The sequence below is a fragment of the Microbacterium sp. Nx66 genome (assembly GCF_904066215.1).
Classification (GTDB): Bacteria; Actinomycetota; Actinomycetes; order Actinomycetales; family Microbacteriaceae; genus Microbacterium; species Microbacterium meiriae.
Genome location: NZ_LR880474.1, coordinates 2,368,019 through 2,481,029, shown reverse-complemented (window position 1 = coordinate 2,481,029; position 113,011 = coordinate 2,368,019). Strand labels below are relative to the sequence as shown.

Below are 113,011 nucleotides of genomic sequence, written 5' to 3'. Positions count from 1 at the left end.
GCGGACATGTGGCAAGGAGGCCCCATGAGCGAACAGGTTCCGACCCCTCAGAACGGTGCGATCGATTACGTCGCCGTCGAGCAATCCCCTCGATTCCTGCGGTTGAAACGGACGCAGCGGTCATTCATCTTCCCCCTCGCCGCGTTCTTCCTGGTGTGGTATTTCGTCTACGTGCTGCTGGCCGCATTCGCCCGCGATTTCATGGCGCAGCGCGTATGGGGGGATATCACCGTCGGGCTGCTTTTCGGGCTCGGGCAGTTCGTGACGACGTTCGCCATCACGATGGCATATGTCGCGTTCGCCAACAGGAAGCTCGATCCGTTGGCGTCGGAGATCCGTGAAGAACTCGAGAAGGCGCAGGCCGACGCATGAGCATCATCCGCACGGCCACCGAGGATGTCGCGCTCGACATCAACCCGGTGTTCAACATCTCGATCTTCCTGGCCTTCGTCGCGGTGACATTGTTCATCGTCATCCGCGCCAGCAGGAACAACAAGACCGCCGCCGATTATTACGCGGCGGGGAGGTCCTTCACCGGACCTCAGAACGGATTCGCGATCGCGGGCGACTATCTGTCCGCCGCATCCTTCCTGGGCATCTGCGGTGCCATCGCGATCAACGGCTACGACGGATTCCTGTACTCCATCGGCTTCCTCGTCGCCTGGCTGGTCGCCCTGCTGCTGGTGGCCGAACTCATGCGCAACACGGGCAAGTTCACCATGGCGGATGTGCTCTCGTTCCGGTTGCAGCAGCGGCCGGTGCGGATGGCGGCGGCGATCACCACGCTCGCGGTGTGCTTCTTCTACCTCCTCGCGCAGATGGCCGGGGCAGGCGGTCTCGTGTCGCTGCTCCTGGGGATCGACGGGAGGGTCGGGCAGTCGGTCGTCATCGCCGTCGTCGGCATCCTCATGATCGTCTACGTGCTGATCGGCGGTATGAAGGGCACCACCTGGGTGCAGATCGTCAAGGCGGTGCTGCTCATCGGCGGCGCCCTCGCGATGACCATCTGGGTTCTCGCGATCAACGGCTTCAGCCTGAACACCCTGCTGGAGGCCGCCGTGGCGAACTCCGACAAGGGGGAGGCGGTGCTGGCGCCCGGCCTGCAGTACGGCGCGAACCCGTGGGACTTCCTCTCGCTGGGGATGGCCCTGGTGCTCGGCACCGCGGGCCTGCCGCACGTGCTGATGCGCTTCTACACCGTGCCGACGGCCAAGGAGGCGCGGCGTTCGGTGGTGTGGGCGATCTGGCTGATCGGCGGCTTCTACCTGCTGACGCTCGTGCTCGGCTACGGCGCCGGCGCGCTCGTCGGCGCCGACGTGATCGCGGCGGCACCCGGGGGCGTGAACTCCGCGGCTCCGCTGCTGGCGCTCAAGCTCGGCGGTCCGGTGCTCCTCGGGTTCATCTCCGCGGTAGCGTTCGCCACGATCCTCGCCGTCGTCGCGGGACTCACGATCACCGCGGCGGCGTCGTTCGCCCACGACATCTACGCGAACGTCATCCAGAAGGGACGCAAGGACGCGGAGGGGAAGCCGGTCGAGCCCGATCCCAACGGCGAGGTGCGGGTCGCCCGTCGGACGGTGATCGTCATCGGCATCCTCGCGATCGTCGGCGGCATCGGGGCGCAAGGGCAGAACATCGCCTTCCTCGTGGCCCTCGCGTTCGCCGTGGCGGCGTCCGCCAACCTGCCGACGATCCTCTACTCGCTGTTCTGGCGCCGGTTCACGACGCGCGGTGCGGTGTGGAGCATGTACGGCGGGCTCGGCTCGGCGATCATCCTCATCATCCTGTCGCCCGTGTTCTCCGGCACGCCCACCTCGATGATCCCCGGCATCGACATCGCCATCTGGCCGCTGAACAACCCGGGCATCGTCTCGATCCCGCTCGGGTTCGCGCTCGGCTGGCTCGGGACGATCACCAGCACCCGGCGGGAGTCGCCCGAGCTGGCGGCCGAGATGGAGGTGCGCTCTCTCACCGGCTTCGGGGCGGAGAAGGCCGTCGATCACTGACGCGTCACCCCCTCGGGTGCGGGCCCGGCGGCCTACTCGCCGGGCCCGCACCCGAGGAGCGGGGGGCTCACCGGGACTCGAGGTCCAGCAGGAACCTCTTCCGTTCCGGGTGACCGCCGTAGTGCCCTGCGGAGCCGTCGGACCGCACCACCCGGTGCACGGGCACGATGAGGGAGAACGGTGTGAGCCGACAGGCGGTGCCGACGGCCCTGGCCGCTCCGGGGTGGCCGGCGAGGACCGCGACCTCCCCGTAGCTCAGTGTCTGTCCCCACGGGATCTCGCAGACGGTGCGCAGCGCCGCCCGGTGGAAGCCGTCCACGAGGCGCCAGTCGAGAGCGACATGCTCGTCGAAGCGCACGGGCTCTCCGTCGAAGTACGCCTCCAGGAGCGGGACGAGCTCGTCGGCAGCTCCGGGCACGGGCTCCGGGACGGCGCCGAGCTGCCGAGACACGCCCTCCAGCAGCCAGGGCACCTGCGGATCCGCGGACTCGGACAGATCGAAGCGCACGATGCCGTCGTCGGAGAAGACCGCGAGGGCGTCGCCGAAGGGCGTCGGAGCGAAGTCGTAGCGGAAGGTCATGTCCTCATCCTGACCGTCCGGGGCGACAGCGGAGAACCGGTCGCCGGGTCCGTCGCGCGTTCCGTGGACAACGAGAGCGCACGACCATGCGGGCAGGAGTAGTCCGAGCGAGTGCCGCACCGGCGGTTTTTCACCGGAAACCCGCCGGGGATACCGATCTCCGGCGGTGTCGCGCCTAGGGTGTCAGTGTGTGGCGACGGGAAAGCAGGTCTGCGAACAACACGGCGGTGGACAACGCTGTGTCCCTCGGCGACCTGCGCGACTCGTCCACCGGCGTCGGCATCGCGCACGCCGCGGAGGCGGAGCGCACGCGGCTGCGGGCGGAGGCGGCTGATCTGGGTGGGCCTTCGCCGTTGAGCAGCTTCCGCGACGGCCCGGAGTCGGGCATCGACATCTCCAAGGCGCACCCCGGCAGCCTCCCGCAGTTCATCACCGGCAAGTCGACGCTCCTGTCCAACCTCTTCCGCGATGAGGTGGGTCTGCGCACCGCGCGGCTCGCCGCCGAGCGCATCACGGCCAAGAACACCGAGCTGCGCACCGTCCGCGGCATCGAAGCGGTCCACCTCGCCGTCGGCGTAGCACGGTGGCGCATCGGCGGGGCGACCTTCGCCGCCCCCGTCCTGCTGCGGCCGCTCGCGATCCGCCGCCATCACACCGATTTCGAGCTCAAGCTGCAGGGGGCGTTCGAGGTGAACCCGGAGCTCGTGCGGGTCGCCCGCGAGCACTTCGGGCTGACCCTCGATGCGTCAGCGCTCGCCGCACTCGCGTACGACGGCGGCATCTTCAAGCCCCAGCCCGTGATCGACAGCCTGCGCGCGCTGACCCGATCCATCGAGACGTTCTCCGTCGAACCGCGACTCGTCGTCTCCACCTTCGCCGACGTCGCCGGCGCCATGGCCCAGGACGGCGGCAGCCTCGATCATCCCGTCCTCAACGCGCTCGGCGGCCACGTCGGCGATCGTGAGCAGGTCACGGCACCCCGCGCCGTCCCGCACCACGTCGGGCCCGACGACCGTGCGCCCGCCTCGGACAACCTGCTGCTCGATGCGGATGCGGAGCAGGAGGCCGTGCTGGCCCGCATCGCCGCCGGGCACTCCCTCACCGTGGCGACCCTTCCGGGCACCGGAGGGACGCAGACCGTCATCAACGCGCTCGGGGAGCTGGTCCGCGCCGGGAAGAAGGTCCTCGTCGTCTCGGCCCGGCGGTCCACGCTCGACGGTGTTCGTCATCGCCTCGCCGGTATCGGGCTGGACAGCCTCGCGGTGTCGCCGGGGAGCCTGCGCCGCGATCTCGTCCGCGCGATCGGACGCAACGAGAAGGCGACGGCTCCGAAGGTCAGCGAGGTCGACGACGCGCTGGTGCGGCTGCGCACGGTGCTGCGCGACTACCGCGACGCGCTGACCGTCCCCGTCCCCGGTCTCGACGCCTCCGTGCTGGATGCGACCCGACACCTCACCCGGCTCGCCTCGCTTCCCGTCCCCCCGTCGACGACAGCGCGGTTGAGCGTGGATGCGCTGCGCAGGCTGGCAAGGGACCGCACGGACGCGGCCGCGGCGCTGGCGCAGGCCGCGCGCCTCGGAGAATTCCGCGTCGGGCCGAACGACTCGCCCTGGTACGGCGTCACCTTCGGTAGCACCGAGGCGGCCCGCGCCGCGCACGAGCTCGCCGGACGCCTGCACGCCGACAGCGTGCCCGCCCTGCTCGAGCGCGGGTACGAGCTCATCGCGCAGACGCACATGCGGCCCTTCTCGACGATCGACGAACTCGGCGAGTACCTCGGGCTGCTGGAGGGCATCCGCGACACGCTCGACCGCTTCAGTCCCACCGTGTTCGAGCGGCCGCTCGGGGAGCTCATCCAGGCCCACGGTTCGCGACGGGACGCGCCAGGGATGTCGGGGGCCAATCGTCGTCGACTTCGTCGCCTGGCCAAGGAATACGTCCGCCCGGGCGTGCACGTGACGGAGATGCACGAGGCGCTGCTGCGCATCCAAACCCAGCGCACCCAGTGGCAGCGGTACGTGGAGGCGGGCGTCGCTCCGGAGATCCCGCTCGGTCTGGCCGATGTGTCCTCCGCATGGCAGCGGGTCGAAGCGGAGTTGGCGGAGCTCGATGCCGCCCTCGGCCGCCGCGAGCCCCTCTCGTCCCTGCCGGTCGCACGGCTCGTGCGCATGCTCGCCGGCCTCGCCGCGAAGTCGGACGTCTTCGAGAACCTCGTCGAGCGTGCCCAGCTGCGCGACGAGCTCGCCCTCCTCGGCCTGGAGCCGCTGCTGACCGAGCTCTCGGTGCGGCACGTCTCCGAGGCGCGGGTGGGGGAGGAGCTCGAGTACGCCTGGTGGCAGTCCCTCCTGGAGCGCGCACTGCAGGACAACCGGGCGCTGCTCGGCGCGAACACCGCCGTGGTCGACCGCCTCGAGCGCGATTTCCGGCTGGTGGACGAGGCCCATGCGGCCATGGCAGGGCCGCTGCTCGCGTGGCAGCTCGCGAACCAGTGGCGCATCGCCATCGTCGACGAGCCCGAGCAGTCGCAGAACCTCCGCCGCGCCCTGACCCAGTCCGCGACGACGGCCGCGGAGGTCGTCAGCGCCGCGCCGACCCTCGTCGACGTGCTGGCTCCGGTCTGGATCTCGTCGCCCTATCTGGTGCCGGAGATCCCGGATGCGGTGGAGTTCGACACCGTGCTCCTCGTCGACGCCGCGGCCATCAACCTCGCCGAGGCGGCGCCGGCCATCCGCCGCGCCCGTCAGGTCGTGGCGTTCGGTGATCCGGTCACGCAGCGTCCCTCTCCCTTCCGCATCGCGGTCGACCCCGCCGAGGAGTGGGAGGAGGAGGTCCCGTTCGATGACGTCTCGGTCTTCGAGCGCCTGTCCGAGCTGTTCCCGGTGATGACCCTGACCCGCAGCTACCGGGCCGGCGGCGAGGATCTCGCGGAGCTCATCAACGACGCGTTCTACGGCGGCGAGATCGTCTCCCTCCCGTGGGCCGGTTCGTACCTGGGGCGCGGCAGCCTCACCGTCGACTACGTCGAAGGCGGTACCGGCGCGCCCGACCCCGTCTCGGGCGCCGTCGAGAGCCCGGACGCCGAGGTCGCCCGCGTCGTCACCCTCGTCGTCGAGCATGCGGTGCATCGCCCGACCGAATCGCTCATGGTCGTCACCGCCAGCACTCGCCATGCCGAGCGCGTGCGCGCCGCCGTGACCGCCGCCTTCGCGGGACGCTCCGACGTCGCCGACTTCGTCGCCCGCGACACCGCGGAGCCGTTCGCGGTGCTGACGCTCGAGGAGTCCGTCGCGGAGAGCCGCGACCGCGTCATCTTCTCCCTCGGCTTCGGGCTCACGAAGCACGGCCGTGTCCTCAGCGACTTCGGCGACCTGTCGACGCCCGACGGCGAGCGACTGCTGACCGTCGGGATGACCCGCGCACGGCGCTCGATGGTCATCGTCTCGTCCATCCGCCCCTCGGCCTTCGACGACGGGCGCCTCGAGCACGGCGCGGCCACGCTCATGTCGATCCTCGGCGGTCTCGCGGCCCGTGCCCGCGACGCGCGACTGGAGGACCTGGCCGACCCGCTCACCCTCGCACTGGCCAGGGAGCTCCGGCGTCTCGGGGCTTCCGTCGACGTCGACTATCGGGGACTCCTGCCGCTCGTGGCGCAGCACAACGGCAAGGCGGTCGTGATCGAGTCCGATCCGGAGTCCCGGGGAGAATCCCTGCGCGAGACGCTGCGGCTGCGCCCTCATGTGCTCCGTCGCCTCGGCTGGCACTACGTCCGGGTGCACGCGTTCGACCTCTACAGCGACCCGCGCACCGTGGCGTCCCGGATCGCGACGGTGCTCGGCATCTCGGAGACGGCCCCGCGCGCGGAGAACGACACGCAGCCCCTCGATCTCGGCGATCACCGGAATGACTGAGGGCCGGGACGAGCCGCGGCAGCGGGTCGTCCGGGTGCCGGGCTCCCGGCGGGCGCGGCTGACGCCGGTCGATGGCAGCGATCCGGCACCGGAGGTCCCGGAGGGCGGCGCGCCGCAGCGGTCGGCGCCCGGCGACCGGAAGGGTCCCAACGACGACCAGCTCCTCCGCGACGTGCCCCCGCATTACTGACGCGTCCGCCCCGGAAAAAGGAAGACCCACGGCCCTCCGAGGAGAGCCGTGGGTCGTGAGGGCGGTGCGGTCAGACGCCGCGCGGGCCCTGCTGGGTCTTGAGTAGATCGCGGATCTCGACGAGCAGCTCCGCCTCGGTCGCGGCGGCCGGCTCCTCCTCCGGCTCCTCGGCCGGCGTGCCCTTGCGCGCCTCGACGTGGGCCTTGAACGTGTTCATCGGCAGGACGAAGACGAAGTAGACCACCGCGGCGACGGCGAGGAAGCTGATGAGCGCCGAGATGAGGTCGCCGATCGGGAAGACGACCTCTTCGCCGTAGATGTTGGTGACAGGGATGCCGAACTTGCCGGCGGCATCGGCCTTGAGGAAGAGCGCGATGAGCGGGTTGATGATGCTGTTCACCACGGCCGTCACGACGGCCGTGAAGGCGGTGCCGACGACGACCGCGACGGCCAGATCGATGACGTTCCCGCGGAGCAGGAAGTCCTTGAAACCTTTGAGCATGGAAACCCCCAAGTCGACTGGGCCTCAGTCCGAGGCGGGAGTCGACGCAGCAGCCGGTTTGGCGCTCGTCGTCGAATCCGACTTCGATGATGCCGAAGCATCCTTCGAACCCCCGGATTTGGCGCGCGAGTCCGTGCGATAGAAGCCGGAGCCGTTGAAGGTCACGCCGATCGAGCCGTACCGCTTGCGCAGGGCGCCGCCGCACTCGGGGCAGACCGTGAGCGCGTCGTCGGAGAAGCTCTGGACGGCGTCGAACTGGTGCCCGCACGCGGTGCAGGCATAGGCGTAGGTGGGCATGGCGGTCCTTGCGGGTCAGCGTCGCCGGGGCGACAGATGCAGCGTCTGCGACGGGGTCACGATGCCGTCGACCGGCTGGTCGTGCACCTCACGCGGCAGTTCGTCGAGTACCTCGGAATCATAGATCACCGCGTACACCGGAGGGCATTTCTCCATGGAGCCGATGGTCTTGTCGAAGTAGCCGCGGCCCCAGCCCATCCGCATCCCCGAGCGGTCGACGGCGGCGGCGGGGACGATCATCAGGTCGACGTCGTTCACCGCGATCGGACCGAGCACCTCGCCGGTGGGCTCCGGCAGCCCGTACAGGCCCTCCGCGATCTCCTCGGTGTCGTCGGCGACGGCCCAGTCCAGCAGTCCGTCGGAGCGGGTGACCGGGAGGAGGACCCGGATCCCGCGGCGGACCGCGCGAGTCACGAACTCCCTGGTGCCCGGCTCCGTGGTGGTGGAGAGGAAGCAGGAGACGGAGCGGGCCCCGAGCTCGTCGACGAGGGCGTCGAGGCGTTCGCCGATCGCCTCGGCGGCGGCCTCGCGCTGCGGATCGGACAGCAGCTGACGCCGCTCGCGCAGCTCCGCGCGGAGGGCTCGCTTGGCGTGCTCGACGTCGTTAGCCATGGTCCGAGTCTAGGACGGCCCCCACCGGTAGGCTGTGGGAATGGCTCACGAGAAGATCAAGGCTGTCATTCCCGCTGCCGGGCTGGGGACACGATTCCTGCCCGCGACGAAGGCGATGCCGAAGGAGATGCTCCCCGTCGTCGACAAGCCGGCGATCCAGTACGTCGTCGAGGAGGCGGCGAACGCCGGGATCGAGGACATCCTCGTGATCATCGGGCGCAACAAGAACGCCATCTCCAACCACTTCGACTCCGTGCCGGAGCTCGAGGTGAAGCTCATGGAGAAGGGCGACACCGGTCGCCTGGAGCGCGTGATGAAGTCGAGCGACCTCGCCGACATCCACTTCGTCCGCCAGGGCGAGCCCAAGGGTCTCGGCCACGCCGTGCTCCGCGCTCGGACGCACGTCGGCGACAGCTCGTTCGCGGTGCTGCTCGGTGACGACCTCATCGACGAACGCGACCCGCTGCTCACGGAGATGATCGCGGAGCACGAGCGCACGGGTGCCGCCGTCATCGCCCTCATGGAGGTCGACCCGGACAACATCCACATGTACGGCGCCGCCGCCGTCGAGGCGATCGAGGGCTCGGACGCCGTTCGTGTCACGGGCCTCGTCGAGAAGCCTGCCAAGGAGGACGCCCCCTCCAACCTCGCGATCATCGGTCGCTACGTGCTCCCGGCGTCGGTCTTCGAGATCCTCGAGCGCACCGAACCCGGAAAGGGCGGCGAGATCCAGCTCACCGACGCGCTCCAGGAGCTGGCGACGGCGGACGGCGGACCCGGCGTGGTCGGCGTCGTCTTCGGAGGCCGCCGCTACGACACCGGTGACCGCGTGGACTACATCAAGGCGATCGTGCAGCTCGCGGCCGACCGTGACGACCTGGGCTCCGAGCTCCGCCCCTGGCTCAAGGACTTCGCGGAGCGCCTCTAGGCGCCTCGCGGTCGTCGGAGGTGCGGCGTGGAGCTGTCGACGGGGATGCGGCACGGACCGGTCGAGCTGCGTCTCATCCGGACGAAGGACGCGCGGCCTCTGCAGCAGGAGCTGCTCGCCAATCGCGCGTGGCTGCAGCCGTGGGAGGCGACCATCCCGCACGGAGCGGTCTCCTTCGACATGCGGGTCAGCATCCGTCGCCTGCTCCAGCAGTATCGGGACGGCGGCGGCTACCCGTTCGTGATGGAGTACGACGGCGAGGTCGCCGGACAGCTGAACGTCTGGGGCGTCGCCCGGGGCTCGCTGTGCTCGGCGACGATCGGCTACTGGGTGAGTGAGCGGTTCGCGGGTCGGGGGATCACCCCGACCGCGGTCGCGCTCGCCACGGACGCCTGTTTCACGGAGTACGGGCTGCATCGGATGGAGATCTGCATCCGCCCCGAGAACGCCGCGAGTCTGCGGGTCGTGCAGAAGCTCGGCTTCCGATACGAGGGGCTGCGCCGCCGGTACATCCACATCGACGGGGACTGGCGTGATCACTACGCCTTCGCCCTCACGCAGGAGGAGGTTCCGCAGGGTGTCCTCGCCCGGTGGATCCACGGACAGGTGCCGCCGCAGGCGGCGACGATCCCGCCGGCGGACCGTCTCACCCTCTGACGCCCCCGTCGCGGGAGGACTCGCCGCGACACGCGCCCCGACTGCACGGCGCGGCCGGTCCGCCGCCGTTACCGTTGACCTATGGACGGGCCGGTGCTGAGTGGGGGAGTGATCGTGCTCGTCGCCGTGCTCCTGTGGATGCTGTATCTCCTGCCCTCCTGGCGTGGCCGCTTCCAGTACAACGCCGCTGAGCGCAACGCCGTGCGGCTGAATCAGGCGCTGCGGATCCTCGCCGAGACGAGTGAGACTCCCGGCGAGGTGCACATGGAACTCAACGCCCGCACCGTCGTCGCGCAGCAGAAGCTCGCGAAGCGGTTGCAGGCCGAGCGGGAGGCCGCAGAGCTCGAAGCGCTCCGCCAGGAGCTCGCTGCGACCCGCGCCGATCCCGTGATCCGTCAGGCCCGCGCCCGCCGCCGCGTGCGTCTGGCGGCGACCGGCGCTCTCGTGCTCGGACTCGTCGCCGTCGGTCTCGGCATCTGGCAGCTCCTCGCCACCGGGGGCGCCGTGCTCCTCTGGAGCGGTGGAGCCACGGCGCTCGTGGCGACCATGGTCCTGCAGCGGATGGCGTCGGTCGCGGTGCGCGCCGCCCGTCGTCCGCAGGCCGCGGCGGTCGAGACCGTCGAGAGGAGAGAGGCCCCGGTCCTGCACGACCAGGGCCCCGCCACCTGGACTCCGCGTCCGCTTCCGGAGCCGATGGTGTCGGTCACAGGATCCCGCGCACAGGCGGCTCGCGCCGAGATCGATGCGCAGGAGGAGCGCCGCAAGGCCGCCCGAGTGGCCGCGCTCCGTGCCCGTGCCGAGGAGATGGCGCCGCCGGCGCCGGTCACCCTCCCGGCGGCATCGACGGAATCGCCGTACGCACGTATGGGATTCGTCGACGACGCCGAGATCGAGGAGCACGTGCGCCGGCTTCTGCAGCGCCGGGCCGCCGGTTGACGGCTGCGGTGAGCGCGGGTCTCCACCGCTGATACCGGATGCGGGAGAGTGTCGCTCCTCGCGTCAGCGCCGCTCGGGGCCGTAAAGTCGTGGGATGGGAACCATGCAGTACGGCTCCGGCAGCGAGATCCAGATCGAGGACCGCGCCCTGGCCCATCTGAAGGTCGCGATCGCGACCAAACTCCGTCGGAACGAGAGCTTCACGCTGTCCTGGAAGCACCCCGACGGGGATGTGCCGGGGCGCTCGACGATCTGGCTGCATCCGTCGATCCCGCTGCGCTTCACCTTCGGCGAGCCGGAGACGCCGGAGCTGAACGTGAAGTGGGTCCAAGCCCTCATGGTCGAGGCGAGCTCGTCGGGGGGCATCAGCCTCGTGGACGAGGTCATCGACGGCCCGGCCGACTGAGCGCCTCCGCTACTCGGCGGGGTACGCCTGTGTGGCGAGCTGCTGCGCGAGGTGCGCCGCGTTCCGGGCTGCCGTCGTGATCGCGGAGCTCACGGCCTCCGGAGTCTCGTCGAGGTCCTTGTAGTCCACGGTCTGCATGGCCTCGCCGTTCCAATAGACCGAGGTCTGCGCGGGGATCGTGTACCCGATGTCGTTCAGCGCCTGGAAGAGGATCGCGGAGATGTGGTGAGCGCCGTCCTCGTTCCCGACCACGCCGGCGATGGCGACCTTGTCGAACAGGATCGGGCGGCCCTGCTCGTCCGTCTCGCTGAGCTCGGCGTCGAGGCGCTCCAGCACGCGCTGGGCGACGCTCGAGTGCTGTCCCATCCACGTGGGCGTGACGAACACGAGGATGTCGGCGTCGAGGACGCGCTGTCGCAGGGTCGGCCACTGGTCGCCGTCACCCATGTCCTTCTCGACGCCGGGTCGGATGTCGACGTCGACCGCTCGGACGAGGTCGCCCGTCACGCCGTGCTCGGCGAGGGCATCGAGGAGCTGACGCGCGAGCAGATCCGAGCTCGACGACGCGGGGGAGGGCTTGAGCGTGCAGGAGATCGCGACGGCGGTGAGTGGAGTGTTCATGCTCCGACCCCACCAGAGATCCGGGCGGCGGCACAGGGCCTTTCCGGGTCCGGGCTATCCTGGTAGAGCACCGACGACAGGAGATCCCGTGATCCTCAGCTTCCTCTTCTTCATGATCATGTTCCTCGGAGGCTTCTGGCTGCTGGGGATCGCGCACGAGATGCCGGACACGCTCGCCGCGCTCACCTTCGTCGGCGGCATCCTGCTCGTCTCGCTGGCCCTCGGGTTCGCGATGCGTCAGCGCGGTTCCGCCACGCGTCGCTCCAAGAACTGGACCGGCAGCCCGACCGAGTGATCGCCGCGGGGCTGCGCCCCGCGCTCACCGTCGCCGGGCGAGCCTCGCTTCGAGGTTCGCCCGCACCGCCGGCCACTCCGGCTCGATGATGGAGTACTCCACGCTGTCCCGGAGCGCGCCGTTGCGGTAGCGGCTCATGGCCCGCATCACGCCGTCCTGCTTCGCGCCCAGTCGCTCGATCGCGGCGCGCGACTGGAAGTTCACCCACTGGGTCGTCAGCCCGACCCGGAAAACCCCGAGCGTCTCGAAGGCGTGGCGGAGGAGCAGCAGCTTCGATTCCGCGTTGGTACCCGTGCCGTGGGCGGACGGGCGGTTCCAGGTGTATCCGATGTGCAGCCGGGGGACGTCGGCGACGATGTCGTAGTACGAGGTGAGCCCCAGCACGCGACCGGCGGCGTCGAAGGCCGTGAACGGCACCATCTCGCCGGTGGCGACGAGGCCCAGGCGCCGGTCGACCTCGGCGGCGACTCCATCGGGTGCCGGAACAGAGGTGTACCAGGCCGTCTTCCACAGGTCGCCCTCGGTGACCGCTTCGACGAGCCCGTCGACGTGCGACCGGTCGAGAGGGCGGAGCTCGACGAGCTCACCGGTGAGAGTGACGGGGGCGGGGGCGACGTGGAAGGCCATGAGGTCATTCAACCAGCGTCGGGCGCTGCGCCCGGCCCTCAGGCGGGGACGGCCAGGTGCTCCCGGCTCAGCACGCGCTGGAACGCGAGGACGATCTCGATCGTCACGTCCAGCTCGAAGGCGAGGCTGGCCAGATGTGTGCCGCGCAGCTGCTCCGCCGCCGCGTAGGCCGACGGCGTGATCAGCCGTCGCGCGGCCCACTCATCGGCCTGCCGCTCCTGCCGAGCGCGAAAGGCGGGGTGCCGTGTGGGCAGGTGGCCGAGGTGGGCGTGACCGAGTTCGTGGGCGAGCACGCTGCGGGCGGTGCGCCTGCTCATCCCCGGAGCGAGCCGGATCGTCCGGGTGGCGGGTTGGAAGCCGCCGGGTGTGGGCCCGGGGCGCTCGACCACGCGAAGCCCGAGGTCGTCGGCCAGACGGAGGAGCTGCTGCATGGGCCTCCGTCCGATCGGTGTCGTCTACTCGTAGAGGTCGTCGGTGTCCGTCTCGCCGGTGGATCCGGATTCGAAGGCGACCTCGCGGGCATTATCGCGTGGGGTGGCGACATCGGTGCGGCGCCGGAGGGGAGTGACGATCGCCGACGTGCCGTCGGCGGCCAGACGCTCCTCGGCCCGGGCGACGAGGATGTGCGGCTCGACTCCCAGCGTGGCGCACACCGCGTAGACGACGGGCACCGGGATCGCGCGCTTGCCGGTCACGTAGTTGTCCAGCGCGCTCCGGGCGATGCCCACGTCGCGTGCCATGGCGGCGATGCTGCTTCGTGCCGCCGCGATCTCCGCCCGCATCTGACGGCCGACCGCCTCGTTGAACTCCTCGGCTGGTGTCTTCATCCGGCTCACCTTAGCAGCGGGCCGAGAGCAGGATGCCGTCATATTGGTCTCTCGTGACCGGACGAGTGTCCGTGCGCGGCGGTACCGTAGGCGCATGGGGACAGAACTGCGTCATCTGGTGGCATCGGCGGTGGAGGCTGCGCGCCTGCACGCCGGAGTGTCGTTCATCGAGCTCTCGGAGCGGGCCGGAATCGCGCCGGCCGCGCTGACCGACCTTCTCGAAGAGCGCGCGGACTTCACGATGGAGGATCTGGCGGGGATCGCGACGGTCCTCGGCGTCCCCGTCACGCGGCTGCTTCCCTGCGCGCCGTAGACGATGTCCGCTCGCGCCTCGGACCGGGCGATGCGATGAAGTAGCGTGGGCGCATGAAGACCGTTTCCTTCGGATCGACGACCGCTCCGGCCCTGATCGCCGGGATGATGCGCATCGACAGCCTCGACGACGAGCAGATCCGCGACCTGTACGCGACCGCCCGCGACGCGGGCATCGACTTCTTCGACCACGCGGACATCTACGGCGGGCAGATGCACCGCTGCGAAGCGCGATTCGCCGATGCCCTCCAGCTCAGCGCCACGGAGCGGGACGAGGTCGTGCTGCAGACCAAGTGCGGCATCGTGCCGGCGCAGGGCATGTTCGACTTCTCCTACGACCACATCATCGCGCAGGTCGAAGGCTCGCTCGCGGCCCTCCGCACGGACCGCATCGACGTGCTCCTGCTGCACCGGCCGGACGCCCTGGTCGAGCCGGACGAGGTGGCGCGCGCCTTCGATCATCTCGAGTCCTCGGGCAAGGTGCGGGCGTTCGGGGTGTCCAACCACACGCCCTCGCAGATCGAGCTGCTGAAGACCGCGGTGGGGCAGCCCCTGGTCGCGAACCAGCTGCAGCTGTCCCTCACACATGCGCCGATCATCGCGCAGCCCGTGGCCGCGAACATGGCGGGTCACGACCAGAGCATCGGACGGGACGGCGGCGGCATCGTCGACTACTGCCGGATCCACGGCATCACCGTGCAGGCGTGGTCGCCGTACCAGAGCGGCTTCGGTGGCGGGGTCTTCCTCGGGCACCCGGACTACCCCGAGCTCAACGCCGTGATCGAGCGCCTGGCGGGGGTCCACGGAGTGACGCCGACGGCGATCGCCACCGCCTGGATCACCCGTCACCCCGCCGGGATGCAGGTGGTCCTCGGAACGACGACACCGCACCGCGTCCAGGAGGCCGCGGCCGGGGCGGATGTCGTGCTCACCCGGGCCGAGTGGTACGAGCTCTTCCGCGCCGCGGGACACCTGCTGCCGTGATCCCTCCGCTCCGGCCCGCGCGTCGTCTACCCTGATCCCATGCCGTTCCTGTTCTCGCTCCTGGTCATCGCGCTGATGATCGGTGCACTGATCGACATCATCACGCGCGACGACTCGCAGGTGAAGTACCTGCCGAAGATGGTCTGGATCATCACCGTGATCCTCCTGCCGTTGATCGGCAGCGCGCTGTGGTTCGCGATCGGCCGGGAGTACGGGGAGGCCGGCGTCCCCCTCCCGCGGATGCGGCGAGCCGAGCGTCCGTCCGCCCCGACGGCCACCGTCGCACGGCCTGCGCCGTCGGTGGACACCCGTTCGACCGAGCAGCAGATCGCGGACCTCGACCGCGAGATCGAGGAGTGGCGGCTGCGCGAGGAGATCGAGAAGCGCCGTCGCGAACGCGGAGACGACGCCCTCCCGCAGTCCTAGCGATCGACCGCTCCGGGCTGTCAGGATGCCGTCATGAGCATCCTCGTGAACGTCGACAACTTCGCCCTCGCCGAGACCCACCGCATGATGCGCGACCTCCAGAAGGAGGCCGGGGGTGTGGATCGGTTCCTGCACAACAGGGCTCCGGCCGCGATCGACCGGCAGACCGTGATCCGGCTGAACCGGGACACGCTCTACAGCTTCGCCGTCCTGGACATCAGCGAGGGAGCCGCCTTCACGATCCCGGAGCACGGCGACCGCTACCTCTCGGCGATGGTCGTCAACGAGCAGCACTACGTGGATGCGATCTTCCACGAGGCGGGCGAGCACACCCTCACCAAGGCGCAGTTCGGGACGCCGTACGTCGTGCTCGCGGTGCGCATCCTCGTCGACCCCACCGATCCGACGGATGTGGCGGCGGTGACCGCCCTCCAGGACCGCATCGCCCTGCGCAGCGGGGCGGCCACGCCGTTCGCGATGCCGGACTACGACACCGTCACCCTCGACGAGACCCGCCGGGCGCTGCTCGCGTTGGCCCGGAACCTCCGGGGCTTCGACCGCATGTTCGGCAGCGCGGACGAGGTCGACCCGGTGCGGCACCTCATCGGCACGGCGGCGGGCTGGGGAGGGCTTCCTTCGTCCGAGGCGAGCTACATCGGCGTCGACCCGCGTCTGCCGGTGGGCCGGTACGAGCTCACGGTCGGCGAGGTCCCCGTCGACGGCTTCTGGTCGATCTCGGTGTACAACGCGGACGGCTTCTTCGAGCCGAACGATCGCGACGCCTACACGATCAACGACATCACCGGCGTCCGCAACGACGACGGCACGCTCACCGTCCGCTTCGGCGACCACCCGGAAGGCCTGCCGAACGTCCTGCCGATCACGGAGGGCTGGAACTACCTGGTCCGGCTCTATCGCCCCCGTCCCGAGGTGCTCGACGGCAGCTGGAAGTTCCCGACGCTCCAGGAATCGGCTTGACCCTGACGCGGCGTGAGGCGCGACCGTGGAGTCATGACTGATCACTACAACGCCTTCGAGATGAGCCCGGTGCCGACGCCCGGGCCCGACACGGTCGCACCGGAGCTGTTCCGGGGCATCTACGGGATGCCCGCTTTCATCACCGTCCCCACGACGGATCTCGCCGCCTCGGTCGAGTTCTGGACGCGGGGCCTGGGGTTCTTCGAGCTCTTCGGGGTGCCGGGGCGGGTCGTCCACCTCCGGCGGTGGGCCTTCCAGGACGTGCTGCTCGTGCCGGCGGAGACAGAACAGGAGGCCGTGCCGGACTTGCGGGTCAGTTTCGCGTGCGTGCTCGGCCAGATCGACCCGCTCGTCGAGGCCTGCCGGGCGTGGGATCCCGGCGCCGTCGAGGAGCCGATCGACACGCCCTGGAACACGCGGGATGTGGAGATCGTGACCCCTGAGAAGGTGCGCGTCGTCTTCACGGCGGCGAAGCCCTACGAGCCGGGGAGCGTCGAGGCGGCCACCCTCGCGCAGATGGGTATCCGTCCGCCCGCGGACCCGGCGGACAGCGGAGGAGGAGCGGATGCCGGATGACAGCGGCACCGCGGACCTGACCGTCGGTCGGGCCGCGGCGCTCGCCGGAGTGACGGTGCGGACGCTGCATCACTGGGACGACATCGGCCTGGCTCGCCCGTCCGCGCGTTCGTCGGCGGGATACAGGGTGTACACGGACGTCGATCAGGAGCGCCTGCGGCGGATCGTCGTCTATCGAGAGCTCGGTCTCGGTCTCGACGCGATCCGTCGGCTGCTGGACGATCAGGCCACGGACATCCTCACCGCGCTGCGCACGCAGCAGGGGGAACTCGCGGCCCGGATCGCACGTCTGACCGCTCTGCAGGCCGATCTGGAGCGGATGGTGTCCGCCCACGAGCGCGGTCTGATGCTGAACGAGGGCGAACAACGCGCAGTCTTCGGGCCGGACTGGAACCCGGCCTGGCCTCTCGATGCGCGCCGTCGCTGGGGCGACACGGTGCAGTGGCAGCAGTACGCGGAGCGATCCGCCGCGCGTGATGCGGGGGAATGGCAGGCCGTCGCGGACGCGATGCGGGAGGTGGAGTCGGCCCTCGCGACGGCGATGGATGCCGGTGCGGCTCCGGGGACGGCGGACGCCGACGCGCTCGTCGAGCGGCACCGCGCGGTCTTCTCGGCCTACTTCCCGCTGACCAGGGAGATGCAGGTCATCCTCGGCCGGCTGTTCACCACGGACCCCGGCTACGCGGCGCACTACGACGGCATCCGCCCGGGGCTGGCGGAGTGGTTCCGGCGCAGCATCGAGGCCGAGGCCCGGCGTCACGGCGTCGACCCGGAGTCCGCGACCTGGCGGTGACCCCGCTCCGCCCGTCGGGATCAGGCCGCGCGCGGTCCGGCGCTCAGGTCGGCGACGGCGAACGAGGCGCGGACGGCCTCTTCCAGGTCGGGGTAGCGGAAGGTGAAGCCGGCGGCGGTGAGCTTCTCGGGCAGGACCCAGCGGCTCTTCAACACGAGCTCGGTCTCGGTGCGGATGCCGATCGCGCCGAGCTCGAGCATCCAGCGCGGCATCGGCGGGCCGACCTTCGCCCCCAGCACCCGGCGCACGGTGGCCATGAAGGCGGCGTTGTCGACGGGGTGCGGCGAAGCGGCGTTGACCGGGCCCTCCAGCGCCGGGGTCTCCTCGAGGAACTCGATGATGCGCGCCACATCCTCGATGTGGATCCAGCTGAAGCGCTGCCGACCGCGACGGGCGCCGGGGAGGTGTGCGGTCCCGGCGGCCCGGCGCGCGGGGCCGACCGGCCAGAACCCGTCGTACTGCGGGCCGCCGAGGCCCAGTCGGGCGAGCGTGCGGAGCGGTTCCAGCACGCCGCCGTCGCCGAGGACGATGGCGCTGCGGAGAGCCACGCGACGGGTGCCGGGCAGGGCGTCGGCGAAGAGCGCGCGCTCCCACGCCTTGGCGACCTCGACCGAGAAGCCGGTGCCGATCTCGCCGGATGACTCCGTCATCGGCCGGTCCTCGGCATGTCGGTAGATGGTGGCCGTGGAGGAGTTGACCCACAGCGGCGGCGGAGTGGCGGCGCGGGAGATCGCGCGGCTCAGGGCTGCGGTCGTGTCCAGTCGGGAGCGGAAGATCTCGGCCCGGTTGCGCGGCGTGTACCGGCAGTTCACGCTCTTGCCCGCGAGGCCGATCACGAGGGACGACCCATCGACGGCGGCATCGATGCCGCCCTGGTCGCCCCAGGACAGGTCGCTGCCGGAGCGGGAGATCGTGACGACCTCGCGCCCGGCATCCCGCAGGCGTGCAGCGAGATACCGTCCCATGAAGCCCGTCGCTCCGCCGATGACCACCCGGTCCGTGCTCATGCGTCGTCGTCCTTCCGATCCGGTTCCAGGATGTAGCTGAAGTCGCCGCGGTATTCGTAGAGGCGCCCGAGGAGCGGCGCATCCACGGTCAGCCGCACGCGCTGCCGCTCGGCCTCCTCGTCCCAGCGCTCGACGAGCCGAACGACAGGGGCCACGACCCGCGGGATGCGGAGCCGGAAGCGCCCGACGCGGATGCCCACCGCGCGACTCGTCAGGTGCAGGGCGCCGGCACGGGGCTCCACGTCGAAGCAGGCCGCGACCAGGCCGGGCTCGCCGAGCTCGTCGACGATGCGGCCGTGCCTGGTCGGGGCCACGGCATCGCGCATCACCCACGGCCCGCCCGCGAATCGGAAGGTGCGCTCGGCGATCGCCCGGGAGGCGATGGTGCGGTTCTCGATGCGGAACGGCACGTCGCGCTCCCAGCGGGCGGCGATCACCCCGCGCCGTTCGAGGCGGCGGAGCAGGGGCCAGAGGGCCCGGCGGGGCGTGCCGACGCGCTGGAACGTCCCTTCGCCGACGCCGACCATCCCGTCGGGGACCGCCTGGAAGTAGGCCCGCAGCCGGGGGTGCAGCTCGGTGAGACGCGCGCCGAGAGCCCTCGCGTACGGGGACTGCGGCACGGGCGTCACGCTTCGAGCCTAGCCCGCGGAGGACCCCTCCCGGCCCGCGTCGTCGGTCGGGCGGAGCAAGCGGTCGAGGAGGGCGAGGGCCTCATGCTGCGGAGCGGTGTCGTCCAGGAGCCACTGCGTCTGCAGGCCGTCCGAAGCGGCGACGACGAGGGCGGCGACCGCGAGCGGATCGACGTCCGTACGGATGCTTCCGTCCTTCTGCTGCTCCCGGACCGTCTCGGCGATGTCGGCCCGCAGGCGGGCGAAGCGCTCGGTCGCGAACCTGCGGGCGGCGGGGTGGCCCTCCTCGAGAGCGCTGGCGACGAGCGTGGAGTAGAGCGGCACCAGACCGGGCACCTCGCGGTTGGCCCTGGCCGACCGGATCATGCCCTCGACGGGGTTCGCGGGTTCCGGGTCGGTCTTCCGTTCCGGCGCGTTGCTCTCGACGTAGACCGCGACGAGCAGCTCCTCCAGCGACCCGAAGTAGTGGGTGAGGGCGGCATGCGTCACCCCCACCGCCTTCGCGATCGCCCGCAGGCTCGTGCGGTCGGCGCCCCGGGCCGCGAACACCTCGATCGCGCGGTCCAGGATCTCCTGGCGCCGCGCGACGCCCTTGGCGTAGGCGCCGCGCGGGCGCGGGCGTTCGGAGTCCTCGGAGGGTGCGGGGGGCATGGCCCGAGTCTAGCGACAGAAAACTTCCATGTGGAGGTATTCGGTGCTAGCGTGCCTCCGGGGCGCGATGCCCGCCTGTCGCCGACGACCGAGGAGCACGACCGATGACGATCCAGACCTCTCTCCAGCTGTTCACGATCCGCGAGCAGCTGGAGGCCGACCTCGAGGGCACGCTCGCCGCCGTCGCGGCGCGCGGATTCAGCGCGGTCGAGCCCTACGACTTCGTCCGCCGGGCGGAGGCGATGGCTGCCGCGGTGTCGGCCGCTGGACTGACGGCCCCCTCCGGGCATGCCTTCCTCGCCACGCCGACCTTCGTGCGCCCGGACGGTTCCGGCACGACGGCCCCCGTCCCTTCGCCGGCGGAGGTCTTCGCGGCCGCGAAGACGCTCGGCATGGACACGGTGATCGATCCGTACACCGAGCCTGCGCGCTGGGAACAGGTCGATCAGATCGTCGAGACCGCCCGGCTGCTCAACGAGGCGGCGGAGATCGGCGCCGAGGCCGGCGTCCGGGTCGGCTACCACAACCACGCGCATGAGCTGGAGGCGGAGTTCGACGGGGTGACCGGGCTGGAGGTCCTCGCGGAGCACCTCGATGAGCGCGTCGTGCTGGAGGTCGACCTGTACTGGGTGGCCCGCGGCGGTGTCGACCCGGTGACCCTCGTGGAGCGTCTCGGCGAGCGCGTGATCGCCGTGCACGCGAAGGACGGCACCCTCGACCCCGCGCTGCTGGACGCCTACCCGCCCGCGGATCAGGTGCCCGCGGGCGACGGGGCGGTGCCGCTCCGGGAGGCCATCGCCGCCGCGCCGGCGCTCGAACTCGCCATCGTCGAGTTCGACCACTACGACGGCGATCTGTTCGACGCCATCGAGCGCAGCCGGGTCTTCCTCGACGCCGAGGCGGCGCGCTGATGGTGCGCGGCGGCGACGTCGTCGGCGTCGGCCTCATCGGCGCGGGCAACATCAGCGACCAGTATCTGCAGAACCTCACGCGCTTCCCGGACGTGGAGGTGCGGGCGATCGGCGACCTCGTCGAGGAGCGTGCACGCGCGCAGGCCGCGGCGTACGGGGTGCCGCGAGCCGGGGGCGTCGAGGTGGTGCTCGATGATCCCGACATCGACATCGTCGTGAACCTCACGATCCCCGCCGCGCACGTCGCCGTCTCGGAGGCGATCGTCGCCGCGGGGAAGCACGTGTGGACGGAGAAGCCGCTCGGCGTGGACCGCGAGGAGGCGCGAGGCCTGCTGGAGGCGGCCGCGGCGGCCGGACTCCGCGTCGGCGTCGCGCCGGACACCGTCCTCGGTCCCGGCGTGCAGACCGCGAAGCGTGCCATCGCCCGCGGCGACATCGGCCGCCCGCTGTTCGGCCAGACGACCTTCCAGTGGCAGGGGCCGGAGATCTTCCACCCGAACCCCGCGTTCCTCTACGCGAAGGGGGCGGGGCCGCTCCTCGACATGGGGCCGTACTACGTCTCGACCCTCGTGCACGTCTTCGGGCCGGTCGCCGCGGTCGCCGCCCTCGGGCTGCAGGGATCGCCGACCCGCCGGGTACAGGTCGGCGATCGCGCCGGGGAGGAGTTCCCGGTCGAGATCCCGTCCACGCTCAGCGTCCTGATGGACTTCGAGGGTGGCGGACAGGCGCAGAGCCTCTACAGCACGGACTCGCCGCTGGTGCGGCAGGGGATCGTGGAGATCACGGGGACCGAGGGCACCCTGGTCATCCCCGACCCGAACACGTTCGGCGGGCCGATCACGATCACCCGGCCGCTGTCCCGACACTTCGTGCCGCCGGAGCCGGTGGTGCAGGAGGTCATCGACGTCGTGCCGGAAGGCGTGCTCGCGGGGCGCGGGCTCGGGCTGCTCGACATGGCGCGCGCGATCGCCGAGGGCCGACCGCACGTCGCCACCGGCGAGTTCGGGTACCACGTGCTCGACACCCTGCTCTCGATCGAGGAGGCTGCGGCGCGGCGCACCTTCGTGGAGGTCGCGAGCACGCTGGATCAGGTGGGCGCGCTGCCCGCCGACTTCGATCCCTTCGCGGCGACGTAGCGGTCGACGTTCGCGGGGGAGAGCACCTCGCGGGCGACCATGATCGCCGCCCCCAGCACCGCCGCGCGGTCACCTGCCTGCGACTGCACGATCGCAAGGTGCTGGGTGGCGAGCGGGATCGAGCGGCGGTAGACGACCTCGCGGACCCCGGCGAGCAGATGCTCGCCGGCGCGGGCGATGCTGCCGCCGAGCACGATGATCGACGGGTTCAGCAGGTTCACGACCGTCGCGAGCACCTCGCCGACGTCGCGGCCGGCCTGACGGGTGGCCTCGATGGCTGCCGCATTGCCGGCGCGGACGAGGCCGACGACGTCGGAGGCAGTGTGCACGTCATGCCCCTCGGCGCGCAGCGCGACGGCGAGGGCCGACCCGCTCGCGAGGGCTTCGAGATCCCGTTCATCGCCCGGCTGCCGCGCCGAGCCCGCGCTCATCGGCACCTGGACGTGGCCCATGTCGCCCGCCGACCCCTGGGCACCGCGCTGGAGCTGCCCGCCGGCGATGATCCCTGCGCCGATTCCCGTCGACACCTTCACGAACACGAGGTCGTCCACCCGGGGCCAGCTCGTGGCCTGCTCGCCGAGGGCGAGGATGTTCACGTCGTTGTCGACGAGGACCGGCACGTCGAACGTGCGCTGCACGTAGCCCGGGACGTCGAACCGGTCCCAGCCCGGCATGATCGGCGGGTTCGTCGGGCGCCCCGTGGAGTGCTCGACGGGGCCGGGGACGCCGATGCCCACGCCCACGAGGGGGAGGCCGCCGACGGTCGCCTCGAGCAGGGCGCTGCCCTCCGCGAGGATCGCGTCCAGCAGGGCCTCCGGCCCATCGCCGATGTCGATCGCGCGCGTGCGTGCGTCCAGGATCACGCCGGCGAGGTCGGCCACGGCGACGGTCGCGTGGGTGGCTCCGAGGTCGACGGCCAGGACGAGCCCGGCGCGCGGGTTGAACGCCACGCGGGCGGGAGGACGACCTCCGGTCGACACCGCTTCACCGGCGGGGCGCAGGAGGTCGGCGGCCAGCAGAGCATCGACCCGGGAGGCGACGGTGGAGCGGGCCAGTCCGGTGAGGGCGGCGAGCTCCGCCTTGGTGCGGGCGTGCCCGTCGCGGAGGATCTGGAAGATCTCGCCGGTCCCGGGGGAGGGCGTCGCAAGCGGTCTCAGCACGTCAACCATGGCGTCAGTAAAGCACAGCACTTCCTCCGCTCCGTGGTGCGACTTCGAATTCGTTACACACAACTTTTGACGAAGGACTAGCAAAAGTCCTCATCGCTGTGTCAGACTCACCGGCATGACAACGGATGTCACTGACACCGGTCTCGGGACGATCCGGACCGGGATCCTCGGCGGAGGCTTCATGGCCCGCGTGCACCGCACGGCCGCCCGAGACGCAGGCGGGGCACTGCGCGCCGTCGCCACCCGGTCCGCCCAAGGCGCCAGGGATGCCGCGCACCTGCTCGGCGCCGCCCGCGCCGAGCAGGACGCGGAGGCCCTGCTCGACGCCGACGACATCGACGTCGTCCACATCTGCACCCCCAACGCCACGCACGCCGACCTCGCCCTGCGCGCGCTGCGAGCGGGCAAGCACGTCGTGTGCGAGAAGCCGCTCGCCACGAGCGCCGCCGACGCCGCCACCCTCGCCGAGGTCGCCGCCGAGACCGGACTCGTCGCCGCCGTCCCCTTCGTGTACCGCTACCACCCCATGGTGCGCGAGGCCAGGGCGCGCATCGCCCGCGGGGAGGCCGGCGAGCTGCTCACGCTGGACTGCTCGTACCTGCAGGACTGGATGCTGCGGCCCACCGACGACGACTGGCGGGTGCGCTCCTCGTCCGGCGGCGCCTCCCGCGCCTTCGCCGACATCGGCTCGCATCTGTGCGACCTCCTCGAGTTCGTCACGGGCGATCGGATCCGGACCCTCAGCGCCCGCACCCGCCGGGTGTTCGCCGAGCGGGCGGGGCAAGCCGTCGACACGGAGGACATCGTCGCCGTGCTCGTCGAGACCTCGGCGGGGGCACTCGGCACGCTGCTCATCTCGCAGATGGCGGCGGGCCGCAAGAACGCCCTCACCCTGGAGCTGCACGGGACGCGGCAGAGTCTGCGGTTCGAGCAGGAACGGCCGGAGGAGCTCTGGGTCGGCATGCGGGAGGAGTCGCGGCTGCTGCTGCGCGACCCCGCCACGGCCGACCCGGAGTCCGCCCGGCTGCAGCGCGTCCCCGCCGGGCACGCCATGGGATACCAGGACGCCTTCAACGGCTTCGTCGCGGACGTCTACGCCGCGATCGCGGGCGACGTGCCCGACGGTCTGCCGACGTTCGCCGACGGCCACCGTGCGGCGGTGCTGACCGAGGCCGTGCTCGATTCCGCCGCCCACGAGGGCCGCTGGACGGAGGTGCCGGCATGACCGCGACGACGACACAGCCGGTGCTGCAGGTGGCCGGGATCCGCAAGGCGTTCTTCGGCGTGGAGGTGCTGAAGGGCATCGACTTCGACGTGCGGCCGGGGGAGGTGCACGGCCTCGTCGGCGAGAACGGTGCAGGCAAGTCCACGCTCATGAAGATCATCGCGGGCGTGCAGCCGGCCGACGAGGGGACGATCGCCTACCGCGGCGCGGAGGTGCACCACGCGCACCCCCGGCAGGCGATGGACGCCGGCATCGTCACGGTGTTCCAGGAGTTCACCCTGCTCCCGGAGCGCACGGTCGCGCAGAACGTCTACCTCGGCCGGGAGCCACGGCGCGCGGGACTCATCGACGTGCGGGCGATGAACGAGCGCACCGCGGAGCTGCTCAGCGACCTCGGAGTCTCCTTCATCGACCCGCAGGCCCGGGTGGGCTCGCTGACGGTGGCCGAGCAGCAGATCGTCGAGATCGTGAAGGCGCTGTCGTTCGATGCGCAGGTGATCTCGATGGACGAACCGACCGCGGCGCTCAGCGACCGCGAGGTGGAGCTGCTGTACGCGATCATCCGCCGGCTCACCTCCCGTGGTGTCGCCGTCATCTACGTCTCCCACCGGTTGAAGGAGATCTTCGACCTCTGCGACAGGATCACGATCCTCAAGGACGGCGCCCTCGTCTCCACGGACGAGACCGCGGCCCTGACCACCGACGAGCTCGTGCGCCGGATGGTGGGCCGGTCGATCCAGTCCTACTTCCCCGACCCGGTCGCCGGCACCGCGGTCGGCGCGCCCCGGCTCGAACTGGACGGCTGCGGGAACGCCTATGTGGACTCGGTGTCGCTGACGCTCCGTGCCGGGGAGATCGTCGGGGTGGCAGGGCTCCAGGGCTCCGGACGCACGGAGCTCGTGGAGGGGGTGTTCGGCATCCAGGCCTTCACCCGCGGCGCCGTGCGGATCGACGGCGAGCCGGTGCGGATCACCGGGCCGCGTGCGGCCGTGCGCGCCGGACTCGCCCTGGTCTCGGAGGACCGCAAGGCCCAGGGGCTCGCGCTGGGGCAGTCGATCCTCGACAACGCCCTGCTCGTGGTGCGGAACGTGTTCGCCGGACGCACCGCGGCGTCGCGCCGGGAGGTGCCGGGAGTGCTCCGCACGCTGGAGGTGTCCTCGCGCGGTCTCGACCAGGAGGTGCGCTTCCTGTCCGGCGGCAACCAGCAGAAGGTGGTGCTGGCCAAGTGGCTGCTCACCCAGCCGCAGATCGTGCTCTTCGACGAGCCGACACGGGGCATCGACGTGGGGGCCAAGTACGCCGTCTACCAACTCATGCGCGAGCTGGCGGCGCAGGGGAAGGCCGTGCTCATGGTCTCGAGCGAGCTGCCGGAGGTCATCGGCATGAGCGACCGCATCCTCGTCATGCACGACGGCGAGCTCGTCGCCGAGCTGCCGGCCGGTGCGGCCGAGCACGAGATCCTCGCGGCGGCCACCGGCGCCGACCGCGGTCCTTCGACGAACGGGGGCGCGCGATGAGCCGCCGCACCGGAGCCCGTCTCCGCATCGATTCGACCGTCATCGTGCTGGGCATCCTGCTGCTGGCCCTCGTCGTCGGCGCGATCCTCGTCGCCACGGTCGGTCGCAACTTCCTCAGCCCGGGGAACATCCGCGACATCCTGACCGGGATGAGCGTGCTCGGCCTCGTGGCCATCGGGCAGACGCTCGTGGTGCTCGGCGCCTCGCTCGACCTGTCGGTCACCTACGTCATCAGCCTGTCGAGCCTGCTCGCGGCGACGATGATGGCCGGGAACGCCGGCAACATCCCGCTCGCGGTGATCGTGACGCTCCTCGTGTGCGCGGGGATCGGGCTCGTGAACGGGCTCATCGTGACGGTGCTCAAGGTCAACGGCTTCATCGCGACGCTCGGCGTCGGGCTGATCCTCCAGGGCATCCTCAACACGAACTTCGAAGGCTCGGCGGGCGAGGTCCCGTGGGCGTTCCAGCTCATCGGCGCGACCGGGGTCGGACCGATCCCGGTGTCCACGCTCATCATGATCGCGCTCGCCGTGCTGGTGTGGGTGCTGCTGAACCGCACCCGCACCGGCGCCCATCTCTACGCCGTCGGCGGTGACCCCGAGATCGCGCGGCTCAGCGGCGTGCGCACCCGCCTGCCGCTGGTCTGGGCGCACGTGCTGTGCTCCGTGTTCGCGGGCCTCGCCGGCCTCCTGCTCGCCAGCCGTCTCGGCGTGGGCAGCCCGACGGTCGGTCAGCAGGGCGGCTACGCGCTGCTCTCCATCGCCGCGGTCGTGCTGGGCGGCACGCTGCTCCTCGGCGGGCGCGGCTCGATCTGGGGCACCATCGGCGGCGTCGCCATCCTCGCCGTCGTCGACAAAGTCATGAGCGTGCTGCAGGTGAACCCCTTCCTCAAGGATGTGGTGCGCGGCATCGTCATCGTCGCCGCCGTCGCCGTCTACAGTCGGCGGGCCATCGTGCGCCGCCGGCCGCGCTTCGGGGCCGGCGGCACGCGCACCGGGGGAGACGACGCCGCGAAGGCGGCCGAAGGGGACATGGCGGTGGCGGCCGCCGAACTCGCCGATCCGACCATCGAGGTCGCCGCCGTCGACAGCGCAGGGGATACCGCCTCCGTGCGGGAAGGAGGACGCTCATGAACGCGCTGCGCACGCTCGTCAGCCCCCGCGGGGCGGTCTTCCTGCTGCTCGTGATCCTGCTCGTCGCGGTCGCCGTGCTCAACCCGAGCTTCGCCGAGCCCGGCCAGTTCATGCGATACCTGCAGCGCGTCGCGCCCATCGCGATCGTCGCGATCGGGCAGTACTTCGTGATCATCGCCGGGGAGTTCGATCTCTCCCAGGGGTCGCTCATCACGGCGCAGGTCATCATCGCCGGCAACCTCGTCGGCCAGGACGACGCGCGCACCCTCCCGGTGCTGCTGCTCATGGTGGTGTTCGGTATCGTCGTCGGGCTCGTCAACGGCGTCCTCACGACGCTGCTCAAGGTGCCGTCGTTCATCGTGACGCTGGGCATGATGCTCGCCCTGCTCGGCGGCGTGATGTGGTGGACGGGCGGCGCGGCCACGGGCAACCCGGCCGACAGCTTCCGCGAGATCGGCCGCGGAGGGATCCGCGACCTCCCCGTGCTGGAGTTCCTGCCCTGGGCCGTGCTGCTGCTCGCCGCCTGGCTCGCCCTCGGCATCGTCATCACCAAGCGCCCGCTGGGCAAGACCCTCATCGCGATCGGCGACAACGCCCGCGCCGTGGACTACGCCGGTGCCCGCCGGGCCTGGGTCACCACCCGCGCGTTCGTGCTGTCCTCCCTCTCGGCCACCCTCTCCGCCGTCCTGCTGGTCGGGTACGCGGGAGTGCACCCGTCCGTCGGCCGGGGCTACGAGTTCACCGCGATCACCGCGGTGGTGCTCGGCGGCGTCGTGCTCGGCGGAGGTCGAGGCTGGATCGTCGGCGCCGTGGCCGGAGCGTTCGCGCTGGAGGCGCTGTTCCTGCTCCTGAACATCGCGGGCGTCCCCTCCACCCTCCGTGACGCCGTGCAGGGCGTCATCATCATCGCGGCCGTCGCCTATGCGGGTGTCGCCTTCCGAGCCCGCCGCCGGCGCGGTCCCCAGCCGACGGACGTCCATACCGCGGGGACTGAGAACGCCGAGAACCGCAGCACCGCATCAAGCCCTACAACCAGAGGAGATTAGCAATGCGACGATCGATGAAGATCGCCACCGCAGGGGTGGCCCTCTTCGGCCTCATCGCGCTCGCCGGGTGCACGACCGACCCGTCCGTGGCGCCGGCGGAGTCGGAGAACCCCGAGGAGTCGGCCGAGACCACCGAGTGGTTCGACCAGGAGCTCTTCGACAAGCAGGACGAGGAGCGCGGCGTCGACCCCCAGGGCCCCGCCGACCAGCCCTACCTGCAGCACATCAACGCCGAGATGGTCGACACGTCGGAGTTCGCCAGCACCGGCGCCAAGAAGGCCTGCTTCGCGAACGCCTCGATCTCGAACCCGTGGCGGCAGACGGGCTGGATCACGATGAACGAGCAGCTGAAGGTGCTGCAGGAGTCGGGCGCGATCAGCGAGATGGAGACCCGCGACGCGCAGGACTCCGACGACACCCAGATCGCCGACATCGACTACTTCATCTCCGAAGGCGAGTGCGACGTCTTCCTCATCTCCCCGAACAGCACGGCGGCGATGACCCCCGCGGTCGAGCGGGCGTGCGAGACGGGCAAGCCGGTGGTCGTGTTCGACCGCGGCGTGAACACCGACTGCCCTGTCACGTTCATCCACCCGATCGGCGGCTTCGCCTGGGGCATTGACACCGCGGAGTTCCTCATCGACAACCTCGAAGAGGGCGACAAGGTCGTGGCTCTCCGGATCCTCCCCGGTGTCGACGTGCTGGAGCACCGCTGGGCCGGAGCCGAGAAGCTGTTCGAGGAGGCCGGGATCGAGGCCGTGGACCACTTCACCGGAGCGGACCCCGCCGAGATCAAGAGCATCATCAGCGACGAGCTCGCCAAGGGCGATGTGCAGGGCATCTGGATGGACGCCGGTGACGGTGCCGTCGCCGCCATCGAGGCCTTCGAGGATGCCGGGGCCGACTACCCGGTGATGACCGGCGAGGACGAGATGAGCTTCCTGCGCAAGTGGAAGGACACGGGCCTCACCGGCCTCGCTCCGGTGTACTCGAACTTCCAGTGGCGCACCCCGCTGCTCGCGGCGCAGATGATCTTCGCGGGCGAAGAGGTGCCGAAGGAGTGGGTGCTCCCGCAGAAGCCGATCACCGAGGCCGAGCTGGACGACTACCTCACGGCGAACGACGGCATGCCCGACGGCCACTACGCCAAGTTCGGCGGAGAGGACCTTCCCGGCTACCCGACGGTCTGGCAGGAGCGCCAGATCCCGTGACCCCGTGTGCTCCCGCCCTTCCGCTCCGCCTGAGGCGAGTGGGAGGGTGGGAGCACCCGCACGATCAGAAGGACAACGATGCCCCGCACGATCGCCGTCAACACCTGGGTCTGGACGTCTCCGCTGACGGACGACACCCTGGAGCCGCTCGCCCGCACGGCCGCCCGGATGGGCTACGACGCCCTGGAGCTGCCGCTGGAGAGCATCGGTGACTGGGACCCGCTCCGGGCCCGGGCCGTGCTGGACGGCCTCGGCATGGGCGCGGTCGTGGTCGGGGCGATGGGACCCGGGCGCTCGCTGCTCGCGCGCGCCGGAGACGTCGCCGCCACGCAGGACTACCTCCGCGCCTGCCTGGACGCCGCGGCCGTCCTCGGGGCCGCGGTCGTCGCCGGGCCGTTCTACGCCCCGACCGGCGTCACCTGGCGCATGGACGAGACGCAGCGGGCGGAGGTCGTCGGCGAGCTCAGGGACAACCTCGCCCCCCTCGCTCGCGAGGCCGCCGCGATCGGCGTGACGCTGGCCGTCGAGCCGCTCAACCGCTACGAGACCAGCGTGCTGAACACCGTGGCGCAGAGCCTCGATGCGCTGGCGCCGCTGCTCGGTGCCGGGGTGGGGCTGGCCCTCGACACTTACCACCTCAACATCGAGGAGAAGCGTCCCGCCGACGCGGTCCGGGCGGCGGGCGCCGCCATCGCGCACGTGCAGGTGTGCGGCAGCGACCGCGGTGCCGTGGGCGACGACCACACCGACTGGCCGGAGATGCTCCGCGCGCTCGACGACGCCGGCTACCGCGGCGTGCTGGGGCTGGAGAGCTTCACGGGCGAGAACGCGACGATCGCGGTCGCGGCCTCGGTGTGGCGACCGCTCGCGGCCAGCCAGGACGATCTCGCCGCCCGCAGCATCGCCCACCTGCGCGCCCTCGGCGCCTGAACCCCCGAGATACGAGCACCCGCGATACGAAGGAGTATCCATGAGCAGTCACCCGGTCACCCTGTTCACCGGCCAGTGGGCCGACCTGCCGTTCGAGGAGGTGGCCCGCCTCGCCGCGCAGTGGGGCTACGACGGGCTGGAGATCGCCGCGTCCGGCGACCACCTCGACCTCCGCCGGGCCGATGAGGACGATGCCTACGTCGCCTCCCGCCGCGAGATCCTCGACCGGCACGGACTGCGGGTGTTCGCGATCTCCAACCACCTCGCCGGGCAGGCGGTGTGCGACGACCCGATCGACTTCCGGCACCAGGGCATCCTGCGCCCGTACGTCTGGGGCGACGGCGCGGCCGAGGGTGTGCGGCAGCGGGCGGCGGAGGACATGACGCGTGCGGCCAGGGTGGCCAGGAAGCTCGGCGTCGACACCGTCGTCGGCTTCACCGGGTCGTCGATCTGGCCTTATGTCGCGATGTTCCCGCCGGTGCCGGAGACGGTGATCGCCCAGGGGTTCCAGGACTTCGCCGACCGATGGAATCCGATCCTCGACGTGTTCGACGGCGAGGGCGTGCGCTTCGCCCACGAGGTGCATCCCGGGGAGATCGCGTACGACTACTGGTCGAGCGTCCGCGCCCTCGACGCGATCGACCACCGCGACGCGTTCGGCTTCAACTGGGACCCCTCGCACATGATGTGGCAGAACATCGATCCCGTCGGCTTCATCGTCGACTTCGCCGACCGGATCTACCACGTCGACTGCAAGGACACCCGCCTGCGACCGAGGAACGGCCGTGCCGGGGTGCTCGGCTCGCACCTGCCGTGGGGCGACCCCCGGCGCGGCTGGGACTTCGTCTCCACCGGCCACGGCGACGTGCCCTGGGAGGACGCGTTCCGCGCGCTCGATGCGATCGGGTACGACGGCCCGATCTCGATCGAGTGGGAGGACGCCGGCATGGACCGCCTGCACGGCGCCCCCGAGGCGCTCGGTTTCGTGCGCTCCCTGCTGTGGCCGCAGCCCGCGGCCGCCTTCGACGCCGCGTTCCGCCACCAGTGACGGGACGGCAGGCGACCGGCCGTGCTCAGGGCTCCCGCAGGCGGACCAGGCGCTCGTGCCCGGTCTCCTCGAGCTCGGCGATGTCGTCGCGCGACTTGAGGAAGTCGGAGAAGGACCGGTAGCCGAGGGCCTTCTCGCTGAAGGACGGGTCCATGCGGCGCATGTGCGTCTTGACCGCGGAACTGTGCAACCACTCGTCGGCATCCGCCTTGTCGTGGCCGAGGCGCAGGGCGCGCTCCAGGAGCCGCGTGGCCTCGCCCTGGTCGTCGATCTTCTCCTCGACCTTGGGCTCCTCGGCAGTGGCCTTGGCCTTGGCTTTCGCCCGGGACTTCGACGCGGTCTTGGGCTTCGGGGTACCCGCGTCCGCGGCGGCCGGGGCGGACGGCTCCGCCGGGGCCTCGACCACCGGAGCGACCGCGGGCTGTGCCGCCTTCGCCGGACGCGCCACGCCCGGAAGCGAGTCGTACGACTCGAACTCGTCGCAGGCCGCGGCGAGCGACTTCGCCGTCGACCCGGCCACGCCCACCCCGATCACGTACCGGCCGAGGCGCTTGCAGCGCTGGGCGAGCGGCACGTAGTCGCTGTCGCCGGCCACGATGACCACATGGGTCAGGTCCGGAAGACGGAACATGTCCTCGACCGCATCGACCGCCAACCGGATGTCCGCGCCGTTCTTGGCGTACGCCGCGGCGGGGAAGAGCTGGACGAGATCCACCGCGCGCGCCACGAGCTGCGACCGGTACTCGGCGTTGACCGGCGACGACCAGTCCGCGTACGCCCTGGTCAGCACGAGGGTGCCGAAGGACGCCGCGTAGTCGATGATGGCGCCGACCTCGATCATCGCCCGGCTCAGCCGCTCGGCGACCTCGGGGTCGTTCGGGTGCTCCGTGATGCGCTGGCGGTCCTTGCCGTAGGAGTTCCGGCCGTGGACCCGGTCGTACCAGGAGATGACGATGTTGTCGAAGTCCAGGTACACCGCCACGCGGGCGTCGGTCGTCTCAGCCACGGTCGTCCTCCTCGCCGGGGTAGCGCACGCCGATCTGCGCGCGGATCTCGTCCAGGGCGCCCATGATGGCGACGCTCTCCGCGATGGGGAGGACGTCGCCCTCGAGGAGACCGTCGCGGACGAGGCGCTCGGCCGCGAACGCCTGGTACTGCATGCCGCGACCCTCGACGGACGAGACGTACTCCTCCTGCACCGTGCCGTCCGGCAGCACGAGACGGAACGAGGTAGGGGCGTACCAGACCCGGTCGATGTCGATGCGGGCTTCGGTGCCGACGATGCTCGCGGCGTTGGGGCCGGCGCCGCGCGAGGAGGAGAGCGTCGTGGAGATCGCCCCGCTCTCGTGGACCATGAGGGTGGCGACCTCGGAATCGGCTCCGGTCTCGACCAGACGCCCCACCGCGCGGATGGTGGTCGGTGCGCCGAGGACATCCCAGACGAAGGAGATCGGGTAGATCCCCAGGTCGAGCAGCGCCCCGCCGCCCAGTTCGAGGGCGTTGAGACGGTGGGCGGGGTCGGTGGGCAGCTGCTGCGTGTGGTCGGCGCTCACGGTGCGGATCTCACCCAGGGCGCCGTCGGCGAGGAGCTCGCGGATGCGGACCATGTGCGGCAGGTACCGGGTCCACATCGCCTCCATGACGAGCAGCCCGCGCTCGGCGGCGAGCCGCTGGAGGTCCGCGGCCTGGGCGTGGTCGAGCGTGAACGCCTTCTCGACGAGGACGTGCTTCCCGTGCTCCAGGGCGAGCCGGGCGTTCTCGTGGTGCATCGGGTGCGGGGTGGAGACGTAGATGATGTCGACGTCGGGATCGGAGACCAGCGCCTCGTATGACGGATGCGCGTGCGCGATGTCGAAGCGCGCCGCGAAGGCATCGGCCGACTCCTGCGAGCGTGAGCCCACGGCGACGAGGTCGAGGCCGGCCGTGCGCAGATCGGATGCGAAGGCGCCGGCGATGCCGCCGGTCGCGAGGATTCCCCAACGAAGTCCAGTCATCCTCTCAGCGTAGAGGGTGGCGCGTGTGACCGTCTGTGACATCCGGTGACCTCCGGCTTCCTCCCCGTGGCCGGCGTGGAGGCGGCGCTCCTACCGTGTCGGCATGACGGAACCCCTCGTGATCGGCGCCATGGTGCGCACCCTCGGCGCCTACCCCTCCGGCTGGCGGTATCCCGGAGCCCACCGCGACCCCGCGGAGGACGCGGACATCCTGCGCCGCATCGCGCGGGAGGGGGAGGACGCGGGTCTGGACTACCTCTTCTTCGGCGACTGGCTGGCGACCGGACCCGACCTGGAGTTCCGCGACCCCTACCTGCTCGCCCGCATCGACCCGCTGAGCGCGGTGCTGTTCCTCGCCGGGGTGACCTCGCGGATCGGTCTCATCGCGACGGTCAACACCACCTATGCCGATCCGTACGCCACGGCGCGGGCGCTGGCCTCCCTCGACGTCCTCACCCACGGCCGGGCGGGGATCAACCTCGTCACCGGCGCCGAGCCGCGTGCCGCGGGCAACCACGGCCGTGACGCCCACGCCGACACCGAGACCCGCTACGACCGGGCCGAGGAGTTCGTCGTCGCTCTGCGCCGGCTCTGGGACTCGTGGGACGAGGACGCCTGGATCGCGGACGCCGAGCGCGGCGTGCTCATCGACCCCGAGGGGCTGCGCGCGGCCGAGGTCACGGGCGCACATGTGCGGGTCGCCGGTCCGCTCAATGTCGCGCGTCCGCCGCAGGGGCGCATCCCGATCGTGCACGCGGGGACCTCGCCGCGGTCGCGGGCGCTCGCCGCGACCGCCGCCGATCTCGCGCTCATCGCCGCGCCCACACTCGCCGATGCCGTGACCACGCGGCGGCTGCTGAAGGACATCGCCGCGGACGCGGGGCGCCCGGCGGAGGAGCTGAAGGTCATCGCCCCGGTGCTGCCCGTCGTCGCGGACTCGGACGCCGGGGCGCACCGGATCGTCCGGCGGCTGCTGGAGCTCGTGCCGCTCGCTGAGGGGGTGCAGCCCGATCGCGTCGCGTTCCCGCCGAACCGCACGGTGGATTCCCTCGCCGACGCACTGGAGGTGGCCGCCGACGACCCGCTGCGTGCCGCCGCCTTCGACGCCCCGGTGACGGCCGCCGAGGCGCTCCGGCTGGGGGAGCGGGGTGCCGCGCTCGTCGAGCGACTCGCGCGGATCGCCGGACTCGCGGTCGGGGCGGAGGCGGCAGTGACCTGGCGGCATCTCGTCGCCGCGCACGCCGTCCCCGCGGCCTTCGTGGTCGGCGATGCCGGCACGATCGCCGACCACTTCGAGAGCTGGCGCGACGTGGGCGCCGCCGACGGCTTCAACGTCCTCTCGGCATTCCAACCCGCGCAGTTCGAGGCCTTCACCCGCCTCGCGGCCCCCGAGCTCCGCCGCCGTGGCCTGCTCCGCGCGGCGGAGGAGGCCGGCCAGGACGGCCGGCGGGAGACGCTGCGCGACCGCCTCCGTGTGACGTCGCGTGTCGGCGCGTGACCACGGGTGTCGTCTCGCGACACCCGGAGTCCGCCGCCTCGCCCCCGTGCCCTGCCGCTTCCTACCGTGAACACCACCTGCACCCCCTCCGCACCCGAGACCCTGTCTTCCGAATCCGAGGAGTCCCCCGCATGAACCGCCGCCTCATCCGCACCGCCGCCGTCGCGGTCCCGCTCGTCCTGGCCGGCAGCCTCGCCGCCTGCGCCACCTCGCCCGCCCCGGGGAACACTCCGGCCGACGCGGGGGACCCGGTCTCCGGCGGCACCCTGACCTACCTCGAGCACCAGGCCTACACGAACCTGTACCCGCCGCAGGCCGGCTTCTACCCGAACGGCGGCATCGTCAACAACATCGCCGCCCGGCTCACCTGGCAGAATCCGGAGACGCTCGAGATCGAGCCGTGGATCGCCGCGGAGTGGACCGTGAACGACGACGCCACGGAGTACACCTTCGACCTCAACCCGGACGTGACGTTCTCGGACGGCACGCCCGTGGACGCCGCCGCCGTCGCGAAGAACTTCGACACCTACGGCCTCGGGGACGCCGAACGCGGTCTCACCGTCTCCGAGGCCATCAACAACTACGCCGGCAGCGAGGTGGTGGACGAGGACACCGTGACGTTCCGCTTCAGCGCGCCGTCGCCGGGGTTCCTGCAGGCGACGTCGACCATCAACTCGGGGCTGCTGTCCCCGGAGACGCTGGACGGCACGATCGAGGATTTCGGCGCCGGCAACGCGGAGGAGATCATCGGCTCCGGACCCTTCACCGTCACCGACGAGAAGCTCGGCACCGAGTACACCCTCATCGCCCGCGACGACTACGACTGGGGCCCGGACAGCGCCGAGAACGACGGTCGTCCCTACCTCGACGCCGTGCACGTGCTGGTGACCCCCGAGGACTCCGTCCGCATCGGGTCGCTGCTCGCGGGCCAAGCCGACTACGTCCGCTACGTCCAGGCGTTCGACGAGGACCGCGTGGAGGGGGCCGGCTTCACGCTGTACGCGCCGCAGACCCGCGGCGTGAACAACTCGATCGCCCTCCGCCCGGAGAACCCGCTGCTGTCCGACATCCGCGTGCGTCAGGCGATCATCGCCGCGGTCGACGCGCAGGAGGTCGTCGACACCCTGTTCACCGAGAACTACCCGGTGGCCACGTCGGTGCTGTCCTCCCAGGCGGCGGGATACAAGGACGAGTCCGCGCACTACGCCCACGACCCGGAGAAGGCGGAGGCGCTGCTCGACGAGGCGGGCTGGAAGCCCGGCGCCGACGGCATTCGCGAGAAGGACGGCGAGCGGTTGTCCATCACGGTCTACGAGGCCAAGCCGCAGCCGCTGTCGAAGCAGACCCTGGAGCTCGTGGCGCAGCAGCTCGCGGCGGTCGGTGTGGAGCTCACCGTCAAGCCCGGCGACGCGGGCAGCTACGCGGAGGACACGCGTGATCCCCTGAAGACGGGGTTCTACCACTCGATGGTCGGCCGTGCGGATCTCGACGTGATCAAGAGCCAGTACTTCACGAAGAACCGCGACGTGCTGATCTCGCAGGACGCGACGCTCGACGAGCTGCTCCTCGCCGTCGCCTCCGAGCCGGATGCCGAGAAGCGGGTGGCCGCCTCCCAGGCCGTGCAGGACTACATCGCGGAGCAGGCGTACGTGATCCCGCTCTTCGAGGAGCCGCAGGTCTACGGTGCGGCGACGTACGTGCACGGCGTCGCGTTCGAGTCGGTCGGCCGCCCCACGTTCTCCGGCGTGTGGCTCGCGGAGCACTGAGGACCACGGTGACCCCATGACCTTCGTCCTCCGACGGGCCGGGCAGGCCGCGATCGTGCTGATCGCGGCCTTCACGGCCACGTTCTTCCTGCTGCAGCTGCTGCCGGGAGACGCCATCCTCATCAAGTTCTCCGACCCGAGCCTGGGGCTCTCGCCGGAGCAGCTCGACGACATCCGCGCGACCTACGGCGCCGACGTGCCGTGGGGGGAGCAGTACCTGCACGCGGGGCTCGGCTTCCTCGCCGGCGACTTCGGCTACTCGACCCAGTACGGCACCCCGGTCCGGACGATGCTCGCCGAGGCGCTGCCGGCCACTCTGCTGCTCGCGGCGCTCGGACTGGTGGTCGCCGTCCTCATCGCGGTCCTCATCGCCGCGCTCTCCTCGCTCGCGCCCTTCGCCTGGCTGCGGGACGGTCTGCGGCAGGTGCCGGGACTGTTCGTGGCGGTCCCTGTGTTCTGGCTCGGGATCCTGCTCATCCAGGTGTTCTCGTTCGGGCTCGGATGGGTGCCGATCGTGGGGGCCGATCCGATCAGCGGCCTGATCCTTCCCGTCCTCACGCTCGCCGTGCCGATCTCGGCGCCGCTCGCCCAGGTGCTGGTCCGGTCCATCGACCGCGTGCAGGCGCAGCCGTTCGTGACCGTGGTGCGGGCGAAGGGCGCGCCGCCGGCATGGGTGCTCACGCGGTCGGTCGCGCGCAACGCCGCCGTCCCGACCCTCACCATCGCGGGGGTGCTGTTCGGAGAGCTCGTCGGAGGAGCGGTGGTCACCGAGACCGTCTTCGGCCGCACCGGCATCGGACGCCTCACGGAGCAGGCCGTCGCGAACCAGGACATCCCGGTGCTGCAGGGAGTGGTGCTCCTGTCGGCCCTGGGGTTCGTGGTGATCAGCTTCGCCGTCGACCTCGCCACGCCCCTGATCGACCCGCGGCAGCGGCGGGCGGCCCGCGCCGCCCGGTCGCGCCCCGTCCGTCCCGCCGCCCAGGAGGTGCCCGCATGACCGCTCCCGTCATCGTCGAGACGTCGGTCGAGACGTCGAGTGCCCCGCCCGCGCCGTCCGCCCCGGCGCCCGTCTCCGCATCCCTTCCGCGACGGCGGTCGCGCGCCTGGGGGCTGTACCTCGCGTTCGCTGTCGTCGTCGTGGCGGTGCTGTGGGCGGTGATCCCGGGGGTCTTCGCGCCGGGCGATCCGCTGACCGGCGTGCCCGCCGACAAGCTCCTGCCGCCGAGCGCCGCGCACTGGTTCGGGACCGACGCCCTCGGCCGCGACCTCTTCGGCCGGGTCGTGCATGGCGCGGTGCACTCCCTGTCGGGTGCGCTCATCGCCGTGACGGTAGGCCTCGCGCTCGGCACGCTCCTCGGAGCCGTCGCCGGCGCGACCGGCGGTGTCGTGGACGACGTGCTGATGCGGATCGTCGACGTGCTGCTGGCCATCCCCGGGCTGCTGCTGTCGCTCTCCGTCATCATCCTGCTCGGCTTCGGAACGGTGAACGCGGCGATCGCCGTGGGACTCGGCAGCGTCGCCGCCTTCGCCCGGCTCATGCGCGCCGAGGTGGCGCGGGTGCGCCGCACCGAGTACGTCGAGGCGGCGTACGGCAGCGGCGGCACCTTCGTCGCCGTGCTGCGCCGGCATGTGCTCCCGAACGCCCTCACCCCGATCATCGCGCTCGCCGCGCTGCAGTTCGGCACGGCCATCCTCGCCATCTCCACCCTCGGCTTCCTCGGCTACGGCGCCCCGCCGCCCACCCCCGAGTGGGGCCTGCTGATCGCCGAGGGGCGCAACTACATCGCGACCGCCTGGTGGCTCACGGCGCTCCCCGGCCTCGTGGTGGTCGCCGTCGTGCTCAGCGCCAACCGCATCAGCCATCGGCTCGGAAGGAGCTCGCGATGACCGCGCCCCCGTCCTCAGCAACCCCCGTCCTCGCCGCGACGGACCTGCGGGTCTCGTACGCCGGCCGCGAGGTCGTGCACGGCCTCTCCTTCGCCATCGCGGAGGGGGAGACCCTCGCCCTCGTCGGCGAGTCGGGCTCCGGCAAGTCCACCACGGCGCACGCCCTCCTCGGCCTGCTGCCGGAGGGCGGACGGGTCGAGGGCGGGCGCGTCCGGCTCGGGGACCTCGACATCTCCGGATGGTCGGATCGGGCGTTCCGCGGCATCCGCGGCTCGGAGATCGGGCTGGTCCCGCAGGATCCGACGACCTCGCTCGACCCGGTGCGCCCCGTCGGCGTGCAGGTCGCCGAGGTGCTGCGTCTGCACGGGCATCGCGACCGTCCTTCCCGGAACGCCCGCGTGCTCGAGCTGCTCGACCGCGTCGGGCTGGACGACCCCGATCTGCGCGCGCGACAGTATCCGCACGAGCTCTCCGGCGGGATGCGGCAGCGGGTCCTCATCGCGGCCGCGATCGCCCTCCGCCCTCGGCTGCTCATCGCGGACGAGCCCACCAGCGCCCTCGACGCCACGGTGCAGCGCCGGGTGCTGGATCTGCTGGACGAGCTGCAGCGCGAGGACGGCACGAGCATCCTGCTCGTGACGCACGACCTCGGCGTCGCCGCGGACCGGGCGGCGCGGATCGCGGTGCTGGAAGACGGCCGGATCGTGGAGCAGGGGCCGAGTGCGCAGGTGCTCGCGGAGCCGGAAGACCCGTACACGAGGCAGCTGCTCGCGGACGCGCCCGCCTTCATTACCGGCTTCCGGCGTCCGGACGCGCCGCCGTTCCTCCGGGATGCCGCGGCGGTGGCCGCCGAGAAGCCCTACGAGATCGTGGCTGCCGGCCTCGTCAAGGAGTTCCGGGTCGCGGGTCGTGAGCGCTTCCGGGCGGTCGACGACGTCTCCTTCCGGGTGCGGCGCGGGACGACCCATGCGCTGGTCGGCGAGTCCGGATCGGGCAAGTCCACGACAGCGCGCCTGGTCACGCGCTTCCTCCGTCCGGACGCCGGGACCGTGGAGCTCGCGGGGGAGGACGCGACGGCCGTCGAGGGGGCGCGACTGCGTGCGCTGCGCCGACGGATCCAGCTCGTGTACCAGAACCCCTTCGCCTCCCTGGATCCACGGCAGCAGATCGCCGACATCGTGGCCGAGCCGCTGCACAACTTCCGCATCGGCGGCCGGTCCGAGCGTCGGGAACGTGCGGTCGCCCTGCTCGAGCGTGTGGCGCTGCCGGCGGATGCGGCCCGTCGCACGCCGAGCGAGCTCTCCGGCGGGCAGCGGCAGCGGGTCGCGATCGCTCGGGCGCTCGCCGTCGACCCCGAGATCCTCGTGCTCGACGAGGCGGTGTCGGCGCTCGACGTGACGGTGCAGGCGCGCATCCTCGAACTGCTCTCCGCGCTCCAGGCCGAGCTCGGACTCACCTACCTCTTCATCTCGCACGACCTCGCGGTGGTGCGCCGCATCAGCCACACCGTCTCCGTCATGCACCGCGGGCGCGTGGTGGAGGAGGGACCGACCGAAGAGCTGTTCCACGACCCGCAGCACCAGAACACCCGGGAGCTGCTGGCCGCGGTCCCCGGCCGAACGGAGATCCTCGCATGAGCGCCCCCACCCCTCGCCCCACCGTCGCATTCTTCACCCGGCTCCTCGACGACGCATCCCCGGACGACCGCTACCGCCTCGCCCTGGCGCAGATCCAGCACGCCGAACGGCACGGCGTGGGGAGGGCCTGGGTGGCACAGCATCATTTCCGGGCGGCGGAAGGCGGGCTGCCCTCGCCGCTCGTCTTCCTCGCCCATGCCGCGGCACGCACCTCGGGGATCCGGCTCGGCACCGGGATCATCACCCTTCCCCTCGAAGACCCGGTCCGGGTGGCCGAGGACGCCGTGGTGGCCGACCTGCTCGCGGACGGGCGGATCGACCTCGGGCTCGGCAGCGGCGGCACCCCGTCGTCCTTCGCGCCCTTCGGGGAGGACGTGCGCGACAAGGGGCCCACCTACGAGCGCAAGCTGGGCGTGCTGCTCGACGCTCTCCAGGCCCGCGACGTCGGTGCGGGGAACACGCTGTATCCGGACGCGGGGTCGCTGGCCGCGCGGATCTGGCAGGCGACGTTCTCGGCACCCGGCGGTCATCGAGCAGGCGTCCACGGTCACGGACTGCTGCTGTCGCGCACGCAGCCCCGCCCCCACGACCGGCTGCACGCGCCGCTGTCCGCCCTGCAGGACCCGATCATCGACGCGTACCTCGACGCGCTGCCCGCCGGCGCGACTCCGCGGATCACCGCCTCCCGCACCGTGTTCGTGGCGGACGACCGCGTCGAGGCGCTCCAGTTCGCCGAGGTCGGTCTACGGCGGGCGGCCGAGGGCTTCCGGCGGCAGGGCCAGACGATCCCCGGCGACGGCATCGACGACCTCATCGCCGCTCTCGACACGCACCTCGGCACCCCGGAGGAGGTCGCCGCCTCGCTCGCCGCCGACACCACGTTGCACCGCGCGACCGAGGTGGCGTTCCAGGTGCACTCGGTCGACGCGCCGCACGCCCACGTCCTGCGCTCGATCGAGCTGTTCGCGACGGAGGTCGCCCCGGCCCTCGGCTACGCGCTCACGCCGCCGGATCCCGAGACCACCCACGCGCCCGAGAACACCCCCACCGTGAAGGAGAACGCATGACCGCCGACATCGTCGACCAGCTGACGGGGGTGACGCCGGAGTTGGATGCGCTGCGTCGGCGCCGTCCCGTGACCAGGGAGCAGCTCCAGGCGAGCTTCGACGCGCTCTTCCACCCGGTATCCGCGGAGCATGTGTCTCTCGCAGAGCGCGCGCTCATCGCGGCATTCGCGACCGCGCTCGCTGGTGCCGACGACCCCACGGCGGTGTTCTACGCCGGGCGGGCCCGCGAGATCGACCCGGAGCGCGCCGCGATCGTCGCCCGAGAGGCCGAGGCCGCCGCGACCACGGGACCGTTCGGCGCCTACACCGAACGCGGGCTGGAGGCGGAGAGCACCGACGGCACGCGCTACCTCCCGGACGAAGCGGCATCGGCGGCCTTGGGGGAACGTCTCGCGACCGCTCTCGCGCACACGCACCTGCTGGTGTTCCGTCCCCGCGAGGCATCCGGCGCCGACCTCGGCAGCCTGCACGACGCCGGCTGGTCGACGGACGGCATCGTGACGCTGTCGCAGCTCGTGTCCTTCCTCGCCTTCCAGCAGCGGGTCGTCACCGGCCTCCGCGTGCTTCAGGAGGCCGGACGCACCGCCGCCGACACAGCGACCGCGACCGCCACCGACACCGACACCGACACCGACGAGGAGGCCGCATGACCGCCGCCGACACCGTGCTCCGCCACGACGCCGCCCCCTATCCGCACGCCTTCACGCGCGCCGAGGTCGGCTGGACACCCCACCTCGCGCCCCTGGCGGAGGAGGATCTCACCCCGCGACACCTCGACGGCCTCGTCGACGCCGCCCGCGCGAAGAACGAGTACTTCCGGCTGCTCGCGCGCGACCCCGAGGTGCTCCGCGCACGCACCCTCGTCGACAAGGACGTTTTCTACAACACCGCGGAGGGCCTCCCACGGGCGGAACGGGAGCTGGCGGCCACCGCCGCCTCGCGCCGCAACGGCTGCGTGTTCTGCGCCTCCGTGCACTCCCGGTTCGCGGCGCACCACAGCAAGCGGCCGAAGGACGTCGACGCGCTGCTCGCCGAGGGCGTGGACGCGGATCTCGGGGAGCGCTGGAACGCGATCGTCGCGGCAGCGGTCGCGCTGACCGACACGCCTCGCGCGTTCGGTCCCGCGCACATCGCGCGCCTCCGTGCGGCCGGACTGGACGACCTGGAGATCGCGGACGTCGTGCACGGCGCGGCCTTCTTCAACTGGGCGAACCGGCTGATGCTCTCGCTCGGCCGCCCTGTCGCTCCCGCCTGATCTCTCAGGGGACGAGGATGATCTTCCCCGAGGCGGCGCCGGTCTCCATGAGTTCATGGGCCCGTGCCGCCTCGGCGAGGGGCAGCTCCGGGCCGAGCTCGATGGTGAAGTCGCCCGCGGCCAGGAGGTCCACGGTCTTCTGCAGCGCCTCGGCGCGCCACTCCAGCTCCTGCGGCGTGAGCGGCTCGGGGGACCCGCCGGAGAACGCCCGGATGCCGAAGTCGGCGGCGTCGGGACCGCGGACGATGGTCGCGATGCGGTCGCGGTCCGCGACCAGGGCGAGGGAGGTCTCGATGGCCTCGTCGGTGCCCGCACAGTCCAGGACGACGGTCACGGGGGAGGGGGCCGCCGCGCGGACGCGGTCGAGCAGGCCGTCGCCGTAGGCCACGGGGATCGCGCCGAGCTCGCGGAGCTGGTCGTGCCGGGCGGGGCTCGCGGTGGCGATCACCGTCGCGCCCCAGGCGACCGCGAACTGCACGGCGGCCTGGCCGACCGAGCCGGATCCTGCGTGCACGAGGAGCACGTCGTCGGCCGTCACGGCGAGCGAGCGGAGGGACTGGTAGGCGGTGCCGGCCGGGATGCCGATCGCCGCACCCTCGGCCGCGGTGACGGCGTCCGGGAGCTTCACGAGCTTGTCGACCTCGACCGCGAGGGCGGAGGCGTAGGTCCCGAGCGTGTCGCGGATCGCGACGCGGTCGCCGACCTCGAACCCGTCGACGCCCTCGCCCAGCACCTCGATCACCCCGGCACCGTCGAATCCGACCGGACGCGGTTCGGTGATCGGCGCAGACGGGCGCTTGCCGCCACGGAGCTTCGCGTCGATGGGGTTGGCACCGGCCGCCTCGATGCGCACCAGCACCTCGCCGCGGACGGGCACGGGGTCAGGCACCTCCATCAGGTGGAGGACAGCGGGGGATCCGAACTCGGTGTAGACGATCGCGCGGGCCATGCCCTCAGGCTACCCGGCGGGGGTCACTTCCCTGCGAGCGCCTTGGTGATCCGCTGCGGCGACACCGGCTGCGCGGTGCCGAGACGCTGGGCGAAGACGCTGACCCGGTACTCCTCCAGCAGCCAGCGCACCTCGACGATCGCGGGGGGAGCGTCGGGCGCGAGGGGGATCGTGCCGCCGGCGTCCGCGAACAGCACCGCCATCCGCTCGAACTCCGTCATCCGTGCGCGGTCCTTGCCCGGCTCGTTCGCCAAGGTCTTCAACCGGTCGATCATGCCGTCGAGGTACCGGGGGAAATGGGTGAGCCGGTCGACACCCGCCGCCGCGACGAAGCCGGGGTGCAGCAGTCCGGAGAGCTGGGTGCGGATGTCGTTCAGCGGGCCGAGCAGCGCCAGCGAGTTCTGGGACTTGATGCCGCGCTCCACCTCCCGCGCCTTCGTGAGGATGCGGGCGACGAGGGAGACGCAGGCGAAGAGCTCGTCGACGAGCACGGCGGACACGGCGTCGCGGACCCGGGCGAACTCGGCCTCGGTGCGCACGACGCCACGGTCCTGGCCGTCGGCGCCGGTCGACGCGTCGATCACGCGACGGGCGACGGCGGCTCGGCAGTCCTCGATGAGCGCGGCCGCCGACGGATAGGGCGAGGCGGCGAGGGCGAGCTTCTCCTGGCTGGTGAGGTGCTGCTGCACGTACGAGGACGGCGAGGGCACCGCGAGCAGCACGAGACGGAGCACGCCGTCGCGCGTGGCGGCGGCCGCGGCGTCCGGGGTCGCCTCGACCCGCACCGACACGCTCTTGCCGGCATCGACGATCGCCGGATACCCGCGGACGACGCCGCCCGCGACCTTCGTGTCGATGACCGCCGGGAGGTCGCCGAACGTCCACGCCGTCAGCCCGGTCTGCTCGACCGGAGCGGCGGCCACGCGCTCCGCCCCGCGCGGCCCCGGTGCCTCCGCACGCCCGGGTCGGGCGATGGAGCGGGCGACGCTGCTGCGCGCGCGGTCGGAGAGCTCGGCCTGCAGCGCCCGGAGATCACGCCCTGACCCGACCACCCGTCCCCGCTCGTCCACGGCGCGGAAGTTCATGCGCAGGTGCGCCGGCACCCGCTCGTCATCGAAGTCCGCGGCCGTCACCACCTGGTTCGCGAGCGGCTGCACGAGCCGCGCGAGCGCTTCCTTGAGGGTGCGCGGGGGGAGGCCGCCGTGCACCTCCGGACCCTCGTCGGCCAGCGCCGCCCCGAACTTCTCCGCCCAGTCGGCGGCGGGGACGACGTGGCGGCGGATGGCCTTGGGCAGCGCGCGCAGCAGTCCGGTGACGAGCTCGGCGCGGAGCCCCGGCACCTGCCAGTCGAAGCCGCGATCCTCGATCTGGGCGAGCAGCGGCAGCGGCAGCACGACGCTCACGCCGTCATCGGGGGCACCCGGCTCGAACCGGTACGCGAGGCCGAGCACCTGGTCGCCCTGCGTCCACCGGGTCGGGAACTCGCGCTGGTCGGCGCGGTCCTCGTCGTCGATGAGGTCGCTCTCGCGCATCACGAGCAGCTTCGGCGTCGTCGTCAGCGCCTCGCGCCACCACTTCTCGAACGACCGCACGTCGAACACCTCGGCGGGGATGCGCTCGTCGTAGAACCGGAAGACGGCCTCGTCGCCGGCCAGGATGTCGCGGCGCCGCTCACGCTCCTCGAGCTTCTCCAGGCGGCGGCGGAGCTCGGCGTTGCTGCGCCAGAACGCGCTGACCCGCTTGTCGATCCGGGACGGGTCCCACTCGCCCTCGACGAGAGCATGACGGACGAAGAGCTCGCGCGAGGCGGCCCGGTCGATGCGGGCGAACTGTACGCGCCGGCGCGGGATGATCTCGACCCCGAACAGCGTGACCTTCTCGAACGCCACCGCGGCTCCGGCGTCCTTGGACCAGTGCGGCTCGGTGACCTGACGCTTCGCGAGGTCGCCGGCGAGGGGCTCGGCCCAGGCGGGGTCGATGGCGGCGACGGTGCGGGCGAAGGTGCGGGAGGTCTCCACGATCTCGGCCGCCATGACCGCCCGGGGGCTCTTCTTGCGCAGCCCCGACCCCGGGAAGATCGAGAACCGGATACCCCGCGCGCCCCGGTACTCCGTGATCCGGCGGCGGGCGTCCTTCGCGGGAGAGTGGGCCTTCCCCGCGGGGGCGGTGCGCTCGTCGAGGACGCCGATCTGCGACAGCAGGCCGGACAGCAGCGCGCGGTGGATGGCATCCGGATCGGCCGCGCCGCCCGGCTCCGCCCCGCGGTCCGGGCTCTTGACGAGCGTGCGCAGCTGCCGATGCACGTCGAACCACTCGCGGACCCGCACGTAGTTGAGGTGCTCGCTGCGGCACAGGCGCCGGAACGCGCTGGAGCCGAGCTCCCGCTGCTGTTCGCGCAGGTGGTTCCAGAGGTTCAGGAGGGTGAGGAAGTCGCTCGTCGGGTCCACGAAGCGCGCGTGCAGCCGGTCGGCCTCCTCGCGCCGCTCCTCCGGTCGCTCCCGCACGTCCTGGATGGACAGCCCCGCGACGATCGCGAGCACGTCCCGCAGCACCGCCCCCTGGGTCCCTGAGCCCGTCGAAGGGCCTGCACCCCGCTGGGTCCCTGAGCCTGTCGAAGGGCCTGACCCCCGCTGGGTCCCTGAGCCTGTCGAAGGGCCTGACCCCCGCTGGGTCCCTGAGCTTGTCGAAGGGCCGGCCTCGATGAGCATCCGCGCGAACCGGGGGTCCATCGGCATCCGGGCGATGTCCCGCCCGATGCGGGTGAGCCGGGGGCCGTCGTCCGGTCCCTGAGCCTGTCGAAGGGCGCCGAGCTCGGTGAGCAGGTCGAACGCCGCCTTCACGCCCCGGGAGTCGGGCGGGGTGAGGAAGGGGAACGCGGTGATGTCGCCGAAGCCGAGCGCGAGCATCTGCAGGATGACGGAGGCGAGCGAGGTGCGCAGGATCTCGGGCTCGGTGAACTCGGGGCGCCGCGCGTAGTCCTCTTCCGAGTACAGGCGGATGGCGATGCCGTCGCTCGTGCGGCCGGCGCGACCGGAGCGCTGGTTCGCCGAGGCCTGCGAGATGGCCTCGATGGGGAGCCGCTGCACCTTCGAGCGGTTGCTGTACCGGGAGATGCGGGCCGTGCCGGTGTCGATGACGTACTTGATGCCGGGCACCGTGAGGCTCGTCTCGGCCACGTTCGTCGCGAGCACCACGCGGCGACGGACGCCGGCCACGGTGCTGCGCTCGAACACCCGGTGCTGCTCCGCGGCGGAGAGCCGGCCGAACAGGGGGAGGACCTCGGTGGGAGAACGGTCCTTGGCGTAGGCGGCGCGCACCGCGTCAGCCGCGTCCCGGATCTCCGCTTCGCCGGGCAGGAACACGAGCACGTCGCCCGGGGCCTCCCGGTCGAGCTCGCGGAGCGCCGTGACGATCGCGCTCACCTCGTCCTCCGGCTCGCCGGCGTCCTGCTCCGCGTCCTCGTCGACGAGCGGGCGATAGCGGATCTCGACGGGATAGGTGCGCCCCGACACCTCGATGACCGGAGCGGGGGTGCCGTCGGCCGCGGCGAAGTGCCGCGCGAAGCTCTCCGGATCGATCGTGGCGGAGGTGATGATCACCTTCAGGTCCGGGCGCTGCGGGAGGATGCGGGCGAGGTAGCCGAGCAGGAAGTCGACGTTGAGGGACCGTTCGTGCGCCTCGTCGATGATGATCGTGTCGTAGCGCGTCAGCAGGCGGTCGCGGTGGATCTCGTTGAGGAGGATCCCGTCGGTCATCAGGGCGATGCGCGTCTCGTCGGAGACCTTGTCGGTGAAGCGCACCTTGTAGCCGACGAGCGTGCCGAGCTCGACCCGCAGCTCCTCGGCCACGCGCTCGGCGATCGTGCGGGCGGCCAGCCGCCGGGGCTGGGTGTGGGCGATGCGCTCGCGGCCCAGTTCCAGCGCGATCTTCGGCAGCTGCGTGGTCTTCCCCGATCCGGTCGCGCCGGCGACGATGACGACCTGGTGGTCCCGGATGGCGTCGGCGATCTCGTCCCTGGCGGCGCTGACGGGCAGCTCCGGGGGGTAGGAGAGCACGGGGGAGGACATAGCCCTCCATCGTATGCCGGGATGCACACCGGAGCCGCCGCGATCGCCGCATACGATCATCGGGTGATGACTGCTCTGCGCCCCGTGCGCTGGTTCCGCGAGTTCGGTCGGCCGCCGCGCATCCTCGGCCTCGATGTCGCACGGGGGCTGGCGATCCTGGGAATGGCCGGCGCCCACGTCGGCACGACCGACGCTTTCGACTGGGGCGACCCCACCACGTGGACGGACCTCGTGCACGGTCGTTCATCGATCCTCTTCGCGCTGCTCGCCGGCGTCTCCATCGCGCTCATGACGGGGCGCGACGTGCTGCCGGAGCGGGAGCGTCTCCCCGGCATCCGCCTGAATCTCGTCGGCCGCGGCGCCGTGATCTTCGTGATCGGCCTGGCGCTGGAGCTCCTCAACACCCCGATCGCCGTGATCCTGACGCTCTACGGGCTGCTCTACGTCGCGGTCATCCCCGTGCTGCGGTGGCGGCCCCGGCAGCTGCTCCTCGGCGCCGCGGTCCTCGCGCTCGCCGGTCCGGCGCTGCTCGCCCTGATCAGCGCGGTGGCGCTGCAGCCGTTCGGCGCGGGCATCGGGTTCGTGCTCTACGGCACCTATCCGATCACCGTGTGGCTGGCTCTCGTGCTGGGCGGTATGGCCCTGGGCCGGCTCCGCGTGCAGGAGGTGCGCACAGCCGTCGTCGCCCTCGTCGTCGGCGTGGTCCTCGCCGCGATCGGCTACGGCCTGGGCGCCCTCGGCGCGGGCGCGGGGCTGGGCGGGACGGAATCGATCGTCTCCTCGACGAGCGAGGACTCCGGCAGCGGGAGCCTGGACAGCCTTCCCAGCGAGAGCCTGGACAGTCTTCCCGCCGAGAGTCTGTCGTCGTTCATCCCGGACGACGTGATGCCGCCGTCCGGTTGGGAGAGCTACCCCGAGGCTCTCGCCGTGAGCGATCCGCTCGGTTCCGTGGTCCGCGCCGTCTTCGCCGTCGATCCGCACAGCGGCGGCACTGCGGAGATCCTGGGCTCCGGCGGGTTCGCCCTCGCGGTGATCGCGCTGTGCCTGCTCCTGAGCCGCCCGCTGCGCTGGCTGCTGCTGCCGCTCGGCGCTCTGGGGTCCATGCCACTCACGGCATACAGCCTGCACGTCGTCTCCGTCGTCCTCGTCGCGGGCCCTGGCGGCTTCATCGCGGACAACTCGTTCTGGGGGCTCACAGCCGTGGCACTCCTGGTGGTGACGACGCTGTGGGCGATGTTCGTCGGACGCGGTCCCCTGGAGCGCCTCGTCGGTAAGGGGGCCGCCGCGATGGCCGCGGTCCCTCGGCGCTGACGCTTTTCGTCATCCGCACGGGCAGGCCTGTCATCACAGGTCCTAGGCTGGGGGGATGACCATTCCTGCACTCGAACTGAACGACGGCAACTCCATCCCCCAGCTGGGCTACGGCGTCTTCAAGGTGCCGCCGGCAGAGACCGAGAAGGCGGTGAGCGAGGCCCTCGAGATCGGGTACCGCCACATCGACACCGCCGCGATCTACGGCAACGAGGAGGGCGTGGGCGCTGCCATCGCGTCCTCCGGCATCCCGCGCGAGCAGCTCTTCGTCACCACGAAGCTGTGGAACGACCGTCATCACGACGACGAGCCCCGCGCCGCCATCGGCGAGAGCCTCGAGAAGCTCGGCCTGGAGCAGGTCGACCTGTACCTCGTGCACTGGCCCACTCCGGCGAAGGACGACTACGTCCACGCGTTCGCGAAGCTCATCGAACTGCGCGACGCGGGCCTGACCCGTAGCATCGGCGTCTCGAACTTCCTCGTCCCGCACCTGGAGCGCACGGTGAAGGAGACCGGCGTCGTCCCGGCCGTGAACCAGATCGAGCTGCACCCGGCGTATCAGCGCCGCGAGGAGGTCGCCTGGGCCGAGGCCAACGGCGTGCGCATCGAGGCGTGGGGTCCGCTCGGCCAGGGCAAGTACGACCTCTTCGGCACTCCGGCGGTCGCCGATGCGGCCGCCGCCCACGGCGTGACGCCCGCGCAGGCCGTCCTCCGCTGGCACCTGCAGAAGGGCATCATCGTGTTCCCGAAGTCGGTGCGCCCGGAGCGCCTGCGGGAGAACCTCGACGTGTTCGGCTTCGAGCTGACCGACGCCGAGATCGCCGCGATCGACGCCCTCGACCCGCTCGACGGGTCCGGCCGCGTCGGCTCGCACCCGGACGAGGTCAACTGATCCCGCCCTCATACCGGCCGCGGGCTCGGCACTGACGCCGTCACCGAGCCCGCACTGACCGGAGCCCTGCTCCCGAGCCCGCGGACCGCGGCTCGTCTCCGTTCCACATGACGCCCCGTGTCGCTTCGCGCGACACGGGGCGTCCGCGTGGGTACCGTCGAGCGCATGACAGCTCCGCTCCGCGTCGTCGCCGTCTCGGGCTCCCTGCACGAGCCGAGCAAGACCACCGCCCTCCTCCGAGCGATCACCGCCGCGGTCGCCGAGCGTGCCCCCGTCGAGGCGCAGCTGATCGAGCTCACGCAGATCGGGCCGTCGCTCGCGGGTGCTCTCACCCGTGACCAGCTCCCGCCGGAGGTGGAGGTGCACCTGCAGGCGATCGAGACCGCCGACCTCCTCATCGTGGGGAGCCCGGTGTACCGCGCTTCGTTCACCGGGCTGTTCAAGCACCTGTTCGACTTCGTGGACCAGTACGCGCTCGTCGGCACGCCGGTGCTCCTCGCCGCGACCGGCGGCGGCGAGCGGCACGCCCTCATGATCGAGCACCAGCTCCGGCCGCTCTTCGCCTTCTTCCAGGCGCTCACGCTGCCCCTCGGCGTGTACGCGAGCACCACGGACTTCGACGGCTACGAGGTGGCCACCGACGTGCTGCGCGCGCGCATCGCCTTGGCCGCCGAGCGAGCCCTCCCGCTCGTCGGCTACACCGCGACCCGCCCCGCGGAGCTGCTCGTCGGCTGACCCGGAGCTGCCGGTCCCCGCGAGCCGATCGACGGCCGACCCGCAGCCTGTCTCCCCGGCGTAGCGTGGGGACATGACGAACCGTCTCGCCGACACCCTCAGCCCGTACCTTCGGGCGCACGCCGACAACCCCGTCGACTGGTACCCGTGGGGGGAAGAGGCGTTCGCGGAGGCCCGCCGCCGAGACGTGCCGATGCTGATCTCGATCGGCTACTCCACCTGTCACTGGTGTCATGTGATGGCACGCGAGTCGTTCGCCGACCCCGAGACCGCCGCCCGCATCAACGAGGGATTCGTCGCGGTGAAGGTCGATCGCGAGGAGCATCCGCACGTCGACGGGGCCTACATGGCCGCCGCGTCCGCGTTCACGCAGAACCTCGGCTGGCCGCTCACGGTGTTCACCACCCCCGCCGGTCGCGCGTTCTACGCGGGGACGTACTGGCCGCCCGAGGCCCGACCGCCGATGCCGGCGTTCCGCGATGTGCTGGCCGCCGTGCGCGAGGCCTGGACGACGCGCCGCGCGCAGGCCGAGGAGTCCGCGGACGCGGTGACCGCAGCCCTCGCAGAGGCTGCGCAGGCCACGCCCTCGACCTTCCCGGACACCGCCGCGCTCGCCGAGGCCGCCCGCGGACTCGCCGCCAGGGAGGACAGCGAGTTCGGCGGCTTCGGCGGAGCTCCCAAGTTCCCGGTGGCCACGACCCTGCGGTTCCTGCAGCAGCCCCTCGTCCGCGAGGCCGCGCCGGAGGCCACGGCAGCAGCCGAGCGCGCGCTCACGGCGATGGCGGGCTCTGCTCTGCGGGATGCCGACGGCGGGTTCTTCCGCTATGCGACCCGGCGCGACTGGACGGTGCCGCACTACGAGCGCATGCTGACCGACAACGCCCAGCTTCTCGAGGTCGCGCTCGACACCGGCGACGAGGAGACCGCCCGCGGAATCGCCCGCTTCCTGCTCGGCACGCTGCGGCGGGAGGGCGGCGGTTTCGGCGCCGCTCAGGACTCCGAGTCGTGGATCGACGGGGCCCGCAGCGAGGGCGGCTACTACCTCCGCCCGGTCCCGGAGCGCGCCACGCTGGAGCCGCCGGCGGTGGACGACAAGGTCATCACGGGATGGAACGGCCTCGCGGTCGCGGCACTCGCCAGGGCGGGTGCGACGCTCGGCGAGGACGCGTGGGTCGCCGCCGCCGCGGACGCCGCCGACGCCGTGCTCCGCACCAATCGCGGTGCCGACGGCGCTCTCGTGCGGGCGTCCTTGGACGGCCGGGCCTCCGCCGCGGTGGCCACTGCGGCCGACCTCGCCCTCCTCGCCGACGGCCTGTTCGCCCTGGCGGCGGCGACCGGCGACGTCGCTCCCGCGGTCACGGGACGGGACCTCCTCGACGAGGTGCTGGACGGAGCCGGGGGAGACGACCCGCTGCTCCGCGCGCAGGGCATCGCCGCCTCGCCCGATCACACCGACGGAGACCTCCCCTCGGACACGGCGGCGGTCGCGCAGGCCGCGCTCACCGCCTGGCGGCTCGGAGCGGGCGACCGGTACCGCGCGGCGGCGGCCGAGCGGGTGGAGGCGCTCGCCTCCCGGGCGCTCGCCCAGCCCTTCGCGCACGGCAGCCTGCTCCGGGTCGCCGCCGGACTCGCCGCAGCCCCGCGGCAGCTCGTCGTGGTCACGGAGGACCCCGGGGGAGCGCTCGCCGCCGCGGCACGCGGAGCCGATGCCGATGTCATCGTGGTCGTCAGCCCGGCGCAGGCCGCGGCGTTCGCCACCGCGGGTTTCGAACTGTTCGACGGCAAGGAGGCGACAGCCGAGCGCGCCTACGACTGCCGCGCCTTCGTGTGCCGCCTGCCGGTGAGCGATCCGGCCGCGGTGTCGCACGCACGGTGAGCGCCCTTCCCCGGAGCAGGGGTGTGCAATCTGCCTAGCGTGCGGCACCCAGGTGGCGTTCGATTGCGCGCGATGCGCAGCTTCGAGTGCACGGTTTGCCCAGCGCCTGCCATCCGTTCTAGGGTGACGCGACCCCTCTCGGATCACAGCAAGGATGCTCTGACGATGACCCTCTCCGCCCGCGCCGGCCTCGACGCCGTGCCCGCCTACCGACAGGGGCGCTCCGCCCCGGCCGGTGCCTCCAAACTCTCCTCGAACGAGTCGCCGCACCCGCCGCTGCCCTCCGTCGTGCAGGCCGTGCAGGACCGGGTCGCCGGCATCCACCGCTACCCGGACATGAGCGCCTCCGCGGTCCGGGAGGCGCTCGCCGCCCGGTACGCCGTGGACCCGGCCCAGGTGACCGTCGGCGCCGGGTCGGTGGAGATCGCCGCCCAGCTCATCCACGCGGTCGCCGGCGAGGGCGACGAGGTCGTCTTCGCATGGCGGTCCTTCGAGGCGTACCCCTCGCTCGTCCGGATCGCGGGCGCCACGCCCGTCGCCGTGCCGCTGGACGCCGACCACGGACACGACCTCGACGCGATGCGCGCCGCGATCACCCCGCGCACGCGTCTCGTGTTCGTGTGCAACCCCAACAACCCGACCGGCACCGTCGTCGACGCCGAGGCGCTGGAGCGCTTCGTCGCCGCGGTGCCGCACGACGTCCTCGTCGTCATCGACGAGGCCTATGTGCACTTCGACCGCACGGACAGCCGCGGTGTCGGGATCGAGCTGTTCCGTCGGCACCCGCACGTCGCGGTGCTGCACACGTTCTCCAAGGCGTACGGCCTGGCCGGCCTCCGCATCGGCTACGCGATCGCCCCCACCGCGATCGCCGAGGCGCAGCGCAAGGTGGCCGTGCCGTTCGGGGTCACCGACCTCGCCCAGGCCGCGGCTCTCGCCTCCCTCGCTGCGGAGGACGAGCTCGGCGCCCGCATCGATGAGGTCGTGGCGCAGCGCGATCGGCTGCACACCGTGCTCACGGCGGCCGGCTGGCCCGCCGTCCGCTCGCAGGCCAACTTCGTCTGGGTTCCCGCGGGGGACCGCACCGCCGACCTCGACGCCCTCCTGCACGCAGGGGGTGTCGTCGCCCGGGCCTTCCCCGGCGAGGGCATCCGCATCTCATCCGGCTCCGCCGCTGACATCGACCGGGTCGAAGCCGCCCTCGCCGCCGCGACCTCCGACCACGATTCCGACCTGATGGAGGTGAGCGCATGACCACGGAGGTCCCCGTCACCACGACGACCACGAAGGGCCTGCACCCGGGCCTCACCCGCCGCCAGATCTCCATGATGGGGCTCGGCGGCGCGATCGGCGCGGGGCTGTTCGTCGGCTCAGGGCAGGCGATCAGCATCGCCGGACCCGCCGTGCTGATCTCCTACCTCGTCGCGGGCGGCATCGTCGTGCTCGTGATGGCGATGCTCGCCGAGATGGTCGCGGCCCGCCCGAGCTCCGGCGCCTTCAGCTCCTACGCCCAGAAGGCCATGGGGCGCAGCGCCGGAAGCGCGGTGGGCTGGCTGTACTGGATCCAGCTGGTCGTCGTGATCGCCGCCGAGGCGACCGGCGCGGCCGGGATCGTGGCGAACTGGGTGCCCGGGATCCCCGCGTGGGTCTGGGTGCTGGTCTTCGTCGTCGCCCTCACCGCGGTGAACCTCTTCGGCGTGCGCAACTACGGCCGTTTCGAGTTCTGGTTCGCGGCGATCAAGGTCGCCGCGATCATCGCCTTCCTCATCGTCGGCGTGTGCGCGATCGTCGGACTCATCCCCGGTGTGCCGGCGACGGGGATCTCGAACCTCGTGGACGAGGGCGGCTTCGCCCCGCACGGGATCACCGGCATCGCGGCGGCGCTCCTCATCGTCGTCTTCGCGTTCGGCGGCACCGAGGTCGTGGCGATCGCCGCAGCCGAGTCCGACGACCCCGCGCGGAACATCCGCCGGATCGTGCGCGAGGTGCTCGTGCGCATCCTCATCTTCTACGTCGGCTCGATCTTCGTCATCGTCGCGGTGCTCCCGTGGGACGACCCCGCCGTGCAGGCCGGTCCGTTCTCGGCCGTGCTGGACACCCTGAACATCCCGGGCGTCGGTCTCGTGATGGACCTCATCGTGGTGATCGCGCTGCTCTCGGCCATGAACGCCAACATCTACGGCGCCTCCCGGATGGCGTACTCGCTGGGGGAGCGGGGACTGGCGCCGCTGTCCGTCACCCGGACGAGCCTCAAGGGCGTCCCGTTCGTCGCGGTGCTCGCCTCGGTGGCCTTCGGGTTCGTCACCGTCGGACTGAACTGGGCGTTCCCGGACGTCGTGCTCCCGGCGCTGCTGAACGTCGTGGGGTCGACGCTGCTGGTGATCTGGACGGCGACGGCGATCTCGCAGATCGTGCTGCGACGTCGGGCCGACCGTGCCGGCGAGGCGATGCCCATGCGGCTCTGGGGCTTCCCCTGGGTGTCGTGGCTGTGCCTGGTGCTGCTGGCCGCCGTGATCGCGCTCGCGATGATCGACCCGGCCGCGCGCATCCAGCTGCTGCTCACCCTCGGGCTCACCGCGGTGCTGCTCGTCGTCGCCCGCCTGACGCGGGGCGTCTCCCGCCCCGGCATCGTCAGGGAGTGACGTGCGGATCGATCGCCTCGACGCCGCGCTGATCCGGCTGCTGACGGAGTCGCCGCAGCTGCCTCTCCTCGAGTGCGCGCGCCGGCTGGGCATCGCGCGAGGGACGGCCACCAGCCGTCTCGCGCGGCTGCACGAGGGCGGGGTGATCGAGGCGATCGTGCCGCGCATCGACCCCGCCGGCTTCGGCTATGGCGTCGTGGCGTTCTGCCTCGTCGAGATCGATCAGAAGGTCGGGCACGACGATGTGGCGACGGCCCTCGCGGACGCGGTGCCGGAGATCGTCGACATGCACACCGTGACCGGCGCGAGCGACATGCAGCTCCGGCTCGTCGCGCGCGACGCGACCCGGCTCCAGGAGGTGCTGGACCGGGTCGCCCTCGTGCCGGGCGTCGCGCGGACGGCGTCCTCGATCGCCATGCGCACACATCTCTCCGGTCGCGTGCTCCCGCTCGTGGAGCACGTGGCCGACGAGATCCCCTGACCGGGGTTCACGGCGCGGCGGGTCAGACCCAGCCGGGCAGCCAGTTGTGCAGGCGCCAGAAGTCGTACGGCACGCTCATCCCCGTCCACAGCGGCAGGAAGAACGCCGAGACGAGGACGACGACGCCGAGGAAGATCAGGACGGTCCGCTCTCCGGACTGGCGGCGCACGAGCGGATCCTCGCGGCGCCCCGCGATGATCCGCAGCGTGACGGTGAGCGCGAGCACGAGGAACGGCATCATGACGACCGTGTAGAACTGGAAGATCGTCCGCTCAGGGAACATCAGCCAGGGGAGGTAGGTGACGGCGAGCCCCACGAGCGGAAGACTCAGGGCCGGGCCGACCGGCTGTCGGGTGATCCAGCCGCGGATGAGGCGGTAGAGCAGGTACACGCTGGCCGCGACGCCGCCGTACCAGATGAGCGGGTTGGGGATCGCCGAGATCACGCCGATGCAGTGGTCGACGCCGCAGCCGGTGGGGTCGCTGTCCACCCACACCGCCGTCGGGCGGAGCAGGAAGGGCCACTCCCACGCCGGGCTCGCGTACGGGTGTCCTCGGGTGAGGCCCACGTGGAAGCCGAGCATCGCCTCGTGGTAGTTCCACAGCGCGACGAGCGGGTTCGGATCGCTGCCGCGGTCGTAGCCGTTCGCCGTCACCAGCCATCCGGTCCAGCTCGCGAGGTACACCGCGAGCGCGGGGACGACGAGGAGCACGAACGACACCGGCCCCTGCCGGAAGACCGCGGATGCCGGCCATACGACGACCCCGCCGCGGCGCCGGGCGAGGGCATCGGTGATCACGACGTAGAGGCCGAAGCCCGCGAGCACGTACAGTCCCGACCACTTCACCGCCGAGGCGGCGCCGAGCGCGAGACCCGCGGCGACGAGCCAGGGACGGCGCCACAGGATCGGTCCCCACAGCGGATCCTCGTCGTCCGGATCCCGACGTTCGAGCAGCGGGATCGTGTGCTGGCGGTCGATGAGCACGAACAGCACGCCCAGCAGCACGAAGAAGGTGAGGATGCCGTCGAGCAGCGCGATCCGGCTCATCACGATGCTGAGGCCGTCGATCGCGAGGAGCGTGCCGGCCACGGTCGCCGCCACGACCGAGCCGGTCAGGCGTCGGGCGATGAGGTAGACCAGCAGCACGGACGCTGCGCCGAGCACCGCGGTCGCGAGACGCCAGCCGGCGCTGTTGTCCGGTCCGCCGATGGCCATGCCCAGCGCGATCAGCCACTTCCCGAGCGGCGGGTGCACGATGAACGCACCCTTGTTCGTCAGGGGGAGCTCCTGCAGGGTGATGAACGCGTCGTTCGCGTTCTCTCCCCACACCCCCTCGTAGCCGAGGCTCCACAGCGACCAGGCGTCCTTGACGTAGTAGGTCTCGTCGAAGGCGAGCTGATGGGGATGGCCGACGTTCGCCAGGCGCAGCACCGCGGCGAGGGCGGTGATCAGCAGCGGGGCCAGCCAGCCCATCGCCCGGCCCCAGTCCGGGGCGTGCAGCACGCGGTCGCGGAGCCGCTCGTAGCGCGTGAGCCGCTCCTCGGGGGCGGGCAGCAGGGGCTCGGGCGCGGTCACCGGTCCAGCCTAGACACACTCCGCCCTGTGCCTCCGGTATGCCGGCACCGGTCCGCTCCGACGGCCCCGACGCAGACCCACGCCTAAGCTGGGCGGGTGATCATCCTCGCCGCGACCCCGATCGGAAACCTGGGCGATGCGTCGCGGCGACTCGTGGAGGTGCTGGAGAACGCCGAGATCGTCGTCGCGGAGGACACCCGCACGACACAGCGACTCCTGCAGGCCCTGAAGATCGACAACCGGCCCCGGCTGATCGCGCTGCACGACCACAACGAGAAGCAGAAGGCCGCGGAGCTGGCCGCGCTCGCCGCGGAGACCGACCTCGTGGTGCTGAGCGACGCGGGGATGCCGACCGTGAGCGATCCGGGATACGGTCTCGTCGCCGAGGCCGTGGCGCAGGGGGTCACGGTGACCGCCATTCCCGGACCCAGCGCGGTACTCATGGCCCTGGCGATCTCGGGGCTTCCCACGGACCGCTTCACCTTCGAGGGGTTCCTGCCGCGGAAGCCGGGGGAGCGCCGGGCGACCCTCTCCGCCCTCGCCGCCGAGCCCCGCACGATGGTGTTCTTCGAGTCGCCCTCGCGCCTCGCGACGACGCTGACCGACATGGGGGCAGCGTTCGGCGCAGACCGCCGGATCGCCGTGTGCCGGGAGCTGACGAAGCTGTACGAGGAGGTCCGTCGCGGCACCGCGTCCGAGCTCGCAGCCTGGGCCGCCGACGGGGTGAAGGGCGAGATCGTCGTGGTCGTCGAGGGTGCGCCGCGGCGGGAGGCCTCGCCGGAGGACGCCCTCGCTCAGGTGCAGGCCCTGGTCGCGGACGGCACCCGGTTGAAGGACGCGGCCTCCGAGGTCGCGGCCCTGACGGGCCTGTCCTCCCGAGACCTGTATCAGACGGCCCTCGCGGCGCGGTCACGGTGACTCCCGTCGCAGATTCGCACCCCGGTCGCAGGGATTCCGGGGAGGCGTGCGACGTGGACCCGGATCTGCGACCTCCCGCCGACGGGGAGTCCGTCGCGCGAGCCTACGACGAGAGGGCCGCGGAGTACCGGGAGGTCGCGGGGGACCTGGGGTTGATGGATCCGCGCGACCGCGAGCTCATCCGCCGCTGGCGCGATGAGACCCCGGGGATGCTGCTCGACGCGGGGTGCGGTCCCGGTCACTGGACGGCCTTTCTCCACGGGGGTGACGGCGCAGAGTTCGAAACCGGGCGCGACGTCGAGGGGATCGACCTCTCCACGGCCTTCATCCACGGGGCGAGGGTTCGGTGTCCGCACCTCACGTTCCATCACGGGTCGTTCCGGACGCTGCCGCAGGCATCGGGCACGGTCGGCGGCATCCTCGCGTGGTACTCGGTGATCCACACGCCTCCCGCGGAGCTCCCGGACGTGTTCGCCGAACTCGCGCGAGTGCTCGCCCCCGGCGGGAGCCTGCTCCTCGGATACTTCGTCGGCGAACCCCGGGCGGCCTTCGCTCATGCGGTCGCACCCGCGTTCTTCTGGACCGCCGAGGCCCTGTCCCCGCTGCTCGCCGCGACCGACCTCGAGCTGCAGTGGTCCGAGGCCCGCGAGCGAGAGCCCGGCGAGATCAGCTCCCGCCCCCACGGCGCCCTCCTCGCCCTCCGCTCCTGATCCGGCCCCAGCCCGGCGTCGCAGATCTGCACCGTGTCGCAGGTTCTGGCACCATCCGTGCGACACCGACGCGAATCTGCGCCCGCGCGCGGGAGGGGACGGGGGCACCGGGGGAGACTGTCCTACGCTGACAGAACCAGAACCAGAACCGGAACCAGAACCGGAACCGGAACCGGAACCAGAACCGCGGGGGAGAGGAGCACGCGTGAGCAAGGCCGCGACGGTGTACGACGTCGCCGAGCGCGCCGGAGTGTCGATCGCGACCGTCTCGCGTGTGCTGCGCTCGCCGGATGCCGTCCGTCCGGTGACCCGAGAGCGGGTGCTCGACGCGGTCGCCGCGCTGGGCTACGTCCCCAGCGGCAGTGCGCGGGGTCTGGCCGAGCGTCGGACGGGGGTGCTGGGGCTGTACTTCCCCCAGTTCGACGCCGCCGAGGACGCCCCGCCGCTCGACGTGCTGTCCGCCGCTGCTCGCCCGCCGTTCACGGTCGTGTCGGACGAAGCCGACGCGCCGCACTCCTCGATGCTGTTCCTCGACGAAGTCCTGCGGGGGGCCGAGCTGGAGGCGTGGAAGCAGGGGTTCGTGCTCATGGTGGGCGTCGGACGTGACGACCCCGACCGCTCGACCGTCCGCGACATGGCCGGCCGGGTGGACGGACTCATGGTGCTCGCCCGCAGCGTGCCGGACGAGGTGCTGGCGCGGCTGGGGCGGCGTATCCCGGTGGTCGTGCTGTCCGGGCCGCCGCGGGGCGATGCCTACGACCATGTCACGGTGAGCAACGCCGAGGCGATGGGGGAGCTGACCCGCCATGTGCTGTCGCAGGTCGGGGAGGGGGAGATCGCGTTCCTCGCCGGGCCGGCCGACTCGCCGGACGCGGAGCAACGGTGGGAGGGCGTGTCGACCGCGCTCGCCGCAGCGGGGCGTGATCCGGCAGCGGTGCGCGTGCTGCGGGGCGACTTCACACGGGCCTCCGGGCGCCGGGCCGGGCAGGAGCTCACGCGCGACGGCGTGCCCGCCGCGCTCATCGCCGCCAACGACCAGATGGCCCTCGGGGCGATGGACGTGTTCCGTGCTGCGGGCGTGCAGGTGCCGGACGACGTGCTCGTGACGGGGTTCGACGGCATCGAGGCGGCGACCCTGGTGTCGCCGCCGCTGACCACGATCCGGCAGCCGATGATCGAGCTCGGACGCGCGGCCGTGCAGGTGCTCGCGCGACGGCTGGAGCAGCCGGACGCCCCGCCGCTCACCACGCGTCTGCCCCTCCAGATCCTCCTCCGCGAGAGCTCCACGCGCCCGGCCTGAGTCGCCGCGACCGCGCCGCCCCGGAGGACCCCCTGGCTCATCATGGGGTTGCCGATTCAAAATGTATGCGCTTACAATCTGGTGTACGGCTTCGGCCGGCAGGACTCCCCACCCCCCCGGGGCGCCCTTCATGACAGAGACGACATGAGGTCATCCAGTGGCAGAGACGCACACCTTCCGACGCTGGCGCCGCGCCGCCGTCGTGGGGCTCGCGGCCGCAGCGGTCGCGCTCAGCGGCTGCAGCATCCAGATCAGCTCGCAGCCCGACCCGTCGATCGGCGACGACACGATGCTCATCAACGCCGACAAGGGAAACCCGTTCTTCACGCAGAACTTCAACCCCTACCTCACCAACACCAGGACCGCCTCGCGGTGGATCTACGAGCCGCTCATCCTGGTGAACCCGCTCGACGGCGAACTCACCCCGTGGCTCGCGTCCGAGTGGACCCAGCCCGACGCCCGCACGATCGTGATGACGATCCGCGACGGCGTCGAGTGGAGCGACGGCGAGGCGCTCACCCCGGAGGACGTGGCGTTCACGTTCCAGCTCATCAAGGACGAGCCCTCGCTCGACATCAAGGGCGCATGGCAGCACATCGACCGCATCGAGATCGACGGCGACGACATCGTGTTCCACCTGCAGAGCGACGACGCGCCGTCGCTGTCGATCCTCGGGCAGACCATGATCGTCCCCGAGCACCTGTGGGCGGATGTGAAGGACCCGGCCACCTGGCGCAACGAGGAGCCGGTCGGTACCGGACCGTTCGTGCTCGGCAACTACAACGACCAGCAGTACTCGATGGACCGCAACCCGGACTACTGGCAGGCGGACAAGATCGAGATCGAGCACATCATCCTGCCCGCCACGAACACGCAACTCGACACCGTGACCCGCGGCTACGACTGGGCCTACTCCTTCATCTCCGACGTCGAGGGCACCTGGGGAGCGGCGAGTCCCGACAACACCTGGTGGTTCCCGCCGGGCGGCGTCATCTCGCTCGTGCCGAACCTCGAGGTCGCGCCCTTCGACGACGTGAACGTCCGCCGCGGCATCGCGCTCGCGCTCGACCGGGAGGAGATCGCGGAGACCGCCTCCGAGGGGTACATGCAGCCCGCAGGGCAGACCGGGCTCATCCTGCCCAACCAGGAGCAGTACCTCGACCCGGAGATCCCCGATCAAGGCATGCTCGCGCAGGACCGCGACGCCGCGCTCGCGGCGTTCGCCGAGTCCGGGTACACCCTCCAGGGCGACCAGCTCGTCGGCCCGGACGGCGAGCAGCTCGCGTTCTCGTTGACCACCGCCAACGGTTTCTCCGACTGGACGCGCGCCGCTCAGACCGTGCAGCGGCAGCTGGCAGACATCGGCGTCAAGGTGTCGCTCAAGCTCCCGCAGCCCGCGGGCTACCAGAGCGCGATCGGCACCGGCGACTTCGAGATGGCGATCGGCGGCATGGGCAACGGCGACGTGTACCAGGCCTACAACAGCCTGCTCTCCAGCGACTTCTACGTGCCGACCGGCGAGGTGACCACCAACAACTTCGAGCGCTACCGCTCGCCGGAGGCCGACGCCCTCCTGGAGGAGTTCCGCGCGACGATCGATCCCGACCGCCAGACCGAGATCGTGCACGAGCTGCAGAGCATCGTGTACGAGGAGGTCCCCGTGATCGGCATGTACTACGGCGGGATCTGGGGCCTGTTCAACGACGCGAAGTTCACCGGCTGGCCCTCCGCGGACGATCCGTACATGATCCCGCAGAACTACGACTCGGCGCCCCTGGGGATCTTCACCCACCTGAAGCGCACGGACGGGGGAGACCAGTGAAGTACGTCCTCCAGAAGATCGGCCTGTTCGTGCTCACCCTGTGGGCCGCGATCACCCTGAACTTCTTCCTGCCCCGCCTGATGCCCGGCTCTCCCGCCGACGCCGCGATCGCGAAGCTCTCCCAGAACGGTCCGGTCTCCGACGCCACGCGCGCCGCGATCGAGGCCCAGCTCGGGGTGCCGACCGGTTCGATGTGGGACCAGTACGTGGCCTACCTCGGCCAGGTCGTCCGGCTCGACTTCGGCGTCTCGTACACGTTCTACCCGCAGACCGTGTCGAGCATGGTCTCCACCGCGCTGCCCTACACGCTCGGCCTCGTCGGCATCGTCACGATCCTCGCGTTCGTGATCGGCACGCTGATCGGCGTGATGGCCGCCTGGCGGCGCGGCACGTGGCTGGACTCGCTGCCGACGCTGACCGGGTCGTTCCTCAGCACGTTCCCGTACTTCTGGACGGCGCTGCTGCTGCTGTTCTTCCTCGGCTACGTGCTGCATTGGTTCCCGACCACCGGCGCCTACTCGGCGACGACCACCCCGGGGTTCACCTGGGACTTCATCGTCGACCTCGTCCGGCACGCGTTCCTGCCCGCGCTGACGATCCTGCTCACCTCCCTCGGCGGCTGGATCATCGGCATGCGCAACGCGATGATCAACACGCTCGGCGAGGATTACATCACCTTCGGCGAGGCGAACGGCCTCCGCGGTCGCACCATCGCCCTCCGCTACGCGGCCCGCAACGCGATCCTGCCGAACCTCACCGGCTTCGGGCTCACGCTCGGCGGCGTGGTGGGCGGCTCGATCCTCGTCGAGCAGGTGTTCGGATACCCGGGCATCGGCTACCTGCTGTTCAACGCCGTGATCGGGCAGGACTACCCGCTCATGCAGGCGCTCTTCCTGATGATCACCGTGAGCGTGCTCATCGCCAACTTCCTCGTGGACATCCTCTACGGGGTTCTCGACCCGAGGACTCGACGATGACGACCCCGAACCCCACCCCCAGCACCGTGACCGTCAAGGTCCCGACCGACCGCATCGCGGCGCCCAGCCCCTGGCGCGCCGTCGGCCGCATGGTCGGCACCCTGTGGTCCAACGGCAAGGCCCGCATCGGCCTCTGCCTCCTCGCGTTCTTCGTGCTCGTCGCCGTGTTCGCCCCGTTCCTGGCCCCCTACGGGCCGAAGGAGAACGGCTTCCCGCGGAACGCCGACGCCTCGTGGGAGCACTGGCTCGGCACGACCGCCGCAGGGGAGGACGTGCTCAGCCAGCTCATCTACGGAGCGCAGGTCAGCCTCCTCGTGGGCTTCGCGGCGGGGCTCCTCTCCACGATCGTGGCCGTGCTCATCGGACTGAGCTGGGGCTACATGCGCGGCTTCGCGGGCGAGGTCGTCGGGTTCATCGTGAACCTCTTCCTCGTGATCCCCGGCCTTCCGCTGATGATCGTGATCGCCGCCTACCTGCAGAACGGCGGCATCCTCATGATCATCGCCGTGATCGTCGTGACCGGATGGGCGTGGGGTGCGCGCGTGCTGCGCAGCCAGACCCAGTCCCTCCGCGGCAACGACTTCGTCACCTCGGCGCAGTTCTCCGGCGACAGCAGGGCTCGCATCGTCTTCCGGGAGATCCTGCCGAACATGACGTCGATCATCGCCGGGACGCTCTTCGGGGCGGCGACGGCGGCGATCCTCGCCGAGGCGGGGCTGGAGTTCCTCGGGCTGGGCGACTCCAGCATCGTCAGCTGGGGCACGATGCTCTACTGGGCGCAGAACTCGAACTCCCTGCTCACCGGCCAGTGGCTGCTGCTGTTCGCGCCCGGTCTGTGCATCGCGCTGCTCGCCCTCAGCCTCACACTCATCAACTTCGGCGTGGACGGCATCTCCAATCCGCGCCTCCGCGAAGGGAAGGGCCGATGAGCGCCATGGAGCACGACGACATCCTCCTCGACGTCCAGTCGCTGTCCGTGGAGTACGCCTCCCCGGGGCAGGTGCCGGTGCCGGCCGTGCACGACGTGTCGTTCGCGCTCCGGCGCGGCGAGTTCGTCGGGCTCGTCGGCGAGTCCGGGTCGGGCAAGTCCACGCTCGGCTTCGCGCTCACGCGGCTGCAGAAGCCGCCGGCGCGCATCAGCGGCGGACGCATCCTCTTCGACGGCCGCGACATCCGCGAGCTCGACGCCGAGGAGCTGCGGCGTCAGCGGCAGGGCGGCTTCGCGATGGTGCTGCAGTCCGGCATGAATGCGTTGAACCCCGTGCGGACCGTGGGCAACCACTTCCGCGACATCTTCGCCGCGCACGGCCATGTGCCCGGGGAGCAGCGCGAGGCCAGGGCGCGGGAGCTGGTCGGCAAGGTGGGGCTGAAGCCGGAGGTGCTCGACCGGTACCCGGGGGAGCTCTCCGGCGGCATGCGGCAGCGCGCCTCGATCGCCCTCGCCCTCTCGCTCGAACCCCAGCTGATGGTGTTCGACGAGCCCACCACGGCGCTCGACGTGCTCGTCCAGCACGCGGTCATGGACACGATCCAGGAGCTGCAGCGGTCCGAGCGGTTCACGGCCATCCTCATCAGCCATGACCTCGGCATCGTCCTCGAGGCGACCGACCGGGTGATGGTCATGCACGAGGGGCGCATCGTGGAGGATGCCTCCAGCCAGGACATCCTGCACCGTCCGCAGGACGAGTACACCCGGATGCTGTTGAGTCACTACGCCGACCCGCGCGCCGAGAAGATCGAGATCCCCGGGTTCGTCGATCTCGGCACCCGTCGCCGGGAGGGGCGCAGCCGTACGGACGTCACCGAGACCCTGCCGACGGTGTCGCCGCGCGCCGCCCGCCGCGCCGACGCTGCGATCGTGGTGGAGGGCGTCTCGAAGCGCTATCCGGCTCCGCGACGCGGACAGGATCCCGTCGTCGCGGTCGACGACGTGTCCTTCCGCCTGGAGCCGGGGGAGGCGCTGGCGCTGGTCGGTGCCTCCGGCTCGGGCAAGTCGACGATCGCGAAGATGCTCACCGGGGTCGAGAAGCCGACCTCCGGCAGCATCCGCTTCGGCGATACCGACGTCGCGTCACTGAAGCGCCGAGGCCTCCGCGACCTCCGCAAGGACGTGCAGATGGTGTTCCAGGATCCGTACGCGGCCCTGAACCCGCTGCACACCGTCGAGTACGCGCTGACCCGTCCGGTCGTGAACTACACGAGGCTGCGCGGGGCGGAGGCCAGGGCCCGTGTGCTCGAACTGCTGGAGACGGTGGGCCTGACGCCCGTCGAGCAGTTCGCCGCCAAGCTGCCGCACCAGCTCTCCGGCGGGCAGCGGCAGCGCGTCGTGATCGCCAGGGCGCTCGCGAGCGACCCACAGGTGCTGATCGCGGACGAGCCGGTGTCGATGCTCGACGTGTCCCTCCGCGCCGGCGTGCTCGCGCTGCTGGAGGACCTCCGCGAACGGTGGGGCATCAGCATGCTCTACATCACGCACGATCTGCTGAGCGCGCGTCTGGTCACCGAGAACATCCTCGTGCTCAACAGTGGCCGCGTCGTCGAGCGGGGCGAGACCTCCCAGGTGCTGCAGCATCCGGAGGACCCGTACACGGTCGAACTGCTCGACGCCGTGCCGAACCCCGCCCGCGCCCGCTGAGGCCCGGGAAAGACTGCAAGAAAGAGAGAGGAGCGCATCCGTGCTCGCATTCCCCGACGGCTTCCTCTGGGGCGCCGCGACCGCCGCCCACCAGGTGGAGGGCAACAACACCACCAGCAACTGGTGGGCGATGGAACACGCGCCGGACTCGACCATGGTCGAGCCCTCCGGTGACGCCGCCGACCACTTCCACCGGTATCCGGAGGACATGCGGCTGCTCGCCGAGGCGGGGCTGAACTCCTATCGCTTCTCGGTCGAGTGGGCGAGGATCGAGCCGGAGCGCGGGTTCGTCTCGCGGGCGATGCTCGACCACTACCGCCGGATGATCGACACCGCGCGGGAGAACGGTCTGGACCCGACGGTCACCCTCATGCACTTCACGGTGCCGCAGTGGTTCCAGAAGGACGGCTTCTGGCGTGCGGACGACGCGGTGGACCTGTTCTCCCGCTACGTCGAGACGGTGCTGCCGATCCTCGATGGGGTGCGCTACGTGTGCACGATCAACGAACCGAACATCGCGGCGATGCTGGCCGGGGGAGAGGACGCGGCGAACCTCGTCGCCTACGGCCTCCCGAACCCCGACCTCGGCGTCGCGGACACCCTGCTGACGGCCCACCGGCGCGCGTCCGAGATCCTGCACACGGTGCCCGGGGTGCAGGCGGGGTGGACGATCGCCACCCAGGCGTTCCACTCCACAGGCGAGCCCGGCGCGGACGAGATGCTCGCGACGTACGGCGACCCGCGTGACCACTGGTACCTGGAGCAGTCCGCCGGCGACGACTTCGTGGGCGTGCAGGCCTACACGCGCACGTTCATCGGTCCGGAGGGTCCGCTGCCGGTGTCGCCGGATGTGGAGACGACACTCACGGGCTGGGAGTTCTTCCCCGAGGCCCTCGAGCTGGGCGTGCGCAGCGCGTGGGAGCGCAGCGGCGGCGTGCCCGTGCTCGTCACGGAGAACGGCATCGCCACGGCCGACGACACCCGGCGCATCGCCTACACGCAGGGGGCGCTGGAGGGGCTGCACCGCGCCATCAGCGACGGCATCGAGGTCCGCGCCTACCAGCACTGGAGCGCGCTGGACAACTACGAATGGGCGAGCGGATTCCGGCCGACGTTCGGTCTCATCGGCTTCGACCACGAGACCTTCGAGCGGTTCCCGAAGCCCTCGCTGGCCTGGCTCGGCGAGGTCGCCCGCCGCAATGGGCTCTGACGAGCCGCACGGCGTAACCACGGGCATGGGGGCACCTAGAATTGTCCCCATGCCCGCTGGCGACTCCTTCTACATCACCACGCCCATCTACTACCCCTCCGATGTGCCGCACATCGGCCACGGGTACACGACGGTGGCCGTCGACACCCTCGCGCGGTGGCACCGTCAGGCGGGGGACGACACATGGATGCTCACGGGCACGGACGAGCACGGTCAGAAGATGCTGCGGGCCGCGGCGGCGAACGGCGTCACCCCGCAGGAATGGGTCGACAAGCTCGTCAGCGAGAGCTGGTTCCCGCTGCTGAAGACCCTCGACGTCGCGAACGACGACTTCATCCGCACCACTCAGGAGCGGCATGAGGCGAACGTGCAGACGTTCTTCCAGCGCCTGTACGACCGCGGGTACATCTACGCGGGAGAGTACGAGGCGCTCTACTGTGTGGGCTGCGAGGAGTTCAAGCCGGAATCGGAGATCGTCGACGGCACGGGTCCGTTCGAGGGGCTGAAGGTCTGCGCGATCCACTCGAAGCCGCTCGAGCTGCTGCAGGAGAAGAACTACTTCTTCAAGCTCAGCGAGTTCCAGGACCGCCTGCTCGAGCTCTACAAGACCGAGCCCGACTTCGTGCGGCCCGACTCGGCGCGCAACGAGGTCGTCTCGTTCGTGAGCCAGGGCCTCAAGGACCTCTCGATCTCCCGCTCGACCTTCGACTGGGGCATCCCGCTGCCGTGGGACGAGTCGCACGTCATCTACGTGTGGGTCGACGCGCTGCTCAACTACGCCACGGCCGTCGGCTACGGCTCCGACGAGGAGACCTTCGAGCGCCGCTGGCCCGCCTACCACGTGGTCGGCAAGGACATCCTGCGCTTCCACGCCGTGATCTGGCCCGCGCTGCTGATGGCGGCGGGGCTCGACGTCCCGAAGGGCGTGTTCGCGCACGGCTGGCTGCTCGTGGGCGGCGAGAAGATGTCGAAGTCGAAGCTCACGGGTATCGCGCCGACCGAGATCACCGACGTCTTCGGCTCCGACGCGTACCGCTTCTACTTCCTGTCCGCGATCGCGTTCGGTCAGGACGGCTCCTTCTCCTGGGAGGACCTCTCCGCCCGGTACCAGGCCGAGCTCGCGAACGGCTTCGGCAACCTCGCCTCGCGCACGACCGCGATGATCGAGAAGTACTTCGAGGGCATCGTGCCGCCGGCGGCCGCGTACACCGAGGCGGATCTCGCGATCCAGAAGATCGTGGCGGACGCCGCGACGAAGGCGGACGCCGCGATCGGCCAGTTCCGCATCGACGAGGCCATCTCCGCGATCTGGACCATCGTCGACGCGCTCAACGGGTACATCACCGAGAACGAGCCGTGGGCGCTCGCCCGCGACGAGGACCAGCGCGAGCGTCTGGGCACCGTGCTCTACACGTGCGCCGAGGGGCTGCGCGCGCTCGCCGTGCTGCTGTCGCCGGTGATGCCGCAGTCCACCGAGAAGCTGTGGATCGCCCTCGGCGCCGCGGAGACCCTCGGCCGCCTGCAGGACCAGCCGATCCGCGAGGCCGGCGCCTGGGGCGTGCTGAAGCCGGGCACGAGCGTCAACGGCCTCGCGCCGCTGTTCCCGCGCGTGGAGTCCACGGCCTGACATCCGGGCAGGACACCATGGCGGAGACCTACGTGCGCGAGCGCTCGGGCGACGGGCGCAAGGATCGGACCTACCCGGCGGCCCCGGAACCCCTCGCCGTGCCCGTCTACGACAATCACGCGCACCTCGAGATCGCCGATGGCCCTTCGACAGGCTCAGGGACCCAGGGGCTTTCCCTCAAAGCCCAGCTCGACCGGGCCGAGGCCGTCGGCGTCATCGGGGTCGTGCAGGCGTCCGGAGACATCGAGTCGTCCCGCTGGGCGGTCGAGGCCGCCCACTCCGATCCGCGCGTCCTCGCCGCGGTCGCCATCCACCCGAACGACGCCCCGACGTACGCGGAGGAGGGCCGTCTCGACGAGGCGCTCGCCGTGATCGACGAGCTCGCCGCGCATCCGCGCACGCGCGCGATCGGCGAGACCGGGCTCGACTTCTTCCGCACCGAGCCGGAGCGCCGCGCTCCGCAGTTCGCCTCCTTCGAGGCGCACATCGCGCTCGCGAAGAAGCACGGCATCGCGATGCAGATCCACGACCGGGATGCGCACGAGGCCGTGCTCGAGACGCTGACGCGGGTCGGCGCTCCCGAGCGCACCGTGTTCCACTGTTTCTCGGGGGACGAGGCGATGGCGCGGGTCTGCGCCGATGCCGGGTACTACCTCTCGTTCGCCGGGAACGTGACGTTCAAGAACGCGCAGAACCTGCGGGACGCCCTCAAGGTCACGCCGCTCGACCGCCTCCTCGTCGAGACGGACGCCCCGTTCCTCACGCCGGTCCCGCTGCGGGGCCGCCCGAACGCGCCGTACCTCGTGCCGCTCACGGTGCGATTCCTGGCCGCGGAGCTCGGCCTGGACGTGGACGATCTCTCCGCGCAGCTCGCCGAGAACACCCTCCGGGTCTACGGCTCGTTCGCCGACTGATCCTCCGGCTCGACGTCGTCCGGCCCCGTCTCGGCGACGGGCTTCGCACTGACGATGTGCGAGATGGGCTTCCACACCAGCACCAGGGTGATCGCCGCCCCGCCGAACGCGAACCACCACGGTGCCGTCAGGCCCCAGGTCTGCGCGATGACGCCGCCGAGGGCCTGGCCGACGATCATGCCGCCGAAGACGCCGACCATGTTGACCGAGGCGACGCGCCCCTGCAGGGACGCGGGGACGAGTCGCTGCCGGACGGTCGTGGAGATCGTGCCCCACACGAAGGCGTACGCGCCGAAGAAGAACATGATGACGAGGGCGACCGTGCCCGTGGTGGTCAGCGCGAAGGCGAGGTGCATGAGCACTTCGAGCGAGAGCACGATGCGCATCAGGGTCGCGAAGGACACGTGCCGCTCCAGCCAGCCGAAGCTCAGCGTCGCGACGATGCCGCCCGCCGCGGACGCCGTGGTGAGGGCGCCGTAGCCCACGGGCCCCATCTGCAGGTGCTCGGTGGCGTAGAGCACGAGCACGCCCCACGGTGCGGCCCACGTCACGTTGAAGACGAGGATGATGAGCACGAGCATCCGCACCGGCGGGTTGCGCCACAGCCAGCGCAGCCCCTCCGCGATGTCGGTGTGCACCGGCGGGTGGGTCTCGGTCTCCCGCGGCGGCACGGGGGTGCGCGCCATCCGGGAGATCAGGACGATGGCGAGCGTCACGCACAGGACTTCGACGAGGAACGGCCACGCGCTCCCGGCGGCGAAGAGGAAGGCGCCCAGCGGCGGTCCGGCGAACTGGTTCGCCACGAGATATCCCGCCTGCAGCCGTGCGTTGCCGATGCCGAGGTCAGCCGGCTTCACGAGCATCGGCAGCAACGTGCTCCCCGCGGTGTCGACGAAGACCTCCGCGGTGCCGTAGAGGAACGCGACGGCCAGCACGATCCCGATGTTCGCCGTTCCCGTCACGAGGAACACGCAGAGGGCGGCGAGCACGACGGCGCGCACGGCATTGGCGGTCATCACCAGGCGCCGCCGATCGAAGCGGTCGGCGATCGCCCCGGCGTGCAGGCCGAAGAGCAGCCACGGCAGGAACTGCAGGATGGCACCGGAGGCCACGAGGATCGGCGACGACGTCATCGAAGCGATGAGCAGGGGAGCGGCGGCCAGCGCCACTCCGTCTCCGATGTTGCTCGTCCACGACGACGCGAGCAGCCAGCGGAAATCCCTGCCCAGGCGCCGCGGAGCGATCAGTTCACCGAGGGAGGGCACCTCCGAAGGATAGCGATGATCACGGACACTGCCGAGGAACTCACCCAGGAACCCACCCAGGATCCGGGCACGGCTCGTCATCCGGGAGAATGGATCCATGACCGTCACGTTGCTCGGGGCCACCGAGATCCGCCGTCTGGCCGCCGAGCTCGATGTCACCCCCACCAAGAAGCTCGGGCAGAACTTCGTCGTCGACGCGAACACCGTCCGCAAGATCGTCCAGGCCGCCCGCGTGCAGCAGGGGGAGCGGGTGGTGGAGGTCGGACCGGGACTCGGGTCCCTGACCCTCGCGATCCTCGAGGCGGGGGCCGCGGTCACCGCCGTGGAGATCGACCACCGCCTGGCCGCCCGCCTGCCGCAGACCGCGGCCGAGCACGGCGTGCCGGAGGGGATGCTGACGGTGGTCGACGCGGACGCCCTCCGCGTGACGGAGCTGCCGGGCGAGCCGACCGTCCTCGTCGCGAACCTGCCGTACAACGTGTCGGTGCCCGTCCTGCTGCACTTCCTGGAGACCTTCCCGTACCTGCAGCGGGGCGTCGTGATGGTGCAGGCCGAGGTGGCCGAGCGCCTGGCCGCGAAGCCCGGATCGAAGATCTACGGCTCGCCGAGCGTCAAGGCCGCCTGGTACGGCGAGTGGAAGCTCACCGGGAACGTCTCCCGGCAGGTCTTCTGGCCGGTGCCGAACGTGGACAGCCTCCTCGTCGGCTTCGACCGCTCCGAGGGGGAGCGCGGACCGGTGGAGGAGCGCCGACGCACCTTCGCGATCGTCGATGCGGCCTTCAACCAGCGCCGCAAGATGCTGCGGCAGGCCCTCTCCGGGGTCTTCGGCAGCTCCGCCGCGGCGATCGAGGTGCTGACCGCCGCCGGCGTCGCCCCGACGGCCCGCGGGGAGGACCTCACGGTCGACGACTACCAGCGGATCGCCCAGCACGCAACGGCGATCGAGGGTTCCGGCGTCAGCGGCTAATCTGGCACGGTGACCGACTCCCCCCGCTTCCGCCCCGATGTCCCCGAGCTGCACCGTCCGTACGCCGCCGACGAGGGCCGCTACGGACGGTTCGCCTACCGTCAGGTCGGCTCCTCCGGCCTGTACCTCCCCCCGATCTCGCTCGGGCTCTGGTGGAACTTCGGCGACAACATCCCACTCGACAACCAGCGGGCGCTCCTGCGCCACGCGTTCGATCACGGGATCACGCACTTCGACCTGGCGAACAACTACGGCCCGCCGTACGGCTCCGCCGAGAAGAACTTCGGTCGCATCTTCGCGGAGGACCTGCGTCCGTACCGCGACGAGCTGATCATCTCGTCGAAGGCCGGCTGGGACATGTGGCCCGGCCCGTACGGCGACTACGCGAGCCGGAAGTACATCCTCGCGAGCGCGGAGCAGTCCCTCACGCGCATGGGGCTGGACTACGTCGACATCTTCTACTCGCACCGCGTCGACCCGGTCACCCCGATCGCCGAGACGGTCGGTGCTCTCGACACCCTGGTCCGCCAGGGCAAGGCGCTGTATGTCGGCATCTCCTCCTACAGCGCCGAGCGCACGGCCGAGGCCGTCGCCGTGGCGAAGGAGCTGGGGACGCCGCTCGTCATCCACCAGCCCGCGTACTCGATCCTCAACCGCTGGATCGAGGACGGCCTCACGCAGACCCTCGAGGAGTCGGGCCTCGGCGCCATCGCCTTCACCCCGCTCGCCCAGGGGCTGCTCACCGACAAGTACCTCGGTGACGGCACCGCCGAGCGCGCGCAGCAGCGCGGTTCGCTGCCGAAGGGCAAACTGACCGATGACGCCGTCCAGACGCTCCGCGCGCTGAACGAGGTCGCCCAGGGCCGGGGACAGTCGCTCGCACAGCTCGCCCTGCAGTGGACGCTGCGTACCCCGGTCGTCGCCTCTGCTCTCATCGGAGCGTCCCGCACGGAGCAGCTCGACGAGAACCTCGCGGCCCTGGACGGCCCCGCCTTCACCGACGAGGAACTCCGCCGCATCGACGAGCTCGCCGGCGCCATCGACGTCAACCTGTGGGCGACCTCGTCGGACCTGTGATCCGCTCATGAGCCTCGCCGCGTCCTCCCGGTCCGTGCACGTGCGCGCGCCGGGGAAGATCAACGTCTACCTCGGGGTCGGCGGACGCCATGACGACGGCTATCACGCCCTCGCAACGGTCTTCCAGGCGGTGTCGCTCTACGAGGACGTGATCGCCAGGGAGGCCGACGACTTCTCCCTCACGGTGTCAGGCGTGGAGGACGACGGCTCGGTTCCGCTCGACGACCGGAACCTCGCGATGCGCGCGGCCAAGCTGCTGGCCATGGCGACCGATCATCCGGGCGGGGTGGCGCTGCGGATCCGCAAGAGCGTCCCCGTCGCGGGCGGCATGGGCGGCGGTTCCGCGGACGCGGCAGCCGCGCTGGTCGCGTGCGATGCCCTCTGGGGCACGGGACTCTCGGCTGCACGGCTGCACGATCTGGCCGCGCGGCTCGGCGCCGACGTGCCGTTCGCGCTGCACGGCGGCACCGCCGTCGGCACCGGCCGCGGCGATCAGCTGAATCCGGCCCTCGCCCGCGGCCGCTTCGATTGGCTGCTGGTGACCAGCGACGAGGGACTGTCCACCCCCGCCGTGTACACCCGGCTCGATGAGCTGCGCGAGGAGGAGGGCGCGCTCGCCGACGACCCGCCGCTCTCGCTCGACGTGCCGATCCCGGTGCTGCAGGCGCTGCGGACCGGAGATGCCTGGCAGCTCGCGGACGCGCTCCACAATGACCTCCAGGCGGCCGCCCTGGACCTGCGACCGGATCTGGCCCACACCATCGAACGCGGGGTCGCGGCCGGTGCGCTGCACGGCCTCGTCTCGGGATCAGGGCCGACCGTGGCGCTGCTCTGCGCGGATCCCGAGTCCGCGCAGGCGGTGCAGACGGCTCTCCGCGAAGGCGGCCTCGATCCACTGCACGTGCACGGCGCCGTGCCCGGAGCCCGCATCATCGGCTGAGCCCGCGCGCGTTCACGCGCGGGTCCCGTCCTGCGCGCGGCCCCGCTCACTCCGCCTGCAGGAGTGCACTCACGCGATACGGGATGACCTCACGGAGGAACAGGCTCGTCGACGTGCGCAGGATGCCGGGGCACAGGCGCACGACTTCGGCCACGCGGTAGAGGTCGTCGGGGCTGGTCGCGACGACGCGCAGGAGCAGGTCGGTGTCCCCGGCGGGGGCGAAGCACTCCAGCACCTCGGGGATGCGGCTGAGCGCCTCGATGGCGGCGGTGATCTGATGCTGGTCCAACTCCACGAGGATCGATGCCGCCACGCCGCGGCCGAGTGCCGCGGGGAGGACACGGGCGCTGTGCGGGCGCAGTCGGCCGCTCGACTCCAGACGTTCGAGGCGCGCATGCACGGTCCCGCGGGCAAGACCCAAATCCTGAGCGATGAGGGCGACCGGACGTCGCGGGTCGGTGTCGAGCACGGCGAGGATACGGCGATCGGTCGCGTCGAGCAGAGTGGCCATATCGTTCACCGTCATCGTCCCCACCCGTGGTGGATTGGTCAGATCGATCAACCAGAGTTCCGGCTCTGGTCTGATCGATCGTCGTCTGTTCAACTGATTGTCACATACGCAGGGTGTCGGTCACGAGCGGACGCCTGCGGCGTTCCCCCATCGGTCACGAGTCGTCGGGAGGGACGAACAGCGGCGGAGCCACGAGCTCCCCGGCCGCCCGCCCTGGTCCGTGCCGGGGCGGGCGGAGAGGCCCCGCCGTCGGGCTCAGGACTCCGGGGCGAGCAGGCGCAGCTGCACCATCGCCGAGAAACGCGCGTCCGGGTCGGACAGATCGATCCCGCCGATCTCCGCGAGCCGGCGCAGCCGATAGCGGAACGTGTTCGGATGCGTGTAGACGCGGGCTGAGGCCACGGCGACGTCGCCGAAGGCGTCGAGCCAGGCCCGCAGGGTCTCGACCAGGTGCGTCCCTCGTTCGCGGTCCTGCGCGAGCAGCTTCGCGACCGGACCGGTGGGCTGGTCACCGCGCGCGCGGACGAGGTCGCCGAGCTCGACGAGGAGGGCCTCCATCTGCACGGCCGTGAACAGGGCCACCGGCTCCGCAGAGGAGGCGTGCCGCCCCACCCGCAGCGCCCGGTCGGCGTTGGCCCGGGAGGCGGGGATCCCGGAGGCGTCGGGGGCCACGGTCCCCACGCCGATGCGGATGTCCTCGGCGGCGCCGAGGCGGCCGAGGAAGTCGGTGGCCACGCGGGCGGCTCTGGCGTCCGCATCGCCCGCGCCCTCCGCGGTCCCCGTCTCCGGCCGCAGGGCGACGACCGCGTACACGACATCGCCGATGAGCGCCACGGCGGAGCGGAGGTACACGGCGCCGAGATGCACGGCGAACGCGTCGGCGACCCTGTGGCGCTCGGCGATGCGGCGGGCTCCGGCGGACGGATCGTCGTCCGGCTGCTCGACCGCGGACAACGCGAGCACGACGCAGCGGTGGTCGTCGAGTCGCAGCCGCGACACGGCGTCGGCCGCCCCGGGGCCGCCCTCCAGGATCGTGGCGAGGAGGTCGGCACGCAGCCGCCGCTCGACGTCGGCGCCCGCTCGGAGCCGCAGCATGTGCAAGGCGACGAGGCCGGCGGAGTCCTTCAGCGCGCGAACGCGGTCGGGCGCCAGAGGCTCCTGCACCGCCGCCCAGATGGAGCCGAGGATCTCGTCACCGGCGCGGACGGCCAGCGCGACCCGCGGGTAGGACGGGAGCCCCTCGGTGTTGTGGACGGGCCCGACGTGGATGGGATCCTCGCTGCGGTACAGCGCCTGGAAGACGCCCCGCTCCTCGAGCTGGCGGGCGAAGCGCTCGGGGACCTGACGCCCGAGGACCGTCTCGATCCGGGCCGGGTCCGCTTCGTCCTGTCGCCCCGAGAACGCGACGACGCGAGAGCTCCGGTCCTCGATCGTGACGGGGGCGTTGAGCAGCGTCGCGATGGCGTTGGCGAGAGCGAACAGATCGCCGGACGGCATGCCGCCGAGCGTCGTGGCCGCCTGGTCGCCGACATCCCCTTCCGCGATGAGCGACCTCAGCATCGCGGCGAGCTGCGCCCATGAAGCGCCGCGGGTGAGGGCGAGCACGGGGACGCCGGTCGCGGTCGCGGCTTCGCGGAGCACGGGCTCGGTCCGGACCGGGGCGCGGAGGACGAGGGCGGCCGCCCCCTGCTGCCCCAGCGTGTCCAGCAGCGTCGCCACCTCCTCGGGCTCGCTGAGGCCGACCCCGAGCACGAGGGCTCCGCGCAGCGGCATCGCGTCGTCGAGGACGTCGTGGATGACGACGGTCTCGATCACGACGTCGTCGTCGACGGCACCGCCGACGACCTCGAGCAGGGTGGTGCCGAGGTCTTCGATCACGCGGCCGAGGCTGGCGCGCGGACGTGTCGTCACGGACATGAGCACGAGGCCCAGGCTAGGGGCCGGGCAACGGCCACGGATCTGTGGGGCACGACGAAAGAGTAGCGATTCTTCGTCGCCCCGAACAGACCCGGAGGCGTCGCCTCGTCCGCTAGAAGGTGATCCACTCCGTGCGCACGGTGACGTCATCGAGGGCGTCCTGGTGCGGGGTCACGCCGATCCCGGGCCCCGTGGGCACCGTGAGCGTGCCGTCCTCGACGACGAACGGGTCGGTGATGTCGCGAGAGTAGTAGCGGCCGGAGCCCGACGTGTCCCCGGGGAGGGTGAAGCCCGGCAGCGCCGCGAGAGCCACGTTCGCCGCTCGTCCGATGCCCGTCTCGAGCATGCCGCCGCACCACACCGGGATGTCGTTGGCCGCGCAGACGTCATGGATGCGGCGGGCCTCGAGGTAGCCCCCGACCCGTCCCGGCTTGATGTTGACGATCGAGCAGGCTCCGAGCGCGATGGCGTCGGCCGCGGCCCGCGCGGACACGATGGACTCGTCGAGACAGATCGGCGTGGTCATGCTCTTCGCCAACTGGGCGTGGCCGAGCAGGTCCTCCTCGTCCAGGGGCTGTTCGATGAGGAGCAGGTCGAAGGGGTCGAGCCGCGCGAGATGGCGGGCGTCGCCGCGGTGGTACGCGGTGTTCGCGTCGACCTGCAGCAGCACGTCGTCGCCGAAGCGCTCGCGTACCGCACGCACGGGCTCGATGTCCCAGCCCGGTTCGATCTTCAGCTTGATGCGCACGTACCCCTCGTCGAGGTACCCGGCGACCGCGTCGAGCAGTTCCGGGATCGAGTCCATGATGCCGACCGAGACCCCGCAGTCGACACGGTCGCGGACGGCGCCGAGCTCGCGCGACAACGGCACTCCCGTCGCGCGCAGCTCGGCATCGAGCACAGCCAGCTCCACCGCGGCCTTCGACATGCGGTGGCCCTTGAACGGTGCGAGTGCCGGGGCGACGCCGGCCGCATCGAGGTCGCGCACTCCGGCCAGGGCGGGGAGGAGGAAGCGGGTGATGACGTCGACGCTCGCCTCGACGTACTCCGAGGAGTAGAGCGGGTCGTTCATCGCCACGCCCTCGCCCCAGCCCTCCGCCTCGTCGGACACGGCGCGCACGAGCAGCGCCTCCCGCACGGTCTGGACGCCGAACGACGTGCGGAACGGCGACACCAGCGGCATCTCGATCACGCGCAGCTCGAATCCGGTGAGCTTCATCCCTGTTCTCCTCTGTCGATGGTGTAGGCCCCCGATCGGTCGAACGAGAGCACGCGTCCCCGGGCGTCGAGCAGATCGCCGAGCGTGGCACGCAGGGCGAGCCGCCACCGCGTCGCACGATCAGGGTCACGGAGCCGGAGCGCCTCGATGTCGCGGGGGAGGGCGACGCGGACCAGACGGGCGTCGGTGGGGGTGAGCAGCGGGGCGAGGTCGTCGCCGACGGACAGCAGCGGCACCGCGTCCGCCGCAGACGGATCCGGCGCCCCGGGGGCACCCCCGGCCGCGGCCACCACCCGCGGATCGTGCAGGTACCAGGTGACGAGCATGCGATCCGTGTCGTCCGCACCGTTGAGCGCGTCCGCCATGTGCCCGTAGAAGTTGCGATGGTACGAGGTGGGCTCGGCCGCGAGCTTCACGAGGTTGAAGTGCGCGTTGCGGCTGATGAGAGGGTCGAAAGTCCAGGAGATCTCCTCGAGCCCCTCGGACAGCGCCCAGGCGCGCTGGTGCACCTTGAGCGCGAAACCCACGCTGCGTCCCCGCATCCGTCCGGACACCCCGGCGATGTGGCTGTGCAGGGCGCGCCGACCGGGCGAGGCGAAGAACCCGAAGCAGGCGCCGACGAGTTCGTGCCCGTCGAACGCGCCGCCGACGTAGCTTCCGGCCTTCGACAGCGCGCGCAGCGTCTCGACGTTGACGGGGGAGGCTTCGCCCTGCTTCGTCCAGATGCTCTGGAAGAGCTCAGAGACGCGGGTGAAGTCCTCGACGTCGTCGAGGAGCCGGATCGAGACTCCCGCCGCGCTCGCGGCGGCAGAGGCACTCGCGGCGGCAGCGGCGATCGCGCCCGTGCCGGTGTCGGTCTCCGCCATGGTCATCGCCCTTCCCCCGGTGTCGACGCCTCGGACCGCTGCTCCTGCAGCAGCCGTTCCAGGAGCAGGAGCCGCTCCGGGATCAGCGCGACGATCACGTGCTCGTCGTCGGCGTGCGCCCCGCCGCCCACGGCGCCGAGCCCGTCGAGCGTCGGGACGCCGATGCCGGCGGTGAAGTTGCCGTCCGAGGCTCCGCCGACCGCCACACCGTCGAACGGCGTCAGCCCGGCGCTCGCCGCGATGGCGGATGCGCGCGCGAACAGCTCGGCGGAGAGCGCCGCCTCCAGCGGCGGGCGGTTCGGGCCGCCCTCGATCCGCACGGTCGCGCCGGCCAGCCGCGGCGTCAGCGCACGCAGCGCGGCGTCCACGCGCTCCTGCTCGGCGACGGTCCAGGCGCGGACGTCCACCGCGAACTCCGCCGTGGCGGGCACGGTGTTCGTCGTGGTCCCCGCTGCCAACAGTGTCGGCGTCACGCTCGTGCCCCGCGCGGGGTCACCGAGCGCTGCGGCCGCGAGGAGCAGATGCGCCGCCGCGATCCCGGCGTTGACGCCGCGTTCCGGCTCCAGCCCCGCATGCGCCGCTCGTCCCGTGACGTGCACCCGGTACAGGGAGACGCCCTTGCGCGCGGTCTTCAGATGGCCGCCCTCCGCGGCGGCCTCCAGCACGAAGGCCGCGCGGCATCCGCGCGCCTCGTCCTCGATGAGCTGCCGGGAACTCGGCGATCCGAGCTCTTCGTCGCCCGTGAGCAGGATGGTCACCCCGGAGCGGTCGTCCAGCGCCGCCACCGCGTGCAGCGCCATCACGACGCCGGTCTTCATGTCGAAGCACCCCGGTCCGCGCAGCACGCCGTCGGCGATCCCGGACGGCAACCGATCGCGGGAGCCGAGCGGCCAGACCGTGTCGTGGTGTCCGAGCACCAGGACCGCGGCCGGTCCCCGGCCGAAGCGCCACCGCAGGTGCGTGCGCCCGTCGATCACGATCCGCTCGGGTGCGACCCCCAGGAGCCGTTCGCCGAGCGCGGCCACGACGTCGGCGCTCCGGGCCACCGCGGCGCGGTCGTCCGACGGCGACTCGCATGCGAGCAGGGTGTCGATGTCGGCCAGGACCACCGCGAGGTCGGCGGCCGCCTGCACCGGCATCACGAGACCTTCGGTGCGGCACGGACGCCGTGGTGCAGGTACTGTTCGCCGGTGGGCAGCGAGTAGAAGACGACGGGATGCCACGCCTGCTCGCCCTCCGCGCGCATCACGAACTCGTTCCGGCGCACGGGCACGAGGGCGTGCTCCTCCACCGGATCGGGCAGCAGCGCGGCCAGCGGGCCGTTCAGCGTGGTGCGCATGCGCAGCCCCTCCTCGTCGCGGAAGATCTCGGTGCGGACGCCGGAGCGGTCGTAGACGCCCTCGAAGGCGGAGAAGTCGTCGACGTACGGTTCCGCGGGCGGGGTGAGACCGGTGGGCAGGTGGAGGTCGGCGAGCTCGGCGAAGATCTCGTCGAAGATCTCGTCGTACAGGTCGCGGGTGTTGCCGCCGTTGGTCAGCAGCGTGACCGCGATCTGCTCGTCCAGGAGGATCCGCAGGAACGACGACTGCCCGATGGTGTTGCCGTCGTGGCCGATGAGCTTGCGCCCGTCCCAGTCGAAGAGGATCCAGCCGAGGCCCCAGCTGTCGCCGAGGGAGTAGGGGTCGGGGACATCGACCTCGTGCTGCTGCATCCGGCGCACGCTCTCCTCGGACAGCACCCGCGTGCCGTCGGCGGCGAGACCGTTCTCCAGGTGCATGCGGGCGAAGGCGAGCACGTCGGCGGTGGTGGAGTTGATCAACCCGGCCGGACCCATCGACCGCGGCAGCATCCACGCCGGAGCGAGCACGGGGCCGTCGTCGCCGATCTCGGTGTGCCCGGTGGCGGTGCGGAACATGACCGCCTCCTCCGGCAGCGTGCAGGAGTGGGTGAGGCCGAGGGGCTCGTAGAGCAGGTCGCGCATGGCCTGGTCCCACGTCGTGCCGGTGATCTTCTCGATCACGCGTCCGGCGAGGACGAAGCCCGCGTTGCAATACGACATCGTGGCGCCGAGGGGGTGGTTCTGCGCGACGCCGTCCAGATGCGCGACGTACTTCTCCAGGGTGTCGTCGCCGCGGCCGGTGTCGGTGAACACGTCGCCGTCGATGCCGCTGGTGTGGCTGAGAAGGTGCCGCATGGTGACCGTCCGGGTGACCTCCGGGTCGGAGGAGGCGAATTCCGGCACGTACTCCACGACCGGGGTGTCGAGATCGAGTCGGCCCTCGTCGACGAGCCGCATCAGGGCGGACGCCGTCCACACCTTCCCCATCGAGCCGATCTGGAAGAGCGAGTCGTCGGTGGTCTCGATGCCCGTGCGCACGTTCAGGATGCCGTGGTGGGCGTAGACGGGCTCCTCGCCCAGCCGGAGGATGCCGAGGGTGGCGCCGGGGACCTTGTGCGCGGCGGCCAGCGTGCTCAGCCGCTGCTGCCAGTGCCGGGCGTCAAGCCGCGGACGGATGGGCTTCCCCGCCGCAGGGGCGTACTGCTCGACCCAGTCGACGACCCGCTGCGAGTAGTCGGCCCGATGGGAGGGCGGCCCGGACAGGAGGAACAGGTGGGATCCCCCGGGGTACAGCACCAGCCGCGTCGGGACGCCGCGTTCGCGGAGCGCCGTGAACCACTGCTCGGCCTGACCCACAGGGCAGCGGTCGTCGGCGGCACCCTGCAGGATCAGCGTGGGTGTCTGCACCCGGTCCACGTGGGTGTAGGGCGACTGCGCGGCGATCTTCTCGCGGTCGCGCCAGGGCAGGCCGCCGTTCTCCTTGGCGGAGAGATGGTGTCCGAAGTCCGACGTGCCGCCCATCGACAGCAGATCGGTGACGACGCCGCCGGCGACGGCCGCCGCGAAGCGGTCGTCGCGCGAGGTGAGGAAGCAGGTCATGAACCCGCCGTAGCTGTAGCCGGTCACGGCAAGGCGCGCCGGGTCGGCCAGGCCTTCCGCGACGAGCTGGTCGATCGGCTCCAGGAAGTCCTTCGCGTCTTCGACGCCCCAGCCGCCGGAGACCGCCGAGAAGAACGCGTCGCCGTAACCGTCGCTGCCGCGGGGATTGATCGTGAGGATCGCCCAGCCGCGCTGCGCGAGGATCTGATGGTACGGGTGGATGAGGTCGGCGGCCCCGTTCCAGGCGTTGTGCGGGCCGCCGTGGACGTCGAGGAGCAGCGGCAGCGGACCCTCGGTCGCAGGGTCGCGGCGCAGCCAGCCGGTGACCACGGTACCGTCCGAGATCGTGAACCGGCGCTCCTCCGCCGGAAGGAGGTCGAGGTCGGGGACGCCGTACTCCGCGCGCACGGTGGTCGTGCCGTCGGAGAGGTCGAGCAGGGCGACGTCGCCGAAGGAGTCGGGGGTGGCGAGCACCACCGCCGCCGCCGTGCCGGCGACGGACAGCCCGGAGACGTTCGCGGTCCCGGCGAGCAGCGGCTCCGGCTCTCCGCCCTCGGGGGAGACGGCGTACACGTGCGAGGAGCCGTTGTCGCGGAGGCAGAAGACGAGGCGCCCATCCGCCGCGAACTGCGGCATGCCTCCGGGGTAGCCGGGGCCGCCGGGCATGACGTTGCGGTCCGCCGACGCGGTGAGGTTCCGCGGCGCACCGTCGCCGTCCGCAGGGAAGAGCAGGAGGTCGGCGTTGCCGATCTCGGTGTCCAGCCGGCCCGCCGCGACCACGTGTCGTCCGTCGGGCGTCCAGCCGACCGCGGTGGCCTGCACGCCGGCGGCGCTGATGCGCACGGGGGCCCGGTTCGGATCGGTGGCGGACGTGACGAAGACCGGGATGCGCATCGTGAGGTCGGCGTCCTCCTCGTCCGCAGTCGAGAAGGCGAGGAGCGTGCCGTCCGGCGACCAGAAGGGGTCGGAGGCGTGCGAGCGGCCCCGGGTGACGACCCTGACGGCGCCCGATTCGACGTCGACGACGTGGAGCTGCTGCACGAGCGTCCCCAGCACGCCGGCCCCGTCGGCCTTGTAGCCGAGCCGGTCGGTCGCGGAGGGGGCGGAGCGGCGGGCGAGCAGGGCGTCGCGGTCGTCGCCGGGCAGCGCTGCGGTGTCGACGGGGGCGGTGAAGGCGACGCGGGTGCCGTCAGGACTCCATGTCGGGGCTCCGGCACCCAGCGGCAGGGTCGTGAGGGCCCGGGCCTCGCCGCCCGCGGCGGGCAGGAGCCAGACCTGCGCCGGGCCGTCCTCGGCGCGGAGGAAGGCGAGCTGCGTGCCGTCCGGGCTCCAGACCGGGGTCGAATCGGCCGTGCCGCGGGTGAGCGGGACCGGGGTGCCACCGGTGGCGGCGACCTGCCAGAGCGCGCGGGTCTCGCGGTCGGCCTCGCGGTCGATGCCGCGCAGCGCATACACGATGCGGCTGGCGTCGGGGGAGAGCGCCGGCTGCTCCGGGGTGGGGAGGGCCAGCAGGTCGTCGACGGTGACGCGGGTCATGAGGACTCCAATCCGATGGTCAGTTCAGCGTGTCGGCTGCGGTCGCCGGCGGTGTTGTGGCGGTGACCGAAAGCAGGACCGCGCTTTGGGGCGGCGGCACAGATCCGGCGAAATGGCAGGCGGCTCCGACCGGTCCGGTGGGGCGCATCGGCTCGGAGAGCACGCAGATCTGCCGGTCGGGCCGGGCGACGGGACCGATGGGGCACCGCGGGTGGAAGCGGCAGCCGGAGGGCGGCGCGTGCGGGTCGGCGGGTTCCACGGCGACCGGAGCGACCGGGTCGACCGCCAGCAGGTCGCCGTGGCGGGTGGGTGCCGCCTGCAGGAGCTCCCGCGTGTAGGGATGCTGCGGATCTGCGAGCACCCGCGCGGTGGGGCCGACCTCGACGATCCGCCCGAGGTACATGACCGCGATGTGGTCGCTGAGGTAGCGGACGACGGAGAGGTTGTGCGAGATGAAGAGCATCGTCAGATCGAGCTCGGCCCGCAGCTCCCGGACGAGGTTGAGCACGGAGCCCTGCACGGAGACGTCGAGAGCCGAGGTGATCTCGTCGGCGATGACGACCTCGGGGCGGGCCGCCAGAGCCCTGGCGAGCGCGATCCGCTGCCGCTGCCCGCCGGAGAGGGCGGCGGGGAGGGCCTCGGCCCGGTCGGCGTCGAGGCTCACGAGGTCGAGCAGGCGGGCGACCTCGGCGCGGCGGGCTCGGCCCCCGCGCAGGTCGCGGGGGAGCGCTTCGGCGATCGACTCGCCGATGGTCATCCGCGGGTCGAGCGAGGAGAACGGGTCCTGGAACACCATCTGGATGGGGCGACGGCGACGGAAGGAGCGCACGTCCGCGCCGTCGAGCGTGATGGCGCCCTCGCTGATCGGGGCGAGGCCGATGGCGGCGCGCGCGAGGGTCGACTTGCCCGAGCCCGATTCGCCGACCAGGCCCACGACGGAACCGGAGGGCACGGTCAGCGTCGCATCGTCCACGGCCGTCAGCCCGGACCGGTGCGATCCGTACCGCACGCTCACGTGCTCGAAGCGCAGTGCGCTCATCGGACGGCCTCCTCTTCACGGACCGGCGCGGGCGTCGCCGTCACGGGGTGCCAGCAGGCCACGCGGCGCCCGGCGTCGTCGGCGACGAGCGCTGGGTCCTTCTCGCGGCAGACGGCGGTCGCGAGCGGGCAGCGGTCGGCGTAGGCGCAGCCGACGGGGAAGGCGCCCGGCGCCGGTGGGCGTCCGGGGATCGTCCGCAGCGGCAGGGACCGGTCGGTGTCGAGCTCGGGGACGACCTCCAGCAGCGCACGCGTGTACGGGTGCCGTGCGGCGCTGTGCAGGTCGGCGGCGGGGAGGTCCTCCACGATGCGGCCGGCATACATCACGAGCACGCGGTCGCAGGTCTGGGAGACGACGGCGATGTCGTGGCTGATGAGGAGGATGGCCGCGTCGGTGTCCCGGCGCACGCGGTCGAGCAGCTGCAGCACCTGCCGCTGCACGGTGACGTCGAGGGCTGTCGTCGGCTCGTCGGCGATGATGAGCTTGGGGTGGTTCATCAGCCCCATCGCGATCATGGCGCGCTGCCGCATCCCGCCGGAGAACTCATGCGGGTACTGGTGGGCGCGGCGGGCCGCAGCAGGCACCCGTACGGACTGCAGGCGCTCGACCGCGCGCTCCCTGGCGGCCCGGCGGGTGATGTCCTGGTGCTCGGACGCGGCTTCGGCGAGCTGCGCGCCGATCCGGCGGGTCGGGTTGAACGACGTCATCGGATCCTGGAACACCATCGCCAGCGAGGTCCCCAGCAACGGTCGCAGCGCCCGTTCCGACGTGGTGAGCACCGGGACGCCGCAGAAGTCGAGGCGGGCGGCGGACACGTGTCCCGGCTGTTCGATGAGCCGAGCCGCAGCGAGCGCCGTGAGGCTCTTCCCCGAGCCGGACTCTCCGACCACGCCGATCGCCTCACCCCGGCCGACGGTGAAGGACACCCCGCGGACGGGCGTGACCCAGCCGGCAGGCGTGGGGAAGGAGACGCGCAGGTCGTCGACGAGGAGCACCACGTCGTCGCCGTCGACCTGCGCGGGCACGGTGCCGGCGTCGCCCGGGGCGGGCTGCGCGACGGCGGGAAGCCGGTGGCGGCGGCGTCCGGAGCGTCCGCCCAGCGCCGCGGCGGCGGTCTCGCCCAGGAGATTGAAGGCGAGTCCGGCGATGATCACGGCCACGGCGGGACCGAGCGCCGCCGCGGGGTTGAGGTAGATGCGGTTCAGGCCCTCGCCGAGCAGGCGGCCCCAGTCGTACTCCGGTACCTGCACGCCGAGCCCGAGGAAGGACAGACCGGCGAACGCGAGCAGCGCGGACCCCGCGGCCACGGTCGCATTGACGATGAGCGGTTCGCCGATGTTCGGCAGGATGTGCCGGAACAGGATGCGGAATCGGGAGACGCCGGCGACCTGGGCCGCCGCGATGAAGTCACGTCCGGCGATCGCCGCGGACAGGGTCTGGGTCAGACGCGCGAACTGCGGTGCCATGGCCAGTCCGATCGCGAGCACGGATCCGGTGGTGCCGACGCCGAAGATCACGGCGAAGAAGAGCGCGAGCAGGAGCCCGGGGAAGGCGACGGCGATGTTCACGAAACCGGCGATCGGGCGTCCGGCCCACCGCGGGAGGACCGAGGGGGCCATGCCGAGCAGCGATCCCGCGATCACGCCGATGAGGACGGCGATGACGGCGAGGACCACGGAGAGGCGGGTGGCCACCAGCACCCGCGCCAGCACGTCGCGACCGAGAGTGTCGGTGCCCAGCAGATGGGCGGCGCTGGGGCCCTGGGTGACGGCGGTCGGGTCGACCTGCTCGGCCTGCGGGCCCCAGATGACAGGCCCGAGGATCGCGGTGAGCGCGACGAGGACCATGAGGACGAGCGCGGTGGCCCCGAGCGGGGACCGGACGATCGCCGACCAGGCGTTGCGGGTGGGCGCCATCATGCCTCCCTGATGGTGGAGCGCGGATCGAGGAGGGCGAGGACCACGTCGATGACGAGGTTCACCAGGAGCACGCCGATGCCGTAGACGAGCACGATCCCCTGCACGACCGAGTAGTCCTTGGTGAGGATGGACTGCACGATCATGGTGCCGAGCCCCGGCCAGGCGAAGACGTTCTCCACGAGGACGGTGCCGGCGACCATGCCCGTCAGCAGCAGGCCGGTGAGGGTGAGGGTGGCGGTCATGGCGTTGGGGACCGCGTGCCGGGAGTAGATGCGGCGCGGGGCGAGCCGCTTGGCGCGGGCGGTGCGGATGAAGTCCTGCCCGAGCACCGAGAGCACCTCGACCCGGATGATGCGGGAGAACACGGCGATCGGCCCGATCGCGAGGGCCAGCACCGGGAGCACGAGGGCGAACGGTGCGGTGTTGCCGGCGACCGGGAACCACCCGAGGGAGACGGCGAAGACGTAGACGAGGCCGACCGCGAGCAGGAACTCGGGGATCGCGGCGAGGATCACCGTGACCGTGGCGAAACCCAGCTCCAGGCCACGGCGCCGGCCGCCGCGGGTGGCCACGGCCATCGTGACCCCGAGCGGCACCGAGATCAGCAGCACCAGGACCACCGCGAGGAGCGCGAGCTGGAGCGTGGCGGGGAGCCGGGTCGCGATGAGCTCGGAGACCGGCTGGCTCGTGATCATCGAGGTGCCCATATCGCCCGTGAACAGTCCGCCGATGTAACGGACGTACTGCACGAGCAGCGGCTGGTCGAGACCGAGGGCCGCCCGGCGGGACTCGACGAGCTCGGCCGGGGCGTTCATCCCCAACGCCGCCCGCACCGGGTCGCCGGGGACGAGATGGATCATCAGGAAGGCCGCCGTGACCAGCACCCACACCGCGAGGACGAACTGCCCTCCGCGCCGGACCAGGAAGGACACCCACGGGTTGTCCGACCGGGCGGATCTGATCAGGATCGCCTGCGTGGCGGTGGTGCTGGCCATCGGCTGCCTCCGTTACTCGAACATCCGGATCGACGTCGGGTCGATGCCGTCGCCCTCGGTGAACTCCGCCTTGTGGGCGAAGGTCGAGCGCAGGATGTTCGCATAGGGCACCACGCTGGTCGTCTCGAAGAGGGCGACCTCGGCCGCGCTCCAGTCGTCGCAGCCGTCGGTGCCGGCCTTCTCCGACGCGGCGGTGACCGCGGCGGTGTAGTCGGGGTTGTCGATGCCGGCGAAGTTCGTGCCGTTCGGCGGGGTGGGCCCGGAGTAGAACGGCACGAGCATGCTCGGCAGGGACACCGTCAGCGGGGCGGCGGAGATGTCCCAGTCGCCCGTCGAGAACAGCACCTCGCTCAGCGTGGGCGAGTCGACCGCGGTGACGGAGATGTCGACTCCGAGGTCCTTCCAGGCGGACTGGGCGAGCTCCGCCGCCGCGTTGCCGGCGTCGCCCAACTGCGCGGAGTAGATCATCTTCAGCGTGAGCGGCTCACCGTCCTTGGCGCGGACGCCATCGGAGCCGGCGGTCCACCCTGCCTCGTCCAGAGCCGCGGCCGCGGCGTCGACGTCCGTCTCCGGCAGGTGCCCGGAGACGGTGTCGGCGCGGCACGGGTTGGGCGAGACCGTGACGAGCCCGGTCGGCACGGTGGCCTTGCCGCTGCCGATGACCTGCCGCAGCTGCTCCAGATCGACGGCCTGCATGAGCGCCTCGCGGACGGCCGGGTCGGCGGTCGGTCGGCCGTCGGCCTGGTTGAACGTGAAGGAGCCGCCGGGCGTCTGGACATCGGTGTGGAAGAGTCCGGCCTCCTCCATGCGCGTGCTGTCCGGGCCGATCACCAGGGCCGCGTTGACCTCTCCGGAGAGGAGGAGGTTGGCGGCGGTCGTCTCGTTCGGGATCACCCGGAAGACCACGGTGTCCGGCAGGCCCTTCTGCTCCGGATCCCAGTCTCCGGGGCCCCAGGTGAAGTCGTCGCGACGCGTGAGCGTGTACTGGCTGTTGGGGACGATCTCCGTCATCGTGAACATGCCGGTCGCGCCTTCGCCCTTGGCCAGCGCATCCGGGTCGTCGATCACGGTGCCGCACACGATCGAGATGCTGCCCACGTTCTCCAGAAGGAACGAGTCGGGGCGGCCGCTGGTGACGGTGACCGTGCCGGCGGCGTCGTCTCCGACGGCCGAGGTGCCGGGCTGCACCTGGAGGCCGATGAGGGGAGAGCCGTTCGCGGGGTCGCCGATGTGGGTGATGTTCGCGGCCACGTCGGTCGCGGTGAGCGGCGTGCCGTCCTCGCAGGTGACGCCGTCGCGCAGGGTGAAGGTCGCCGTGGTGGTGTCGGACTCCCAGTCCTCGGCGAGACCCGACACGATGCTGCCGTCCTCGAGGACCTCCACGAGACGGGCGTAAAGGAAGCGGTCGACGGAGCGGGCGACGGACATCACGGTCACGAACGGATCCAGGCTTCCGGGATCGGTCGAGATCACCGAGGTGAACGTCTTGCCGTCGGCGAGGACGCCCTCCCCGGCGTCGCCGCCGGGAGCGGCGCCGCCGGCGCACGATGTCAGGGCGAGCGCCGTGGCGCCGAGCAGGGCGAGCAGCGGGGTACGGGAACGCATCAGGAGCCTCCAGCGGTGTTCGGGCGGTGCGGGTCGGGTCGTGCGGATCGGTGGTGCGAGGGGGTGGTGCGGTTCAGGAGTCGTGGCTCCGGCTCGGTGTCGCCGCGCGCAGGTGCTCGACGGCGGCGTACGCGGCGGCGCCGATGGACGCGTCGACGCGCGGCTGCCGATCGGCGAGCGAGGCCGCGCGGGTGAAGACGGCGACGGCGTACTGCCGACCGTCCGGGTAGGTCACCACCCCGGCCTCGTTGCGCCAGGTGGGCAGCGTCCCCGTCTTCGCTGCGATCTGCACGCCGGAGGGGAAGGCGGACGAGAGTCGGTGCGGCCAGATCTGTCTGGCCATGATGTCGCGCGCCTGCCGGCAGGCCGCCGCGGGGGCGGCGCGGTCGCTCCACAGGGAGTCGAGCAGCATCGTGACCTCGCGGGGGGTCGAGCGCGTGGTCCGCTGCGGATCGAGCGCGTCGAGGGCGAGCACCTGGTCCGCCGACGCACCGCTCAGCAGAGCGTCCAGGTCGCTGTCCGGGGTGCCGCCGAGACCGGAGACGACGGAGGCGAACAGGTCCTCGCAGCAGCCGATGAGGTGCGTGCGGTGCAGGCCGAGATCGGTGATCACCCTGTCCACAGCCGCGGCGCCGAGGCGGTGGTAGAGGACGTCGGTGGCGGCGTTGTCGCTCATCGACATCATGTTCAGAGCGAGGTCGCGCCAGCTCACCTCGGTGTCGTCGGCGAATCCGGCCGTGCCGACACCGCCGATGCGGTAGCGGGCCGTGACGGTGGTGCGCTCCCGCCCGTCGAGCTCGCCCGCCTCGACCGCACGGACGAACGCCGTCAGCACGAGGATCTTGAACACCGATGCGAGCACGACCGGCTCGTCGGCGCCGATCGCGACCTCCGGTCCGCCGTCGACGCCGATCTCCCGCGCGTGCAGGAAGCCGACGGCGCCGGCATCGGCGAAGATCTCCGAGATGCCGGGAGCTGTCGTCGCCGCGGTCGTCATGCGTCCACCCGGCGGTCGGCCCGGCCCGTGTGCAGGTACAGTGCGCGACCCGTGCCGTCGTCGCCCACGAAGGCGTGCGGCATGCGGATGCCGTTCTGCGCCTCGCGGGGGAGGAGGGTGTCACCCGCCCAGCCGACGAGCTCCACCGGTTCGGGGGCCGGACCCAGCTCCGCGAAGATGCCCTTCATGGTGCGCTCGAGCCACACGCGACCGTCGTCGTCGACGCGTACGGTCGAGTCGGACACCGAGGACGAATAGGTCCCGAGGATCCGGTCGAGGTCGACCTCCACGGGGGAGTGCGGGAGGGAGGGCAGCGCCGGCATGCGCACGCCGGCGAGGGCGGCGAGGACCCGCGAGGTGATCGCGTGGTAGACGTCGACGGCGTGTCCGCCGTTGGTGAGCACGGCGACGGCGACACCCGAGCCCGGCACCATGCGGAGGAATGCGTTCTGGCCGATCGTGCCGCCGTCGTGGCCGATGACGGGCCCGCCTTCCCAGTCGAAGAGCTCCCAGCCGAGGCCCCAGGCGTCGCCCATCAGCCCGAGGTCCGGCAGCTCGACCTGACGTTCCTGCATGGCCTGCACGCTCACCGTCGAGAGCACACGGGTGCCGTCCGCGGCGACGCCGCCGTCCAGATGCATCCGGGCGTACGTCACGAGGTCGCGCGCCGTCATCGCGAGCATCGATCCGGCAGGGGCGTTGGAGCGCACGAGACTCCACACGGGTGCCGGGACAGGTTCGTCGCCGTCCTCGGACGGGAGATGACCGAGTGCGGCGCGGAACATGATCGCCTCCGCCGCGGAGGTGGCGAGATGGGTGAGCCCGAGCGGTGTCGCCAGATGCGTGCGCAACGCCTGGTCGAAGGACGTCCCGCGCAGCACCTCGACGATCCGGCCGAGCACCACGAAGGCGGCGTTGTTGTACGAGAAGCGCTCGCCGGGTGCGAACAGCTGCGGGGCATCCGTGATCGTGGCGAGGTACTTCTCCACGGCGTCGTCGCCCACCCCGGTGTCGTTGAACAGGTCGCCCTCGAATCCGCTCACGTGGCTGAGGAGCTGGCGCGGGGTGATGGCGCTCGCCGCCGCCTCGTCGGCGATCGCGAACGCCGGGACGACGTCGCGCACCGGCGCATCGAGGTCCAGCAGACCCTCGTCGACGAGCTGCATGATGAGCGTCGCCGTCCAGGTCTTGGTGATGGACCCGACCTGGAAGACCGAGTCCTCGTCGGCTTCGACTCCGGTGTTGCGGTTCAGGATGCCGGCGGCGGCGGTGACGACCTCGCCGTCGGACAGGACCGCGACGGATGCCGCGGGGACGTGCGCGTCGGCGAGCAGCGCGGGCAGGTTCTCCCGCACCCAGCTGCCGATTTCGTTCAGTTCGGACACGTGCGCTCCTCTTCGTCGAGTCGGCCGTCGCCACGGAGGGGGGACGGCGATGCGCCGAGACTATTGGCGGGTTCCGGTTCGTCGTTGGTGCCCGGCGACGAGATGTGCGCCGCCCTTGGTGCCGCCGGACGAAGAGCTCAGCGCTCGAGGCGTCAGGCGTCGCCGCGCACGGCACGTCCCGGCAGGGCATCGGGCACGATGTCGCCGTCCCGCACCACCGCCGTGCCGTGCACGAGCAGGTGCCGGACGCCCCGGGATGGGCGGGTCGGGTCGGCGTAGCTGGCGCGATCGGTCACGGCGTCCGGGTCGAGGATCACCAGGTCGGCGTCGGCGCCCACGCCCAGGTGGCCCTTCCGTCGCATCCCGGAGGCGACCTCGTCCAGCACGCGGGCGGGGAGGGTGGAGCAGCGGCGGAAGGCCTCCAGCCAGCTCCACTCCCCGCTTTCCCGCACCATCAGGCGCAGCGACTTGAGGAACGTGCCGGCGGTGCGCGGATGCGTGTGCCCACCGGGCGGGAGTGGCCAGTCCCGCTGCTCGTACACGGAGGAGCCGTCGGGCTGCGTCCACGACACCGGCATGGCGTCGCTCGCGACGATCGCGTCCGGGTAGGCCAGCGCGCGGTGGAGGTGGGCGCGGTCGAAGGGGTCGGCCTCGTCGAGGAAGGTGACGATGCAGGTGGCGCCGGGATCGGAGGCGCGGAGCTCGCGCAGCCGGGTCTCGTCGGCGATCCGCTCGCCCGTCTCCACGAGGAGGAGCGACTGCGGCGTGATGCCGAGGCCGGGGAGCTTCTCCGGCGCGAGGAAGAAAGCCCCGATGGCTGTGCTCCCCGCGCCGTACGGATAGGCCTCGACGGTCACCCGGGAGCCGGCGGCCCGACTGCGGTCGAGGAGCGCGAGCACCCGGTCGACGTGGCGGAGCGAGGTGCTGTTCACGTGGCAGTGGTGCATGGCGGCGCCGGTCTCGGCCGCAGCCCGGACGAGTTCCTCCGACCCGTCGATCGGGGTCCGCGGATCGGCCTCGATCAGTTCGCGGACGTGGGTGAAGGTCGGGGCGTGTGCGGCGGCGGCGATCCGGGCGAGGGCCAGGTACTCGTCCGGGTCGGATCGCGGGGCGTAGCCCATCAGCACGCCGATGCCGAGAGCTCCGGCGGACAGCTCGTCCTCCAGGAGGCGCAGCCAGCGGCGACGCTCGACGGGGGAGGAGGACCGCTGCCACTCGCTGAGGCCGAGTAGGTCCATCGACGCGGTGAAGTCGGCGACGGGCACGCGGCCGAGGTGAGCGAGGGCGCGGGCCTGCGCCCAGGAGGCGGAGAACCCGTAGTTCAGGGGGCGTCCGTCCGCGGCGGCGCGCGCGAAGGCCTCCGCGATCGGCATGAGCCCGGCCTCGAGGTCGAGTGCGGTGGTCACGCCGTCCATCGCCTGGAGCCGCTGACCGGCGATCGAGTGCACGTGGCTGTGCAGGTCGACGAAGCCGGGACCGACGATCGCCCCGTCCGCCTCGATCACGTCGGCACCGACGGGCGCGGCGAGATCCCGCCCGATGGCCCGCACCCGCCCGTCGGCGATCAGCAGGTCGGCGGTCCGGTCCGTCTCGGTCATCGGGTCGATCACGCGCCCGCCGCGTACCAGGGTGTCCACCCCGCCACCCTCGCACCCTCCGCGCGGCGCGTCCCGTGCCGTCGGACGAAACCAGGGCGTGCTTCCGGTGCGCTCCCACGAACTCCGGTGCCCCGTCGAGGTGCACGGGGCATCGTCGGCAGACATAATGAAGTAGTCATGTGACCGTGCACACGCGAGGAGGCTGGATGTCCACCTCCTCCGAGCGTGCCCGCATGCCCAGCATCCGCGACGTCGCCCGCCTCGCCGGCGTCTCCCACCAGACGGTGTCCCGGGTGCTCAACGATCACCCCAGCATCCGCCCGGAGACCAAGGCGAAGGTCCTCGACGCGATCGCCGTCCTCGACTACCGCCCCAACCTCGCCGCCCGCGCGCTCGTGACGAGCAAGTCGAACATGCTCGGCATCCTCTCCGCGACGATCGGCGAGTTCGGACCGACGTCGTCCATCGCCGGCATCGAAGACGCGGCGCGGGAGGAGGGGTACTCCGTCTCCACGCTCAATCTCCCCGCGACCACGCCGGAGGCGATCGGCAACGCCGTGCGCCAGCTCGAGCGCGAGCAGGTCGACGGCATCGTGGTGCTCGCGCCGCAGGTGCGCGTCTTCCATGTCCTGCGCGGCATGAACGTCACGATGCCGTTCGTGACCCTGCAGACGGCCTCGGGATCGGACGGCGTGAGCCTCTCGGCTGACCAGGTGGCGGGGGCGAAGGCGGCCACGGAGCACCTGATCGCTCTGGGCCACAGCGACATCCTCCATCTCGCCGGCCCGCAGGACTGGATCGAGGCCGAGTCCCGGATGCGCGGGTACCTCGATGCGCTCCGCGACGCCGACCTTTCCACGTTCCCACCGATCCGCGGCGACTGGACGGCCGACTTCGGCTACTTCGCCGGCAAGGAACTCTCGCTGCGGCGCGACTTCACGGCGGTGTTCGCGGCGAACGACCTCATGGCGATCGGGCTGCTCCACGGCTTCCGCGACGCCGGGCTGCGCGTGCCGCACGACGTGAGCGTGATCGGCTTCGACGACATCCCGGTCGCGGCGCACGTGGCGCCGACGCTCAGCACGGTGCATCAGGACTTCCCCGAGCTCGGCCGACGCGCCGTGCGCATCCTCCTCGCCGAGATCCGCGGTGAGAAGCCCCCCGCGTTCGGCCCTCTGCAGACCCTTCTGCGGGCGCGCGAATCCGCTGCATCACGGTAGCGACACGAAAACACGCCGCGGACTTGACACCGCTCCCGCGGAAGACGACGATATACCGATGTGAACGGTCACATCGAAGGTGACCGCACGTCGCGAGGAAGATCCGTGAGCACCACAGCAACGTTGCCGACCGTGTCAGGCCCGATCCTGGAGATGCGCCGCATCACCAAGGAGTTCCCGGGAGTCAAGGCGCTCGCCGACGTCTCGATCACCGTCCGCGCCGGTGAGATCCATGCGATCTGCGGCGAGAACGGCGCCGGGAAGTCGACGCTGATGAAGGTCCTCTCGGGGGTGTACCCCTACGGGACCTACGACGGCGAGATCCTCCTGTACGGCCAGGAGCAGCGCTTCAAGGACATCGCTGCCAGCGAGCAGGCCGGCATCGTCATCATCCACCAGGAGCTCGCGCTCATCCCGGAGCTCTCGGTCACCGAGAACATCTTCCTCGGCAACGAGATCCGCCGCTTCGGGCGCATCGACTGGCAGGCGCAGAAGGAGCGCACGATCGAGCTCCTCGCCCGCGTGGGGCTGGATGAGGACCCTGACGTCCCGGTCAAGACGCTCGGCGTCGGCAAGCAGCAGCTCATCGAGATCGCCAAGGCGCTGAACAAGGACGTCAAGCTGCTCATCCTCGACGAGCCGACCGCGGCGCTCAACGAGAACGACTCGCAGCACCTCCTCGACCTGATCCTCGGGCTCAAGGCCAAGGGCATCGCGTCGATCATGATCAGTCACAAGCTCAACGAGATCGAGCAGATCGCCGACGAGATCACGATCATCCGCGATGGCCGTACGGTCGAGACGCTCGACATCTCCCGCGGCGAGATCAACGAGGACCGCATCATCCGCGGCATGGTCGGCCGGTCGCTGGAGAGTCGCTACCCGGATCGCACGCCGGAGATCGGCGAGGTGTTCTTCGAGGTCAAGGACTGGTGGGTCCAGCATCCGACCGTGCCGGAGCGCATGGTCGTGAAGGGGTCGAGCATCAACGTCCGTCGTGGCGAGGTCGTCGGCATCGCCGGGCTCATGGGGGCCGGCCGTACCGAGCTGGCGATGAGCATCTTCGGCCGCTCCTACGGCACGTTCCTCTCCGGCACGATCGTGAAGGACGGACAGGAGATCGAGCTCCCCGACGTCGCCGCCGCCATCAAGCACGGGCTCGCCTACGTGAGCGAGGACCGCAAGGTGCTGGGCCTCAACCTCCTCGACACCATCAAGCGGTCCATCGTCGCGGCGAAGCTCTCCAAGATCGCGCACCACGGCGTCGTCGACTCCCGCGAGGAGTTCTCGGTGTCGGAGCGGTACCGCAAGGCGCTGCGCATCAAGACGCCGTCGGTGGAGGAGGGCGTCGGCAAGCTGTCCGGCGGCAACCAGCAGAAGGTCGTCCTGGCGAAGTGGATGTTCACCGACCCCGACCTGCTGATCCTCGACGAGCCCACCCGCGGCATCGACGTCGGCGCCAAGTACGAGATCTACGCGATCATCAACGAGCTCGCCGCGCAGGGCAAGGGCGTGATCGTCATCTCCAGCGAGCTGCCCGAGCTGCTCGGCATCTCCGACCGCATCTACACCGTGTTCGAAGGCCGGGTCACCGACTGCATCCCGGCCGACCAGGCGACCCCCGAAGACCTCATGCGCAGCATGACCTCCGCGACCCAGAAAGCAACCGCATGACCACCGACTCGACCACCGCGAAGCGCGGCTTCCACTTCAAGGACATCACGAAGATGTTCGGGGGAGGGCAGTCGACCCTCCGTCAGTTCGGCATCCTCGGCAGCCTCGTCGTCATCCTCGTCGTCTTCCAGGTGCTGACGTGGATCTTCAAGGGCACCGGACTGACGCTGTCCTCCGGGAACCTCATCAACGTCGTCAACCAGTACTCGTACATCCTGATCCTGGCGATCGGCATGGTGATGGTCATCATCATGGGGCACATCGACCTCTCGGTCGGATCGGTCGCCGCGTTCACGGGCATCGTCGTGGCGAAGGCCATGCAGGACTGGAACCTCCCCTGGCCGCTGGGCATCCTCCTCGGTCTCGGTGTCGGCGTGCTCGTCGGTGCCTGGCAGGGGTTCTGGGTCGCCTACGTCGGGGTGCCGGCGTTCATCGTGACGCTGGCCGGCATGCTGTTCTTCCGCGGTGCGAACCAGGCGGTGGGTGACTCTCAGTCCGTGCCCGTGCCAGAGGGCTTCAAGATCATCGGTGCCGGCTACCTGCCGGAGATCGCCCTGCCCCTGCCGTTCAACATCCCGACCATGCTGCTGGCGCTCGCCGGTGTCGCATGGATCGTGTTCTGGGAGATCCGCACCCGGCGCATCCAGCGCAAGATGGGCTCCGACATGGCGCCCATCTGGGTGAGCGTGACGAAGGTCGTCCTCATCTCGGCCGTCATCCTCATCGCCGGCTGGCTGTTCGCCACGGGGCGCGAGGGCACGAGCTTCCCGATCTCGGGCGTCATCCTCCTCGCCCTCGTGATCCTCTACTCGTTCATCACGAACAACACCGTCTTCGGCCGCCACATCTACGCGGTCGGCGGCAACCGCCAGGCCGCGCGCCTCTCGGGCGTGAAGGACCGTTGGGTGGACTTCTTCGTGATGATGAACATGTCGGTCCTGGCCTCGCTCGCCGGCATGATCTACGTCGCGAGGGCGACCGCCTCGGGCCCGCAGGACGGCAACGGCTGGGAGCTCGACGCGATCGCCTCCGTCTTCATCGGCGGCGCGGCCGTCTCCGGCGGCATCGGCACGGTGATCGGGTCGATCATCGGTGGTCTGGTGATGGCGTTCCTGAACAACGGCCTCGCGCTGCTCGGCGCCGGTGCTGACGTGGTCTCGATGATCAAGGGCCTCGTGCTGCTGTTCGCCGTCGGCGTCGACGTGTGGAACAAGCAGCAGGGTCGTCCGTCGATCACCGGCTTCCTCACGCGCCGTCTCGGCCGCAAGCAGGACCCGGCCACCGACACGTTCGATCCCACGAAGACCAACTACCCCACCAGTCAGAAGTACGAAGCCCCCGCCGTCGAGGAGACGCGCGGATAGTAAGGGCCACGTCGCGCAACGCAGGCGCGGCGGGACCTGCACACACCAGAGAAAGAGATCACATGAAGAAGATCCTTCTGTCGGCGACAGCGCTTGTCGTCGCGGGCGCATTCGCCCTCACCGGCTGCTCCTCGGAGCGCGGCGGTGGGGACTCGGGTTCGGGGTCGGGCGAGGAGACCGCCTCGGGCTTCGACGCCGGCTCCACGATCGGTGTCGCTCTGCCCGACAAGACCTCGGAGAACTGGGTCCTGGCCGGTCAGCTGTTCACCGACGGCCTGGAGAAGGCCGGTTTCAAGGCGGACGTGCAGTACGCGCCCGCCAGCAACACGGTCGCCGAGCAGCAGAACCAGATCCAGGCGATGGTCACCGGTGGCGCCAAGGTCATCATCATCGGTGCCAAGGACGGCAAGCAGCTCACCACGCAGGTGGAGGCCGCCCGCGACGCGGGTGTCGCGGTCATCGCCTACGACCGTCTCATCGAGAACACCGACGCCGTGGACTACTACGTCGCCTTCGACAACTTCGAGGTCGGCAAGCTCCAGGGCCAGGCGCTGCTCGACGGCCTCGCCGAGCGCGCGGGTCACGAGGCGCCGTACAACATCGAGCTGTTCTCGGGCTCGCCGGACGACGCCAACTCGGCGGTGTTCTTCAACGGGGCGATGGAGGTGCTGCAGCCGAAGATCGACGACGGCACGCTGAACGTCGTCTCCGGGCAGACCGAGATCTCCCAGACGGCGACCGAGGGCTGGAAGCCGGAGAACGCACAGCGTCGCATGGACTCGATCCTCACGTCGAGCTACGGCTCGGAGACGCTCGACGGCGTCCTGTCCCCGAACGACACCCTCGCCCGCGCCATCATCACCTCGGCGCAGCAGGCAGGCAAGCCCGTCCCGGTGGTCACCGGTCAGGACTCCGAGGTCGAGTCGGTGAAGTCGATCATGGAGGGCGTGCAGTACTCCACGATCAACAAGGACACCACGCTGCTCGTGGAGCAGGCCATCAAGATGGTCGGTCAGCTCCAGAAGGGCGACGAGGTCGACGTCAACGACACCGACCAGTACGACAACGGCAAGAAGGTCGTCCCGGCCTACCTGCTCCCGCCGGTCATCGTGACCAAGGAGAACGCGGCCGAGGCGTACGCCAACGTTCCGAGCCTCCTCGAGATCGTGAAGTCGTACGAGTAAGCAGAAGCGAGACCGTCCTCGTTCCCCGCGAACGTCGGGCACGACGAGCCGTCCGGACCTTCGGGTCCGGGCGGCTCGTCGCCGTTGTCAGGGCTCAGCCTCGTGGCGTCAGCTGCCGGAGTGCCTTCTTCGCGTGATCAGGGCAAGAAGGAGGGCACAGGCCGACAGGGTCACGGCGACCGCGACGGGGGAGAGCGGACCGGCTCCGCTGGCGAGCGTCCAGCCGCCCCAGGCCGGACCGATCACGGCACCGAGGTTCAGGGCGGCGGTCGCGTAGGACCCTCCCATCGTCGGGGCGGCGGAGGCGGCGTACAGGACGCGGGTGATCAAGGTGCTTCCCACGCCGAACGAGGCCATGCCCTGCACGAAGACGAGAACCAGCAGCGCGACCGGCTGATCCGCGACCGTCGCCAGGACGATCCAGCCGCCCAGGAGCAGCGGTCCACCGACGGCGAGCAACGCGCCCGAGTGCCGATCAGCGTATCGACCGGCGATGGTCACGCCGAGGAACGAGCCGAGACCGAACAAGACGAGCGCGACCGAGACCGCAGCGTCGGGCAGACCGGCGATCTCGGTGACGATCGGCGCCAGGAACGTGAAGACCGCGAAGGTCCCCGCGTTCACCAGCGCCGCCAGGATCATCGCGAGGGCGAGAGGCGGTGTCACCAGGAGGGCGATTTCCGCGCGCAGGGACGGTGCCTTCCTGGCGGGATGCGCCGGCGCCGGGGCTGCTCCGGATGTCGACCGGGGCTGCGCCGGCGTCGCGCCCCGGATCGTCGTCGGCACTCCACGGAGGATCCCGAGGAGTGCGGGGAGACAGAGCAGCGCGACGGCGGCGAAGGTGGCCCGCCAGCTCGATGCGCTGCCGAGCACCGCCCCCGCAGGGACGCCGACGACGGTGGCGATGGTCGTCCCCGAGAGCACCACCGCGAGGGCGCGTCCCGTGCGTTCGCGGGGGACGAGGAGAGTCACCGTACGGAGAGCGACGGCGAGGAACCCCGCGTTCGCGAGGGCGCCGAGCACGCGCATGACGAGGAGGAGCTCGAAGGCAGACGTCACCGCGCCGACGACATGGCACGCGGCGAAGAGCGCCAGGCAGACGATGAGCGTGCGACGCGGCGGCCACTCACGCGCGAACGCGGCCATGGCGGGCGCGCCCACGACCATGCCGACGGCGAAGGCCGAGGTGAGGAGACCGGCCGTGCCGACCGGGACGTGGAGGTCGTCCGCGATCGCGGGGAGGAGTCCAGCGAGCATGAACTCCGAGGTGCCCATGACGAAGACCGCCAGGGCGAGGGCATAGAGGGGGAAAGGCATCGAGTGCTCCGAGGTGAGAGGGAAGAGGAGGGCTTCTCGTCACCACGGTCAGCGCCCGGGTCACCGGCGCGCGCCCGCCGACAGGGCGGACGAAGGGATCAGCGGTTCACGGGGCTGACGGTGTGACCGGCAGCCCCCGACCTGTCTGATTCGGGGCTCGACATGCCCTCCACCCTAGGGCTGCTCAGTGAGCCGGCGCGATCACGGGCGAAGACCACGGGGGATCCTCGGCGAAGGTCACGGTGTGCGGAGGCGGCGGTCGGTCGATGTAGCTCCGGCCGGTGGGGCTCGTCCACTCCAGAACGCCGCCCGGCCCCTGCTCGACGTGCCACGGAGAGTGGTGTTTGAGCATGTGATGTCGTCGACAGAAGGTCGCGAGGTTGTCGTGCACGGTCTCGCCGCCGAGCGCCGCATCGTGATTGTGATCGAGGTCGCACTTCCGCGGCGCGAGGCCGCAGCCGGGGAAGCGGCAGCGTTGATCGCGGGCCCGCAGGTGCCGGCGGAGGTCTTCGCTCGGCCGGTACCGGTCGACGGCCAGCAGCGCCCCGCTGATCGGGTGAGTGAGCACCCGGTCCCATCCGCTCGCCGCGCCGGCCAGTCGGCGGGCCGTGGCCGGATCGATCGGGATCACCCCGTCGAGCTCGGCGGCGAGGATCGGAGTGCCGCCCGTGGTCCCTTCCTGCTCGCCGTGCATCAGGGTCAGCACCGGCACGGTGACCTCGACGCGCGCTCGAAGTTCCGAGAGCAGTCCTTCTTCCGAGTCATGTCCCGCCGGAGCGCCCGTCAGGACGAGGTCGGCGAGCAGGTCCGCGCGCAGCTGATCCACGGTCCTGTCGTCGGGGATGCTCTCCTCCGCCTCCCGACGGTGTGCTCGCGCGTTCTCCTCCCGCACGGCATGCGCCATCTGGGAGAGCCGGTCGAACATGCCGTGCACGAGGGCCGCAGGGCCGCGCGCACCGAGTTCGGCCATGCCATCCTCGAGGTCGGTCACCCAGACGCGGCGCAGCTCCCTGGCGTCGCGGTGTCGCTCGACGAGCGTCCGCTCCTGGAGCCGGTCGGCCAGTCGGCGCACGAGCCGGCGTATCCGGTTCGGAGACTCCGCAGCGGCCACCTCGATCGCCTCCGTCGCGAAACACGAACGGTCGTCCGGGTCATCGAGATGAGCGCCCGCCTCCACGATCAGCCGCGCGTGCGCGGCGCTGATCCGTCCGGCGCCCTGGGCCTCCCAGACGGTGGGGAACCGCTCGACCAGCCAGGACGCCTCGGACATCCGCCGTTCGATCGCGCGGTCGCTGACGCGCTGTGCGGCCCCGATCTCCGCGGCGACCGTGCGGATCGCCATGTCGCCGCCGTCCGGATGACGCGCCTGCCGAGCGATGTCGACCGCAAGCCGCCCCGCCATCGCCAGGAGACCATCCCGCGCGGCCTGCATGCTGCTCAGCGTCTTCTCGGCCGCTTCCAGCCCCTCCACCAGATCGGCGAGCATCGCCATCTGGGAGTCGGTCGCGTCGAGCAGTGCGGGCATGACGTCAGTCCATCACCGACCACTGACATTCGAACGAAGGTTCGAAGGAATCTGGCCGAAAGTCGTATCACGAAAGGATAACGACCGTGGTTGACTGGCTCCGTGCTCCTGAACGTCATCGAAGCCGGGGAGGGCGACCGCGTCGCCGTGCTGCTGCACGGCATGATGGGGTCCGCCGAGAGCTGGCACCGCGTGGTCCCGCTGCTCGTGGAACGCGGCTTCCGCGTGCTGGCGCTCGATCTGCCCGGCCACGGCCTCTCGCCGCGTGATCCGGAGCTCACGATCGAGACGGCCGCCGACGCCGTCATCGAGACTCTGGCGCAGGTCGCGGCAGGCTGCGATGCCGAGGGCACCCCGGGGGACCGCGCCTGCTCCACCCTCGCCGTCGCCGTGGGGCACTCCTTCGGCGCCACCGTGCTCGCCGCCGCCGCGCCGCGCCTCGACCCGGGCCTCGCCGTCTACGTCGACGCGCCGCTCGCCCTCCAGGGCGGCCAGGATCGCGCCGCCCTCGTGTCGCAGTACGAACATGACCGCCGCGCGCGCATGTCGCCCGCCGAACTCCGCCGCCTCCGTCCTTTCTACTCCGTCGACGACGCCACGGTCGAGGCGCGGGCGGCCGAGCGGTTCGACCCGCCGACGGCGGCCTCCGTCTCCTGCGGGGAGGACGGCCATTGGACCGCCGCCCCCGGCTCCATCGTCGTGCGCGCGGAACCCAGCGCCTGGGTGACCGATGAGGACGCGCGACGGTTCGAGCACGGCGGGGTGACGGTGCGCAGCATCCCCGGCGCCGCCCACACCGTCTGGTACAGCCACTTCGAGGTCTTCACCGCCGCGCTGCCAGAGCTCTTCGCCCCCTCGCTCGTCTGACCGGGCGACCGCCCGACGCGGCGCGACTACCCTGGAGAGGACATGGCACATCTTCTCGGGGCCGAAGCCCTGCACCTCGAATACCCGACCCGCGTCGTCTTCGACGCCGTGACCCTCGGCATCGAGGAGGGCGACCGCATCGGCATCGTCGGCCGCAACGGCGACGGCAAGTCCAGCCTTCTCGCCATGCTCGCCGGCCGGAAGGAACCGGACTCCGGGCGCGTGACCGTGCGCGGCGGCACCCGCATCGGCGTCCTCGACCAGGCCGACACGCTCCCCGACGACATCACGATCGCCGCCGCCGTGGTCGGCGACATGGCCGAGCACGAATGGGCCGGAGACGCCCGCGTCCGCGATGTGATCGAGGGGCTGCTGACGGATCTGCCGTGGGACGCGCAGATCGGCTCCCTCTCCGGCGGGCAGCGCCGCCGTGTGTCCCTCGCGAAACTGCTCACGGGCGACTGGGACGTCATCGCGCTCGATGAGCCGACGAACCACCTCGACGTCGAGGCGATCACGTGGCTCGCCGGGCACCTCAAGAAGCGCTGGCCCGCGAACGCCGGAGCCCTCCTCGTCGTGACCCACGACCGGTGGTTCCTCGACGAGATCTGCACCGAGACGTGGGAGGTGCACGACCGCATCGTCGAGCCCTTCGAGGGCGGCTACGCGGCCTACATCCTGCAGCGGGTCGAGCGCGACCGCATGGCGGCGGCGACAGAGGCGAAGCGGCAGAACCTCGCCCGCAAGGAGCTCGCCTGGCTGCGCCGCGGTGCCCCGGCCCGCACCAGCAAGCCGAAGTTCCGCATCGACGCCGCCAACGAGCTCATCGCCGACGTGCCCGAGATCCGCGACAAGGTCTCGCTGCAGTCGCTCGCCGTCTCGCGGCTGGGCAAGGACGTCGTCGACCTGCTCGATGTGGGGGTGACGTACCCTTCGACAAGCTCAGGGACCCAGGCAGGCTCAGGGACCCAGGCAGGCTCAGGGACCCAGGGAGGCTCAGGGACCCAGGGAGGCTCAGGGGGCGGGAAGACCGTGCTCAAGGACGTGGAGTGGCGGATCGCCCCGGGCGAGCGCACGGGCATCCTCGGCGTGAACGGTGCCGGGAAGTCCACCCTCCTGGGGCTCATCTCCGGCACGGTCGAGCCCACCGAGGGGCGGATCAAGCGAGGGAAGACCGTGCAGGTGCGCACTCTCACGCAGCGCCTCGACGAACTCCTGCCGCACTGGAACGACCCCGTGCGCGTGGTCATCTCGGGTCTGCGCACGTCGTACACGCTCGGCGCCGGGTCGAAGGCGCAGGACCTCACGCCCGGACAGCTCCTGGAGCGACTCGGGTTCTCGTCCGCCCAGCTCTCGACGCCGGTGAAGGATCTCTCCGGTGGCCAGCAGCGTCGGTTGCAGCTGCTGCTGGTGCTGCTCGACCAGCCGAACGTGCTCATCCTCGACGAGCCCACGAACGACATGGACACCGACATGCTCGCCGCGATCGAGGACCTCCTCGACTCCTGGTCGGGCACGCTCCTCGTCGTGAGCCACGACCGGTACTTCCTGGAGCGGGTGACGGATCAGCAGTACGCGATCCTTCCCGGTCCGGACGGCGCGGGGCGCCTGCGGCATCTCCCGGGCGGCGTCGACGAGTACCTGCGCCTGCGACAGCACCTCGAGACGGCCCCGGCGACCGCGGCAGCGGCCCCCGCAACGAGCGGTCTCGACGGCGCTGCTCTCCGGGCGGCGCAGAAGGAAGCCGCCGCCCTGGAGCGCCGCATCCAGAAGCTCACGCAGCAGGTCGACACGGCCAAGCACGCCCTCGCCGACCACGACCAGTCCGACTACGAGGGCCTCGGCGAGCGGATGAAGGCGATCTCGGCGCAGGAGGCCGAGATCGAGGAGCTGGAGCTGCGCTGGTTCGAACTCACGGAGCAGATCGGCTGACGGAGGAATATCCTTCTCCCACGACTGTTGGGAGTAGCGATGGAAGGCCTCGAAGTAACCGTCCTGCTCGGACTCACGATCCTCGTCGGAACCCTGATCGCCCCGCGCGTGCGTCTCGCGCTGCCCCTCGTCCTCGTCATCCTCGGTCTGGCGCTGGGATTCATCCCGCCGCTGCGCGAGGTGCAGCTTCCGCCGGAGACCGTGCTGCTGCTGTTCCTGCCGGTGATGCTGTTCTGGGAGAGCCTGACCACGTCGCTGCGGTCGATCCGCCGCGACTTCCGCTACATCGTGCCGATGAGCACCCTTCTCGTCGTCGCCTCCGCGTTCGCGGTGGCCGGCATCGGCGTGCTGTTCGGCATGCCCTGGGAGATCGCCCTCATCCTCGGGGCCGCGGTCGCGCCGCCCGACGCCACGGCCGTCGCGGCCCTCGGTCGGCTGCTGCCGCGTCGGATGTTCATGAAGCTCAAGGCCGAGAGCCTGACCAACGACGGCACCGCGCTCGTGCTCTACGCCATCGCGGTGTCCCTCGCGCTGGGCGGCCAGGTGACGCCGCTCTCGGTCACCTGGGACGTTCTGGTGTCGTACGTGGGCGGGATCGCCGCGGGGATCGCGGTCGCGGCCCTGGCCACGCTGCTGCTGCGCCGCATCTCCTCCACCATCGTCATCAACGTCACGCTGCTGCTCGTGCCGTTCTCCGCGTTCCTCATCGCCGAGCTCGTCCACGCGTCGGGCGTGCTCGCCGTGGTCGTCGCCGGACTGATCGTCGCCTGGGTGTCGCCGCGCGTGACGACGGCGGCCTCGCGCCGACAGGCCGACGCCGCCTGGCCGTTCGGCGTCTTCCTCCTCAACGGGGCGCTGTTCGTCCTCATCGGCCTCGAGGTGCAGTTCGTCGCGCACGAGATCTCCGCCGCCGCCATCGGCCGCCTGGTGCTCGTGACGCTCGCCGTGTGGGCGACGCTCTTCGCCGTCCGGTACGTGTTCCAGCTCCTCAACGTGCTGTTCCAGCGTCGCCCGGCCGAACGCCCGCCGCGCGGCGCCCGCTCCCGCGCCCGACTCGTGTCCACGGTCGCCGGCATGCGCGGAGCGGTGTCGCTGGCGATCGCACTGTCGGTGCCGACCGGCGTCTCCGAGGGGAGCGTCGTGGGCGGCCGTGACGAGATCGTCTTCGTCACCGCCGGCGTGATCCTGCTCAGCCTCCTCGTGCAGGCGCCTCTCCTCCCCGCGCTCGTGCGCTGGGCGCGATTCCCGGTCGACCATGCCGAGGACGAGGAGTACGAGCTCGCCGAGCGCGCGATCTCCGGAGCGGCCCTGGCCGCACTCGACGACCTCGCCGCCGAGCACGGCATCGGCCAGGAGGTGCGCGATCGGGTGCGTGCCGAGGGGTACCAGGCGCTGGAGTTCGCGAACGCCCGGACACTCGCGCGGGAGCAGGCGCTCATCGACGCCGAGGCCGACGCGCTGGACGAGATGCTCGGCGAGCCCGATCCCTACGGCACCGGGGGAGATGCGCGCAGCCGCGAGGACGAGGACGCGGGCGACGTCGCCGTGTCGGCCGGGACCGCCCCCGACCCCGAGGCGACGGACGGCACGACGCTGCAGATGATCGCGACCTCCGCCGACGTCGACCTCGCCCAGCGCTCGCCGCTCGTGCGGCACGAAGAGCACACCCGGCTCAAGCTCGCGCTGCTCGACCGCAAGCGCGAGGTCCTGCTCGGGCTCCGCGGCGCCGGCACCGTGGACGACATGGTCGTCCGCCGGATCTCCGCCCGTCTCGACCTGGAGCAGGTGCGCCTGCAGGGCATCGAAGAGCTCGACTGACCCGCCTCGCACGCGGCTATGCGGTTTCGTCGTTCCCGTCCCGATCAGACAGGACTTGCGAAGCGGGACCGGGCGCACGCTTGCGCCCGGTCCCGCTCCGGTAGCAACGGCTACACGCCTGAAAGATCCACCCAGTGCGTCAGCTTCAACCATGCGCTCCCGGTTCCCGAGAGCTTGAACTTCACCTCGGCGAGCACCCGGGGAGAGGTGAGCGAGTTCTGCGGCGGCTTGGTCTGGAAGCCCCACCCCGTGTTGTAACTGTAGGTATTCGTCGTGGGGGCCTTCTTGATGATGGACGGTGAGCCTCCGCCGCTGTAAATCTCTACCTTTCGACCCTGGAGGGCGAACCCGGGATCTGGCGTCCATCGACCGGTGACCTTCTCTGACCGGATCTGATCGCCTTTGCTGTTCAGGCTGTAGGTAATCGTGATGGACGACTTGACCGATCCGTTGTCGTGGTTGCCGCCCACCGAGGAGCGTGGAGCCACGACACCGGGGATTACGGGCGCGCTCGGGACGGGAGGAGAAGGAACTCGCGTCTCTATGGTGGCGGTAGTGCTGCCCTCCTCAACCGGTATCTGCTCTGTCTGCTGGTAGACGATCTCTCCAGTTCGTACGTCTGACACGACGATCGTGGATGACGCATACGAAGGCTTCTCTTCGGTAGCCGCATACGCGGCTGACGTGAGGGAGAGGGAAAGTGCCGCGGCTGCGGCGACCGCGAGTCCGGCCTTCTGATGTCTGTTCATGATTTCTCCGGTCGTTGCTGTGGCGCCAGACGGCGCCTTCGCTCGGATGAGCGCGTCGAGCCCAGCACGTGCACCGAATTCTGGCGAAGACTGTTTCCTTGTCTTACGCGATCCGGTGCCGTGGGGAATGCGCCACCGCGGGCTCCACGTACCCCAGCAACCGAGGGTGCCACGCGGCTATGACGCCGTGTGACATCCCGATTCCGCGACAACGCGGCCTCCTGCCTAACGTTGTCGAGTCCCGCCAGGAAGGAACCCCTCATCATGTCCCGCCGCACCACCTCCGCCCTCGCCGCGCTCGCCGCGGTCCCGCTGTTCGTCGCCCTTGCCGGGTGCGCCACCTCGTCCGACGCGGGGTCCGGCGACGGCGGTTCCGAGAACGAGACCGTCAAGATCGGCGTGGTCGGCGAGAGCGACCCGCAGTGGCCCGCTTTCGTGGATGCGGCGGCTGACGCCGGCATCACGGTCGAACTCGTCGACTTCGGCTCGTACGAGCTGCCCAACCCGGCGCTGAGCGAGGGGGAGATCGACCTCAATCAGTTCCAGCACGTCGTGTACCTGGCGCAGTACAACGAGGCCTCGGGGGATGACCTCGCGGCGATCGGTTCGACGCAGATCTACCCGCTCGGTCTCTACTCGACGAAGTACGACTCGGTGAAGGACATTCCTGAGGGGGAGACCGTCGCGGTTCCCGACGACGCCTCCAACCAGGCCCGCGCGCTTCTCGTGCTTCAGGCCGCTGGCCTCGTCGAGCTTAAGGACGGCGGCACGGCTTTCTCTGATCTCGCAGATGTGGACGAGAGCAAGTCGTCGGTCAAGGTCACCGCGCTGGAGGCTGCTCTCACCCCGGAGGCTCTGCCCGACGTGGCTGCGGCCGTCATCAACAACGACTTCGTCGAGGATGCGGGCCTCTCGTTCGACGATGCGCTCTTCACCGACGACCCCGAGGACCCGAGTGCGCTCCAGTATGTGAACATCTTCGCGTCTCGCGCCGAGGACGTCGACAATGAGACGTACCTCAAGCTCGTCGAGATCTTCCAGACCGACGAAGCTGTGCAGGAGGGGCTGGCGAAGTCGTCCGGAGGAACCGGTGTCACTCTGCAGACGCCGGCAGATGAGCTGGCCTCGCTGCTGAAGGACGTCCAGAAGGACGTCGCTGCGAACGGTTGATCAGGTTCACCTGAGAGAATCGGGCGACGCGGACGCGTCGCCCGATTCGTCGTCTCAGGCCGACCCCGCCCTTTCCTCCCTCAAGACCGGAGAACCTATGCCGATCGTCTCCCTCGAGCACGTGTCGAAGAGCTACCCCTCGCCGTCCGCATCCGGCACGCAGATCACCGCCGTCGACGATGTGTCTCTGCAGATCGAGCAGGGAGATGTCTTCGGAATCATCGGCTATTCGGGTGCGGGGAAGTCCACCCTGGTGCGGCTCATCAACGCGTTGGAGCCGGCCTCCGCGGGCCGCATCACCGTCGACGAGGTCGAGATCACCGCACTCAGCGAACGTGAGCTCCGGCGCGTGCGAAGCGGAATCGGGATGATCTTCCAGCAGTTCAACCTCTTCTCATCGAAGAGCGTGCGGGCCAACATCGCGTATCCGCTGAAGCTCGCGGGATGGTCGAAGGCCGACATCGACGCGCGCGTGACCGAGATGCTGTCTTTCGTGGGGCTGAGCGACAAGGCACGCTCGTACCCCGAGCACCTGTCGGGAGGGCAGAAGCAGCGCGTCGGGATCGCGCGGGCGCTCGCGACCAGGCCGGCGATCCTCCTCGCCGACGAAGCGACCAGTGCGCTGGACCCGGAGACGACACATGAGGTCCTCTCCCTGCTCAAGCGCGTCAATGAGGAGCAGGGCGTCACGATCGTCGTCATCACCCACGAGATGGACGTCATCCAGACGCTCGCGACCAGGGTCGCCGTCATGGACCGCGGGCGAGTGATCGAGCAGGGAGACGTGTTCGAGGTCTTCTCCAACCCGCAGCATGCCGCGTCGCAGCGATTCGTCGGTACGGTCGTCAAGGGCGTTCCCTCCCCGTCCGAACGCGCCGTCCTGCGTGAACGGCACCAGGGACGACTCGTAACGTTCTCCTTCCGTGACGGTGGTCCGTCCCAGGCGCAGGTTTTCCTTGAGCTGGCGGAGGCCGGGCTGGAGTTCGAGCTCGTCTTCGGAGGTATCAACGACATCCGCGGTAGGGCCTTCGGCCACTTGACTCTCGCGATCCGCGGGGACGACGCTCGCATCGACGCGACGCTTGCACGGATCTCGGAGCGCATCGAAGTGACGGACATCGACCGCGAGGAGGTGCGCTGATGGATCGTCTGATCGAGTTGGGTCCTGAGTTCTGGACGGCTGCCGTCGAGACGCTTTACATGGTGTCGCTGACGCTGGTGCTGGGCGGTCTGTTGGGAGGCCTGATCGGAGTGGGGCTGTACCTGACACGGCCGGGCGGCATGCTGCAGAACAGAGCGATCTCCGCCGTGCTGAACCTCTTCATCAACTTCTTCCGCCCGATCCCCTTCGTGATCCTCATCACGGTCCTGATCCCGTTCTCCCGATTCATCGTGGGCAGCGGCATCGGCACGAACGCTGCCATCGTCGCCCTGGTGGTGGCGTCGATGTTCGCCATCGGCCGGATCGTCGAGCAGCATCTGGTCGGTGTCTCGCCGGGAGTCATCGAAGCCGCGCGCGCGATGGGAGCCGGACCGTGGCGAACCCTCCTCACGGTGGTGATCCCCGAGGCGCTTGGGCCGCTAATCCTGGGATACACATTCGTGATCGTGGCGCTTATCGATATGACGGCGATGGCGGGTTACATCGGCGCAGGCGGGCTGGGAAACTTTGCGTTGACGTACGGCCGACGCCAGTTCGAGCCTGTCGTGATGTGGGCGGCTGTGCTCCTCATCGTCGTGTTCGTGCACGTGGCTCAGACGCTCGGCACCCGGCTCGCGCGGAAGGTCATGCGCCGCTGAGGCCGATCAGCGTGCCGGGGCCTCCTGCAGGCTCCGGCGCGTGGTGAACGTGCGCTCCTGCCCGCTCAGCGGGTCGGTGAACCGGAGCTCGCGTGCGAGGAGCTGGAGCGGGCGGGTGAAGTCGTCCGGACGCTCCGGCTGCAGCACGGGGTAGAAGCCGTCGTGGAGGATGCCGAGGCCGAGCGCGGCGAGGTGCACGCGGAGCTGGTGCATCTTCCCGCTGTGCGGACGGAGAAGCGTGTGCACGACGCGGTCGTCGGTGGCGATGACCTCGATCAGCGTCTCGGAGTTCGGCTCGCCGTCCTCATCCACCTGCACGCACACCTGACCGCGGAGCTTCTCGATGCGGTTGCGGTAGACGAGCGGGAACCGCGACGGATCCCAGTCCGCCGGGCGCGCGGAGACGGCCTCGTAGACCTTCTCCACGCGGCGGTCCTCGAAGAGCAGTTGGTAGGCGCCGCGGGTGGCAGGGCGGGCGGAGAACATCAGCAGCCCCGCCGTGGCCCGGTCGAGGCGGTGGATGGGCGTGAGATCCGGGTTGCCGAGACGGTTGCGCAGCCGGACGAGGGCGGAGTTCTGCAGGTACTTGCCGCCCGGCGTGGTGGGGAGGAAGTGCGGCTTGTCCACCACCACCAGGTGCTCGTCCTGGTGCAGGATCTCCTCGGCGAACGGGATCTCCTTCTCGGCCGGAGGCTCCCGGTAGTACCAGACGAACTCCTCGGCGCCGAGAGGCGTGTCCCGGGAGAGCGGCCGGCCGTCGCGCGCGACGATCTCCCCGCGGTCGAAGCGCACGAGCAGCCGCTCCGGATCCAGGTGGAAGAACCGCTCGACCATGTAGGCGGCGACGGTGGGCCATGCACCCGTCATCGGCACGTGCAGCCGGGTCGCGCCGACCCCGTCGCGCACGGGAAGCGGGGAGGGCATGCCCATGTCTCGGCCTTCGGAGCAGGGGTCGCGCGGCCGCGACCGGGTGCTTCCAGCCTAGGCGACCGGCCGGGCAGAGTCCGTGGGCCGCGGCCGCCACTCATCCCGCCTCGGTTGCACGATCCGGTTGCGCCTGCACGACCGTTTCGGGGATCTCGTCCCACGTCCGGACCCTGGTCGTGCATCCGGAGTGGTGGGGGCCCGACCGGAGACAGGGTCGCTGTCCGCCTCGGCCGCACGATCCGGTCGCGCCTGCACGACCGTTCCGGGGTTTTCGTCCCACGATCGGACCCTGGTCGTGCATCCGGAGCGAGGGGACCGGAGACGGAGCCCCGGAACCGGTCGGGGTGTCAGCGGGTTTCGGTGGACAGCCAGTCGTCGAAGGTCGTCGGCGCCGTCCGCGCGTCGTCGCCGGGAAGCAGCACCTCACCCGCGAACTCGACGCCGAGCGCGGCACCCTTCCACGCGGCGCGCAGCGGAAGCTCACGCCCCCACGCGGCGAGGGTGCGGCGCGCCATGTCGACGGCGTCCTCCGTGCGGGGTCCGGCGATGTCGAACGAGCCGCCGAGCGCCGGCGACTCCGCGGCGTCGACGAGGGCGACGGCCACGTCTGCGGGCGCGATGGGCTGCAGCAGCAGAGGGGGCACGATGCCTTCGCCGTCCTCGATGCTCCACTCGGCGATCATCGCGGGGAAGTCGTGGAACTGCGTCGCCCGCACGATGGTGAACGGCACGGCGCCGCGCGTGACCTCACGCTCCTGGGCGCGCTTACCCGCATAATGCGGATTGCCGCGCACGCGATCGAGCGCCGCGATCGAGAGGGCCACGTGGTGGCCGACCCCGGCTTCGTCCTCGGCGGTGAGCAGCGTGCGGCTGAGCGTGGTGAACACCCGCTCGGCCTCGGCGACGTCGGACACCGGGGGATTCGTCGCATCGACGACCGCATCCACCCCGCGTAGCAAAGCGGCGAGGCCTTCGCCCGTGGTCAGATCGACGCCCTCGCTGCGGCTGAGTGACAGCGGATCGTGCCTCCGACGCCAGGCCTCTTCGACGACCAGTCGCCCGATCCGTCCCGTTCCTCCTGCGACCGCGATGCGCATGCCCGCTCCTTCAATCATGGATATTGTGTGTCCACAATAGGGCGGTCCCGATACGATGGGCAAGTGAAACTCCCCGAGACCTCCGAGTGGGTGCTGCACACCGTCGCGGTGATCGCTCAGCTCCCCGCGGGGTCGACGGTGTCCGGAGCGCAGCTCGCCGAGCATTTCGGGGTGCCGGGGCCGTATCTGTCGAAGCAGCTCGCCAAGCTCGTCCGCGCCGGAATCCTCACAGGCAGCACGGGACCCCGCGGTGGTTTCCGTCTGGCCAGGGAGCCCGAGAGCATCAGCATCCTCGATCTCGTCTCCGCGGTGGACGGCGCCGCCGACCCCTACATCTGCCGCGAACTCCGTCAGCAGGGGAGGGGCGCCGCCCGCCCGGAGGACTGCACCGCGCCGTGCGGACTCGCCGTCGTGATGCGCCGCGCCCACGACGCCTGGCGGGCTTCGCTGAAGGCAGTGTCGATCGCCGAGGTCGTCGCCACGCTCCCGGACACCGTCCCGGCCAAGAACCGGCGCCTCCTCCTCGGTCCCTGACCTACCCGTTCGCACGATCCGTGCCGGGTCGTGTCCTGCGACGTCTGCACGACCCGGGTCCGGATGCACGACCCGTGTCGGATCGGTCCTGCGACGTCTGCACGACCCGGGTCCGGATGCACGACCAGGTGACCACTTCTCCCGGGCAGCCGTGCACGGATCGTGCAGGCGGAACAGACCGGACGGGTCGGACGGAACGGACGGAACAGGCCGAACCGAACCACTCCAGGATCGGGTCAGGTGTCGAAGCTGAGGCTCAGTTTCCGCAGCAGGGCGGCCAGCCGGTCACGGTCGGCGCGGGAGAGGGCGCGCAGGAGGTCGGCCTCGGCGTCCACGAGCCGGGTGATCGCGGCGTCCACGCGGACCCGGCCGTCGTCAGTCAGGGTCACGAGCACGCTGCGGCCATCCGCCGGGTCGGCCTCGCGGCGCACGAAGCGGCGGCCGACGAGGCGGTCGATGCGGTTGGTCATGGTTCCGCTCGACACGAGGGTCTGCTGCAGGAGCTGCTTGGGCGAGAGCTGGAACGGGGAACCCGCCCGGCGCAGCGCCGACAGCACATCCCACTCCCACGGCTCCAGGTCGCTCCGACGGAACACCTCGCGGCGTGCACGGTCGAGGTGCCGCGAGAGGCGATCCATGCGGGACAGCACCTCGAGCGGGGAGAAGTCGAGGTCGGGGCGCTGCGTGTTCCACGCACCGACGATCCGATCGACCTCATCCGCCTCGCTCATCCGTTCATTATCGCGTGCGGCGGAGTCGTGGCTGCGGAGGGCGCGGGGAGCAGCATCGTGAGGAACGCGCTGTGCGGGTCGGGCAGGTACGAGCCGAACGGCGCGCCCTCCCGAAACCCGGCGGCGGTGTACATGGCCAGGGCGGGAGCGAAGAAGGGGTCCTTGCCGGTCTCCAGCGAGAGGCGACCGATGCCTCGCGCGGCCGCGTCGTCGAGGAGGTGGCCGAGCATCGTGCGCCCGAACCCGCGCCCGCGGAACGCCGGGTCGGTGCGCATCGACTTCAGCTCCTCGTGTCCGTCGGCCACCACGGCCAGCGCACCGGTCGCGGCGATCCGTCCGTCGACGATCCCCGTGAAAAACCGGACGCGAGGAGTGAGGAGCCGGTCGAGCGGAAGCGCATGCTGGCTCTCCGGCGGAGCGGTGCCCTCCATCTCCGCATGGTGAGCGGCGATGAAGGCCGCGATCTCGGGGGTGGCGACGGTGACGCGCTCGATCACGATGGTCATCGCCCCAGCATCGCAGAGCGGTGTTTCGGGCGGATGACGGGCCGGTGCGACGCGGGTCGCACACACAGGAACGGACACCGGGACGTGGCAGACTTATCGGGCGGTGCCCCGGGGGTGCCGCGGTCCGCCGTGGTGTAATGGCAGCACGACAGCCTTTGGAGCTGTGAGGTCTAGGTTCGAGTCCTGGCGGCGGAGCATGACTGAGAACAACCTCGCCGTCGTCGTCCTCGCCGCAGGCCAAGGCACGCGCATGAAGTCGCGCCTGCCGAAGGTGCTGCACCGGATCGGCGGGCGTCCGCTCGTCGGACACGTGCTGACGACCGCGACCCGCCTGCACCCGGCGCACATCGAGGTGGTCGTGCGGCACGAGCGCGATCAGGTCGTCTCCGCGCTGCATGAGGACTACCCGGATGCGGTCTTCGTCGATCAGGACGAGGTTCCCGGCACGGGGCGCGCGGTCCAGGTGGCGGTGGATGCCCTTCCCGCCGACTTCGACGGCGACGTGCTCGTGCTCTCCGGCGACTGCCCGCTGGCCGATGCCGAGACGCTGTCGACGTTCCTCGCCGAGCACCGCGCCTCCGGAGCGCCGGCGACCCTCATGACCGCCCTCGTCGATGACCCCACCGGCTACGGGCGGGTCATCCGCGACGCCGACGGCACGGTCGACCGCATCGTCGAGCAGAAGGACGCGACGGAGGAGGAGGCCGCCGTCAGCGAGATCAACGCAGGAATGTACGTCTTCCGTGCCGCCACGCTGCGCAGCTACCTGCCCCGCCTCGGTGTCGACAACGCGCAGGGCGAGATGTACCTCACGGATGTGCCCGGCCTCGTGCGCCGGGACGGCGACCGGGTCGCCGCCTCGATCGTCTCGGACGTCGAGGTCACGTTCGGGGTCAACGACCGCGCCCAGCTCGCCGAGGTCGGCCGGCGCCTGAACGCCCGCATCGTGCGCCGCTGGCAGCTCGAGGGCGTCACGATCGTCGACCCGGCCACGACCTGGAT

General features: G+C 71.0%; 102 protein-coding genes and 1 tRNA gene (1 of these 103 only partly in view). 65 read left to right on the top strand and 38 right to left on the bottom strand.

The features are described from left to right. Positions 1-24: 24 nt before the first annotated feature. The gene (locus MICNX66_RS11820; protein ID WP_060921784.1) at positions 25-372 is read left to right on the top strand and encodes a DUF485 domain-containing protein; all 348 of its coding nucleotides are present in this window, start codon (positions 25-27) and stop codon (positions 370-372) included. Then, a complete protein-coding gene (locus MICNX66_RS11815; RefSeq protein WP_187662049.1) occupies positions 369-2,006 on the top strand; it encodes a solute symporter family protein in 1,638 nt (545 codons plus the stop codon). Before MICNX66_RS11820 ends, MICNX66_RS11815 begins: the two co-directional genes overlap by 4 nt. 67 nt (positions 2,007-2,073) lie before the next feature. Here the strand turns inward: MICNX66_RS11815 and MICNX66_RS11810 are convergent, their stop codons facing one another. After that, a complete protein-coding gene (locus MICNX66_RS11810) occupies positions 2,074-2,586 on the bottom strand; it encodes a methylated-DNA--[protein]-cysteine S-methyltransferase (RefSeq protein WP_187662048.1) in 513 nt (170 codons plus the stop codon). A gap of 227 nt (positions 2,587-2,813) precedes the next feature. Here MICNX66_RS11810 and MICNX66_RS11805 point away from each other — a divergent pair, with 227 nt between their 5' ends. Together MICNX66_RS11805 and MICNX66_RS11800 are read left to right on the top strand one after the other, a co-directional pair. Further along, on the top strand, positions 2,814-6,494 hold the full coding sequence (locus tag MICNX66_RS11805) for an AAA family ATPase (RefSeq protein WP_232089062.1): 3,681 nt from the start codon (positions 2,814-2,816) through the stop codon (positions 6,492-6,494). Beyond that, positions 6,487-6,684, top strand: a complete 198-nt coding sequence (locus tag MICNX66_RS11800; RefSeq protein ID WP_187662047.1) for a hypothetical protein — start codon at positions 6,487-6,489, stop codon at positions 6,682-6,684. The genes MICNX66_RS11805 and MICNX66_RS11800 overlap by 8 nt, the downstream gene beginning before the upstream one ends. 70 nt (positions 6,685-6,754) lie before the next feature. Here the strand turns inward: MICNX66_RS11800 and mscL are convergent, their stop codons facing one another. From mscL to MICNX66_RS11785, 3 genes are read right to left on the bottom strand one after another with little or no spacing between them, the layout of a single operon-like run. After that, on the bottom strand, positions 6,755-7,186 hold the full coding sequence (gene mscL / locus MICNX66_RS11795) for a large conductance mechanosensitive channel protein MscL (protein ID WP_187662046.1): 432 nt from the start codon (positions 7,184-7,186) through the stop codon (positions 6,755-6,757). Between the two features lie 24 nt (positions 7,187-7,210). After that, complete coding sequence (locus MICNX66_RS11790; protein WP_187662045.1) at positions 7,211-7,483, bottom strand: FmdB family zinc ribbon protein; 273 nt, start codon at positions 7,481-7,483, stop codon at positions 7,211-7,213. Positions 7,484-7,498: 15 nt separating this feature from the next. After that, positions 7,499-8,095 (bottom strand): 5-formyltetrahydrofolate cyclo-ligase, encoded by a 597-nt coding sequence (locus MICNX66_RS11785; RefSeq protein ID WP_187662044.1) that lies wholly within the window; start codon positions 8,093-8,095, stop codon positions 7,499-7,501. Between the two features lie 40 nt (positions 8,096-8,135). On the opposite strand from MICNX66_RS11785, the gene galU reads away from it, so the two are divergent. The 4 genes from galU (at position 8,136) to MICNX66_RS11765 (ending at position 11,022) form a co-directional block, all read left to right on the top strand. Next, positions 8,136-9,023 carry a UTP--glucose-1-phosphate uridylyltransferase GalU gene (gene galU / locus MICNX66_RS11780; RefSeq protein WP_187662043.1) on the top strand — a complete coding sequence of 296 codons (888 nt, stop codon included), beginning with the start codon at positions 8,136-8,138 and terminating at the stop codon, positions 9,021-9,023. 45 nt (positions 9,024-9,068) lie between these two features. Beyond that, positions 9,069-9,680: a GNAT family N-acetyltransferase gene (locus tag MICNX66_RS11775; protein WP_187664199.1), complete on the top strand. Its 612-nt coding sequence runs from the start codon at positions 9,069-9,071 to the stop codon at positions 9,678-9,680. Between the two features lie 81 nt (positions 9,681-9,761). Next, a complete protein-coding gene (locus MICNX66_RS11770) occupies positions 9,762-10,616 on the top strand; it encodes a hypothetical protein (protein ID WP_187662042.1) in 855 nt (284 codons plus the stop codon). 94 nt (positions 10,617-10,710) lie between these two features. After that, positions 10,711-11,022, top strand: a complete 312-nt coding sequence (locus MICNX66_RS11765; protein ID WP_187662041.1) for a DUF7882 family protein — start codon at positions 10,711-10,713, stop codon at positions 11,020-11,022. 9 nt (positions 11,023-11,031) lie between these two features. Here the strand turns inward: MICNX66_RS11765 and MICNX66_RS11760 are convergent, their stop codons facing one another. Beyond that, positions 11,032-11,643 (bottom strand): flavodoxin family protein, encoded by a 612-nt coding sequence (locus MICNX66_RS11760; protein WP_187662040.1) that lies wholly within the window; start codon positions 11,641-11,643, stop codon positions 11,032-11,034. 88 nt (positions 11,644-11,731) lie between these two features. Here MICNX66_RS11760 and MICNX66_RS11755 point away from each other — a divergent pair, with 88 nt between their 5' ends. Continuing rightward, a complete protein-coding gene (locus tag MICNX66_RS11755) occupies positions 11,732-11,938 on the top strand; it encodes a hypothetical protein (protein ID WP_025105563.1) in 207 nt (68 codons plus the stop codon). Positions 11,939-11,962: 24 nt separating this feature from the next. On the opposite strand, the gene MICNX66_RS11750 is transcribed toward MICNX66_RS11755, so the two are convergent. Genes MICNX66_RS11750 through MICNX66_RS11740 form a run of 3 tightly spaced genes read right to left on the bottom strand, consistent with a single transcriptional unit; the run spans position 11,963 to position 13,392 of the window. After that, positions 11,963-12,565: a GNAT family N-acetyltransferase gene (locus MICNX66_RS11750; RefSeq protein WP_187662039.1), complete on the bottom strand. Its 603-nt coding sequence runs from the start codon at positions 12,563-12,565 to the stop codon at positions 11,963-11,965. 38 nt (positions 12,566-12,603) lie between these two features. Then, positions 12,604-12,996, bottom strand: coding sequence for an ImmA/IrrE family metallo-endopeptidase (locus MICNX66_RS11745; RefSeq protein WP_187662038.1), 393 nt, complete (start codon positions 12,994-12,996; stop codon positions 12,604-12,606). A 24-nt stretch (positions 12,997-13,020) separates the two neighbouring features. After that, positions 13,021-13,392: a helix-turn-helix domain-containing protein gene (locus MICNX66_RS11740; RefSeq protein WP_232089061.1), complete on the bottom strand. Its 372-nt coding sequence runs from the start codon at positions 13,390-13,392 to the stop codon at positions 13,021-13,023. A 94-nt stretch (positions 13,393-13,486) separates the two neighbouring features. On the opposite strand from MICNX66_RS11740, the gene MICNX66_RS11735 reads away from it, so the two are divergent. Genes MICNX66_RS11735 through MICNX66_RS11710 form a run of 6 tightly spaced genes read left to right on the top strand, consistent with a single transcriptional unit; the run spans position 13,487 to position 17,461 of the window. Then, positions 13,487-13,705, top strand: a complete 219-nt coding sequence (locus tag MICNX66_RS11735) for a helix-turn-helix domain-containing protein (RefSeq protein ID WP_232089060.1) — start codon at positions 13,487-13,489, stop codon at positions 13,703-13,705. A 53-nt stretch (positions 13,706-13,758) separates the two neighbouring features. After that, positions 13,759-14,688 carry an aldo/keto reductase gene (locus MICNX66_RS11730; protein ID WP_187662036.1) on the top strand — a complete coding sequence of 310 codons (930 nt, stop codon included), beginning with the start codon at positions 13,759-13,761 and terminating at the stop codon, positions 14,686-14,688. Positions 14,689-14,727: 39 nt separating this feature from the next. Further along, positions 14,728-15,114 (top strand): PLD nuclease N-terminal domain-containing protein, encoded by a 387-nt coding sequence (locus MICNX66_RS11725; protein ID WP_187662035.1) that lies wholly within the window; start codon positions 14,728-14,730, stop codon positions 15,112-15,114. 33 nt (positions 15,115-15,147) lie between these two features. Then, positions 15,148-16,092, top strand: a complete 945-nt coding sequence (locus MICNX66_RS11720) for a DUF1214 domain-containing protein (RefSeq protein ID WP_187662034.1) — start codon at positions 15,148-15,150, stop codon at positions 16,090-16,092. A gap of 33 nt (positions 16,093-16,125) precedes the next feature. Then, complete coding sequence (locus tag MICNX66_RS11715) at positions 16,126-16,668, top strand: VOC family protein (protein ID WP_187662033.1); 543 nt, start codon at positions 16,126-16,128, stop codon at positions 16,666-16,668. Continuing rightward, positions 16,658-17,461 carry a MerR family transcriptional regulator gene (locus MICNX66_RS11710; protein WP_187662032.1) on the top strand — a complete coding sequence of 268 codons (804 nt, stop codon included), beginning with the start codon at positions 16,658-16,660 and terminating at the stop codon, positions 17,459-17,461. Before MICNX66_RS11715 ends, MICNX66_RS11710 begins: the two co-directional genes overlap by 11 nt. A gap of 20 nt (positions 17,462-17,481) precedes the next feature. Here MICNX66_RS11710 and MICNX66_RS11705 read toward each other — a convergent pair whose 3' ends face one another. Genes MICNX66_RS11705 through MICNX66_RS11695 form a run of 3 tightly spaced genes read right to left on the bottom strand, consistent with a single transcriptional unit; the run spans position 17,482 to position 19,748 of the window. Further along, on the bottom strand, positions 17,482-18,468 hold the full coding sequence (locus MICNX66_RS11705) for an epimerase (protein WP_187662031.1): 987 nt from the start codon (positions 18,466-18,468) through the stop codon (positions 17,482-17,484). After that, positions 18,465-19,097, bottom strand: coding sequence for a DUF4166 domain-containing protein (locus tag MICNX66_RS11700; RefSeq protein ID WP_187662030.1), 633 nt, complete (start codon positions 19,095-19,097; stop codon positions 18,465-18,467). The genes MICNX66_RS11705 and MICNX66_RS11700 overlap by 4 nt, the downstream gene beginning before the upstream one ends. 9 nt (positions 19,098-19,106) lie before the next feature. Continuing rightward, positions 19,107-19,748 carry a TetR/AcrR family transcriptional regulator gene (locus MICNX66_RS11695; RefSeq protein ID WP_187662029.1) on the bottom strand — a complete coding sequence of 214 codons (642 nt, stop codon included), beginning with the start codon at positions 19,746-19,748 and terminating at the stop codon, positions 19,107-19,109. A gap of 104 nt (positions 19,749-19,852) precedes the next feature. Here MICNX66_RS11695 and MICNX66_RS11690 point away from each other — a divergent pair, with 104 nt between their 5' ends. Together MICNX66_RS11690 and MICNX66_RS11685 are read left to right on the top strand one after the other, a co-directional pair. Then, positions 19,853-20,659 (top strand): sugar phosphate isomerase/epimerase family protein, encoded by an 807-nt coding sequence (locus MICNX66_RS11690; RefSeq protein WP_187662028.1) that lies wholly within the window; start codon positions 19,853-19,855, stop codon positions 20,657-20,659. Further along, a complete protein-coding gene (locus MICNX66_RS11685) occupies positions 20,659-21,795 on the top strand; it encodes a Gfo/Idh/MocA family protein (RefSeq protein WP_187662027.1) in 1,137 nt (378 codons plus the stop codon). Before MICNX66_RS11690 ends, MICNX66_RS11685 begins: the two co-directional genes overlap by 1 nt. On the opposite strand, the gene MICNX66_RS11680 is transcribed toward MICNX66_RS11685, so the two are convergent. Then, positions 21,747-22,964: an ROK family transcriptional regulator gene (locus MICNX66_RS11680; protein WP_232089059.1), complete on the bottom strand. Its 1,218-nt coding sequence runs from the start codon at positions 22,962-22,964 to the stop codon at positions 21,747-21,749. The two genes, MICNX66_RS11685 and MICNX66_RS11680, sit on opposite strands and share 49 nt — an antisense overlap. 115 nt (positions 22,965-23,079) lie before the next feature. Between MICNX66_RS11680 and MICNX66_RS11675 the strand changes: the two genes are divergently transcribed. From MICNX66_RS11675 to MICNX66_RS11645, 7 genes are all read left to right on the top strand, one after another. Next, positions 23,080-24,189 (top strand): Gfo/Idh/MocA family protein, encoded by a 1,110-nt coding sequence (locus tag MICNX66_RS11675; protein ID WP_187662026.1) that lies wholly within the window; start codon positions 23,080-23,082, stop codon positions 24,187-24,189. Continuing rightward, on the top strand, positions 24,186-25,706 hold the full coding sequence (locus MICNX66_RS11670) for a sugar ABC transporter ATP-binding protein (RefSeq protein WP_187662025.1): 1,521 nt from the start codon (positions 24,186-24,188) through the stop codon (positions 25,704-25,706). Before MICNX66_RS11675 ends, MICNX66_RS11670 begins: the two co-directional genes overlap by 4 nt. Next, complete coding sequence (locus MICNX66_RS11665) at positions 25,703-26,839, top strand: ABC transporter permease (RefSeq protein WP_187662024.1); 1,137 nt, start codon at positions 25,703-25,705, stop codon at positions 26,837-26,839. Before MICNX66_RS11670 ends, MICNX66_RS11665 begins: the two co-directional genes overlap by 4 nt. Then, positions 26,836-27,885, top strand: coding sequence for an ABC transporter permease (locus MICNX66_RS11660; protein WP_232089058.1), 1,050 nt, complete (start codon positions 26,836-26,838; stop codon positions 27,883-27,885). The genes MICNX66_RS11665 and MICNX66_RS11660 overlap by 4 nt, the downstream gene beginning before the upstream one ends. A 14-nt stretch (positions 27,886-27,899) precedes the next feature. Beyond that, positions 27,900-29,096 (top strand): substrate-binding domain-containing protein, encoded by a 1,197-nt coding sequence (locus MICNX66_RS11655; protein ID WP_370428426.1) that lies wholly within the window; start codon positions 27,900-27,902, stop codon positions 29,094-29,096. Between the two features lie 78 nt (positions 29,097-29,174). Next, positions 29,175-30,026 carry a sugar phosphate isomerase/epimerase family protein gene (locus MICNX66_RS11650; RefSeq protein WP_187662022.1) on the top strand — a complete coding sequence of 284 codons (852 nt, stop codon included), beginning with the start codon at positions 29,175-29,177 and terminating at the stop codon, positions 30,024-30,026. Positions 30,027-30,066: 40 nt separating this feature from the next. Beyond that, positions 30,067-31,074 (top strand): sugar phosphate isomerase/epimerase family protein, encoded by a 1,008-nt coding sequence (locus tag MICNX66_RS11645; protein ID WP_187662021.1) that lies wholly within the window; start codon positions 30,067-30,069, stop codon positions 31,072-31,074. Between the two features lie 25 nt (positions 31,075-31,099). Here the strand turns inward: MICNX66_RS11645 and MICNX66_RS11640 are convergent, their stop codons facing one another. Beyond that, entirely contained in the window at positions 31,100-32,080 is a 981-nt protein-coding gene (locus MICNX66_RS11640; protein WP_187662020.1) for an NYN domain-containing protein, read from the bottom strand. After that, the gene (locus MICNX66_RS11635) at positions 32,073-33,068 is read right to left on the bottom strand and encodes a Gfo/Idh/MocA family protein (protein ID WP_187662019.1); all 996 of its coding nucleotides are present in this window, start codon (positions 33,066-33,068) and stop codon (positions 32,073-32,075) included. The genes MICNX66_RS11640 and MICNX66_RS11635 overlap by 8 nt, the downstream gene beginning before the upstream one ends. 103 nt (positions 33,069-33,171) lie before the next feature. On the opposite strand from MICNX66_RS11635, the gene MICNX66_RS11630 reads away from it, so the two are divergent. From MICNX66_RS11630 to MICNX66_RS11595, 8 genes are all read left to right on the top strand, one after another. Further along, positions 33,172-34,566 carry an NtaA/DmoA family FMN-dependent monooxygenase gene (locus MICNX66_RS11630; protein WP_187662018.1) on the top strand — a complete coding sequence of 465 codons (1,395 nt, stop codon included), beginning with the start codon at positions 33,172-33,174 and terminating at the stop codon, positions 34,564-34,566. 131 nt (positions 34,567-34,697) lie between these two features. Then, complete coding sequence (locus MICNX66_RS11625; RefSeq protein WP_187662017.1) at positions 34,698-36,332, top strand: TIGR04028 family ABC transporter substrate-binding protein; 1,635 nt, start codon at positions 34,698-34,700, stop codon at positions 36,330-36,332. A 16-nt stretch (positions 36,333-36,348) separates the two neighbouring features. After that, entirely contained in the window at positions 36,349-37,329 is a 981-nt protein-coding gene (locus MICNX66_RS11620) for an ABC transporter permease (RefSeq protein WP_187662016.1), read from the top strand. Next, on the top strand, positions 37,326-38,219 hold the full coding sequence (locus tag MICNX66_RS11615) for an ABC transporter permease (RefSeq protein ID WP_187662015.1): 894 nt from the start codon (positions 37,326-37,328) through the stop codon (positions 38,217-38,219). The genes MICNX66_RS11620 and MICNX66_RS11615 overlap by 4 nt, the downstream gene beginning before the upstream one ends. After that, a complete protein-coding gene (locus MICNX66_RS11610) occupies positions 38,216-39,856 on the top strand; it encodes a dipeptide ABC transporter ATP-binding protein (protein ID WP_187662014.1) in 1,641 nt (546 codons plus the stop codon). Before MICNX66_RS11615 ends, MICNX66_RS11610 begins: the two co-directional genes overlap by 4 nt. Continuing rightward, the gene (locus MICNX66_RS11605) at positions 39,853-40,923 is read left to right on the top strand and encodes a putative FMN-dependent luciferase-like monooxygenase (RefSeq protein ID WP_187662013.1); all 1,071 of its coding nucleotides are present in this window, start codon (positions 39,853-39,855) and stop codon (positions 40,921-40,923) included. The genes MICNX66_RS11610 and MICNX66_RS11605 overlap by 4 nt, the downstream gene beginning before the upstream one ends. Further along, complete coding sequence (locus tag MICNX66_RS11600) at positions 40,920-41,573, top strand: CMD domain protein (protein WP_187662012.1); 654 nt, start codon at positions 40,920-40,922, stop codon at positions 41,571-41,573. Before MICNX66_RS11605 ends, MICNX66_RS11600 begins: the two co-directional genes overlap by 4 nt. Then, entirely contained in the window at positions 41,570-42,178 is a 609-nt protein-coding gene (locus tag MICNX66_RS11595) for an alkylhydroperoxidase domain protein (protein ID WP_187662011.1), read from the top strand. The genes MICNX66_RS11600 and MICNX66_RS11595 overlap by 4 nt, the downstream gene beginning before the upstream one ends. A 4-nt stretch (positions 42,179-42,182) precedes the next feature. Here the strand turns inward: MICNX66_RS11595 and MICNX66_RS11590 are convergent, their stop codons facing one another. Both MICNX66_RS11590 and hrpA read right to left on the bottom strand, forming a co-directional pair. Next, complete coding sequence (locus MICNX66_RS11590; protein WP_187662010.1) at positions 42,183-43,127, bottom strand: quinone oxidoreductase family protein; 945 nt, start codon at positions 43,125-43,127, stop codon at positions 42,183-42,185. Between the two features lie 23 nt (positions 43,128-43,150). Next, positions 43,151-47,194 (bottom strand): ATP-dependent RNA helicase HrpA, encoded by a 4,044-nt coding sequence (gene hrpA, locus MICNX66_RS11585; protein ID WP_187662009.1) that lies wholly within the window; start codon positions 47,192-47,194, stop codon positions 43,151-43,153. 66 nt (positions 47,195-47,260) lie between these two features. Between hrpA and MICNX66_RS11580 the strand changes: the two genes are divergently transcribed. The 7 genes from MICNX66_RS11580 (at position 47,261) to MICNX66_RS11550 (ending at position 55,131) form a co-directional block, all read left to right on the top strand. Next, complete coding sequence (locus MICNX66_RS11580; RefSeq protein WP_232089057.1) at positions 47,261-48,505, top strand: heparan-alpha-glucosaminide N-acetyltransferase domain-containing protein; 1,245 nt, start codon at positions 47,261-47,263, stop codon at positions 48,503-48,505. A 55-nt stretch (positions 48,506-48,560) separates the two neighbouring features. Continuing rightward, a complete protein-coding gene (locus MICNX66_RS11575; RefSeq protein WP_187662007.1) occupies positions 48,561-49,397 on the top strand; it encodes an aldo/keto reductase in 837 nt (278 codons plus the stop codon). A 165-nt stretch (positions 49,398-49,562) separates the two neighbouring features. After that, entirely contained in the window at positions 49,563-50,132 is a 570-nt protein-coding gene (msuE, locus tag MICNX66_RS11570) for an FMN reductase (RefSeq protein ID WP_187662006.1), read from the top strand. Between the two features lie 73 nt (positions 50,133-50,205). Continuing rightward, positions 50,206-52,008, top strand: coding sequence for a thioredoxin domain-containing protein (locus MICNX66_RS11565; protein ID WP_187662005.1), 1,803 nt, complete (start codon positions 50,206-50,208; stop codon positions 52,006-52,008). A gap of 165 nt (positions 52,009-52,173) precedes the next feature. After that, positions 52,174-53,262 (top strand): histidinol-phosphate transaminase, encoded by a 1,089-nt coding sequence (gene hisC, locus MICNX66_RS11560; RefSeq protein WP_187662004.1) that lies wholly within the window; start codon positions 52,174-52,176, stop codon positions 53,260-53,262. Next, positions 53,259-54,650, top strand: a complete 1,392-nt coding sequence (locus MICNX66_RS11555) for an amino acid permease (RefSeq protein ID WP_187662003.1) — start codon at positions 53,259-53,261, stop codon at positions 54,648-54,650. The genes hisC and MICNX66_RS11555 overlap by 4 nt, the downstream gene beginning before the upstream one ends. Position 54,651: 1 nt before the next feature. Further along, entirely contained in the window at positions 54,652-55,131 is a 480-nt protein-coding gene (locus MICNX66_RS11550) for an Lrp/AsnC family transcriptional regulator (RefSeq protein ID WP_144882465.1), read from the top strand. Positions 55,132-55,153: 22 nt separating this feature from the next. Here MICNX66_RS11550 and MICNX66_RS11545 read toward each other — a convergent pair whose 3' ends face one another. Next, the gene (locus tag MICNX66_RS11545) at positions 55,154-56,707 is read right to left on the bottom strand and encodes a dolichyl-phosphate-mannose--protein mannosyltransferase (RefSeq protein ID WP_187662002.1); all 1,554 of its coding nucleotides are present in this window, start codon (positions 56,705-56,707) and stop codon (positions 55,154-55,156) included. A 96-nt stretch (positions 56,708-56,803) separates the two neighbouring features. Between MICNX66_RS11545 and rsmI the strand changes: the two genes are divergently transcribed. From rsmI to MICNX66_RS11495, 10 genes are all read left to right on the top strand, one after another. Continuing rightward, positions 56,804-57,625 (top strand): 16S rRNA (cytidine(1402)-2'-O)-methyltransferase, encoded by an 822-nt coding sequence (rsmI, locus tag MICNX66_RS11540; protein ID WP_187662001.1) that lies wholly within the window; start codon positions 56,804-56,806, stop codon positions 57,623-57,625. Between the two features lie 53 nt (positions 57,626-57,678). Next, on the top strand, positions 57,679-58,335 hold the full coding sequence (locus tag MICNX66_RS11535) for a class I SAM-dependent methyltransferase (protein WP_197971841.1): 657 nt from the start codon (positions 57,679-57,681) through the stop codon (positions 58,333-58,335). Between the two features lie 205 nt (positions 58,336-58,540). Beyond that, entirely contained in the window at positions 58,541-59,635 is a 1,095-nt protein-coding gene (locus MICNX66_RS11530) for a LacI family DNA-binding transcriptional regulator (protein ID WP_187662000.1), read from the top strand. A gap of 157 nt (positions 59,636-59,792) precedes the next feature. Then, positions 59,793-61,457, top strand: coding sequence for an ABC transporter substrate-binding protein (locus tag MICNX66_RS11525; RefSeq protein ID WP_187661999.1), 1,665 nt, complete (start codon positions 59,793-59,795; stop codon positions 61,455-61,457). After that, positions 61,454-62,434 (top strand): ABC transporter permease, encoded by a 981-nt coding sequence (locus MICNX66_RS11520; protein WP_187661998.1) that lies wholly within the window; start codon positions 61,454-61,456, stop codon positions 62,432-62,434. The genes MICNX66_RS11525 and MICNX66_RS11520 overlap by 4 nt, the downstream gene beginning before the upstream one ends. Further along, positions 62,431-63,363 (top strand): ABC transporter permease, encoded by a 933-nt coding sequence (locus tag MICNX66_RS11515; protein ID WP_187661997.1) that lies wholly within the window; start codon positions 62,431-62,433, stop codon positions 63,361-63,363. Before MICNX66_RS11520 ends, MICNX66_RS11515 begins: the two co-directional genes overlap by 4 nt. 5 nt (positions 63,364-63,368) lie before the next feature. Then, complete coding sequence (locus tag MICNX66_RS11510; RefSeq protein WP_187664195.1) at positions 63,369-65,069, top strand: ABC transporter ATP-binding protein; 1,701 nt, start codon at positions 63,369-63,371, stop codon at positions 65,067-65,069. 40 nt (positions 65,070-65,109) lie between these two features. Beyond that, positions 65,110-66,279, top strand: a complete 1,170-nt coding sequence (locus tag MICNX66_RS11505; RefSeq protein ID WP_136051661.1) for a glycoside hydrolase family 1 protein — start codon at positions 65,110-65,112, stop codon at positions 66,277-66,279. Between the two features lie 49 nt (positions 66,280-66,328). Beyond that, positions 66,329-67,906 carry a methionine--tRNA ligase gene (metG, locus tag MICNX66_RS11500; RefSeq protein WP_187661996.1) on the top strand — a complete coding sequence of 526 codons (1,578 nt, stop codon included), beginning with the start codon at positions 66,329-66,331 and terminating at the stop codon, positions 67,904-67,906. A gap of 17 nt (positions 67,907-67,923) precedes the next feature. Further along, on the top strand, positions 67,924-68,820 hold the full coding sequence (locus MICNX66_RS11495) for a TatD family hydrolase (RefSeq protein WP_187661995.1): 897 nt from the start codon (positions 67,924-67,926) through the stop codon (positions 68,818-68,820). On the opposite strand, the gene MICNX66_RS11490 is transcribed toward MICNX66_RS11495, so the two are convergent. Continuing rightward, entirely contained in the window at positions 68,799-70,085 is a 1,287-nt protein-coding gene (locus MICNX66_RS11490; RefSeq protein WP_187664194.1) for an MFS transporter, read from the bottom strand. The genes MICNX66_RS11495 and MICNX66_RS11490 overlap by 22 nt on opposite strands. A 97-nt stretch (positions 70,086-70,182) precedes the next feature. Between MICNX66_RS11490 and rsmA the strand changes: the two genes are divergently transcribed. The 3 genes from rsmA to MICNX66_RS11475 are packed head-to-tail and all read left to right on the top strand — an operon-like array spanning position 70,183 to position 73,069. Then, entirely contained in the window at positions 70,183-71,052 is an 870-nt protein-coding gene (gene rsmA / locus MICNX66_RS11485; RefSeq protein WP_187661994.1) for a 16S rRNA (adenine(1518)-N(6)/adenine(1519)-N(6))-dimethyltransferase RsmA, read from the top strand. A 9-nt stretch (positions 71,053-71,061) separates the two neighbouring features. Next, complete coding sequence (mgrA, locus tag MICNX66_RS11480; RefSeq protein ID WP_187661993.1) at positions 71,062-72,129, top strand: L-glyceraldehyde 3-phosphate reductase; 1,068 nt, start codon at positions 71,062-71,064, stop codon at positions 72,127-72,129. A 7-nt stretch (positions 72,130-72,136) separates the two neighbouring features. Then, a complete protein-coding gene (locus tag MICNX66_RS11475; RefSeq protein ID WP_187661992.1) occupies positions 72,137-73,069 on the top strand; it encodes a 4-(cytidine 5'-diphospho)-2-C-methyl-D-erythritol kinase in 933 nt (310 codons plus the stop codon). 46 nt (positions 73,070-73,115) lie between these two features. On the opposite strand, the gene MICNX66_RS11470 is transcribed toward MICNX66_RS11475, so the two are convergent. The 13 genes from MICNX66_RS11470 to MICNX66_RS11410 all read right to left on the bottom strand — a co-directional run bounded on the left by MICNX66_RS11470 (position 73,116) and on the right by MICNX66_RS11410 (position 91,633). Further along, the gene (locus MICNX66_RS11470; protein WP_232089055.1) at positions 73,116-73,595 is read right to left on the bottom strand and encodes an Lrp/AsnC family transcriptional regulator; all 480 of its coding nucleotides are present in this window, start codon (positions 73,593-73,595) and stop codon (positions 73,116-73,118) included. A 240-nt stretch (positions 73,596-73,835) separates the two neighbouring features. Then, positions 73,836-75,497: a PucR family transcriptional regulator gene (locus tag MICNX66_RS11465; protein ID WP_232089248.1), complete on the bottom strand. Its 1,662-nt coding sequence runs from the start codon at positions 75,495-75,497 to the stop codon at positions 73,836-73,838. A gap of 112 nt (positions 75,498-75,609) precedes the next feature. After that, a complete protein-coding gene (menC, locus tag MICNX66_RS11460) occupies positions 75,610-76,716 on the bottom strand; it encodes an o-succinylbenzoate synthase (RefSeq protein WP_187661990.1) in 1,107 nt (368 codons plus the stop codon). Continuing rightward, the gene (locus tag MICNX66_RS11455; RefSeq protein ID WP_187661989.1) at positions 76,713-77,582 is read right to left on the bottom strand and encodes a GNAT family N-acetyltransferase; all 870 of its coding nucleotides are present in this window, start codon (positions 77,580-77,582) and stop codon (positions 76,713-76,715) included. Before MICNX66_RS11455 ends, menC begins: the two co-directional genes overlap by 4 nt. Before the next feature lie 2 nt (positions 77,583-77,584). Continuing rightward, positions 77,585-78,721, bottom strand: coding sequence for a M20/M25/M40 family metallo-hydrolase (locus MICNX66_RS11450; protein WP_187661988.1), 1,137 nt, complete (start codon positions 78,719-78,721; stop codon positions 77,585-77,587). Continuing rightward, positions 78,721-82,056, bottom strand: a complete 3,336-nt coding sequence (locus MICNX66_RS11445; RefSeq protein WP_187661987.1) for a serine hydrolase — start codon at positions 82,054-82,056, stop codon at positions 78,721-78,723. The genes MICNX66_RS11450 and MICNX66_RS11445 overlap by 1 nt, the downstream gene beginning before the upstream one ends. 19 nt (positions 82,057-82,075) lie before the next feature. Next, complete coding sequence (locus MICNX66_RS11440; protein WP_187661986.1) at positions 82,076-83,095, bottom strand: ABC transporter ATP-binding protein; 1,020 nt, start codon at positions 83,093-83,095, stop codon at positions 82,076-82,078. Continuing rightward, the gene (locus MICNX66_RS11435) at positions 83,092-85,014 is read right to left on the bottom strand and encodes a dipeptide/oligopeptide/nickel ABC transporter permease/ATP-binding protein (protein WP_197971840.1); all 1,923 of its coding nucleotides are present in this window, start codon (positions 85,012-85,014) and stop codon (positions 83,092-83,094) included. The genes MICNX66_RS11440 and MICNX66_RS11435 overlap by 4 nt, the downstream gene beginning before the upstream one ends. Next, positions 85,011-86,009 (bottom strand): ABC transporter permease, encoded by a 999-nt coding sequence (locus MICNX66_RS11430; RefSeq protein WP_187661985.1) that lies wholly within the window; start codon positions 86,007-86,009, stop codon positions 85,011-85,013. The genes MICNX66_RS11435 and MICNX66_RS11430 overlap by 4 nt, the downstream gene beginning before the upstream one ends. A gap of 12 nt (positions 86,010-86,021) precedes the next feature. Beyond that, positions 86,022-87,614: an ABC transporter substrate-binding protein gene (locus MICNX66_RS11425; RefSeq protein ID WP_187661984.1), complete on the bottom strand. Its 1,593-nt coding sequence runs from the start codon at positions 87,612-87,614 to the stop codon at positions 86,022-86,024. A 73-nt stretch (positions 87,615-87,687) separates the two neighbouring features. Next, positions 87,688-88,611, bottom strand: coding sequence for a serine hydrolase (locus MICNX66_RS11420; protein ID WP_187661983.1), 924 nt, complete (start codon positions 88,609-88,611; stop codon positions 87,688-87,690). After that, complete coding sequence (locus tag MICNX66_RS11415) at positions 88,608-89,996, bottom strand: serine hydrolase domain-containing protein (RefSeq protein WP_187661982.1); 1,389 nt, start codon at positions 89,994-89,996, stop codon at positions 88,608-88,610. The genes MICNX66_RS11420 and MICNX66_RS11415 overlap by 4 nt, the downstream gene beginning before the upstream one ends. A gap of 152 nt (positions 89,997-90,148) precedes the next feature. Then, positions 90,149-91,633, bottom strand: coding sequence for an amidohydrolase family protein (locus MICNX66_RS11410; protein WP_187661981.1), 1,485 nt, complete (start codon positions 91,631-91,633; stop codon positions 90,149-90,151). A gap of 167 nt (positions 91,634-91,800) precedes the next feature. On the opposite strand from MICNX66_RS11410, the gene MICNX66_RS11405 reads away from it, so the two are divergent. The 4 genes from MICNX66_RS11405 (at position 91,801) to MICNX66_RS11390 (ending at position 97,036) form a co-directional block, all read left to right on the top strand. Beyond that, a complete protein-coding gene (locus MICNX66_RS11405) occupies positions 91,801-92,814 on the top strand; it encodes a LacI family DNA-binding transcriptional regulator (RefSeq protein ID WP_187661980.1) in 1,014 nt (337 codons plus the stop codon). A 60-nt stretch (positions 92,815-92,874) separates the two neighbouring features. Beyond that, a complete protein-coding gene (mmsA, locus tag MICNX66_RS11400) occupies positions 92,875-94,488 on the top strand; it encodes a multiple monosaccharide ABC transporter ATP-binding protein (RefSeq protein WP_442922885.1) in 1,614 nt (537 codons plus the stop codon). Then, the gene (gene mmsB / locus MICNX66_RS11395) at positions 94,485-95,852 is read left to right on the top strand and encodes a multiple monosaccharide ABC transporter permease (protein WP_187661979.1); all 1,368 of its coding nucleotides are present in this window, start codon (positions 94,485-94,487) and stop codon (positions 95,850-95,852) included. Before mmsA ends, mmsB begins: the two co-directional genes overlap by 4 nt. A 62-nt stretch (positions 95,853-95,914) precedes the next feature. Then, positions 95,915-97,036 carry a substrate-binding domain-containing protein gene (locus MICNX66_RS11390; RefSeq protein ID WP_187661978.1) on the top strand — a complete coding sequence of 374 codons (1,122 nt, stop codon included), beginning with the start codon at positions 95,915-95,917 and terminating at the stop codon, positions 97,034-97,036. Between the two features lie 108 nt (positions 97,037-97,144). On the opposite strand, the gene MICNX66_RS11385 is transcribed toward MICNX66_RS11390, so the two are convergent. Both MICNX66_RS11385 and MICNX66_RS11380 read right to left on the bottom strand, forming a co-directional pair. Then, a complete protein-coding gene (locus MICNX66_RS11385; RefSeq protein WP_187661977.1) occupies positions 97,145-98,353 on the bottom strand; it encodes a Cmx/CmrA family chloramphenicol efflux MFS transporter in 1,209 nt (402 codons plus the stop codon). Between the two features lie 184 nt (positions 98,354-98,537). Next, positions 98,538-99,878 carry an HNH endonuclease signature motif containing protein gene (locus tag MICNX66_RS11380; RefSeq protein WP_187661976.1) on the bottom strand — a complete coding sequence of 447 codons (1,341 nt, stop codon included), beginning with the start codon at positions 99,876-99,878 and terminating at the stop codon, positions 98,538-98,540. 102 nt (positions 99,879-99,980) lie between these two features. Here MICNX66_RS11380 and MICNX66_RS11375 point away from each other — a divergent pair, with 102 nt between their 5' ends. The 3 genes from MICNX66_RS11375 to MICNX66_RS11365 are packed head-to-tail and all read left to right on the top strand — an operon-like array spanning position 99,981 to position 104,495. After that, positions 99,981-100,745, top strand: a complete 765-nt coding sequence (locus MICNX66_RS11375) for an alpha/beta fold hydrolase (protein ID WP_187661975.1) — start codon at positions 99,981-99,983, stop codon at positions 100,743-100,745. A gap of 42 nt (positions 100,746-100,787) precedes the next feature. Next, a complete protein-coding gene (locus MICNX66_RS11370) occupies positions 100,788-102,677 on the top strand; it encodes an ABC-F family ATP-binding cassette domain-containing protein (protein ID WP_187661974.1) in 1,890 nt (629 codons plus the stop codon). Between the two features lie 39 nt (positions 102,678-102,716). Next, positions 102,717-104,495 (top strand): Na+/H+ antiporter, encoded by a 1,779-nt coding sequence (locus MICNX66_RS11365; protein ID WP_187661973.1) that lies wholly within the window; start codon positions 102,717-102,719, stop codon positions 104,493-104,495. A 110-nt stretch (positions 104,496-104,605) separates the two neighbouring features. On the opposite strand, the gene MICNX66_RS11360 is transcribed toward MICNX66_RS11365, so the two are convergent. Beyond that, the gene (locus MICNX66_RS11360) at positions 104,606-105,244 is read right to left on the bottom strand and encodes a hypothetical protein (protein WP_187661972.1); all 639 of its coding nucleotides are present in this window, start codon (positions 105,242-105,244) and stop codon (positions 104,606-104,608) included. Between the two features lie 264 nt (positions 105,245-105,508). On the opposite strand from MICNX66_RS11360, the gene MICNX66_RS11355 reads away from it, so the two are divergent. The 3 genes from MICNX66_RS11355 (at position 105,509) to MICNX66_RS11345 (ending at position 108,214) form a co-directional block, all read left to right on the top strand. Next, positions 105,509-106,414 carry a MetQ/NlpA family ABC transporter substrate-binding protein gene (locus MICNX66_RS11355; RefSeq protein WP_187661971.1) on the top strand — a complete coding sequence of 302 codons (906 nt, stop codon included), beginning with the start codon at positions 105,509-105,511 and terminating at the stop codon, positions 106,412-106,414. Between the two features lie 97 nt (positions 106,415-106,511). Further along, a complete protein-coding gene (locus MICNX66_RS11350; protein ID WP_187661970.1) occupies positions 106,512-107,555 on the top strand; it encodes a methionine ABC transporter ATP-binding protein in 1,044 nt (347 codons plus the stop codon). Further along, positions 107,555-108,214: a methionine ABC transporter permease gene (locus tag MICNX66_RS11345; protein ID WP_187661969.1), complete on the top strand. Its 660-nt coding sequence runs from the start codon at positions 107,555-107,557 to the stop codon at positions 108,212-108,214. The genes MICNX66_RS11350 and MICNX66_RS11345 overlap by 1 nt, the downstream gene beginning before the upstream one ends. Positions 108,215-108,220: 6 nt before the next feature. Here the strand turns inward: MICNX66_RS11345 and MICNX66_RS11340 are convergent, their stop codons facing one another. Beyond that, positions 108,221-109,144, bottom strand: coding sequence for a pseudouridine synthase (locus MICNX66_RS11340; RefSeq protein ID WP_187661968.1), 924 nt, complete (start codon positions 109,142-109,144; stop codon positions 108,221-108,223). A gap of 344 nt (positions 109,145-109,488) precedes the next feature. Further along, positions 109,489-110,256, bottom strand: coding sequence for an SDR family oxidoreductase (locus MICNX66_RS11335; protein ID WP_232089054.1), 768 nt, complete (start codon positions 110,254-110,256; stop codon positions 109,489-109,491). A 45-nt stretch (positions 110,257-110,301) separates the two neighbouring features. On the opposite strand from MICNX66_RS11335, the gene MICNX66_RS11330 reads away from it, so the two are divergent. Continuing rightward, a complete protein-coding gene (locus tag MICNX66_RS11330) occupies positions 110,302-110,772 on the top strand; it encodes an RrF2 family transcriptional regulator (protein WP_187661966.1) in 471 nt (156 codons plus the stop codon). A 236-nt stretch (positions 110,773-111,008) separates the two neighbouring features. On the opposite strand, the gene MICNX66_RS11325 is transcribed toward MICNX66_RS11330, so the two are convergent. Next, positions 111,009-111,503, bottom strand: coding sequence for a MarR family winged helix-turn-helix transcriptional regulator (locus MICNX66_RS11325; protein ID WP_025105633.1), 495 nt, complete (start codon positions 111,501-111,503; stop codon positions 111,009-111,011). Continuing rightward, a complete protein-coding gene (locus tag MICNX66_RS11320) occupies positions 111,500-112,009 on the bottom strand; it encodes a GNAT family N-acetyltransferase (RefSeq protein WP_187661965.1) in 510 nt (169 codons plus the stop codon). The genes MICNX66_RS11325 and MICNX66_RS11320 overlap by 4 nt, the downstream gene beginning before the upstream one ends. A 123-nt stretch (positions 112,010-112,132) precedes the next feature. On the opposite strand from MICNX66_RS11320, the gene MICNX66_RS11315 reads away from it, so the two are divergent. Together MICNX66_RS11315 and glmU are read left to right on the top strand one after the other, a co-directional pair. Beyond that, positions 112,133-112,204 (top strand) — tRNA-Gln (locus tag MICNX66_RS11315). Between the two features lies 1 nt (position 112,205). Beyond that, positions 112,206-113,011, top strand: partial view of a bifunctional UDP-N-acetylglucosamine diphosphorylase/glucosamine-1-phosphate N-acetyltransferase GlmU gene (gene glmU, locus MICNX66_RS11310; RefSeq protein ID WP_187661964.1) — the 5' portion only. The gene runs 625 nt beyond the window's last position; the window shows 806 of its 1,431 coding nt (coding positions 1-806); the start codon lies at positions 112,206-112,208; the stop codon falls past the right edge of the window.

Coding starts and splice junctions, on each gene's coding strand:
- MICNX66_RS11820 (WP_060921784.1), top strand. CDS start 25: ATGAGCGAACAGGTTCCGACCCCTCAGAACGGTGCGATCGATTACGTC.
- MICNX66_RS11815 (WP_187662049.1), top strand. CDS start 369: ATGAGCATCATCCGCACGGCCACCGAGGATGTCGCGCTCGACATCAAC.
- MICNX66_RS11810 (WP_187662048.1), bottom strand. CDS start 2,586: ATGACCTTCCGCTACGACTTCGCTCCGACGCCCTTCGGCGACGCCCTC.
- MICNX66_RS11800 (WP_187662047.1), top strand. CDS start 6,487: ATGACTGAGGGCCGGGACGAGCCGCGGCAGCGGGTCGTCCGGGTGCCG.
- mscL (WP_187662046.1), bottom strand. CDS start 7,186: ATGCTCAAAGGTTTCAAGGACTTCCTGCTCCGCGGGAACGTCATCGAT.
- MICNX66_RS11790 (WP_187662045.1), bottom strand. CDS start 7,483: ATGCCCACCTACGCCTATGCCTGCACCGCGTGCGGGCACCAGTTCGAC.
- MICNX66_RS11785 (WP_187662044.1), bottom strand. CDS start 8,095: ATGGCTAACGACGTCGAGCACGCCAAGCGAGCCCTCCGCGCGGAGCTG.
- galU (WP_187662043.1), top strand. CDS start 8,136: ATGGCTCACGAGAAGATCAAGGCTGTCATTCCCGCTGCCGGGCTGGGG.
- MICNX66_RS11775 (WP_187664199.1), top strand. CDS start 9,069: ATGCGGCACGGACCGGTCGAGCTGCGTCTCATCCGGACGAAGGACGCG.
- MICNX66_RS11770 (WP_187662042.1), top strand. CDS start 9,762: ATGGACGGGCCGGTGCTGAGTGGGGGAGTGATCGTGCTCGTCGCCGTG.
- MICNX66_RS11765 (WP_187662041.1), top strand. CDS start 10,711: ATGGGAACCATGCAGTACGGCTCCGGCAGCGAGATCCAGATCGAGGAC.
- MICNX66_RS11760 (WP_187662040.1), bottom strand. CDS start 11,643: ATGAACACTCCACTCACCGCCGTCGCGATCTCCTGCACGCTCAAGCCC.
- MICNX66_RS11750 (WP_187662039.1), bottom strand. CDS start 12,565: ATGGCCTTCCACGTCGCCCCCGCCCCCGTCACTCTCACCGGTGAGCTC.
- MICNX66_RS11745 (WP_187662038.1), bottom strand. CDS start 12,996: ATGCAGCAGCTCCTCCGTCTGGCCGACGACCTCGGGCTTCGCGTGGTC.
- MICNX66_RS11740 (WP_232089061.1), bottom strand. CDS start 13,392: ATGAAGACACCAGCCGAGGAGTTCAACGAGGCGGTCGGCCGTCAGATG.
- MICNX66_RS11735 (WP_232089060.1), top strand. CDS start 13,487: ATGGGGACAGAACTGCGTCATCTGGTGGCATCGGCGGTGGAGGCTGCG.
- MICNX66_RS11730 (WP_187662036.1), top strand. CDS start 13,759: ATGAAGACCGTTTCCTTCGGATCGACGACCGCTCCGGCCCTGATCGCC.
- MICNX66_RS11725 (WP_187662035.1), top strand. CDS start 14,728: ATGCCGTTCCTGTTCTCGCTCCTGGTCATCGCGCTGATGATCGGTGCA.
- MICNX66_RS11720 (WP_187662034.1), top strand. CDS start 15,148: ATGAGCATCCTCGTGAACGTCGACAACTTCGCCCTCGCCGAGACCCAC.
- MICNX66_RS11715 (WP_187662033.1), top strand. CDS start 16,126: ATGACTGATCACTACAACGCCTTCGAGATGAGCCCGGTGCCGACGCCC.
- MICNX66_RS11710 (WP_187662032.1), top strand. CDS start 16,658: ATGCCGGATGACAGCGGCACCGCGGACCTGACCGTCGGTCGGGCCGCG.
- MICNX66_RS11705 (WP_187662031.1), bottom strand. CDS start 18,468: ATGAGCACGGACCGGGTGGTCATCGGCGGAGCGACGGGCTTCATGGGA.
- MICNX66_RS11695 (WP_187662029.1), bottom strand. CDS start 19,748: ATGCCCCCCGCACCCTCCGAGGACTCCGAACGCCCGCGCCCGCGCGGC.
- MICNX66_RS11690 (WP_187662028.1), top strand. CDS start 19,853: ATGACGATCCAGACCTCTCTCCAGCTGTTCACGATCCGCGAGCAGCTG.
- MICNX66_RS11685 (WP_187662027.1), top strand. CDS start 20,659: ATGGTGCGCGGCGGCGACGTCGTCGGCGTCGGCCTCATCGGCGCGGGC.
- MICNX66_RS11680 (WP_232089059.1), bottom strand. CDS start 22,964: ATGGTTGACGTGCTGAGACCGCTTGCGACGCCCTCCCCCGGGACCGGC.
- MICNX66_RS11675 (WP_187662026.1), top strand. CDS start 23,080: ATGACAACGGATGTCACTGACACCGGTCTCGGGACGATCCGGACCGGG.
- MICNX66_RS11670 (WP_187662025.1), top strand. CDS start 24,186: ATGACCGCGACGACGACACAGCCGGTGCTGCAGGTGGCCGGGATCCGC.
- MICNX66_RS11665 (WP_187662024.1), top strand. CDS start 25,703: ATGAGCCGCCGCACCGGAGCCCGTCTCCGCATCGATTCGACCGTCATC.
- MICNX66_RS11660 (WP_232089058.1), top strand. CDS start 26,836: ATGAACGCGCTGCGCACGCTCGTCAGCCCCCGCGGGGCGGTCTTCCTG.
- MICNX66_RS11655 (WP_370428426.1), top strand. CDS start 27,900: ATGAAGATCGCCACCGCAGGGGTGGCCCTCTTCGGCCTCATCGCGCTC.
- MICNX66_RS11650 (WP_187662022.1), top strand. CDS start 29,175: ATGCCCCGCACGATCGCCGTCAACACCTGGGTCTGGACGTCTCCGCTG.
- MICNX66_RS11645 (WP_187662021.1), top strand. CDS start 30,067: ATGAGCAGTCACCCGGTCACCCTGTTCACCGGCCAGTGGGCCGACCTG.
- MICNX66_RS11635 (WP_187662019.1), bottom strand. CDS start 33,068: ATGACTGGACTTCGTTGGGGAATCCTCGCGACCGGCGGCATCGCCGGC.
- MICNX66_RS11630 (WP_187662018.1), top strand. CDS start 33,172: ATGACGGAACCCCTCGTGATCGGCGCCATGGTGCGCACCCTCGGCGCC.
- MICNX66_RS11625 (WP_187662017.1), top strand. CDS start 34,698: ATGAACCGCCGCCTCATCCGCACCGCCGCCGTCGCGGTCCCGCTCGTC.
- MICNX66_RS11620 (WP_187662016.1), top strand. CDS start 36,349: ATGACCTTCGTCCTCCGACGGGCCGGGCAGGCCGCGATCGTGCTGATC.
- MICNX66_RS11615 (WP_187662015.1), top strand. CDS start 37,326: ATGACCGCTCCCGTCATCGTCGAGACGTCGGTCGAGACGTCGAGTGCC.
- MICNX66_RS11610 (WP_187662014.1), top strand. CDS start 38,216: ATGACCGCGCCCCCGTCCTCAGCAACCCCCGTCCTCGCCGCGACGGAC.
- MICNX66_RS11605 (WP_187662013.1), top strand. CDS start 39,853: ATGAGCGCCCCCACCCCTCGCCCCACCGTCGCATTCTTCACCCGGCTC.
- MICNX66_RS11600 (WP_187662012.1), top strand. CDS start 40,920: ATGACCGCCGACATCGTCGACCAGCTGACGGGGGTGACGCCGGAGTTG.
- MICNX66_RS11595 (WP_187662011.1), top strand. CDS start 41,570: ATGACCGCCGCCGACACCGTGCTCCGCCACGACGCCGCCCCCTATCCG.
- MICNX66_RS11590 (WP_187662010.1), bottom strand. CDS start 43,127: ATGGCCCGCGCGATCGTCTACACCGAGTTCGGATCCCCCGCTGTCCTC.
- hrpA (WP_187662009.1), bottom strand. CDS start 47,194: ATGTCCTCCCCCGTGCTCTCCTACCCCCCGGAGCTGCCCGTCAGCGCC.
- MICNX66_RS11580 (WP_232089057.1), top strand. CDS start 47,261: ATGACTGCTCTGCGCCCCGTGCGCTGGTTCCGCGAGTTCGGTCGGCCG.
- MICNX66_RS11575 (WP_187662007.1), top strand. CDS start 48,561: ATGACCATTCCTGCACTCGAACTGAACGACGGCAACTCCATCCCCCAG.
- msuE (WP_187662006.1), top strand. CDS start 49,563: ATGACAGCTCCGCTCCGCGTCGTCGCCGTCTCGGGCTCCCTGCACGAG.
- MICNX66_RS11565 (WP_187662005.1), top strand. CDS start 50,206: ATGACGAACCGTCTCGCCGACACCCTCAGCCCGTACCTTCGGGCGCAC.
- hisC (WP_187662004.1), top strand. CDS start 52,174: ATGACCCTCTCCGCCCGCGCCGGCCTCGACGCCGTGCCCGCCTACCGA.
- MICNX66_RS11555 (WP_187662003.1), top strand. CDS start 53,259: ATGACCACGGAGGTCCCCGTCACCACGACGACCACGAAGGGCCTGCAC.
- MICNX66_RS11515 (WP_187661997.1), top strand. CDS start 62,431: ATGACGACCCCGAACCCCACCCCCAGCACCGTGACCGTCAAGGTCCCG.
- MICNX66_RS11510 (WP_187664195.1), top strand. CDS start 63,369: ATGGAGCACGACGACATCCTCCTCGACGTCCAGTCGCTGTCCGTGGAG.
- metG (WP_187661996.1), top strand. CDS start 66,329: ATGCCCGCTGGCGACTCCTTCTACATCACCACGCCCATCTACTACCCC.
- MICNX66_RS11495 (WP_187661995.1), top strand. CDS start 67,924: ATGGCGGAGACCTACGTGCGCGAGCGCTCGGGCGACGGGCGCAAGGAT.
- rsmA (WP_187661994.1), top strand. CDS start 70,183: ATGACCGTCACGTTGCTCGGGGCCACCGAGATCCGCCGTCTGGCCGCC.
- MICNX66_RS11475 (WP_187661992.1), top strand. CDS start 72,137: ATGAGCCTCGCCGCGTCCTCCCGGTCCGTGCACGTGCGCGCGCCGGGG.
- MICNX66_RS11470 (WP_232089055.1), bottom strand. CDS start 73,595: ATGACGGTGAACGATATGGCCACTCTGCTCGACGCGACCGATCGCCGT.
- MICNX66_RS11465 (WP_232089248.1), bottom strand. CDS start 75,497: ATGTCCGTGACGACACGTCCGCGCGCCAGCCTCGGCCGCGTGATCGAA.
- menC (WP_187661990.1), bottom strand. CDS start 76,716: ATGAAGCTCACCGGATTCGAGCTGCGCGTGATCGAGATGCCGCTGGTG.
- MICNX66_RS11455 (WP_187661989.1), bottom strand. CDS start 77,582: ATGGCGGAGACCGACACCGGCACGGGCGCGATCGCCGCTGCCGCCGCG.
- MICNX66_RS11450 (WP_187661988.1), bottom strand. CDS start 78,721: ATGCCGGTGCAGGCGGCCGCCGACCTCGCGGTGGTCCTGGCCGACATC.
- MICNX66_RS11445 (WP_187661987.1), bottom strand. CDS start 82,056: ATGACCCGCGTCACCGTCGACGACCTGCTGGCCCTCCCCACCCCGGAG.
- MICNX66_RS11440 (WP_187661986.1), bottom strand. CDS start 83,095: ATGAGCGCACTGCGCTTCGAGCACGTGAGCGTGCGGTACGGATCGCAC.
- MICNX66_RS11435 (WP_197971840.1), bottom strand. CDS start 85,014: ATGATGGCGCCCACCCGCAACGCCTGGTCGGCGATCGTCCGGTCCCCG.
- MICNX66_RS11430 (WP_187661985.1), bottom strand. CDS start 86,009: ATGGCCAGCACCACCGCCACGCAGGCGATCCTGATCAGATCCGCCCGG.
- MICNX66_RS11425 (WP_187661984.1), bottom strand. CDS start 87,614: ATGCGTTCCCGTACCCCGCTGCTCGCCCTGCTCGGCGCCACGGCGCTC.
- MICNX66_RS11420 (WP_187661983.1), bottom strand. CDS start 88,611: ATGACGACCGCGGCGACGACAGCTCCCGGCATCTCGGAGATCTTCGCC.
- MICNX66_RS11405 (WP_187661980.1), top strand. CDS start 91,801: ATGTCCACCTCCTCCGAGCGTGCCCGCATGCCCAGCATCCGCGACGTC.
- mmsB (WP_187661979.1), top strand. CDS start 94,485: ATGACCACCGACTCGACCACCGCGAAGCGCGGCTTCCACTTCAAGGAC.
- MICNX66_RS11390 (WP_187661978.1), top strand. CDS start 95,915: ATGAAGAAGATCCTTCTGTCGGCGACAGCGCTTGTCGTCGCGGGCGCA.
- MICNX66_RS11385 (WP_187661977.1), bottom strand. CDS start 98,353: ATGCCTTTCCCCCTCTATGCCCTCGCCCTGGCGGTCTTCGTCATGGGC.
- MICNX66_RS11380 (WP_187661976.1), bottom strand. CDS start 99,878: ATGCCCGCACTGCTCGACGCGACCGACTCCCAGATGGCGATGCTCGCC.
- MICNX66_RS11370 (WP_187661974.1), top strand. CDS start 100,788: ATGGCACATCTTCTCGGGGCCGAAGCCCTGCACCTCGAATACCCGACC.
- MICNX66_RS11365 (WP_187661973.1), top strand. CDS start 102,717: ATGGAAGGCCTCGAAGTAACCGTCCTGCTCGGACTCACGATCCTCGTC.
- MICNX66_RS11360 (WP_187661972.1), bottom strand. CDS start 105,244: ATGAACAGACATCAGAAGGCCGGACTCGCGGTCGCCGCAGCCGCGGCA.
- MICNX66_RS11355 (WP_187661971.1), top strand. CDS start 105,509: ATGTCCCGCCGCACCACCTCCGCCCTCGCCGCGCTCGCCGCGGTCCCG.
- MICNX66_RS11350 (WP_187661970.1), top strand. CDS start 106,512: ATGCCGATCGTCTCCCTCGAGCACGTGTCGAAGAGCTACCCCTCGCCG.
- MICNX66_RS11345 (WP_187661969.1), top strand. CDS start 107,555: ATGGATCGTCTGATCGAGTTGGGTCCTGAGTTCTGGACGGCTGCCGTC.
- MICNX66_RS11340 (WP_187661968.1), bottom strand. CDS start 109,144: ATGGGCATGCCCTCCCCGCTTCCCGTGCGCGACGGGGTCGGCGCGACC.
- MICNX66_RS11335 (WP_232089054.1), bottom strand. CDS start 110,256: ATGATTGAAGGAGCGGGCATGCGCATCGCGGTCGCAGGAGGAACGGGA.
- MICNX66_RS11325 (WP_025105633.1), bottom strand. CDS start 111,503: ATGAGCGAGGCGGATGAGGTCGATCGGATCGTCGGTGCGTGGAACACG.
- MICNX66_RS11320 (WP_187661965.1), bottom strand. CDS start 112,009: ATGACCATCGTGATCGAGCGCGTCACCGTCGCCACCCCCGAGATCGCG.